This window comes from Vibrio sp. Y176 (assembly GCF_033438945.1).
The window spans coordinates 1-115,343 of record NZ_JAWOQS010000003.1 but is presented as its reverse complement, the minus strand read 5'-3'; the positions used below and the strand labels follow the sequence as shown (position 1 = coordinate 115,343).

The window sequence follows — 115,343 nt, the reverse complement described above, 5'->3', positions numbered from 1 at the left end:
TGTTAGTTACCGACGAAGGGTTAGTCCAAGTCGGTATTGTAGATAAGGTGCTTGAGGCTGCAGCAAAACTCGATTTACAGTTAGATGTTTTCTCGCAAGTTAAGCCCGATCCTACCTATGATCAGGTAGAGAGCGGTCTAGAGGCTTATCATCGTTTTCATTGTGAGGGCATATTAGCTTTGGGTGGCGGCTCTGCAATGGATTGTGCAAAAGTCATCGCTGCGAAAGTTACCAATAAACGGCCAATCAAAAAATTAGCTGGACTATTGAAGGTATGGCGAATGCCAGCGCCGCTTTTTGCTATTCCAACAACGGCTGGAACCGGAAGTGAAGTTACTATCGCTGCGGTCGTGTCAGATCCCTCCTCACACATTAAAACCCCTTTAATGGATCCAAAGTTGGTGCCACTAATGGCAGCTTTAGATGCGAATTTAATGATTGGTTTACCTCCTAAGATCACGGCTGATACTGGCGTTGATGCATTAACCCATGCTATTGAGGCCTATGTATCGAAAAACGCTACTCAAGAAACGATGGCTTATTCGGTTGCCGCTATTAAACTCATTTTTAAATATCTTCCTAGGGCTGTGATGCAAGGGGATGATGTCGAAGCTCGTCATAAAATGGCTATGGCATCCTATTACGCGGGTTTAGCATTTACCAAAGCGAGTTTGGGTTATGTTCATGCCTTTGCTCACACATTCGGTGCGAGATATGGAATACCTCATGGTATGGCAAACGGATTAGCCTTGTTGCCTGTGCTGCGCTTTTCATTATCAGAGATTGAGCCTCAACTAAGAAAGCTCGATGAGTTGACGGCCGAGGGGCAGTTAGGTAACGCAAGTGCTCAGCATTTTTTGGCGAATCTGGAGTCCTTGTTTTCAACTATTGATATTGAGCAAACCAGTGCGCTCATTCAACGTGAAGATGCTGATGCGCTTGTTGATTTAATTCTGAAAGAGGCGCACTGGAATTACCCTGTTCCCAAGTTCATGAACAGGGAAGAATGCACACAGTTATTGTTAACTATCAGTAGGGTGTAAATTTTAGTTTACATGTGTGGTTTTTTATCCTTACACTTTGCTTGATCTTCTGCTAAAGATCCTACAATATCGACGGCAATACAAATATGGTGTTGGTTTCGGTGCGCCGTTGCCCGATCTAATACTGATAATTTCTAATAAAGTGTAAAGATTAATATACAATGAGTCGTTCTAAAGTATTCGGTAGTACGCTAATTATTGCGGGCACTACAATAGGCGCTGGTATGCTAGCGCTTCCACTTGCCTCTGCCGGCATTGGTTTTTCAACTTCTATTATCATCATGCTAGGCTTATGGGCTCTGATGGCTTTCACTGCCTTGCTTATGCTTGAGCTTCATCAACATGCGGAGAGTAGTGCTACACTTCATACTTTGGCGAAACAGATCCTAGGTCAAAAAGGCAAGTGGGTGGCAAGTTTTGCGATGTTGTTTCTTTTCTACTCGTTGTGTGCAGCGTATATCGCTGGCGGTGGTGCTCAGTTCGGAGACCGCCTTGCACAATGGTTTGACCTCGATATTTCAGGGCCTACATCAACGATAATCTTTACCTTAATTGTGACTTTAGTTGTGACAGTGGGTACCGGTACGGTCGATAAAGTAAACCGAGTACTGTTCGCGATGAAGCTCATTGCGATGGTTGCGGTGCTTTCTTTTCTTGCTCCAAACGTTACGGAATCTTACTTGTTAAGTATGCCAATCGAACAAGGCCTTGTTGTAGCGGCGATTCCGGTGATCTTTACTTCGTTTGGTTTCCACGGAAGTATACCTGCAATTGTGAATTACTTAGACGGTGACACTTCTTCTTTACGCAAAGCCGTTATTATTGGTTCGACGATTCCACTCGTTATTTATATCTTTTGGCAAATCGTGACGTTGGGTGTGGTTAGCCAAAGTACGCTTGTTGAGAACGGAGGGTTGAGCGCACTGATTGGTCAACTATCTCAGACAGTACACCAATCAAATTTGGGTAGCATTGTTGGTGTGTTTGCTGACTTGGCATTGTTGACATCGTTCCTTGGCGTGAGTTTGGGTCTATTCGAATTTTTGGGTGATACCATCAAAGGAAGTAACGATAAGCCTAATCGTTTGATTGCGGCACTAGTGACGTTTACTCCACCGCTAGGCTTCGCACTTTTCTATCCTCAAGGCTTTATTATGGCTTTGGGCTATGCAGCGATTGCCTTAGCGATTTTAGCCATCTTTTTGCCTTTGGTTATGGTGATCAAGGTTCGTAAATCGGATGATTTTACTGGGGAGTACCGCGTCGCAGGTGGTCATGGTGCGCTAGTGATAACGGGCATCGCTGGCACTGGCATCGTATTCGCTCAGGTGTTAATTACGCTGGGTGTGCTTCCTGCTCTAGGCTAGTTGTTCAGAACGTTCTTTGAATAACCTCTAGTTACTGAATCCATCGTAATCAATCAGTATTGTTAAGCCAACGAGTTTTGCTCGTTGGCTTTTTTAATCTGGATCAAATTACCGTAAGATATCCGGTGAAAAAATTGGTAGAAATGTGCTTTTATTTCGTACACTTAAGTTGTGGTATATCGATAGTTTAAGTGGAGAAAACCGCTCAAAATACCATTGAATTTGCAACACAATGAGCTTTTCTTGTTTCTCTGCTTTGGTGTGGAGGTGAAGCATGGCGCACCGGAGTTTTTACCCGTTTGCAAAACCGCTTAACGAGCAACTGCAAACGCTAAAAGGCAGGATGCAGGCGCACTTGCCATGTATTGATAGGGTGTCATTTGCAAAATATCACCCAGACCAAGATGTGCTCAAATCATTTGCAGAAAGTGAGTTTGACACTTGGTGTTTAGCCCATCACGAATCAGCATTCCGTAAACTCCACCACCTCAATATTGCCTCTAAAAACGCGGTTCCTCGTATCGTCGAAGACCTTCATGATATTAATCACTGTCCTCGGGTTCAAATTTTACTCAAACACGGATATCAGTCGTCGGCTGCTATTCCTTGTTATGACAATAAAGCTTTTACTGGTTTTGTATTTTTGAACTCCACTCAACGTGATGCGTTTAGTTTAGAAGCGCTGAATGGTCTTAAACCTTATTTCGAAATGATTCGATTTGCGGTTGAATCAGAGACTCAAGTAGTCAATGCGATAGAAACGCTAGCGAACCGAATGCAATGTATGATGCCAGGCTATTCACCTGAGTATTACGCGCATACCAAACGCATGAAGTACTACAGTCAAATTATCGCAACGCAGTTAGCGGATCGTTATCACCTGAATGACGAAATGGTCGAAGATATTGGTATTTTTGCTCAGTTCCATGCGCTCGGTGATAGTCAGCTGCCAGTTGAAATTGCTAGCCGCCGAACAAATTACTCTCAAGAACAAGAGGCGATATTGATTCAACATATTGAGCGTTGTATCGATTCAGCGGATGACATAGTTGCCCGTATCGGAAATCCGGTTCACCCGAGTGTGACTTTGTTTTTGCAGATGGTTACTTATCAGTACGAAAACTTAAATGGCACTGGTTATCCTTATGGTTTAACCAATGATGATATACCAATCGCCGCGCAAATTACGGCTGTCGCGAATGCCTTTGATTTTATGACGACGCACCATCCGTACAGACAAGCGTGGTCCATCCCATACGCATTGTTAGAACTTGAAAAATGGGTATATCAGGGATGGTTATCTCGAGAATGTGTTGATGCTCTGCGAGAGCATCAAGGTTATATAAAGCAAATCATCCACAAATATCCCGAGCACTATACAGGCTTGGGGTTAATGTGAAGAGCAGTAACAAAGTTGAAATGTTGACGAGGAGGAATATTTAAACAATACTGTTTTTATATACAGTAATAAGTTTGGAGGTGAAGTATGTTGTGGGAAACCCTTGAAAGAGTAAACCGCTTACGCCAACAAGCACTTGCAAATCCTGAGTTTGTTGAGTCAGCAAAAGAGCACGAACAAGCACTTCAGGAGCAAGAATACCATTATCAAACTAAGAAAAAGCGTTCAGCCAAAGACAAACAAGGTAAAAAGTCGCTGGCCGATATCTATAAAGAAGTAGAGTTTGGCGCTGACGCTCGTCATTAATGTATTCACTGCGGCATTTTTCATTTCTTCATACGCTGCAGTATTCGTTCAAATTTATGCGAGAGCAGTGGGAGACCGCTGCTCTCGTTGACCTGCCTATAATTTACTAATGAAGTTCAGCAGAGCAAATTATCACTAACACTTAGCAATTCTCTCAATGATCTTGTTTATGTAATGATAATGACAACGGTTTGCATTTGTATCTTTGTTGTTATATAAAACCTCCCTTATTAATCGTTCTGTTGAATAAGAACGGCAAACGTGATCAACGAATGAGAGCTTTGAATAACTGTTATTCGTAAATGGCTATTAGGTGAAGTAGGGATGTTGGAAGCTAAAGCACTCCAGTTTGAGATTGAAGGCAAGTCATTGCTAAAAGCGTTTGATGTGACATTTGAACCCGGAAAAACATACGCCCTTGTTGGACACAATGGTTCAGGAAAATCCACATTGTTAAAGTTGCTGGCACAGCAACAGCAATACACAGCTGGTGACGTGGTTCTGCATGGAACGAGCATTAACGATCTCTCAGCGAAAAAATTCGCCCAACATATTGCCTACTTGCCTCAGCATCTTCCGGTGACCGACAGTATTTTAGGTCGAGATTTAGTCGGTTTTGGTCGTTATCCATGGCATGGTTTACTTGGACGTTTGAGTAAGAAAGATCACGACATTGTTGAAGAAGCAATGGCGATGACAGGCACACTAAAATACGCAGATCGCTTAGTGGACACGTTATCTGGAGGAGAGCGTCAACGTGTGTGGCTAGCTATGCTGTTAGCCCAAAAAACCGAGTATTTGCTTCTTGATGAGCCTTTGTCTGCGCTAGATATCAGCCATCAAGTAGATATGTTGAAGCTTATCTCTAAACTCAGTCAAGAACTGGATTTGGGCGTTATTATCGTATTACACGATATCAACTTGGCTGCACGATTTTGCGACTACATCGTTGCATTACATCAAGGTGATTTGATTGCACAAGGCAATGTTGAACAGGTGTTTACTGAACCTAAGTTGAGGGACATATATGGGATAGAGATGATGATCTCTGACCACCCTGCGGGTTATCCGGTGGCGATGCCAAGCTAAAGGTTGGAATAATGAGCAGTACAAACACTCGACTTAAACATTTCTCTTTCGCTCTCTCACTTAGTGCGCTTTTGGTCAGTTCTTTTCAAGCACTAGCTGACGCATCACCTCGGGTGATGTCGGTTGATTGGACACAAACTGAAACGATGTTGGCTTTAGGGGTCGTACCTGTAGGCGTTGCTCAAGGGCAAGATTACGATGCTTGGGTAAAATCGCCACCGTTACCACCTCAAACGAAGGATGTAGGGTTAAGAACTCAACCCAATATAGAGCGCATTTACGAGCTCAGACCTGATCGTATTTTTATTGCCCCGTACTTCTCCTCAATGAAGCATCGCTTAGTTGATATCGCCCCGGTTACCACCATTGACTTATATGAAAGCGGGATTACGGATTGGTCGGTACTTACCAGTTTCACTCGGAGGTTTGGTGAAGAGCTGGGAAGAGAAGCGGAAGCAGAGGCGCTTATCCAACAATATGAAAAACGTTTCTCTTTATTAAAACAGCGCATAAACAAAGACCAGCCGCCGCTTTTAATGATTCAGTTTATGGATACGAAGCACGTTCGTGTTTTTGGTCAAAATAGTCTTTACTCTCAGGCTATCGAAAAGATTGGGCTGAGTAATGCATGGAATGAAAAGACGAATAGCTGGGGCTTTAGCCTAGTTGGCATCGACAAGTTAGCTGGCATAAAAGCTCAAATTGTTATCGTAGAGCCATTACCTTACGGTGGAGCGGAGCAGCTCTCTCAAGACCCATTTTGGCAATATGTTGTTCAACAATCTGGTGAAAAGGTCATGCAAGTCGCACCCGTTTGGAGTTTTGGTTCTATGCCTTCAGCTCTCCGTTTCGCAGAGTTAGTTACGGCGAGTAAGGTCGAGGAGTTAACACAATGAAAACGATGCCTTTAAGCTTTGTGGTGTTACTTTCGGCATTTACCTTTTCTATTGGTGCTTTCCAATTGTACCAAGTAAGCTCATTTTCGTTGGCTCTAATCAGTTTATGGGAGCCTAACTTTCAATCTATCGATTCTGTTTTACTTCACTTTAGCTGGTGGCCTCGAGTCTTCACCACGATTATATCTGGTGCTGGATTAGCGGTTGCTGGGGTATTGATGCAGCAAGTGCTGCGTAACCCTCTCGCTTCACCCACGACACTTGGTGTGGCGAGCGGTTCAAGTTTTGCTTTGATGTTAGCAACGCTATTCGCACCTTGGATGTTGGATATTGCGCCTAATTTGGTTGCTCTCATCGGCGGTGTGATATCGATGGGGTTGGTGATGCTGTTGTCATGGCGACGAGCGTTATCTCCAACGGTTGTCGTCGTTTCTGGGTTAGTGATAAACCTGTACTTTGCATCATTAAGTACGGTTATTCTGATGATGAATACCGAAAAGCTGAATGGGTTAATGATATGGGGAGCCGGTTCGCTTGTTCAGAGTGGATGGGGAGATTTCTCGTACCTTGCCCCTCGAATCGCACTTGCTACGGTCGTTGCATTTGTGATTGCAAAGCCGTTAAGTCTGTTGGAACTCTCCGAGCAAGGTGCCAAGAGTTTAGGTGTCTCGCTAGCTAAGTTGCGTTTTGTCTGTCTTGGGCTTGCGGTGTTAATCACTTCTTGGGTGGTTTCTGCCGTAGGAATCATCGGTTTCATCGGGTTAGCGGCGCCAGCGATTACTCGATTGATAGGTATCAATAAAATCCAGCATAAGCTTTGGGTATCAATGCTGATTGGTGCCATGTTATTGACTTTAACCGATTTGGTTATTCAGCAACTGCCAGGGCTAATGGCGAGTTTTATACCAACGGGAGCTGCAACCGCTGCACTGGGCGCTCCGCTACTGTTATGGCTGTTACCTCGCTTATCACAAAAGACGCAGGGCCATACTCAAACAGTGTTAACTCGACATCGTGAACATGTTTACAAGCTAAACCCTAAAGCGATCTCATTGGCGTTGATCGGCACGTTAATTTCTGTTGTTCTTTTTGCCACGGTTGCTGTGCAAAATGAAGGGTGGGCAAACTTATTTGCTAGCCAAAATTGGATTTTTTTGGAGTGGCGCGCACCTAGATTATTTGCAGCAGCAATTGCGGGGGCAATGTTAGCGATTGCTGGAACCATGATTCAACGCCTAAGTGGAAACCCAATGGCAAGTCCTGAAGTGATCGGTATCAGTTCAGGGACAGCGATGGGATTGATCATCGCAATGTTTACTGGGTTTGGTTCGTCAATTTTCACTCTTTCTCTAGGCGGGCTCGTAGGCGCATTAGCGACGGTATTAGTCATTGTGCTGCTAAACCGTAAGTCAGGCTTTCAGCCGGAGCGTATTTTGTTGACTGGTATTGCGATAACCGCACTGATGAATGCAATACAGAGCTTTATTCTAGCCACTGGTGACCCAAGAAGTTATCAAGCATTGGCTTGGTTGTCTGGGTCTACCTACTATGTCTCGGTTGAAACGTTACTCCCGTTGTCTTTATCTGCGCTTGTCTTTATAGGATTGAGTTTTCTCTGCGTAAGATGGCTAGATATTCTTCCTGTCGGTGCCGCTTCCTCTAAAGCACTTGGAGTTCGAGTTGATCGTTCACGCGCAACACTGCTTCTTTTAGTTGCTTGTCTCACGGTCAGTGCGACATTGGTTGTTGGTCCGATTAGCTTTGTTGGGTTGTTGGCTCCGCATTTAGCTCGCTTATTTGGTTTTAACAAAGCGTCACAACACATGTTATGCGCCGCGATACTGGGGGCAGGGGTGATGTTGTTGGCTGATTGGTTGGGACGACAGGTCCTTTACCCGCAAGAAATACCAACAGGGCTTATGGCGTCTCTCATTGGCGGTTTGTATTTAATGTGGGGTTTACGCCGCTTATAGAAATGAGCTAAGCCTCAACCAAGAAAGTACTTATACAAATAAGCACTCGTAGTGGCATTCGTAACCTATGCGAGTGCTTTATGCAAAACCTCTGGTTTGTCTTTTACGGAAACAACTGGCGATGCCGTAACTCGCTTTTCTTTCAGCGGTCGCTGAAGTCATGAAGGGTTGGTTTGGCTGCCGACAAAAAGGAGAAGAATATGACTCGGCAGTTTATGCTGACACCAACGTCGATGGCGGTTGTATTAGCTTTATCAACGCCAAATGTCTTGGCTCAGGAAGATGAAAATATAGTTGTGATTGGACAGCAGCAAGACAGTGCAGTTGGTCCAGATTTTAGTTATCTCGGAGCGAAGAGTCGGGCAGCGACGAAAACTGATATTGCTATCAATGAGACTCCAAGAGCGGTGTCTGTTGTTACGCGAGAGCAAATGGATGATCGTGCCTCTATTAGCATTTCTGACGCACTACAGTACACACCAAGCATTCAAACTAATTATTTCGGCGAAGATAACAAGCAAGATTGGTTTATTATTCGTGGTTTTAAACAGGCGAACAGCGGGTTGTATCAAGATGGTACCCGTTTATATTCTTCTGGCTTCTATAGTTGGCAAATAGATCCGTTTGCGTTAGAGGGGGTTGAAGTTTTACGTGGTGCAGCGTCTGTTCTTTATGGGCAAAACCCTCCAGGTGGGGTTATCAATGTTGTCAGTAAGCGACCTCAATTTGATGGGGGATCAGGACTTGTATCTTTGGAGTACGGTTCTGAAGACCGTAAACAACTTTCTCTTGACGTAAACTCTGAGGTGAGTGAGCAGCTAGCTTTCCGCTTTCAAGGGTTAGCGAGAAAAAATGGGACGAGAATTAGTGGGGTAGAAGCAGAGCGCATTCTTCTCTCTCCATCGATGACGTACAAATTTAATGAGACGTCTGAAATTACCTTTCTAACGAGCTATCAAAAAGACGACTCAGATCCTTATCTGCAATTTTTGCCAGTTGAAGGAACGTTAACGCCAAACAAAAATGGAAAGATCAGTGATAGTTTAGCGATAGGCAATCCTAACTGGGAGACGTTTGAGCGTGAGCAGGTGTCTTTAGGCTATGAGTTTTCTCATGCATTTAATGATACCACTTCATTTGTTCAAGCAGCTCGTTACAGCGAAATGGATGTTAAGCTAAGACAAATGTATTCGTACGTTTACTCGGCTGACGTGCCTGCGTTGGGGCCGGCTTTGGACCCATCAAATGAACGCAAAACCATACTTAGGGGTGCTTCAACAGAAGATGGGTCATCTGATGCTTTTAATATCGATAATCGTTTGATGCACCAAGTAAATTGGGGAAGTGTTGAGCATAACTTGATGTTGGGCATAGATTTTCAAATGATCAGTATCGATGGTAAAGATTTTGCCAATGACCCTATAGTTGCTAATGGTAATGCATTATTAAACACACCAATGGGAGCTTTGCCCGATCCTAGGTTTAATGTATTTAATCCTACTTATTCGGATAACATAATGTTACTCGATCCGAATACGCTACAACCATTGAGCGAAACCGATAAGCAAAGAACGAAAATCGATAATCAGCAGCTCGGCGTCTACTTTCAAGATCATATGCTGATCAACGATAAATGGGCGATGTTATTGGGGGCACGTTACGACGATACAAGTAATGAAGTACATAATGTTACCACGGGTGCTCGCACGAAAGTCGATCATGGAGAGTGGACGTTTAGCGTGGGAACGGCTTATATTTCTGATTCTGGCTTCACGCCATACTTTAGTTACTCTCAGTACTTTGATCCAATTATTCAAGAAGACAGCAATGGTAAGTCAGCGAAGCCTGAAAGCGGTGATCAATTTGAAATCGGTATGAAATACCAACCGGATTCATTTGATGGTTATTTCAATATTGCAACGTATCGGGCAACAAAAGAAAACTTGGCTCGTATCTACTTGAGTGAATTAACGCAAATAGGAAAAATAGAAAATAACGGCGTTGAGTTTGAAGCTGTAGCTAATGTGACACCATCCTTAACATTGATCGGGAACATTGCGTACGTTGATGCAGAGATAAAACAAGACATCAATAAGGCATGGGTTGGCAAAACGCCTTCCCAAGTGGCGAATACCGTATCATCAGCTTGGGCACATTATCGTTTCTTTGATGGACCTCTTGATGGCTTTGCTGTTGGCTTAGGCGCGCGCTATACAGGTGAGTCATACGGAGACAATGAAGAGAGACTAAAAGTACCAAGTTATTTCTTAATGGATGCGACGGTCAGTTATCGAATCGGCGATTACAAGCTACAAGTCGCAGCTAAAAACATCGCGGATAAAAAGTACATAGCGACATGTGATGGCTTTTGTTGGTATGGCGACCGACAAAATGTTATTGCAAGTTTAACTTACGACTGGTGAGTTAACGTATAAATAAACACCCCTCACTTTAGGGGTGTTTATTTAGAAATCGGCTTTACGGACAAAGTGCGGGTTTTTGTACTTTTTCTGCGGGCCAAACGATGATACGACAAGTTTGTTCCATAATGTTTTGTCAAACTCACCCTTTGGAATCGAAGGGTAGAGGGTTTCCTCTTCTTCTCTTGCAAAGTTCATATATTGTTTCTTTTTAATTTGATTGTACTTTTTGGCGATCTGGTTATGTTTTCTTACCCACTCCAGCTTGTAATTGTGGAGCACTTTTTCACCATCTTCGAGACTCATTCGAGATAGGAACAGTCGCTTGTATGAGACCTTTCTGTCCAGCATTGTGCGCATAACGGTTTGGATATATTTACCGTGATGCGTAATGGTAATGTCGTTTTCATCAATAGGAGTGACACACCAGCCTTTAGGTAAAAAGTCTGGCTTCTTAAATTGCTTATTACGCTCCATTAGCGCCTGATGTAAAACTAAATCAGAGGTGCCGCGGAACGTCTTTTGCCATTTACCGATACGAATTTGAATCGAACCAGGCAAGCGATAGATGTTAGTAAACTTATCTTTGTCCATGGACTTGTGTCATGAGATTAATGTGCATAATTAGAAAGCGGAATTCAGCCCAATGCCACAGGCAGTAGACTTAAGTACCGTACGATTTTACAACGACCTTGCGTGATATAGCGAGGGGTTATGTCAATAATAGGTAAGAAATAGAAAATTAGTTCACATTATGAAGAAATTGGAAGCTTACAAGGCTAAATTTTGAAGTTACACCAATTATGCCCATGCCGACTAAATAAAAGAAGGCACGGGCATAAAATCACACCGCTTCTTCGAGTTGCTTGGTGTCTTCTTCAATCTGTTGTAGGTGTCGGTTTGCTTGCTGTAACTGATACATTTGAGCATAACGACCATTTTGCGTTAAGAGTGCTTTGTGTGTGCCTTTCTCGACTAACTCCCCATGATGAAGAACAATGATTTGGTCTGCATCTAGGATAGTTGACAGCCGATGAGCAATAACAACGAGCGTCATGTCTTGTCTGAGTACCGCCAAGCTCTTTTGGATTAAAGCCTCTGTTCCTGAGTCAATATTTGCGGTTGCTTCATCTAATATCAATACCTTAGGTTTTACCACAAGCACACGTGCTAACGCCAAAAGCTGTTTCTGACCTGCAGATAAATTAGTTTCGCCTTGACCTAACTGCGTGTCTAGCCCGTTAGGGTAACGATGAATTTGTTCTGCCAAACCTACCTTGTCTAACGCATCCCATATTTGATTGTCATCAACCGCCCGACTGAGAGAGATGTTTTCTCTGACTGAAGCAGGGAGAATATGTGGATCTTGTTGAACCATTGCCACATCTTTGCGAAGTACGTCTTTCCCTAATGTTTTAAGTGGACGACCATCTATGAGCAGTTCACCACATTGAGTTGGATAAAAGCCCATTAACAGTGACGCTAAGGTGCTTTTACCGCTTCCTGTATGCCCGACAAGCGCGATAAAGTCTTGGTGGTTGGCCTTCAACGAAATGTCTTTTAGGGCGTCCTGTTTACCATCGTAGCTAAATGTGAGGTCTTTAAGTTCGATAGCACCTGACCTTAATGGTTGATGATCGCCCCCGTAAGTTTGTTCTTTCGCATCAATCAATTCAAAAACACGTTCGCTTGATACTAACGCCTGCTGAAGTAGAGCAAGTTGCTGAGTCATCTCAATTAGTGGTTCAGTAACTCGCGCAAGATAACTGATAAATGCATACAGTACCCCCACACCAATCAACTCAATACCATTAAAACCAAAGATCGCAACCAAGCAAAGCAACGCAAGACCAGCGAGTAAGTCCATTAATGGTCTTAGCAGATAGCCGTTTAGCCGAATCACTCGTTTAGATGCCACCAGATGCTCTGCGGTTAGCTCGTTGAACTGTTTATTAAAACGCTCTTCTTGTTGCATTAATTGAATGACACTCATCCCTTGAATGGATTCACTCAGATTCGCATTTATATCGGTCAATAGGTCACGCATCTTTCGGTAGCTTTCTGTACTTAGCTGCTTAAACAAGTACATAAAGCCGATGACGATCGGCAGCAATACAAGCACAACGAGTGTGAGCTTCCAGCTCATGAAAAACATAACGCCAAGCATTACGACAATCATGACCACGTTTTTCACCACGGTCGCGATCAAAAGCTCATAAAATTGCTGTAAAGATTCCGTATCGTTGGTGATTCGCGACACCAATTTTCCAGCAGGAGTGTAATCAAACGCAGATAACGGCTGCTTAATCACGCCAGAAAATACTTGCTTACGAATCGCTTTGATCGTGTTAGCCGCGACAATGCTAAATTGCAATGACTGAAAATACTGGAATGTTGCCGATACGATCTGAAGAGCGATATAACCTACTGCTAGCGAAATCAGAACATTTTGTGAATAGTCACCTTTAGCGATGTGCTCATCAATGAAATATTGAATCAACCAAGGGCCGCCGGCGCTAGCTAACGCTGCAATAAACAGCAAGGCGAGTCCTTTAATCATTGGCTTTGGTTGAGATAATGGGTAAGACATTAACCGTTTAAACGTGCTGGTCTGGTTCATTCATTATTCCTCCATCGCCTGTTCTAGTTTTTGGTACTCGAACATTTCGGCGTACCATCCCTGATGCGCTAATAAAGCGCTATGTTGCCCACGTTCAGTAATGTGGCCGTGATTCAAGACAATGATCTCGTCTGCTGCTTCCAATGCGGTGAGGCGGTGTGCAATAACGATTAGTGCTTGATCACGGTAGTGTGTTTCCAAATTCTTAAGGATTTGATGTTCGGTCCGTCCATCAACAGCGGAAAGTGCATCGTCCAAAACCAACACTTGGGCATTCAGCAGCATAGCGCGTGCTATCGCAATACGTTGTTTTTGCCCGCCGGAGAGTGTAATGCCTTTTTCACCAACTTCTGTTTGGTAGCCTTCAGGAAACTTCTCAATATCGTCATGTATACAGGCTAACTTTGCTGCTCTATAGACTTCTTCTTTCTCTGCATTAGGGTTGCCTAAGGCAATATTGTCGAAGATAGATTTGGAGAATAGAAACGGACTTTGGTTAACGACAGCAAAGCGGTTTCGCCACTGTGGAAGTAGGGCATCCTTGATCTCGACATCACCGAATTTAATTGAGCCGTTTTCTAAATCATGTTGACGCAAAAGTAGTGTTAACAGGGTCGATTTTCCGCTTCCTACCGGCCCTGCAACTCCCAACATTTTTCCGGGTTCAAGTTCGATGTTTACTTCCGTCAAAGCGGGCGGTAAATCACTAGACCAGTGGAAATCGTCGATATCAATTTTTAACGGAAGTGGTTTATTTTCTATTGGCTTATTGCCACTGATAATTTCTGGCTTTTCATCAAAGATCTCTTGTAATCGGTTCCATGCAGCAGAGCCTCTTTCTAAAATGTTAAATAGGAATGCGAATGCCAACATCGGCCATATCATCAACCCTAAATACATCGTAAATGCGGTCAGATCACCAAGCGTGATCTCACCTTTATCAACAAGGTAAGCACCAGCAGCGACACTAAGAAGGAAAGAAAGACCGATGGTTAACTGAATTGCCGGGTCAAATCTAGCATCGACTCTTGCGACAGCGATGTTCTTTTCGCCAGTATCATCCACAACCTCTTCAAAACGTTGCTGCTCTTGGTTTTCTAATCCGAAAGCACGCAGCATTCGCACGCCATTAAGTGACTCTTGTGTCATGTCTGACATGGTAGAAAAGGCTTCCTGAGCGACACGAAAGCGTTGATGTAGGATACGCACAATAAAGAAGATGATGATGGCAAGAAATGGCATTGGAAGAAGCGCCATTACGGTGAGCTTCCAGCTTACTTGCGTTACCATAATGATTAAAACCGCAATACCAGTGATCAAAGAGTCTGCGGCGGTTAAAACCCCTTCGCCGGCTGTCATAACGATATTACGCACATCATTAGTGCCACGAGCCATCAGATCCCCCGTCTTGTAACGTTCAAAAAAACGAGGTGGCTGTGTCGATAAGTGCCTATATAGACGGTTACGTAGAATGGTCCCGAGTTCCCAGCTTGCGCCGAAAAGCCAAATTCGCCATAAGATGCGACACCCATAAATAGTAAAGATCAGTACAGTTAACCCTGAGAGCCATAGAATCAGCGTATTTGTATCTAAAGTGTTGTCTACGACGCCATCAACGATGATGCCAACTGCTTTGGGCGGAACAAGCTGTAGTGCTGATATCACAGCGAAAAGCAGAATGGATCCGACATAGTGCCTCCACTTTTGTTGGAAATACCAACGTAGCTGCCAGAATATTCTCATTACGCCTCCCGCTTTAAATTATTGAATTTGTTATAGAACTATTATTGAGCGAAATGATGAGTTTACAAGCACAAGTTATAGGCGGGTTTAAAAACGATAGATTGTTTCAATTATAGCCATGTGTCGGCGCAAATTACTGGTTTTATCTCTATGAGCTCATTGTGCGACGACATTATGTGAAATAGTTGTTAATGATGGTTTTGGAGCCATTACCTTGTAATAACGATGAAGACACCAAAAGTAAAAGTGTTACTGCCACTCTCTATGGGAATTAGCAATCGTCAGTTTGTATTTTGTATTTCACTTGGCCACCAGGAGTTTCTGGGTAGTAAACTTCGACATAACACATATGTTCTGGACCAACAGGCTTGTTTGCAAAACCAATAAGGAAGTAGGGCTCGTCTGGGCTGTCTACCCCATACCAAGTGTTAATAGTGAGTTGCGGATCAAAGCCTGCTAGCTCTTTTGCTGGAATAACATTTTTGATAAATCCAAAGTAACCAATTAGGTCGTTATGGCCGTCATTATCTAGATCAATGTTATATTGTATGCCGCCATCTACTGCCTCTTGAGATTGAATCACTGCTTTGGTGTAGACAAAGTTGTTGGCGGTCATGAGTGCTTCTCTGGCTCCATATAGAACCGCCACTCTGGCATCTTTTTGTAAGCCAAGAAATTTAGGAAATGCAACGACGCTTACAATACCAAGAATGATGATGCACACAATGAGTTCAATAAGAGTAAATCCTTGAGAGCGACGCACTGCCTTTCTCCATGTTTTAGAAACGAATAGGCGGCTATTCTGATATAGAAACTTTCAGGTCAAGTATTAAAAAAGAATGATAATAAGAGATCGGGATTGTAAATCTCAAATATAAAACAAGTTGCTTATATTCGAGATGAAGAGTGATTTTGATAAAAACCAAGGAATGAACTCGAGAGGATAAAATCCTCCCGAGTAAAGCGACTAAGATTCGTGTGTCAGAGCACTGCGGTTACGTTTAAAAATGAATCGCCAAATAAATAAGACAATTGCGATGTAACCTAATCCTACCCCAAGCGCTTGCCAGTGCATGCCGTTATACATCGCGATTGGCATCAAAGAGATGATGAAGATGTCAGTGATTGAGCCTGGGACATAAGCGATGGCGTAATCATCAAGCACCTTGCTACGCATTTTTGGATCAACAATACGAAGCAACGCAATACCCATGGCAACTGTACCGGTTAACCAACCCCAAGAGAAAATGCCTTTCTCGAACCAATCTTCTCCCATGATACGTGGGGCAACCCAGAAGATTAGCCATAGTGTGAAGGCGATACCGCCGATTGCAAGCACTACCATCGGCATTAAATACTGGGCTAAGACGGTAATCTTGATGGCTGAGATACCAAAGATAATCAAATAATCGGTACTGATGCCCGCAGCGTGTTTGAATGCACCGTCACAAAGATAGCGTGAAGCTTTCGTTTGTTTCGCGATGATTCGCACAAGCATGCCGCCAAGGAAGCCGGTTACGAACGTAGGGATTTGTACCTTATCGTGGAAAGAAGATAAGTAGTTAGCCGCTACATACGAGAAAGCTGTTACCACTACAACCAACGCCGCGTGAATCGCAAAAGAATCAACTGACAGGGAAGACATGGTGTCTTTCATTACCGGTTCTTGATCAACAGGCTTAACAAGGCCCTTGCGTTCGTGTTCGTCCATGCTGTCGAAGGTCGTAAAGCTACGAATCCAACCCATCTTCAATGCGAATTGCAGCATGAGCATGCCGACAGAAATTGAAATGAAAATACCCACGGTTGCGAACGTTAAGCCAAGTGTGAAGCCATCTTCCCAGCCAAGCCCCGTGAAGATTTCACCAACAACAGAGGCTGAACCGTGTCCGCCCATAAAGCCCGCAGACATTGTCACACCAAAGCCGGGATTAATCTCTGGCCAGAAGAAGGTTGTGAGAACTAGACCAAACATTGCCGCAAACAACCACTGAGAAACAGAAGCGATTTGGTTAAACGCCCACAATGAGCCAGCACGCTGTGCGACGGTTTTAGGTGATGGAACATCCGTTGCCAGACCTAACGCAGAAAAAAGTGCAGCAGTTAATAGGCTTGCGTTAGCGGTAAACGTATCGGTCCAAGGCAGTACGTCTAACAGGGCTGGTCCAAAAATTAGACCGAATAATCCTGCGAGAACCGCCGATGGAATGTACATACGCTGTAGTAATGGCGCGTGAACGCGAATGACTTTTGCCAAAATCAATAGTAAGCCAGCGATGGCTAAGTCAGTCAGCATTAGACCTTTAGGCATCTTATCCTCCAGTAAATGCAGTCAAGGGGTAGCGTCCTTGTGACCTACCTTGAATAAAAATCTCCCTCAAGCCAAAAAGCCACATATGTGACTAGAAGCGTTGAGAAATCAATGTCGTTTTCATAAGCAAAGGAATGTGCTTATGCAATTTGAAATGAGTGTAAATGTTGTGATTGCACACGAACAGGAAGAGAAATTAGATTAAATTTCTCGATATTTTTTTGATAGTTCACTCAGGAAAGGCGGCAATCCTAGTCACTTTGTCAGAGCAATGCAATTGGTGTGAATCAATAAATTATGCCTAGTTAATGGGTGTCTCTGACTAACAACATGAAAAATAAAGACAATTAACAAGCAATAATATTTGTCATATCGACAATAAAAGTTAATTAAATGGTTAAATTGTCGCCGCTTTATGGGGTGACGTTATGGATTCACATGAGAAAGAATAAAATCGACCAAGGTACGGTTTTTAAGGGAAAGCTGTTTTGAACGGTAAAGCAGGTGGATCGGTTTTGGCTTGGGAGCATGTTGCTGGAGAATTTCTACCAAGGCACCAGATTGGATTTCCTGCTCAACTAAGATCTTTGGTTGCATAAGAACACCAGAGCTTTTTAACGCGGCGAACTTAAGTACATCGCCATTGTTAGACGTTAATCGGGTGTTGCTGTTTCCAAAGGTATTAGATGGCATGTTCACCACTTGTTGGCTTTCTCCTTGGTGATACTGAAACCCCAAACAATGATGGTGTGCTAAGTCATCAAGTGATTGGATAGGGGCATGTTGCTCAAGGTAAGAGGGTGAGGCGCAGTAAGTCATGTGGTATTCACCCAGTTTTCTCGCGACTAACGACGAATCGACCAACTCACCGATTCGAATAATCACGTCAGCTTCGCTTCGATATGGGTCAATCAAATTGTTGTCCAACATTAGCTCAACGTTCAAATCGGGAAATTCAGCTAAGAAGTCAGCCACGATAGGAGCAATGACCTTTTTGCCATACGTGACAGGGCAGTTAACTTTTACAGTTCCGGTTGGACGGTTGATCAGCGTCTGGATCAGGTTCTCTGCGTTGGTGATGTCTTCAATAATGCGGTGGCACTCTTGGTAGTAGAGTCTGCCAGCTTCGGTCAGGGACTGTTTGCGCGTGGTGCGATGAATTAGCTGTGTACCTAAGCTTTGCTCAAGAAAGCTCACGTGCTTGCCAACCATGGTCGGTGAAATATCAAAGTGGTGTGCTGCATTACGAAAGCTGCCGTGTTCGACCACGTAAGCGAAAACCTTCATGCTTGTTAATTTATCCATTACACACCCAGAGTTGATAAAGAAATAACTAAAGCAGAGTTTATCAATCAAATGAGGTTAATTACAGTGGACGTATGATTAAGAATGGAGAAAGAGAGCCATCATGAGCGAGACGATTTTTGTTACCGCCGAACTGAAAATGAATGCCGATAAGCCAAGACAACAAGTGGTTGAAGCCATTGAACAATTTTGCCTTGATATGCAAAGCGAAGCGGGGTGCTTGCAAGCGAATGCGACCTACGATTCTACAGAACCACAACGTGTGATTCTTTGGGAGCGATATGAAAACCGCACCGCGATTGAAGCGCATTTTGCTATGCCGCATACACAAGCGTTTATTGCTGCTGAAGTGGCAGAGTTAGTCCAAGCATTCGAAACCCAAGCTCAATAGGAGAGGCGAACATGAAATGGGGCATTTTAGGCACAAGCTTTATCTCAGGTGTCATGGCTGAAGCAATCCAAGGCGATGACAAGAGTGAACTGTACGCGGTTGCTGGGCGTTCGGAGCAGAACTTAAAGACATTCGCTGAGCAATATGGCATCGAGAATACGTTCACCGATTACGATGCGTTGATTGCTGATGAGCAAGTCGACATTATTTACATAGCATTGCCAAATCACCTTCATCATGACTTTATCGTTAAAGCGGCAGAGCAGGGAAAAGCGATCCTGTGTGAAAAGTCACTGTCGGTAGATATGGAAAAAACCGAGTTGGCACTAAAAGCAGTCGAAACGCACAAGGTATTCTTTGCTGAGGGTTTGATGTACTTACATCACCCATTGATCAGCGAGTTGGTTTCTGTGCTTAAATCGGGAGAGATTGGTGAACTTCGCTCCATCCACACGTCTTATATTGCGTCGATTGCGCAGTTTGTTAATCCAGACAGTAAAGGTGCTTTGTATAACTTAGGTTGCTACCCAATGTCATTGGTGCATTTGGTGGTGAAAACCATGTTGGGTGAACAAGCCGTTGGAAACCGCTCTATGACGGCGATTGGTCGACGAGGTAACGATGGGAATATCTGTGAATCGAGTTTGATGATGCAATTCGGTGAGCAACAAACCGCGAGCGTACACACCGCCGAAGATCATGGATTGAAACACCAATTCACTATTCTGGGTAGTAAAGGCAGTATTACGTTAGACTCGAATCCATGGCTACCAACGCAAGACAACCAGTTTAGTGTGGAAATTTACGAGACGTCGAAGCGCGAGGTGTCTGTATCGGCAGCTGGAGACGCTTTCTTCTATCAAGTGCGCAATATTCGCCAAGCGGTTGAAGCAGGGCGTACATCGTTAGAGAACCCTTGTGCAACATGGGAAGACTCTCACCGTATTATGCAGCTACTGACTGAGTGGGAATCACTGGCTTCAAAGTAAGTCTGTACTTGAACCAATGAACATAAAAACGGCGCACTAAATCCAATATTTGGTGCGCCGTTTTGTTTTGGGTTCAGTCTCTGTTAAATGCGATTATCGCCGGTGCTGAACGCAATGATTTGGCTGATTTCAGACAGGCTTCTACCACTTTCTTGCTGCCATTGAACAAACGCTTTGTTGGTTGCATCGAGCGATTTTTTCGTATCTTTGCCACCTTCAATGATCTTGCAATTACGTAGGTAAGCTTCAACGTCGCTAGACAAGATGAAGGTATCAACGCCCATTTGACGCAGTGTGTAAGGGCCAGTATTTCCGCCTAGGCGATTGCCGCGTTTCTTCAAATACGCCCATAGGTCGGTGATTTTCTCTTGCGGCCAATCGGCAACCATTTTGCCAAACGAGCCGTATTCGATTTTTGCTTCGTGGATCATACGAGCATTAGCAGGAATCGACATGACTTTAGTGAGATGGCGAATGATGCGTTTGTCGGTTGCTTTGGTTTCCCATTGCTCGTCTGACAGCATCAGCAACGGCTCAATCTTAAACCCAAAGAACACTTCTTCGAAGTTCGGCCACTTGTTGCGAACCACGCTCCACGAAATCCCACTTTGGAATACTTTCATCGAAAAAGCGGCCAGCCAACGGTCGTCGGGAATCGCTGCCAGCTCTTCTTTGCTTAGTGGATGAGACAAAAGCGCTTCAAGTTGATCTTCACCACCTTTACGCTCGGCAGCGCGCTGATAAATCGCGTCAAATTTTTCGATACTCATAAAAGAAGTTAGTCCTAGTTTATGTCGATATTTGCGAAACATACTACGCTTAAGTGGCTGAATCGCAAATTGATGGAGTGTCACAAATGAAGAAGGTCACATTAACGTTTGTCGGAGAAGGTTCGGATCGTATTGCAGAAAAATTCTATGCGTGGATGACGGATGGTGGGTTAGAAGACAGCATGATTGAGAATTTATCTGACCGTGAAATCTCAGTTGTCGGCATCAGTGATATGGATAATGAAACGCGTGATGTGGTAATCAATACGGAAATGAACTAACGAGTCGACTATCGTCAGCAAGCAGAATCAGATAAAACAAAGCCCTTCACTCGAAGGGCTTTGTTGCGTTTATAAGCATGGGAGCTTAGTTGTTTACCAGCGTCAGACCGCTTGGTAGTGCATCACCGAAGATACGCTTCGATTCGCTCTCAGATAGCTCTTTGACTTCTTCAACCAGTGATACCCAAGATTCAGGCACCTTGCTTTGCTTCAACTTAGCCAGTACCTGCTCACGGTAGTCGTCAGAGATATCGAATAGGCGATCGCCCGTCTTACGACAAATCATTACGGCTGCAAACGCGATCATTGGTTCTTTCTGCCAGTTCTGCTCTAACAGCTTAGGCAACCACTGTTCCGCTTGTTCACGAGGAATGACGTTATGCTGGCTGCCATACAAAGGCGTACGTGATGCCAAGCGCCCCATTGCCCACCAGTGTGCTTGTTCAAACTGGTTATGGTTGATGGCTTTGCTCAAGAACCACGTTGCCAACAGAACTTTGTCTTCGACTTCTAGATGCTCCAGAGAGGCTGACAAACGTACCATCGACTCGTAACCCATATCTTGTGCCGCTTTGGCGGATTGTGGGTTTTTCATCGCACCAGGATGTAGGTATTTCGCGATGTCCGCCAAGATGGTCTCTTGTTGCTCTTGGCTCAAGCCACCTGCGATACGACGCCAGAACACCCACCAGTCGGTCCAACCTTGATGGTTCTTAAACTGAATGTTTTGCTGGTAGAGACCCCAAACTTGTTCAATGCGCCATGAGTCGGTTGGATCGCCAAAGCCTGGACGCAATGCAAAACCCGCTAAACGAAGCCAGTTTTTCTCGTGCTGTTCAGAGCGGCGGCGACGCTTACGACCTTGTGCAAAGGTATCAAACAGTTGACGTAGGGTCGTGAAATCCCACTCGTCACGTTTGCCAAGTTTCTTCTCAAGATCTTTGGCTAAGGTTTTGATCTCTTTGCTTTCTGCGCTTTTCTTGTTACCGCTGTAAAGGCGAGCGATCAGCTCCTTACATTCATTCAGTTTAGGGTGAAGCTTAACTTGCTCGCTGTCATCGGTTTGCTTGTTACGAACTTCGAACTCCAGCTCCCAACGTTTGCTATCGTCTTCTGCGCTGACACATTCCATCTTAAGCGTACCGACTTCGGTCAACTGACACGCCAGTTGCACTTCTACGCGCTCTTTCTGGTTGGCTTGCAGTTCGGCACCTTCACCTTCAAGGGTGGTGATATAAGGCGGCAGAGGAGCAAATAAGTCAGGATCAACGTCCACCATCACACCGTTTTGAATGGAGGTGTTATTGGTTAAGGTGTCGTGGGTAGAAGTCAGCAGGTTAAAGCGAACGGGTTCACCTAGGGTAAGCGAGAAGCGACGACCACTTAAGCGGATCTCATGACCTTCTTCTGTACCTTTTGCGAGCAAACAGAGCGCTTTGCCCATCTTGTTCTTTTCTTGAAGATGCAAGAAGTAAGAACGCGCTGCGCCACCACCAATTTTTAGCTGTGCACCACGACGTGCTTTACCAAACGCAACAGCACCTAGTGCAACAGACCAATCTGGATGTGGGTTATCTAATACCGTAACCGGAGCGCCGCGCCAATCGGACAGTAGGGTAGTGACACGCTCAGTCACAAGTTCACTATTGAACACACCACCGTTAAGTAGCAAACCTACCGGAATGGCATTTTGTTTGTCGTCTTCAATGCCAAGAGCGGCACGAGCAACTTGTTGGTGCTGAGTTAAGAACTCGGCAACGTGCTTGCTCACTGCTGGGTCAGCAACGTATGGAAGACCAAACTCGACAACGGCGCTGCGGCGTTTGTCTGGTACTTCACTGAAATCAGAAAGCGGGAAGAAGCCATCTAAAGCGATTTGGTGCACTTCTTGTTTGCTCAGCCCAATACTCTTTGTTCCGCCAAGAAGTTTTGAGCCGCTGCCCAGCATGGTGATTTTTACTTCTTCAGGTGCACTCGCTGAAAGCAGGTTCTCTTTCGCCTTGCGAGTTTGCTGAATCAACTTAGTCAGGCTTGCTGCAGTGAGCTTCTTACTTTGGTTGAAGCGGCTCTCCGCAAGGTGCGCTAATGCTAAGTCGAGGTTATCACCACCAAGCATCAAGTGCTCGCCAACACCAATACGATCAAGGGCTAGTTCATCTTGAGAAGAGAAACTTGCTTCAATCAAGCTCAAGTCGGTAGTACCACCGCCCACATCACACACCAGAATCAGCGGCAACTCTTTGAGTTCATCAGCTGCGGTTTGCTGGTGGCGTGCGTACCAGTCGTAACATACGGCTTGTGGCTCTTCGAGCAGGACGATTTTCTTTAAACCAGCCAGCTGTGCAGCTTCAAGCGTGAGTTTACGAGCGGTTTCATCGAACGACGCTGGAACGGTCACAACCACATCTTGGTCTTCTATCTTATTGCTAGGGTGACGGTAGTTCCATGCTTGACGAATGTGGTTGAGGTAGCTTGCGCTGGCAATAACGGGTGAGACTTTATCTACGTCTTGCGCGCCCGCCCAAGGAAGAATGTCTGAACTACGATCCACTGCTTGGTGCGATAGCCAGCTTTTAGCACTGGATACCTGACGTCCTTCCACCTTAGCGCCTAATTCACGAGCCCATTCACCCACGATCACATTACTAATGTCGCCAGAGACAGGTTCGTTTTCCCAAGGGAGTGTTAGGTCAGAAGGGGAGATTTGACCAACCGCAGGGTGATAGCGGAAAGAGGGCAGCAATGGTTTACGAACCACTTCACCGGGACCAATCAGTTGGTCGATGTCAAATAGGGATACTTCGGATTGTTCAAGGTTGTCGGTGATTTCACAATACGCCACCACAGTGTTTGTGGTGCCAAGGTCAATACCAACAAGAAAACGAGGAGATGCCATACAAACCTTCGTGTATTTAAAAACGGCACCCGATTGGATGCCGTTTGATTTCTATTTATTCTTCTTCGTTTGAGTTGCTTTTCGCGTCTTCGCGCACATCGAACTCAACATGCCATTTTTGACCGTTATCAGCGGCAATGGCTTCTAAGTAAAGCGTACCAAGCTCTGTGACGCGAGAGGCTAGGGTTACCGGAACCACTTCACCTTCACGACGACCTTCAGATACAGGCAGCGTTACTTGGATTTCTGGAAGCTCTTCAAGCTCTTCTGGTGCCCAGTAGTCTAGGTGAGTACCTGCTAGGTCATCACGACGAACCGTTGAGCCGAAGAATTGGAAGTTAACAGGCTGACCGATGATCAAACCAAACTCTTGGCTTGGTACGTCAACGCTTGAGCCTTCTTCCATACCAAATGGTGCAACACAAAGTGCTTCCATTGGCGGCGCCATGCCCGGAATCGCAGGCATTGCACTTTCGATACCTACGTAGTAAGCCGAAGCAATACCACCACGGATACGAACGCCTTGACCACGACGTACAGAGCCGTAGTAAGCCGCACCGCTAGCAACTGCAAGGTCTAAATCCACACCTGTTAGGCGCTTCGCCATTTCTGCATCTGCTTCAATTAGCCATTCGTTGATCGTGTCTTCTAGACGAGTTGCTAGAAGTTTCGATTTCAGAACACCACCGTTGAATAGGATTGCGGTTGGCTTGATGAAGTCAGCTGATTGCGCTGCATCCGCACCTGGCATACCAGGCATGTTAGCGAACGGGTTGAAATCTTGAGCTGCTGCTTCTGCGCCACTTCCTGAAGCAGAAAGTGCATTGGCTTGTTTAGACAAGAACGCAGCAATGTGACGAGTAATGCCTGCATCTTGTGCGTAAGGCAGACCCATTTGCGTTAGTGCACCACGGTTACGTTGAACAGGGTGGTCAGTAATCGCAACTTGAGGGAAGAAGCCATCAACCAGTGTTTGTTGTACTTCTTCTTGAGTCAGTTCTGTTTTCAGCGTTGCGCCAAGCAGTTTAGAACCACGGCTTGGTACTACGATTGGCACTGACTGAAGTTCGCTGTCGTTCAATAGCGCTTCTTTCGCGTCGCGACATGCGTGTGTCATTGCCTGAACTTGCCATGGCTGTAGCTCTTTACCTTCTTGGGCTAGCTTCATCTTCAAGCGGTACGCAAGTGCAAGATCCATGTTGTCACCGCCAAGTAGGATGTGTTCACCTACCGCGATACGGTTCAGAGTTAGGTTGCCGTCGTCTTCAGTTACTTCAACCAAAGAAAGGTCGGTTGTACCACCACCGATATCGACCACAAGTACGATGTCGCCAACTTCAACTTCGTCGCGCCATTTGTCGTTGCTGTTATCGATCCAGTTGTAAAGTGCAGCTTGTGGCTCTTCTAGAAGTGTTAGGTGCACAAAACCAACGTTGCGTGCTGCTTCTGCAGTTAGATCGCGAGCAGCAGGATCAAAAGAAGCAGGTACCGTGATAGTCACGTCTTGATCGGTAAGGTTGTGATTTGGATTGGTGTGATTCCAAGCATCTTTTAGGTGCTCTAGGTAAAGCTCTGTCGCACGAAGAGGGGATACTTTTTCCACTTCTTCTGGGCTACCTGCTGGTAGGAAAGCATCACGACGATTCACACCTGCGTGGCAAAGCCAAGATTTCGCACTTGCAACAAGGCGAATCGGTGTTTTTGAACCTAGGTTACGTGCAATTGCACCAACTAGAGCTTTTGGCTCGCTCGACCACGGAAGAACGCGTGATTGCGGGTTCATTTCGTGCTCGTGCGGCTGGTAAAGGAAAGAGCCTAATTGGCTACGAGTCTCTACCGTACCCGGCGCAGTCAACTGCGGGATTGGCATCACTTCAACGCGAGCGTCTTCGTTGTGTGTATCAACAAAAGACATGACACAGTGTGTTGTACCTAAGTCGATACCAACACTGAATTTAGGTGTCTGTTGAGTTTCAACAGACGCTTCTTGAGAATGGTTTTCTTGGTTCATGTGTTCCATTACAGCTCAACCTCAGCTGGAGCGATCACAGAAGCATCGTAGTTCTCAGCAAGTTTAGGCAACGTCATTGATGTTGCTTTCCAGCCTTTGTGAACTAGCGTGCCGTTGAATGGCGCGCTGCCTGTTACGTTGCCAGTTAGGCGGATTTCTTGTGGGTTGAAGCCTTCTTCAACCGTAATGCGAGTTTCTTCGTCTTCGTTACGAACATGCGCTAGCGTCACGTAGTCGTTCAGTACTTTCTGACCGCCAGTGTGGATTACGCGAGCGGCTGCGCCTACTTCTTCATCAGAGAATGACGTTAGGTCTTCTTTTAGGAAGTCAATCAGGCGAGCTTCTTGTTGCATGATAGAAAGCAGCTGCATTGCAGAGTCCGTTGACGCGGTTGCAAGTTTTGATTCAACTTCCACCACTTTTTCAACGACTTTCTCTACTTCCACTACTTTTTCTACTTCAACGATCTTCTCAACTGGTTTCTCAACCTCGACGATTTTCTCGACTGGTTTTTCTACCACTTTCTCGACCACTTTTGATTTGCGCGACACTGCAACTAGAAGAAGCAAAACGCTCGATGCGGTTAGGCCAGCGTGAAGCATATCGAACGTTTGAGGAATTAGGTTCAAATCAATGTTCATGACGTTTTTTCTCTTTCTATTGATTTATTGGCGCTCAGTATTGGCTCATATTTGTTCACTAAAACGATCGTCTTTGCGATCTTGCACCAAGTTTAGACATTAAAATGATGACGGATGGTAGCATATTCAAGGCTTAAGGCTGTAATAATTCGTGACTATACCGTACGAACAGCGTGAAAAATCGACGATCAGACTCCCCAATATAGGTTGTTGCTTGATGTTTGTGCATTGCTAACGCAGTATTTCAATAGATCCCGAAGTTTAACTTACGGAAGTATCAAAAATTACGATATGACACAAAGCACCGCTCATAAGAGCTTTATAAAACGACATTCAGACTCTATTTTAGCTTTTTTGGCGACTTTATGTGTCACTGCTGGTGTAGTTGGTGCTGCTTATACAATGCAGCAACGGTATACACAGACTACGTTTGATACTTTAGCCGACCGACAAGCAGAATCACTTAAAGCAAACGTCGAGAATGATCTAAAGTTCATTGGTGCGGGCGCAAACTTTTTCCATTCGATTGAGCGAAGCTATTGGCCATCGTTTCCGATGTATGCGGAACAAGTGATTAACAGCTCGCGAAGTCTCATTGGACTTCAATGGATGCAAAAGGTCGAATTCGAAGATCTTGATGAACATATTTTAAAGACCCGTCAAAAATTTCCAAACTTCCAACCGTTTACCGTTCCTAAAGATGGTCCCAAAACCTACGGGTACATTTTTGAACACAATGAGCCAATTTTCATCGCGTCGGATATCTACCCAAGAACACCGGAAAACCTTTCTCTATTGGGTTTCTATTTTTCGCGCAAACGCTTCGATTTAATCTTGGATGATATTTCCGAAAATGGGCGAGCGAATGTCTCGGATAAAGTTCGCTTACTGCAAGATGGTTATGACAAGTCCATACCTAAGACTGGGTTGCTGGTGTTCCATCCAGTGTTCGACTTCGAGAACAAATATTTATTAGGAGTAGTGACCGGCGTTATCCGAAGTACGGTTTACTTTGAGGATTTGATTACGAAAACCGCGACGGAGCTCGATATGTCGGTGCGCGTAGAAGACTTGGGATTCGACGCAGCAGATGACCCTGTTCTCTTTCAAAGTGCTAGCTGGGATAACATTCGAGGAACCGTTATAAGCCGAACCATTCAACTGCCTAACCGTGAATGGCGTATTGACTTTAAGCTTTCTGACGCAGTCTCAGCTTGGGAGCGTTCTATTTTAGCGGGCACGACGCTAGCCGGATTGGTAATCGCCTTTTTGATCAGTTGGATTGTGAATTTACAGTCTCGAGAAAAAGAGCGCTTAGCGGTCATGTTGGAGCTCAAAACCGTTGAATTAAAAAGAATGGCAGAGCGAGACCCTCTAACTCAACTACTGAATCGCCGAGCATTCAACGATCATTTGCTTAATCAGATAAACAAAGGTGTTAACTTCGCCTTGGTTGGTTTTGATATCGACCACTTCAAAGTGATTAATGACAAACACGGCCATTTAGGTGGAGATGAAGCGTTACAACATGTCACTAAGCTGGTCAGTGCTAATTTAAAACCGGGAGATAAGTTTTACCGAGCTGGTGGTGACGAGTTTTGTATTATTTCTAAAGTCATTGATAGAGCAGTGCTAGAAGCTTACCTAGAAAAATTACGGAGTGTTGTGGCAAGTACGGCTTTTGATTATGGTGATGCGTCAATCATCTGTACGTTGAGTATCGGTGCGGTTATCCATAAAGAAGAAGATCCTGAGAGCTTGTATCACAAAATGGATAGTCAACTCTATTTGAGTAAAAAAAACGGCCGTAATAATGTGTCGATCGGCGATTAAATGGGCGCACAAATTCGAGTTTTACGCCGTGTTACGATAGAATCGCACGCTTTAAATTTTTATGTTAGGAACCAAGGCAAACTATGAACCATAACCGTATTGTATGCTTCGATTTAGAAATGTGTTGCTGGAACGAAAATGGCATCGGCAGCACGGGTGAAATTATCGAAGTGGGGTTAGCTGAAATAGATTTGTCTAAAGGTGAGATAGTCAAGCGTGCTCAATACTACGTGAAACCAGAACACGATGAAGTGTCTCTGTTCTGCGCTGAGTTAACGGGCATCACACCACGTAAGATTGAAAAACAAGGACGCCCACTAGAAGAAGTGCTTAAATCTATGGTTAAGAACTTCGGTGGTCGCAACAAAATCTTTGCATCTTGGGGGCGAGATGACCTCATTCTTCTAGAAGAGTGTAAGCAAAAAGGTATTGAAGCACCGTTCACAGAGTTCATCAACTTAGCGACACTCTACCGTATTCAAAATCGTCTTAAAGATAAACGTATAGGCCATCGAGCCGCTCAAGAAGCAAAAGGAATAGACTGGGAAGGGCGTCAACACTCTGGCTATGTAGATGCATACAACTTAGCTAAGCTTGCTTTGACCATGTTTTAGTTATTCGAACCTAGCTAGCTTGTAATTAAATTATCATCCAACCATTGTTGTTTTGTCATGCAGTCTGTTTAGTGTGGAAAGAGCTAAACACATACCTTGACCAGTATTTTAATAACAATGTCGTTGGCTTATTGAAAAACGCGCAGAGTGCGCGTTTTTTTATGGCTACAGAAGCGATATCTGTTGTCATCCTAGGGGTAGCTTAGAGTTAGCCAGCGACTTATATACTCATCTCCTCACTTTACTGAGACTGTAACTTCGCTCGAATGAACTCGCTGTGATCAACATAGAGTAGCTCTGCTGTTTTACGGATCACCGCGTCTTCTAGCGGGTCAATTTCGCCGTCTGCGTAAGCGACTTCCCACATGCTTTTGATTAAGTTGTAACGAGTTTCTTGAGTCAGTTCTCTTAGTTGAGAGGTAAAGTCGTACAGCGAAGCGGAATCTTTTATTTTCTGTTGCGCTTGCTCTAACAAAGTATTTGATTCTTCTTCATTTAACGAAAGCAGTTTCATCAATAAAGAGCGCTTTGTTTCTTGTTCTCTATCATCGACACTATGGTCTGCACCAGAAACTTCACAAAGCAAACACGCGATAGCCATGTTAGGGGAAAGTGTGTTGGTTTGGCTTAAATCAGAGCCATCAATGAGTTGTTTAAATAATGATGTGAGAGAATTAAACATAATGAACACCGAGCTATTGTTTATTTGGTTAACATGGTAATAAATACGGAAGATCTCAAGGTGCGATACCAAATTTAGCACGCCGTTGACATTTAAGCACGGCCACTTTCTCCCCAAAAAACCTAAACTCCTGAGTTAGTTCAAGGTGACTTGCCTCTTACAAAGGGCAAGTCATTTTGGGATTGATACTCAGCTTTCAGCACGTGTCGGTGGAAAATGAACTTCGTCACCATCACTCGTCAGAATACTAATTTGACTTGGTTTGCCTTCATCATCAAGACGTAGCTCACCAATGGCACTATGGTTAACCAAGCGATAAAAGTTGTGCGTACTTGGTGCGCGTTTGTAAATCTTGAGTCGTTTACGTTTTGTGAACCAGTTTAAAGGTGAGCGAGGGCTGTATAGCAGTCTATCTAGGCCATCACAAATATTGAGCAGTTGTGTAGGGAACTGATTTTTAATTCCACTACAGGTGATTTGATAGATATTCGGACTGTTTTTTCGATAGCGGAGCTTAATATCGTATGCAAAAGAGTAGTGTACGTCGCCAGAGAGAATAACAAAGTTAGTTGGTGTCTTTGTGTGTGTGAAAATACTAATAAGAGTATTCGCACTTCCGGGGTGAGCCATCCAGTTTTCAGCATCAACCATCAATGGTTTACCAAGCATGGTCACCACACGTTGTAGTGCTTCGATAAATTTCACACCAAACATTGGCGCGGCAGAAACAATAACAACTTTGTCTTGGTGCACGAGTTCTTGGTGGAACTCAATCATCGCTTCCCAGTCCATTAAGCCAGAAGGTTTGTTCATTTTAGACTCAGAACGCCAGCGTCTGGTTCGTGTATCTAGCACGACAACTTTTGGTGTCGTAGGAATGGTGTAGTGCCAATTCTCAAAGCGATATAAATATTGAATAAATGCATCTTGGGTTTGCGAGGTTCGCTCATCGATAAAGCGTTGAGCGAGGCTCATAAATTCATCATTGAATTTTTCTGGCGCATTTCCCCAACCTTGGCAAAGCCAGTAAGCAATCAAGCTATTACCGATAATGCGTTTTGCAAACGTGTTGCTGTATGCGGCTTGTTCCCAGCCTATGGTGAGATTCCAATCGTCGGTGACATCGTGATCATCAAAGATCATATAGGTTGGAATGTGAGCGAGTAAGCGTTGAACCTTGTCCAGACCTGCGACGAATTTATCAATTTGTTTTTTTTCTTCGCGCCATTGCTGCTGCCATTTCGGTTCAAGAACTTCTCCGCCGACAGTAAATTCGTTTTCTAATAAACGATCCGTTCGAACAAACTTCCACAAGGTCGGAGACCAAACCAATAAGTACATTGCAAAGCACTCAGCAAAGCTTATTAGGTGATTCTCACACTCTTTGGCGCTGAATATTGGTGTCCCTCGGTGTGGAAAAAACTTACTTAGTAAACTGTCATCACTCACATAATGGGGCAACAATTTATCTCGACCATAATAGCAAGCAGGGTGTTGGTAGAGGTCATTGGTATTTTTTATCGGAGCTTGATCGAATTCTTCGCCTGGCAAACCCAATAAAGCTATGACTTGCTCAATGGCATCGAGAGTGGGGCCTGCAACATGGTCTGCATAGATTTGATCACCACTCATGATGAGCATATCCGGTCTTTCTTCAATGGATTGAGACGCGATTTTATGATCCGCAGCGACCAATGTATCATCACTGAAGTGATGGGGATTACGGCAAGAGCCATGTAGGAGATAATCCGCTTTTTCACTAACGAGGAACTCAATACCCAAGTTTGGCGTATTATCTCGCTCATAAGTCAGGTGAGGGAGCAGTTCCGTCACTAATCCATATTGCGTTTTTATTTGATAGCGTAACGCTTGATGGGTTGGAAACTCGCCTTCTAATTTAAGTAAGCAACACCACGCATTGAGGCCGATTTGAAGCTGTTCTTTTTGTTCACTTAAAGGGGCTTGATAAAGGATGGAGGCATTTTCATCCGTAATTTGCACCATACCCTCCAAGCGTTGGGTGGTGACTAGCCAAATATTGATTTCAGTTGCGGTCACTTTACGTAGGATCGGACCTGCAACGACAAGAGGAAGTGAAGAAATTTCAGTCGTGTTCATCAATGCTGGCAAAACGGCTCCTTATGTGTCAGCTTCTTCTTCTAATATTTCGATAACTTGCGAGCTACTAAGCTCATGTCCCATAAGGAACAAACCAAGCATCGCATCGGCTTTTGACGCGTTATCACTGTCTTCATCCAAAATTTGCTGAAGCCGAGTTCTAATTAGGTCGATTTCGTGTTCGACGAAGCCACGCCCTTCTTCGTCACCTTGACCATCTTCTGGTGCATTATCAAAGTGCAAAAACAACATGTCACCATCGAGTTGAGTCCCTATCAACCTCTCTGGCAGCCATGCTTCTCCCATCACAATGTCTGGGTCTGTATCTGCGGGTAAATGATTCAAGGTAGAGATGAGTTCTGATGCTTTCACTTTTTACTTCATTATGTTTGATTTAGAACTAAGCTAGAGTTTAAGCGCTTGTTGTGATGGTAAAATATTCGCAAACAAGCTCACCTAGTCGTGCAATATTAATATGATCTTGGGACTCAAACTGTCACGAGGATGACAACATTTGCCATTGTAACGGCTATCATCAGCAGAACATAAGCTTTTAATGGCAAATCATTGATGTTTGCCTGCTTCTCAACCAACATTTTTCGAACTCATGAAGAGATTAATTCTAACAACACTCGCTTTACCTTTAGCTGCGGCAGTTTCTTCTGCGCATGGTTCAGAAGAACAAACGTGGGGGATTGCTGCGATGTATCGCACAGCATCGATTCCGTTTTATACCGCCGATAATGACTCTACGGTGAGTACATTTGTACCAATGATGTTCTTTGAAAACCAACATGTGTATATCAATGGCATTGAAGGTGGCGCTTTTTTGTATAACGAGAGTGATTCCGACTGGCGCGCGAGCGCACTCATGCGATTGAGATTTGTCGATATTCCCATGTCGCTACAAAATGCTAATGAAGGGGACAGAGTAGATTTCGGTGGGCAAGTGCGTTATAGCATTAACGACAATTGGCGCGCAGAAGTAGAGTTGATGACGGACGACGAACTCCAGTTTCACTCTAATTACCGCCTTGCTGCCAATTATGTATTTGGGGATTGGGAATTAGAGCCATCGATTACGATTCGATACAAAGACGCTGATTTCAATAGTGAATATTACGCCTTTAAGGATATTACTGGCGAGAGAATTGGAGCTGGACTTGACACCAATCTTGGTATTAAAGCGCGTTACCATGTAACTTCAAATTTGTATTTACTGGGTGAGACGAGTGTTACTCGCTTAGATGATAACGCCTACAACAGTCAGCTTGTAGAAGATCGATATCAGGGAGAAGTGTTTGTCGGTTTTGGCTTTTTCAACGATAAAAGCAAAGCTCCGAAACCGACACTGAGCAATAAAGCATATCTACGTATTGCGCATGGTTGGGCGACGCCTTCGAACATCGGTGAAATATTTAGCTTTGAGAGAGAAAAAGACCCATACGACAATCAACTTACTTCATTGTTTTATGGGCATCCATTAACGGATGAGCTGTTTGGTTTTCCTCTTGATATTTATTTAACGCCAGGGTTGGTTCATCACTGGTCGTCCAGTGTTCAGTCTGCGAGCACAGAATACGTCATGGCGATTAAGGCTTATTATACGGTTAATTGGCCTACGACTTGGCGATTTGGTGTAGCGGAAGGTGTGTCATACATTGATAGCATTACCTATATTGAAGGCACAGAAATGGAAGACAAGGGTTATACACCAAGCAAGTTGCTCAACTACCTAGATTTCTCGTTTGATGTCAATGTAGGCGATCTCTTCAACCAAAAGAGCTGGAACAATATGTGGGTGGGCTATTCATTGCATCACCGCTCGGCGATTTTTGAAAGCGCTTCGCAGTTTGGGCGAATTAAAGGTGGGAGCAACTACAATACTATTTATTTCCAGTTCGAGTTTTAGCGCATCACGAGATGCATATAGGTCGGATTTGCAACTGACTTATTTATCGCCCATTATGAGTAATGATGAATAATACTATGCTGCTTTCAACGAGAAATTTCGTATATCGTGCCAGAGTTAAGGCTGTTTGTGATGCATCTGATGAATCGGATGGCATGAGCACCATGAGTATCGACTCCTCATTCAATCTTCAAATTGAAGCGATAAATTGTACCAACGCTGAATTTGCTAAACGCTTTTTTGCCATTCACGGAGAAGGGCATTTGGAGGGCGATGAATGGTTGGTGTTGTACGTCAACTCTCTTGACGTTAAGGCGGGAGACAATATAGAAATCCGTAGCGATGTCGCGTTTAATGCGATGATCGAGAATATGATAAGCGAAGCTGAGCGGTCTTTAGAAAAAGTCTACCTCGATGCAATACGCAACTTGGAGAAAGTGAATCGTTTTTGACGATGTAAGAGACCCTATAAATACGATCAAGGCATCAGGCTCCAAAAAGGGATTGGCGCGAACCGATCCCTTTTGTATTCTGGTTTATTCTAACTTACGCCATTGTTGCAAGTTGGCTTTGCGCTTCTGAAATGCCTTTTTCAGCCGCATCTTCACCCATGTTTAGCGCTTCTGCGTAAACAAATTCCACATCAGTGATTCCTACAAAACCCAGCACAGTGCGTAGGTATGGCGTAACGTTGTCAGTTGGTGAATCTTTATGAATACCACCACGAGTCGTTACTACAATCGCCTTTTTACCTTCAATCAAACCTTGAACGCCGTTTTCTGTGTATTTGAATGTCACGCCTGCACGAGCAATCAAATCAATCCAGTTTTTAAGCTGAGTCGGGATGGTGAAGTTGTACATTGGAGCGGCAATAACCAAAGTGTCTGCGGCCTTTACTTCTTCAATAAGGGTGTCAGACAAGTCGACCACCGCTTGCTGTTCTTGTGAAAGATCTTCCGTAGCGCGCAGTGCAGTCGCAACGGCGAAGTCCAAAACAGGTAGCGGGTTTGCAGCCAAATCACGAACAGTAAGCTTGTCTTGGTCTACATTTTTGATGAAGTCTTCAACCAATTTGTTTGATTGAGAGTAAGCGCCAAGGATGCTTGATTTTAGAGCTAGTACACGAGACATAATGGTTATTCCTTAAATAAGTGCTTTCGACTATGGGAGCCATTATAAGCAACGTAAGTGAGTTCAAAAGCCTAGCGATTCGCTGAATATGTTCGAAAAAATTGAATGAGCTTTCGGTTATCTTGTTACAGATCTTGTGTGATACAATCCGCGCAGTTTTTGTAATGAAAAGAATAGGAAACGCTTTGACTTCGTCACAGCCCCCAAAAAAGAATCTAGCTGAAGAGCAAGCGACACCGTCAAATGGTGCGCAAAAAGCGACAGCGAAACAAGCTCAAACACCTCAGGCTCAAGTGAATAGCGCGGCATCTCTGCGTAAAGCGCTGAATCAGTGCATGATGCGCGACCGTTTCCGCTTGAGTAAACGTATTTCTGGTGCAAGCAAAATTAAGAAGGACGCAGCGCGTAATGCTGTGTTCGACGAAATCGCATTAGACATCGCAAAATCCATGATGGTTGCAGAGCAGCGCAGCAACTACAAACCAACGATTGAATACCCAGAAATCCTGCCTGTAAGCCAAAAACGCGACGATATTGCGAAAGCGATCGCAGAAAACCAAGTGGTTATCGTCGCGGGTGAAACCGGTTCTGGTAAAACCACTCAGCTACCAAAAATCTGTGCTGAGCTTGGTCGCGGTAAATTTGGTCTGATTGGCCATACTCAGCCTCGTCGTCTTGCAGCGCGTTCGGTTGCTAACCGTATTGCCGAAGAGATGGAAACCAAGCTTGGTGAGTTTGTTGGTTACAAGGTTCGATTCAACGATCAGATCTCTGAAAATACCCAAATCAAATTGATGACGGACGGTATCTTGTTGGCTGAAATTCAGCATGACCGTTTCTTGAATCAATACGACACCATCATTATCGATGAAGCGCACGAGCGCAGCCTCAACATCGATTTCATCTTGGGTTACTTGAAAGAGTTGCTGCCACGTCGTCCTGATTTGAAAGTGATCATCACGTCGGCAACCATCGACCCAGAACGCTTCTCAAAACACTTCAACAATGCACCAATCATTGAAGTATCGGGTCGTACTTACCCGGTAGAAACACGTTACCGCCCACTAAGCGGTGATGACGACAATGATCGTGACCAGCTTGAAGGCATCTTCGAAGCGGTAGATGAACTGTGCGATGAAGGTTTAGGTGACATCCTGATTTTCATGAACGGTGAACGTGAAATCCGTGATACCGCAGATGCATTGTCCAAACGTAATCTGAAGAGCACGGAAATTGTGCCGCTTTACGCGCGTTTGTCGGCAGGTGAGCAGAATAAGATTTTCCAACCTCACACTGGTCGCCGAATTGTACTGGCAACCAACGTAGCAGAAACCTCGCTAACCGTTCCGGGTATTAAATATGTTATCGACCCGGGCACGGCGCGTATCAGTCGATACAGTTACCGTACTAAGGTTCAGCGTCTTCCAATCGAGCCAGTTTCTCAGGCGAGTGCGAACCAGCGTAAAGGTCGTTGTGGTCGTGTGGAAGAGGGTATCTGTATTCGTCTGTACTCAGAGGAAGATTTTGAGTCACGCCCAGAGTTTACTGATCCTGAAATCCTGCGTACCAATCTAGCGTCGGTTATCTTGCAAATGACGGCACTTGGTTTGGGTGATATTCAAGCGTTTCCGTTTGTGGAAGCACCGGATAAACGTAACATCCAAGACGGCGTGCGTTTGCTGGAAGAGCTTGGTGCGATTAACTCTGAGGTAAAAGACCCGAAAAAGCGCCTGACTTCCATTGGTCGCCAATTAGCGCGTTTGCCAATCGATCCGCGCTTGGCGCGTATGGTATTGGAAGCGCCAAAATATGGTGCGCTTAAAGAAGTGATGATCATTGCAGCGGCCTTGTCGATTCAAGATCCACGCGAACGTCCTTCAGATAAACAACAATCGTCAGACGATAAACATCGTCGCTTCTTCCATGAAGAGTCGGACTTCCTGACATTTGTGAATTTGTGGGAATACATCCAAAAGCAGCAAAAAGCCTTGTCTAGCAATCAGTTCCGCAAACAGTGTAAGCAAGACTATTTGAACTACTTGCGCGTTCGCGAGTGGCAAGATGTGTACTTCCAAATTCATCAGTCGATGCGTGAGATGGAATTCAAGCTTAACGATGAGCCCGCTTCTTACCATGGCGTACACAGTGCCATTTTGGTTGGTTTGCTGTCGCACATCGGCATGAAAGACCAAGAAAAGAATGAATATCAAGGCGCGCGTAATGCTCGTTTCCATATCTTCCCTGCATCAGGTCTATTCAAGAAACAGCCTAAGTGGATCATGTCTGCTGAGTTGGTGGAAACCTCAAAACTTTGGGGTCGTATCATCGCAAAGATTCAGCCAGAATGGATTGAGCCGTTAGCTAAACACCTTATTAAACGCAGTTACAGCGAACCACATTGGTCGAAGAAACGCGCTGCGGTGATGGCGCACGAAAAAGTGATGCTTTACGGCGTACCAATCGTACCGAAACGCTTGGTCAACTACGGCAGTATCGATTCGACCGTAAGTCGCGAAATCTTCATTCGTAGTGCATTGGTTGAGGGTGAATGGGAAACCAAACACGCGTTCTTTAAGCAAAACCGTAAGCTTCTGCAAGAAGTGGAAGAGCTTGAGCATAAATCTCGTCGTCGAGACATCTTAGTGGATGATGATGAGCTGTTTGATTTCTATGACCAACGCGTTGGCACCGAAGTGGTTTCTGGTAAGCATTTCGATACGTGGTGGAAAAAGGCATCTAAAGAAAATCCGGAACTGCTGAACTTTGAAAAAGAGATGCTGTTCAAGGGTGATGCTAGCCATGTGACCGATTTGGATTACCCGAACTTCTGGCATCAAAATGGTTTGAAGCTCAAATTGAGTTACCAATTTGAACCAGGCGATGATAGTGACGGTGTCACAGTGCATTTGCCGTTGCCGATTTTAAACCAAGTTGAACCAGCGGGCTTTGATTGGCAAATCCCTGGTTTGCGCCATGAGCTTGTGGTCAGCTTGATTAAATCGTTGCCAAAGACAATTCGTAAGAACTTTGTGCCTGCGCCAAACTATGCCGATGCATTCTTAGCAGGCGTCACGCCAATGGAAGCGCCGCTGCTAGATTCATTAGAGAAAGAGTTGCGACGCATGACGGGCGTAGAGGTACTGCGTGAAGACTGGAACTTGGAACAAGTACCTGAGCACTTGAAAGTCACGTTCCGTGCGGTTGATCATCGAAATCGTAAACTGAAGGAACATAAAGACCTTCATGAACTGAAAGAAAGTTTGAAAGACAAAGTTCAAGAAACGCTTTCCAAAGTTGCGGATGACGATATCGAACAGCAAGGTCTGCATACGTGGAGTTTTGGCGAATTGCCGAAAGTGTATCAACAAAAACGTGGCGGCTACGATGTAAAAGCGTATCCGGCACTTGTTGATAGCAAAGACAGCGTTGAAATCAAACTCTACGAAACAGAGTACGAGCAGATAACGGCAATGCGTGCTGGTCAGCGTCGCCTAATTTTATTGAACGTACCGTCGCCAATTAAATATTTGCACGCCAACTTACCGAACAAATCGAAGCTGGGTCTGTACTTTAATCCATACGGCAAAGTGCTTGATCTGATAGATGACTGCATTGCCTGTGGTGTCGATAAGCTTATTGAAGAGCAGGGTGGTTTAGTTTGGGAGCCAGAGAAGTTCGAAGCGTTGAAAGAACACGTTCGTGCTGAATTGGGTGACACCGTTGTAGAGATTGCTCAACAGGTTGAGACTATTCTGACCACGGCGTTTAGCATCAATAAGAAGCTAAAAGGCAAGATCGACTTCACAATGGCGTTTGCTCTGTCCGATATCAAAGCACAAATTGAAGGCTTGATCTTCAAAGGCTTTGCAACGGAATGTGGCTGGAAGCGCTTGCCGGATATTCTTCGCTACATGCGCGCGATAGAGCGCCGTATGGAGAAGTTGCCAATCGATCCAAACAAAGATCGTTTACATATGCTGAAGATTGAATCTGTGACTCAAGACTATAAAGAGTTGCTGAACAAGATCCCGAAAGGTGTGGCCATTCCTGAAAATGTAAAAGAAGTGCGTTGGATGATTGAAGAACTTCGCGTGAGTTACTTTGCTCAACAATTAGGCACTCCTTATCCTGTTTCTGATAAACGAGTCAAAAACGCGATTGATGCTTGCTAATCAACCAGTAAAATAGTGTCAGATTTGTAATTATCGCTTAAGAAGTTGCTGGTACACTAATTGCTAGTAACTCAATAAGCATTATTTTTTAGTTCTGGGAGGCAATAGTTCGCCTCCCTTTATTTGTAGTACCAACGACTGAGTTATGCAGACGTGGGAATAATAAAGAGTAAAGGTAGATGATGAAAAAAACTCTATTAGCAGTGGCGCTACTTGGCGCATCTTCTGCGGCAATGGCGGATTCTTGGATTTACGGTGGTGCAACAGTAGGTCAGTCTGACTACAAAGGTGAGACGGACACATCATACTCTGTTCACGTTGGTACAGGCATTCTACCTATCATTGGTGTTGAAGCTGGTTTAACACAGCACGGTGAGTTCAACGTAAATGGTCAAGACACTAAGCTAACTTCTTACTACGCAGCACTTAAGCCAAGTATCGACTTCGGTCCGCTACACGTGTACGCAAAAGGTGGTTTCCATCAGTGGGACAAAAAAGTGAAAGGCGGCAAAGACGATGACGATTTGGACCTAATGTACGGTGTGGGTGCTGAGTACTTCATTTTTGGCCCAATGTCTGTTGGTGCTAGCTACATGAACTACACTGCTGGTAAAGACGATATCAGCACGTTCTCTGTTAACGCAACACTACATTTCCTATAAGCGTCAAGCTTTCTAACACCATATGAAACACACCGGCTTTATGTCGGTGTTTTTTTGTCTGGAAGTCACAAAACAAAAGTTGAACATAAATTATTCATTTTTAGAGTCTTAAAATGCCTATGCTTTCCAATATATAGTGGCGATTAAATGCGCATATTTGCGTAATGTTTCGCTTAGGAATCGATCAGGAAGGGATAGTATGAAAAAAACACTCTCGTTATTCGCTCTAACGTTGTGCTCAACGTCAGCAATGGCTGACTCTTGGATTTACGCTGGTGGTCAAATTGGTCAGTCCGATATCGACAGCGAAAATGATACAACTTATGGTATTCATGTCGGTACTGGTATTTTGCCATTCATTGGCATTGAAGCAGGCTACTTTAACCACGGCAAAGTGGATTTATCTTTGAGTGGCAGCAGGGGTAGTGCTGATTTTGATTCATTCTATTTAGCGGCGAAACCTAGTATCGACTTCGGCCCGTTACACGTTTACGCAAAAGGCGGCATCAATGCATTCAACGTTGATTATGACGGCGGACTGAGAAACTTAGACAAAGATGATGGCGTCTCTTATATGTATGGTGTTGGTGCCGAATACTTCTTGCTTGACAATGTGTCTGTGGGCGCGAGTTATCAAGCGTTTGGCGTGGATATTGAAGGCGATAGCGATACCGTTAGCAGCGTAACAGGGAACATCACCTTCCATTTCTTATAACGCTCGCTGGATGAAAGGTTTGCTGATTTGGTTTCGTCGTTAATTGTGAAACCAAATCAGCGCAGGTCTTCTCTATTTGCGCAGTGACTGGCTATGAACTTAAGTATTTCTTGTGTCTTTTCTAGTCTACAACCTACGACAAAATCAATCGTTAGACCTCATAATTTTTGTGTTGATATTATTTCCCCTTCATCTGTCTTGAATTGAGCTTAAAATGCAATAAATCACGACTTTTTGCAAAAATATGTGATTGCTGCTAAAATTAGTCCCGCTTTAAAACTTTAGAGTTCAAATTAATGGAGGGCGGTATTGGAGTTCTTCTCACCTGAGGGGCGTTTCAAATTCACGTTAAATTTGTATTTATGGATAATGCATTTAAAAAATATAGTATTGATACAACCGATTATCAGGTTGGACAGGATAACGTTCAAAAGTGGGGATTCGATATACATAACCCGGTTTTTGGCATTAGTGCGGGGCTCGTTGTTTTCTGCCTGATTTCACTTCTTCTTGTTGAGCCAACCACTGCTCGTGACGTATTAAACGGTCTAAAAAACGGAATTATCGAACAGTTTGATGCGTTCTTTATGTGGTCGACAAACTTCTTCTTATTGTTCGCCGTTGCTCTTCTTTTTTCTCCGCTAGGTAAAATCCGCTTAGGAGGCAAAGAAGCAACGCCGGATCACTCAACCGTTTCTTGGTTGTCGATGCTTTTCGCCGCGGGTATGGGTATTGGTCTTCTGTTCTGGAGTGTGGCTGAGCCGACCGCGTATTTCACTGATTGGTGGGGAATGCCACTTAACGCAGTACCATACACCGAAGAAGCAAAATCCCTCGCGATGGGTGCCACTATGTTCCACTGGGGTGTACATGGTTGGAGTATTTACGCACTCGTTGCACTAGCATTAGCGTTTTTTGCCTTTAACAAAGGTTTACCACTTTCATTGCGCGCGGCGTTCTATCCAATTTTTGGTGACCGTGCATGGGGTTGGTTAGGTCACGTTATTGATATCCTTGCCGTTTTGTCGACGCTATTTGGTCTTGCAACGTCGCTAGGTCTAGGTGCTCAGCAGGCGACCAGTGGTATTAACCATGTCTTTGGTCTAGAAGGCGGCATTGGTACACAAATGATTGTGATCACCTTCGTTACCTTTATCGCGGTGCTATCAGTGATTCGTGGTATTGATGGTGGTGTTAAGCTACTGAGTAACGTCAATATGGTGGTTGCGTTTGCGCTGCTTATTTTCATTACCTTCATCACGTTTGATACGGCGTGGAGCTCGCTACGCGACACAACAATGGCTTACATTGAAAATATTATTCCATTGAGTAACCCTCACGGTCGTGAAGATGAAACTTGGATGCACGGCTGGACGGTATTCTACTGGGCTTGGTGGGTATCTTGGTCACCGTTTGTTGGTATGTTTATCGCGCGTGTGTCTAAAGGTCGTACGGTTCGAGAATTCTTATTCGCAGTCATCGTTATTCCTACAGTTGTTACTTTGATTTGGATGTCTGTGTTTGGTGGTATCGCGCTTGACCAAGTGGTGAATAAAGTTGGTGAGCTAGGTGCAAATGGCCTAACTGATATTTCATTGACTCTGTTCCATGTTTACGATGCGCTTCCGTATAGCTCAGTGATTTCAATGCTTTCTATCGTGCTGATTCTGGTATTCTTTATTACATCGTCAGACTCTGGCTCGCTGGTTATCGATAGTATTACCGCCGGTGGTAAGATTGATGCACCAGTACCGCAACGCATTTTCTGGGCGTGTATTGAAGGCGCAATTGCAGCCGTAATGCTGTGGGTTGGTGGTAAAGAAGCCTTGCAAGCATTGCAATCAGGCGTTGTTGCAACAGGGTTACCGTTTACTTTTGTTCTGCTGTTGATGTGCGTAAGTTTGGTGAAAGGGTTAAGAACAGAACTGCCAGCTTACAAATAAATACAACACGATCCATGATTGAGTTTAAATGCCGAGCCTAATGTGCTCGGCATTTTTTATTTCTACTTTTCTTTTCCAATAATTTCGTTACAGTTTAGGCTTATTCCCACCTCATTAAACTGTATTATGTCACTGGCTAAACTCATTCTTATTCGTGGACTTCCGGGTTCAGGTAAAACAACCTTAGCAAAACAATTGGCAATAGATCTTGGTGCTAAGCATTTTGAAGCTGACATGTATTTTGAAAATGATGAAGGTGATTATCACTTTGAACCAGTTCAATTACCTCAAGCGCATGAGTGGTGTTTTCAGCAAACTAGAAAGTGGTTGAACAGAGGGAAAGTTGTGATTGTGAGCAATACGTTTGTTCGACATTGGGAGATGAAGCGTTACATGGACTACTGCATGAAGAAGCGCATCGAGGTGGAAATTAAAGTGTGCCACGGAGCGTATCAAAGCATTCATGATGTGCCACCAGCGACGATAGAAAAGATGCGACGCCAGTGGCAAGAGTGACCGTTACCAGAACCAGGGGTTACTGACCTCGTCCGTCAATCATCACAACGAATGTTTTGCTCATGATTGAAAGGTCCATTGAAATCCAAGAGTAGAACGAACCTAAGCTTAGTGCGTAACTGTGGTCAAACCCAACTTTACGTCGTACATCTTCAATGCAAGCATCATAGCCTTGGTTAACTTGCGCTAGGCCTGTAATTCCTGGTAATACGCCATATGTGCGTTCCACAAAATAAGGAATTTCATCTTCTAACTTTTGGTAGAAAGCAGGGCGCTCTGGACGTGGCCCGATCATCGACATTTCACCTCTCAACACATTAAACAGTTGAGGTAGTTCATCTAAACGCGTTTTGCGTAAAAAGCGTCCTACTGGCGTGATGCGAGGATCATTTTCAGTTGCCCATACTGCGCCAGAGCGTTGCTCTGCATCAATATACATGGTGCGAAACTTCATGATTTGAAAAAGATCCATTTTTTCTGGTGTACAGCGCCCAACACGCAGTTGACGATAGATCACTGGGCCTTTCGATGTGATTTTTATAGCTAGCGCGATAAATGGGAATAGCGGTGCAGTGACGAGCAAAATAAACATTGCAACCAGTACATCAAACGTTCTTTTCGCGTGGCATACATTTGAATCGTAGCGTGAGTTTTTCATGATGCTTTCCTTATTGGTTGACGCGTTTCCAACGTCCATTTTCCATTCCGAGTAAATACTTCATACCGCCGATAAAGTTAGCGAGATGACCAATGACGATGTAGCTAATCAGCTTAAAAGGTTTAATTGTGTTAAGTGCTGGCATCAAGTAAGTGATAAGCGCGATGCTATAAATGCCAACTTGAGCGAACAGCATTACTTGAAACAGCGGATTGTGTGCCAGTAGTAGTGAGCAAATAAAGCAAACAATCATCAAATAGGGTGTTGCTAAGCGTAGAACCTTTCCCGATAGAAATGCAAAGGCAGTGCCACGATAACGAGGTAGCAGTAATTGCTTTAATTGCATGAGCTGCTGCATGTTACCTGCTGAAATTCTTAGGCGCCGCTTGAAATCTGCGTTGTCTGAGCTCTGTTCTAGTTCAAGAGCCAGCATGTTTGGCTCGTAAATAGCGCTATAGCCTCGCAAAACGATTCTCATAGGGAGAATAAAGTCGTCATTAATGGTGCTGACTTCCAGTGGTTCAAATAAGTGAGTTCTGAAAGTGTAAAATGCACCGTGGGAACCAATCGTTGAACCTAACAAGGATTCTTGATGCTTTACTCGAGACTGGTATTGCCAATACGCCGCTTCACCTTGGTTATCAGTGCTCATTATTTGATATGTTGCGTTAACCACTCCAACGTTCTCATTTTGATAATGCTGACTAGCTAGCAATAGAGAATCGCAAGAAATCAATGCCGACGTGTCACTCAGTGCGGTAATGTCCGAGCTAACATGACGCATTTCTTCGTTGAGTAGGGCAACTTTACCGCGATTGACTTGGTGATCATTAATAATGAACAGAGTATCAGAGCAGATTGCTTCTTGAATTGTCGCTTGAGCAATCTCGGCTGTGTTATCTGTGCAGCCATCACATGCGATCACTACTCTTAATTTATCCCTCGGGTAGTCTAGGCTCGCAAGGTTACGGATCTTCTCTGCTATCCATTGTTCTTCATTGTAGGCGGGCACGATGACAGTAATAGAGGGTAGCTGGCTGTCTGTTTTGGAGGCTTTGTAAGCTCGCTCTACAAATGGTGCTTTGGTTTCGTCTTGCTGTTTTAAAGGAAGCCACTTAAGGAGCAGTGGGTACCCAACGTGATGATAGACAATCAAAAACGCGGATAAACCAAACCCTATAATCCAAAGTAAATCATTCATAGCTAGCCTCCTTGGCCAAACGTGAGTAGCGACTCACCATGTCTCTGATATCAAAGTGTTTGAGAATAAAAGTTCGAGGAGAGCGGTGTGATGATTCCAGTTGCTGTGATAACGCTTCGGCCAACGAAAACACGCGATTTGCTTCAACCAGTGTGCTGTTGTTCGGACAGAGCGTCTCTTTCACGCCGCCAACATCCGTCGCGACGCAAGGAATGTCACATGCTTGAGCCTCGAGGGTTGAGAGAGGAAATCCCTCTTGAAGTGATGGTAAGCAAAACAAGTCTAGGCTTTGGTAAAAGCTGGGCATATCGTCGACCAAGCCTAAAAAGGTTACTCGATCTTCAAGTTTTAACGTTCTAACTTGTGCTTCCAATTGAGCTCGCTGAGAACCATCTCCAGCAATGGCTAGGTGTGTGTTTGGCGTAAGATGAGAGAATGCTTCGATAAGCACTTTATGGCCTTTAACTGCTTCTAGACGCCCGGCAACGCCAATCACGATTTTGTCGGTTGGAAGTTCAAACAAGTGTCTTGTTGCCGTTTGGTCACCGCTTTTAAACTTCTGACAGTCAATCCCGTTATGGATAGTACAAACTTTGCGATACTTTAACTTAGTCTGTATTTGATGGGCGACAAAGTTAGCATCGGCAACTACTTGCGGGCGAATCATTTTTAGCAGTAGGGACTGCAGTCGAGCTGATTTTTTGTTATTAAGGTGCCATGCGTCGTGCTCGGTATGAATCACTACAGGTACGTGCGCTAAACGTGCAGCAATACCACCATACAGAAGTGGGCCGATATGATGGGTGTGGACCACGTCAGGCTTAAGTCCTTTGAGCATGGAAGTCAGCGTACTGATGGTTTTTCCGCTGAATCCAGGTTTCTTATTAAGAAAGTGCAGTTGGCCTTGGTAGGGCAATAGTTTTTGCCAGCCTTGTAGTGCATGTTCTTTGCTTCCTTCTAAGCTCACGACAAAAACGGAATGGTTTGGCTGCGCAAAACGAAGCATTTCTAGTACGAGCGTTTCTAAACCACCAGGAGCTAAGTGTTGCACGACGTGTAATATCACTTTTTTGCTGTGCTTAGTGTTATTGTGTTTTTGTCTGAATTCCATTTTCAAACCCTCGTTGAGTTCTTTGTTTATTTAGGAGTTGCAGACTGCGTGCCAAAAAATTAATCATTTAAAAACAATAAGTTAATATTGATGCTTGTGAGACTTTATGTTTATTCTCAATTTGAGATTCATATTAGTGGACATGCTATGAGGCTGTATAAGGCAGTAGTAAAAGAAAAGCACTCGCAGACCGAGTGCTTGTAAATGAGTTCTTATGGCGGTTAGTTTCCGTACACTACGTTAGGTAAAGTGGTGATGACAGGAACACCAAGGTGTTTTTCTAATGCTCTTTTAGAGCGGATAGAGTTATCGGCTAACTCAAGTATCGTCGCTAATCCAATGCCTAAACCAGCGCCACCAATAAATCCTAAAATGACAAATACAAAACTAGGTAAGTTAGTTGGAATCGTTGGCGTGAACGGTTCATCAATGATTTTTACGCGCTTATTCTCTTCAAACTCTCCCAAAGAGCCTGTTAGTTGGGCCATCTCATAGCGTTCGACGAGTTCGTCATACATTTCTCTCTTCACTGCGACGTCACGAGCTAAGCGGTTGATTTCTGTTGCCGTGCTCCCAAATTGGTGCGCATTTCGCTCTAATTCTTGGATCATGTCTCGCAAGCTGTTGGTTTCTTCCGTAAGTGCTTCAAAACGTCCGCGCATCATTTGTAATTGATGTAGTTGGGAGACAAGTAGAGGCTGTGCTTCGCCAAGACTGTTTACTGTGGTATTGCTCGCGATATCCCATAGTTGAGCACTGTTTAGTTCTGGTTGTTTAGAGTTCAAGAGTACCGAGCGTTCCTGCTCCAACCGGTTTAATTCTCGCAACTTACCTTGCACTAAACTATGCGCCTCTGTGTATTTAGCGCGAAGCAGGGTAAGTTCACTACGAATGTCGATGATTTGCTCTTCCAGTTTACCGATAACCGGGTTCGTTTTGGATAGTTGTTGATCCAAACTGCCTAGACTTCGTGAAACACCAGCAAGCTCCGCCTCCTTTTCGGCTAGCGTTTGTTTGAGGCTAGCAAGGCGAGTAAGGCTTTGAGCTTGCATTTCGGGCGTCGCGTCTGAGTAAGTATTTTTATACTCTGCAAAGGCTTGCTCTGCCTTGTCTAGTTCTTCCCTGCGTTTGTTGATATGGATAGTCAAAAAATGACTCGAATCTTTAATCGAAGAACGCTCAGGAGCCAAAAGCTGTTCGACAAAATGCTCTCTGACAGAGAGGAGCATCGACTCCATTCCTTCTGATTTACCACTTTGCAATTGAATTTGAATGAAGTCTTTACCGAGTGGCTGAACAGACAGGCGCGACGCAAGATCTTTTATGATGAACTCTTGCTCTTTTGCACTCATCTCGTCATTGATCAGCGATTGTTCTTTTGCGACAGAATACAAAACGTGTCGGCTTTTTAGCAGAGTACTGAGTGCGCTCAATCGGTCTTTAAGCATTGTTGAGACGGCAAGGTCTTGAAGGAACGGGTTCATTTTCGCTGTCTCTTGAATAAGCATGCTGGTATGAGCAACATAAGTCGTCGGAACCAGTTTACTTACGATGAAACCCAGCACAGGCAATACAAGCATAGGAATAACGATCATGTAGCGACGTCTCCAAGCTCCATGTAACAGTACGCTGAGGTTTTCTCTTAAATCGTTCATAGCGCCCTCACTAATTTATCAACTTGGTTGGCTCTTGCTTCCCAGCTTTGCTGTTGAACAAATGACTTTGAATCTGTCGGTGGCGGTAGGAGGTGATCGAGACTGGCACGCACGTCTTCGACATCTTGAACCACATGAAGCATATGTTTGTAGGGCATTAATGCAGGAAACGGTGTGCTGATAACAGGGGTTCCTGTTGCCAAGTACTCAAGAAGTTTAAGCGGATTACATGCCTTGATTTGAGCGTTATCAACAAAGGGCAACCAACTGGCATCCCAGTGTTGGGAGTAACGTGGCAGAGTGTGATGCGCTCTCGGGCCCAGGTAGTATACGTTGCATCTTTGTGGAAGTGGATTATCACTGAACTCGTTAGGGCCGATGAACACGAGATCCCAGTCAGGCGCTTGGTCTGCGACTTGGGCAATTAAGTCGTAGTCTAACCATTCAGACAAACTGCCATAAAAGCCCAGCACTTTGCGACCATTATTAGGAAAATCTTCAGCCTTAGGTGCTGGCTCAGAAAACAGACTAAAGTCGACACCGTGAGGCAAAGTGACGGTTTTACCAGATGGAAATTTGGTGGAGAGTGTTTCGCTTGCCGTAAAGATAACGCTGGCCGCATTAACAAGAGTATGTTCGTGCTTGGCCACCGTGTCGTGGTCAACACCAGCTAAAGCGCTAAAGTCATCGCCACAATAGTAAATCAGTCCACGTGGGTTCATTTCTGCACAAAGATCGGCAGCAGTCGGGAGCGACGTCCAAAATACAGGCTTATCAAAACCAAGAGCTTGTAATTGTTTATTGAGTTGGTGTTTCATCATCTTAGCGGCCACTTTTCTTGCTAATGCAGAGCTAGGGGCAGGAATGGTGAGCAAGTTGATGATGTGAATGTTTGGGCTTGTTTCAGAGTCCAATGTTGGCTTGTGTGAGCCTACGTTATGAAATACACGAGTGAGTTTGTTTAACGCACGCTGTATGTCTTTAGAATCCAGCTTAGGTTGACGAAGGCCAATGGAGTTAACCCAAAGGATGCGATGGTTCGCTGCTAGTCGCTTGACAATATGCTGAGTGGAAGAGGGTAACCCACCAAAATCTTCTCCAAATACTACGATGTCTGTCATGTGGCTCTCCTTGAGTCTTGGTTATTTGATTACTAATTAAGTGAGTAATCACAATGCGTGCCAAGGAATTATTTGTTATAAAACAGGTAATTAGACTTTCTATTGGTATTTGAAATTAGGGTTTCTCATTTTGACAATCACTTTGAACGATTCGGCTAACGACAACCGTTAATGCTGCCAGAATGTAAATTGGCCAAGTGAAACCTTGAGTCAGAAACGTGCCTGATACGATGGTACCGATAAGCCCACTTAACACGGCGTTTGCTCCTACAGAGAGGGTGTAATCTGATTTTGGTGTCAACAATGAGATGGAATGCAAAGAGGTGCGGATCAATGACACAATTAAAGTAATGAACACCGCGAGCCCGACAAAACCCGTTTCTGCTAACACGCCAAACCAAGTGCTATGGACGGCGTGGTTGATACCATCCCAGTGTGGGCTGTAGAAATAGTAATTAAAGTAGAAGTTATCTAGACCTACGCCAGTCAACGGGTGATGCAGCGCCATTTTAAATGCCGCTTCCCACGCATAAAGTCGCCCCATCGCAGAGGCATCTATACCATCCTCAGCGGCTCCCCCCGATTCTCGTCCTGAAATACCAGCGAATGCGTAGAGTACGATCGCTGCGATAGCGCCTAATACCAAGACTAATGTTTTGCTTTTGATGTGTTTAAAAGCAAAGTAGGCAAATACAGACAGTGAACCTAGTAACCCCCCGCGGCTCTGCGTCTCAATGATCGCAAAGAACAAAACCAAACAGGTGATAAGGGCAAAGAGCCTGAGATGCTTGGGGGAATGCTTCTCCATCAATTGACTAACGGTAAAGGCAAGGGGGAACATCAGCACTAGTGCCAAATCGTTAGGATCGCCAAGTACTGAACCTATGGATCGTCCTATTGACACGCGCGTTCCTTCGACTAAATCAATGCCATTCGCAGCGTTTTGTAATGCCACTAAGCCAATCAATAATCCGGCGAAAATAATTGCTTTTGACATCTGAGCGAGCTGTGAAGGTTTAGTAATAAGCCAGGTGATGGCCAACGTCATAATGATGATTTTCCAATAGGTATTTTTGAACACCGTTATTGCGATATCACGACTGGAAGCGAATATGATTCCGATGATCACCAGACCCCAAAATATACACAGCCACTTTAATGAAGGGTGCCAAAAAGCTGTAATCTGGCGGCTTATAAGAAGGTGAAAAGCGAGTGCGGCGAGTGCCCCCAGTGATAAGAGTAATGGGATCTTGAAGTTATAGATAACAGGAAAGGCTTCGTGAATACGAAAGAATGAAAAAATAACGAACAGTGTGACAAGCCAAAACGTTTGATTGAGAACAAACAGTAACGCGAGTGGTGCGAAACACAACGCAACAATCAAAATGGGATGAGGCATAACAATCCAAAGCAGGCCGATACCGACAGTGATCGTCAGTGCTGCGATGGAATGTTTTGTTCTCACCTTGGTTTCATTCATAACGAGTATCTCTTCACCTGTCCACGCCTTTTCACTACGTATCGAGTGAGAGCATTTAGCGTCTCTTTACTCATGTAGCGAGTGGCTATCCATGCCAGCAAACTGCATGTCAAAATGCAAATTGCGATGGCGATGCCTATTGATTGTGAAGAGTGAAGCAGGAACAGTGCCACACCGGATATAATCTGTAATAAAACCATCAAACTGAGGTGAAAAGGCAACGTCATACATTGTTGGCCTACTACATAAGTCAGGCCCAACTTACACAGTTGTGCGTAATAAAGCGCAATGAACACACCATAAATGCCCAGAGAAGATAAGCCAAACAGCAAAGCAATCGCAACGCACGCAGAGACGACATTTATACCCAGTAGCCAGCGAGTACGACGCTTGTACAAAATGGAGATGTTAATCAGCTCGCTCCATTCTTTTAACATGGCGATAGGTAGCAAGAATAAGCTGAATAGTACCGCCTCATGATAGGTTTCTGGCAGTAAGTGGGTGATCATCACCATTGCTAATGTGCCAACCACTACACTCAAACCTGTAATGTAAATCATACCTAAGTGTGTGATGCGCACTGCTTCAGTGTTCTTGCGCCCTTCTAAGTAGTTAAATCGACGTGGCATCCACCACATGCCAAACGGCTGCACTAAAATACACATGCCCACTGCAAATTTTACCGCTATCGCGTAAATCCCTAACGTCGCAAGAGAAGTGTTGGCACCAATGAACCAGCGTTCAGCGCCATTGAGACAAAATGCTACTAAACCGGCCATCATCATTGGTAGGCAGTAGTTTAGGTATTGTTTTGCCAATGCCAGCTTAGGAAGGGTGACGTTGTAATGGTTCACGATGTGCAGCCAAACAAATTGAGTAATAGCAGCTAACAAGCCCCCCCACAAAACAGAAATAACATGGGGATGAACAGACAGCGCCGCGACGATAAAAATGACCTGAAAAATGGTGGTAGTGACCATGACGTTAAGCAGTGTTCTTGCTTTGTCGTCTTGTGTTCTTAACCAGGCGGTGCCGATTGCAATACTGCCTTCTAGAACGATAGCAAACATAACAATAGCGAATTCGACTCGCGTAAAAGGCGCGGGAATGGGGGCGATTAAAATGATAGTGAGCAAGCTAAGAGCGACGACGCCAGCGATGAGTAAAGCAAGTGAGTACAGCTGGTTTAGTAGACTTGTGCGCGTATTTTGATCCTTTTCAACGCCGACGAATCGATAAAGCGCTTCATGCAAAGCGAAACTGACGAACAAGGTCGTAACAACACCAAAGGTTGTTAGAAGCTCAAGCTTGCCCATTTGCTCTGGTGAGAGAAAGTGGGGCAATACAGGCAGCATGATTAGGCTGATGCTTTTATTGATCACTAAGGCGATAGCAAATAGCGTCATGTTGGTCATTGCTTTAGACATGATCATATCCTTTGATGTCTTGCGGTGTCTTGAGTGTGCAATCATTGTTGGTAGCAATTTCGCTAGCGAGGTGTTGGGCGATTGGTAAATAACAACGTTCGGCTGTGTATAGTTGAGAAACATTGAGTGCTTCGATACCCATCGTTACTTTCATCCACGGCGATTCATTCAAAAGGCGAATTGCGTTGTGTAACGAAGCCACATTGTTAGGCGTGTATTTAATACAATTTCGGCCGTGAGTTAACACGCGGTCCCAATAACTATCATCATGTGGAATGACGACACACATACCTGCAGCGAGAGCTTCCAAAATAGATAACCCAAAAGGTTCGTTGAGACTGGTGGAAACAAACACACCACACTGTGAACGCAATTCATCTAAGTTGTTTGGGCACTCATGCCATTCAACACCTTGTGTGTTGAAGTCCGGTGTTGAATATTCCACACCTGCCACATTAGGTTTGATGTAACACACGGTGGATTTGATCTTTTTCGACTCATCAAGTGTTAAAGCATCAAGCAAAAGATCGATGTTCTTCCATTTTAGTAAGCTAGCTGCCCAGAAAACGCGGCTTGAAATCGGATTCGCTTGTTTTGGCCAGCGATCTTTCGATAATCCATTAACAAACGTAGATGTATTCAAACCACACCAATAGCGTTCGGTGGCTGGCTTCTCTGTTTTGAGGTAGACCTGTAATGCTTCTACCATTGATTCGCGGGTGTTTGCCAAGTAGTAAATTGCCGATGCTTTTACTAAGCAGTAGCCAGCAGATCTCGATCGTCCAATAGGACCATGAACCATCTGTACCACAGGCTTTTTGCTAATTAATCGTAGTAAGTACAAAGGCATATCATTACTTGGGCAAGATAGGCCCAAAAAGCTATCTATTTTTGGCAGCTTCATGCACGCGTAGAGAAGTTGGAGAAAGTAGTAAGCGTTCATCAACCAGTAGGTCAGGCCATGAGTCGAGTTAAATGGTGATGGTTTTATTTTTATAACTTGCACACGCGGAGTATCACTAAGCAGTGACGCCCAATGCTCTGGATTTGTAGTGAGTAGATAACCAATCACGTTCAGCTTATCGCACTGCTTAAGGAGCTCTGCATTCGCGATTTTGGATCCACCTTGCATTGGGATGGCGTCGAACATCAATACACGTTTCATGACCGGGCTCCTCAATTGATGCTCAACCAGCGTGAAAGAGGCTTCATGCAGTGAGTCATCGGCATTGGTGTAATGGCGTTATTATTAAGTTCACCTTCGTAAATACGTTCAATAGCGTTGATAGATGCAGTCGTCGTTAAGTGCTGGCTAGCATGTAGGTAAGCGTTTTCCGCCAGCTTGTTTCTTAATGCCGCGTCTTGCATGACTTGTTGAATCGCGTTTAACAGGCTCGCCATTCCACTGTTCTGGTACAGCAATGCAGAGTGATTATGCTCGAACAACTCAGGAATGCCTCCCGTTTTAGGAGCCACGATAGGCAGTTGAGCTAAAGCCGCTTCCCCGAGCACGAGACCAAAGGCCTCTTCATAGGCGCCGCTAATAAAAGCGTCTGCATTACCACACATCCACTCTCCGGCATTGTGTTGCTCCCCGACAAAGTGCACTCGCTCTTGGATACCAAGATCCGCGGCAAGCTGTTGCAATGCTTCTCTTTCTTCGCCGTCACCAACAATAACAAGGTGAGGGTTGTGGTGGTGGTAGTTGTGCATGCGCATTGCGCGAATAAGGCGGTCGAACCCTTTGCGCTTAATCAGCGAACCCACCGACAGAAAGGTAAAGGCCTGTGATGGGATTCCGAGTCGATCTTTAATGTCGATGGGTGTATCCACGCCTTGAAGTGACACGCCGTTGTGTACGACATGAAGTTGGTTTTGCGGGTAGCCGTCCTGAAGAATTTCGCGTCCAACATCTTTGCTAACGCAAATCAATTTTGGAGAGAGGTGAAGTCCGAGAGAGAAGCGATCGCGCAATGTATAATGGCAATGAAGTTGCGTGACAAGTGGTATATGATTCATGCGAGCAGCCAAACACATCCATTGACAAGGGCCGCCGCTATTGACGTGTACCAAGTCGATGCTGTGCTTTTCGATCAAAGCTGAGCCTTGTTTGATAAGGCTATTCCACCCGCTAATATCCCAGCGTGGAGCGCTCCAACCACCCACCAAATTGAAGGATGAATGTTCCGCTTCAATTCCGAGCGATTGGCACTTATCGATTAATGGTTGGCAGTTGGACCATACGAATGGCTCAAACTTATCGCGGTCGATTCCTGAAATGAGATCCAGAAGCACCACTTCACTGCCGCGAATCCAATTATCACCATAATGAACATATAGAATGCGTTTTGGCGTAGTCATAAGTCACCTCTGTCTCATCATTAATCTGCGTTAACTGCTGAGCTGCAATAGAGATGCCAAAATATGCCATTAGTTTATGTGATTGAATCTTATATGATATTTATGTTTGGAACTCATCATTCTCATATTGAGAACCAATATGGATTAGTGATCCGTTTCAATTTGATATTTTTGTAGCAATACGGGAATCACACTTTGCGCTGAGAAATCATCAATGATGGTTTGTCGAGCATTCTGGCGAATGAGTGATTGTTGCGCTTCACCAATCGACATCCAGTCATGAAGACATTTAGCAAGAGAGGGAATGTCTTCGACGATAAAACCATTTTTACCCGTTTGGATAATATCTGGAAGACGACCTACACGTAAGCTCATCACGGCAATGCCTCTCGACATGGCTTCAAGCGCCGCCATAGGAAGACCCTCATAACGAGAAGAAATGATAAGTACACTGATATTTTCCCAAACACCTTCCATATCGGTTTGATGGCCGAAGAAAGTCACATTTGAAGGGGCAGTTTGATTAAGCGACTCTTTTTCCGGGCCATCACCGTACACACTAAACTGTAATGTTGGACAGAGCCTCGCTACCTCAATAAATTGATCGGCGCCTTTTTCCTGACTCAATCGGCCGACAAAAGCGATCTCCTGATAGTTGAGTTGACTGTTGGGAATCGAAACAAAGTTATTCAGCAGTTCTGAAGAACAAAAAACTTTGCGCTGAATACTTGGACTGACAGCAAAGCAATGGTCAGATAGGCTGCCTGAGCTTCTATCAAGCCAATCGTATAGCCATAGTTTCCCTGAGGACGATTCACCAGCATGATAAGTTGAAATCAAACGAGGAAACGTACGGGTGAACAGTTTGGCGCAGCGCGACAAAATCGACGCTTTATAACCATGGGAGTGAACCACTGAGGGTTGGTGATTGGCGACGGCGCTTGTTAGGTGTTTAATTTTTAAAGCTTTATTGGGCTCGCCAGACAAATAGTTTAAGTAACTCACAGGGATCGCGGCTTCTTTTGCCTTCTGTACAATCTGAGCGGCTGGCGAATACTCAGTGGTTAGCACAACTCGAGCTTTGTTTCCAAAGGCGATTAATCCCCGAGCTAGCTCGATAACGTGACTTTCAATGCCGCCGAATAGACGGCTATCAAGCAAGATCCAAATTTCACCAATGGCAGGTTTATCAAGATTGTTCGAGATTAATTTCATCCGCTTCCCACGCTTGTTTTTTTCGGTAAACCGTAGATGGGCTTAACTCCAGCATGACAGCGGCGTTGAGGACGTTGCCATCACAGTACGCAATTGCGTTCTGAATTGCTTCACGCTCTACTTGCCACATAGGGCGAATGGTTCCATCAGAGTTAAAGTACGGTGAGGTAGCAGCAGAGGACGGTGTACCAGGCAGCTCCGCTGCGGTAATCGACGGTTCGACCGCAGAAGGTGAAGGTTCCTCAGTATAAACAGGTGGTGGTGTGATTGGTGCAATGTTTACTGACTCTTGAGCAACATGCGCAGGTGTCGTTGTTTTCGTCACTTTAGACTTTTTAGTGAGTTGAGCGGGTAGGTGGCTCACCGTGACTTTTTCGTCGTTATTAAGCACCACAATGTTACGTATGATGTTTTGTAGTTGCCTTACATTACCCGGCCATTCGTAATGCTTGATGATATGTTGAGCTTCACTGTCGATTGTTGAGAATTTCTTTTTGTCCTGTTTGGCGTAAGTGGTCAAGAAGTGTCTGGCAAGCGTGACAATGTCACTTCCCCGTTCACGTAATGGGGGCATATCGATAGGTATAACGTGCACACGGTAGTATAAGTCTTCACGAAAACGACCTTCTTCTACTTCTGTTAATGGATCTCGGTTGGTGGCACAAATGATTCTCACATCCACTTTCATTTCTCGAGTGCCACCAAGAGGAGTGTAAGTGCCCGTTTGTAGAAAGCGGAGCAACTTCTTTTGCATCTCAAGTTCCATTTCACATAGCTCATCAAGAAAAAGCGTACCACCATGTGCCAGCGTCGCCGCACCTTTTCGATCTGTTGTTGCTCCAGTAAAGGCCCCTTTAACGTGACCAAAAATCTCACTTTCCATCAAATCTCGTGGAATAGCCCCACAGTTAATTGCAATAAAAGGCTTGTCTTTACGGTCGCTCTGGCGGTGGACGGCTTCAGCACAAACTTCTTTACCTGTGCCGCTTTCTCCCACAATAAACACACTGGCAGAAGTTGGCGCAACAGCATCAATGGTCTTGTATACCGCCTGCATCGGGAGACTTGAACCGATGAATCCGTGATAGTTGTGGCGATCAAACTTGGACTGAATATTTTCCACCAAATCTTCCAATTTGGCGCGTTTAAGGTGCAATGCAACTGACGTTTTTAGGCGATCAGCGTTTATGGGCTTTTCTAAGAAATCTTCCGCACCTTTTTGAATTAGATTAACGGCTAAGTCGACGCTGCCGTGTGCCGTAGCAATAATAACGGACGTAGGAATGTCATTCTGGTTGATCCAATCCAGCACGTCTTCGCCAGACATGTCGGGCAGTTTCAAATCGAGAATGATGAGCTGAGGTTTGCTTCTTTCAATAAATTGAATCGCTTCGCGACCTGTCTCGACATGAAAAATGTCATAAGGTTCGTCTTTCACATACTGCTTATAAAGTATGGCTAGTGAAGTAGAGTCCTCTACCAGTAACACCCTTGGTCTCATAGTCCCATCCCAACGTAGTTTGTTTCATTTTTTATGATTTTTGTCAGCACTACTATTTGGCGTTATGAGTGGTTTATTGCTCTCTAGTGCTGAAAATTCTCAATTTGAGAAAAGCGTTATTTAAGTATTAGCACAAGGTAGGAAATTTGCGAAAAATCCATACTTTTTAATTGATTAAGTTATGCCCAAATAACTTCAAGGTGTGTGGCTTGGCGAGGGTGACTGAATTTGGAGCCTAAATTTCTGAGATGATGTCGGCATCGCGCTTTATCAAACGCGATGCTTCGCTAGGGAGTAAGACACTGATACTACTCAAACCCTTGAGCTTTTCGCTTTTCTAACGCATCAAACGATTCATTGGCGAGTTGAGGAAGTGTTTCACAAAGCTCCAATGCTTTTGGTATTTTTCCTTCGACACAGTACTTCTCAATCATTCTTGCTTGTCTTGAAAGCGTTCGATTGCCTAGAGCGAGAGCAGAACTGCCCAGTGTGTGAACCTCGAACTCTAATGTTTGAAGGTCTTTTGTGCTTAATGCTTGCTCTATTTTCTCCATGCGATCGCGTGACTCTTCGACATAGTGATCAATCAAGGTAGGGATGATTTCGGCGCACGTATCTTTGATCATTTGCTGAAGAATATGCTCATCCACTAATTCTTGCTCGATAGTCAATGTGTTATTTATCGTCATAATAGCGCTCCCTATAAAATAAACAGTTCGCTTTTTTTAATTTGCTGAGACAGTTTTTCTTTCCACTTTTTTGGTAAGAAACGCAGCTTGGAAACTTGGCGGATTAACTCATCTTTCAGGCTTGGTGTATGCTTCATGTTCAAGACAGAACCAATCAAGTTCGCATCGCTAGCATCGAGTAGCTTTTTGGCTTGCTCGAGCTGGGTTGCAGTCGTAGAACCATAATGCGCTACTAACAAAGTAGCATCACATACGCCGGCAATCACTTGAGGAGCAATATTGCTTCGGTTGACACTAAGAAGTGGTGATGTATCTATCACGACGCGCTCGTACTGCGTTAACCATTGTGCAATGTTTCGTTTCAGCGTTGTTGGGTCTCGGTACGCTAACTGAGTGCTGGCGAGAGACGGAGCAGGGAGGCCGACTAAAGTTTGATGTGTATTCTCTCGTGTGATCAAATGGCCAACCTTCTCGTCATCATCAAATTCGTGAACAGTGTGATAAGCGGGTTTGAATAAGTTAAGGTCTACATACAAAGTATTGTGCCCTGCTAAAACCAAGCGCTCTGCAAGAGATGACGCCACGGAAGTGACACCATCTTCAGATTTACAACCCACAACACAAATCGTTTTGTGGCCTTTCTGTTCGCTCTGAAGATAAATTTGCTCAATCTCAGCGTGAGTTGCAGGAATAGTCATTACAACGCTCCTATTAACACGATGGTTGTGGTGATTTGTAAAATATCTCTTAATCCGGCCCTCGCTTTTTCAACAAAGCTTTCGTCTTTATGGGGAATGTAAATCGTGTCGCCTGCGCGAATAACTGGCAGCTCATAAATGTTGGCTGTTTTACTAAAGTTAACCAAATCAAATGTTCGGGCTTGGCCTTGGCAGCAAGACATATTGACCACACTGATCTTTTCAAGGTAGGCATTGTCAGTTGGTCCTCCTGCTTCCGCTAACAGATCAAGCACAGTCATGTTGTCATTGAATACGTACCGCCCTGGGTCTCTTACTTCACCTAATACGCGTACCGTGGACTCTTTTGAACGATCTAACCAGTTTTTGTTTTTTTCTGGAATGTAAATGGTATCACCAGGACGAACGTGGGGCAGAATTGACTCATCGCCTGTTTCAAAGTACATCGATAAATTCAATTTACTCACTTTGGCATAACCTAGGCCTCGGTGTGTGACACGGATGTTGTGAATATCTGCATCCATTGTCGGTCCATCGGCGGCAGACAAAATATCCAGAAAATGCATATCTTCAGTGAAACGATAGCGCCCAGGTGCATTGATTTGCCCGAAAACGTATATCGATGCGTCAGAGCTTTGGCTTACCCATTGCGATTTATTATCGGATGGGTCGTCAGGCAATGCATGTACCCTTACGACTGTACCAGCGGAAACTTGAGGTAGGCTTGATGTTGGTGAGCCATCCAGAATGTATTGGTCTAAGTCAAATTGTGTCATTTGACCGTTATTGGCGACTTCAATTTTGGTGGTATCAGCTCGTCGAGTTGGGCCTCCAACGTGTGCAAGCAGATCAATCAAATCCATTTCGTCTGACCACTCGATGCGTCCAGGGCGAACAACTTCTCCCATCACTGCGACCGCTCGACTAGGTGCTACTTTTAACCAAGACTTCTCATTGAAATCGGTTTTCTCCGGCACGAAAATCGCGTCTCCCGGTCCAACATTTGGTGGTCTGGCTGAAGATAGTCCTTCTGTATGCGCGGTAAGATCGAATTTGATGACTTTGCCATCGGCTTTTATAACGCGAATTTGGCGAGATTCTGCGTAGCGAGTGGGCCCGCCAGCGTTGGCGAGGATATCCATGAAGCTAGCGCCTTGCTTGCCTTCGTATGCCCCAGGATGGGCGACTTCACCCATCACGTAAACCACATTTGCACCTGCTTTGATTTCTTCTTCCTGTTTTGGGACAAAGATGGTGGCACCTGGCAGGATCTCCGGCAGTAGGCTTTGGTCTCCAGTATCAAGGTACTTTTTCAGGTTAAACATGGTTGGGTTATTGTTTGTTATCACGCGAATTTGCTCAACACTGGCATATCGTGTCACGCCGCCAGCTCGCATTACGACATCAACTAGCGTGGTGTTTGGTTTGTATGAGAACGAGCCAGGTGCGTTGACTTCACCAAAGACTTTGATTGCACGAGCGGAATCTGCGCTGTCACCTGAATTCGCGAGTTTTGCTGCATCAAACTCTTGCTCAATATTCCCAACGAGTGGGGAAGCGGGGACAAATAAGACATCCAGTGATTCTAGTTTTGGCAGCTGGCTATTGTCACCCGTATCAAGGAAGCGTTTGTAGTCAAATTCAATGTTTTTATTTCCACGTTTCACGATCATTTTATCAAGCTGAGCCCCTGCGCGCAGGCCGCCAGCCTCGTACACAAACATTTGAATGTTGGACCCAGAAGGTAAGGTATATTCACCGGGTTTGACCACGTAGCCTTGAACGGACACTAACAACTGTTGCTGTTTAATAAAAACTCGAGCGTTGTTAACGTCACGATACACGGTCTTTAGCCTGTCGATAATCACGTCTTGGAGTTGTTGTTCATTGTAGCCGGCCACTAATACAGGGCCGACTTCTGGTAAATTAATTCGTCCACGACGATCAACCTGAAACCCTTGGTTTAACGACGCCTCTCCGGGTAAGTTAATCTGTATTAAATCACCGACCTTAACAGTATTGCTCTCATCCGCTATGGAAGATGGTACCCACGCGACCAGACACAACAACATTAAGAGGATAAATGGTTTCATCGTGTTCATAGCGCGCCTCCTGCCGTTGGGTTGCGGTTTATTGAGGTATCGCTATCTGAATTAGGGCTAATAACCTCGATGCTTACTCGACGATTAGTTAAACGCACGGCAGATGTTTCACCTTCATAGAGTGGCAGGTTATCTCCGACAGATTTGGTAGTGACTCTCACTGAAGTGATACCAAATACGGTTAGGTAACGCTTTACTTGTTCCGCACGCGCTTGAGCAAGTTTCTGGTTGTAATCGGGTGTTCCAGTTGCATCCGCATGCCCCGTTACTACAAGGGATAGGTTGGGGTGGTCACGTAAAATGTAGGCTGCTTCTGCCAAATGTCCCATGTACTTCGGGTTGATTTCTGCTGAATCGACAGCAAACTGGTTGTCGATATTAAGTAGTGCATAGATATCCGCGACTATGTTTAGGTCGCTACGTAGTGCTTCAATATCATCGGGCGGTGTGCAAGTGGTTTGGCTCAGTACGTAGTCGAGTTGTTGTTCGAGCTGGTTTAAGCGTCGACGCTGAATCACAAGGTCGTTGGCAGCGTCGAGTAAAAGCCCACCTTCTAACTCGCGCGCAATTCTATTTTGTTTTTCAAGGGCCTGAACAACTGCCGCAGGAAAACACCAGCGCGCGCCCTCTTGGATTAGTGCGTCTAGATGTAACTTGGTCAGTTGCCAATCAAACCTTAACCCATGTTCTGGACCTAAAGGCTCGTCAGGCATCACTGGGGAAAACTGATAATTCTCGATCGAGATATCTTGATAGCTTTCCGCCAAGCCACCTTTTCCGTGTTCTGGGTAGTCAAACGACGAACAACCAAACATGCCGACAACAAGACCGCTTAATGCATATCGTCGTATAAGATTTACCATGCCAACCTCCGTTTAAACCGGTATTTTTAGTGTCCTTTTGAGTTAACGGGAATGGCATGGTTGATACGAAGCAAGCTCATGATTTCTAAAGGTTGGCCTGATACGTTTTCAATACTCATGCTTCTTTCACGTTCAACTAGACGCTTATATAAGTAAACAATGGCACCAATCCCTGAAGAATCAAGAAATTGGACGTGCTGTAGGTTAATTTCGACTTCTTTGTGATGATTGTTGTGAATTACCTCATCAATGTGATGTTGTGCTTGTCGACAGCCGCTTGCATCTAAGTCACCAAAAAACTCAATGGCTAACTTGTCTTGATTGATTTCTAGTTTGCGTAATTCCATGACTCTGTCTCCGTTTGTTTTTCTAATTGGATATAGAGCAGGTAACGTGCCAACTTGAAATTAATTAAAAATCAAATAGTTAAATATTGTTAATGATATTGTTCAATTTGAGAAAGGACTGATTCTCAAATTGAGAATCAAAAACGCACAGAGAAATGGTTTGCTTATAAGAGGTGTTGAACCTAAAAAGTCATTAGAGCGGGGGATCTCGTCATGATTAGATTCCAACTCGATTGACGAACCATCCGCCTTAAGTGAATAACGTGTAACGACTAAATGCAAAACCTGTCTAAAGTTTATGATTATCTTTGCAAATTATTACTAATGTTGATTGTTATGAGTCGAAGAACAACTAGTAATAAATAGGTCATCGAGAGGACTTACGTTTCAATAAAGGCGATTTTTTGTACAAGGTCTTCTTATGCCATTAAAAATGACATTAATTGCGCTGGCTGTTATGGCAGCGTCTTCACAGCCTCAAGCGGATACTTCTCTCGCACCACCAGTTTCTCTTGCACAAAGCTATCAGGATGGCATTGATGTGTCTGAATATTGGTATAGCGAAAAACTTGATGGTGTTCGCGCTTATTGGACTGGGCAACATCTCGTGACGAGAAATGGTAATCGAATCTACGCCCCAGATTGGTTTACAGGACCTTTGCCTGATTATCCGTTGGATGGTGAACTTTGGGCTGGGGGAGGTAACTTTCATCTTGTTCAGCAAACGGTATTAGATAAAACTCCTGTTGAGTCTGCTTGGCGACATATCGACTTTATGATCTTTGATATGCCATATTCCGCTGGTGATTATCGGAAGCGTTATTACAACATCAAAGATTTAGTGCTTGAAGTCGACCAGCCTCATATCAAATATGTCGAGCACCGAGCCATTCAAAATGAAGCTCATCTGTTTACACAGTTGGATAAAATTTCAATATCCGACGGTGAAGGGGTGATGTTGCGGAAGGTATCAAGCCGCTATCAGGCTGGACGCGGTAGTGATTTGCTTAAACTAAAACGATACGCAGATGATGAAGCGTTAGTTGTGGGTTATAAGCCAGGAACAGGGCGCTTATTAGGTATGATGGGAGCAATGTTAGTTCGCTTACCAAATGGCATTGAGTTTTACATCGGTAGCGGATTTACCGATGAAGTGCGTCGCCAGCCTCCGAAAATTGGTTCAACCATTACATTTAGATATAACGGTTTTACACATACTGGTAAACCACGTTTTGCTCGATTCTTGCGTGAAAGGTTGAAGGAATAGAACGCTCTGCACTTACTAGTTGCCAACGGTTACGCCACATCGTTTGAAGAGACCCTGCCAAAACTGAACGTGGTTTAGGGTTTCTTGCCTAAATGTCCTATGTGCCTCAATGATGCCATACTGGTGACCATGGAGTTGCATACGGTTCTCCACCAAAGTGGCACCATCATTAAGTTGTTGATAGGTACTGTCTAAATAAGCCAAATAAGGTTGCACTTCTTCAACGTAAATGGATTGAAAGACATTTCTTAAGTAGCGGAACTGAGTGGTGTCTCTGTTCGGCCCGCACAATACATTGCTCTGGTTCTGCTCAAGTAGCTGAGTTGTCGCTTTTAACCAAAGGGATGTATTTACCATTGAATAGTAAAGTCGTCCGAGTAAACGAGATTTCTCTAACTCTTCTTGATATTGCGTAACTTCCACATCGGGTAGACGTGAGACCGCGCGGTGGGGTAAATCATACATTTCGCTGAAAATACGATAGACATCGTTAATGCGTGCAATATCATTCGTCGTGTCTTGAGATAGCCAATCAGAGGCAGTTAGTTGCTTTTGCATGGCATCACTTACGAGTAGTAAGTTGTCGAGATGAATGTCTAAATGTTGCCACTTGGTTGCGTAAAGCTCTGTCAATGTCGCGCGTTCTTCATCGCTAAGTGGAAATTCGGATAAACATCGATGCATGACTCTTAAAAGGGCAGTTTGATAATCAAAATCATGAAAGGCATCCTGCACCTTTCCAAGTTGTGAGTTTTTCTCGGCAAGTAAATTAAAGAGTCCGCACTGTCGTAATTGATAGCTCTCTAGCAGGCCAATAGATAGCCTTGGCAATGGCTCGAACAAAACGCGTTTCGCAGGAATCGTTACCGTAGACTGTAATGTTATTGGAATAGCAGGAGCTTCCAATACATTGGCTACACGTTGATGATACTTATCAAACATGGCGTTCTCTGGATTAAACCAGTTATCACAACCATTAAGAATCAAGATTAAGAACAATAAAATAGACCGCACAAATATCCTTTTTTATAACTTCGTATCCGTTGTCTAGAGAGCAAAATCAACCGCTTCGTAATCTTGTTATAAGTATACTCAACCGTGTGATTATTCGATCAAAAAAGCCAGCGGATGCTGGCTTTTTTTACTTTTTATTGAACTGAAAAGTTCAATTGCACTTCTGGCTCTTGGCGATGCATCCAACGCATTCTGACGCCTAACATAAAGGCCGCAGAAGATAGGCCGATGATAAAACCAAGCCAGAAGCCTTGTGCTCCCATTGGCTCAACAATCCAGTCTGTACGGCCAAGGACGTAACCAATTGGCAGCCCAAGAATCCAATAAGCAATAAAAGTACGGTTGAAGATGGCTCGCATGTCTTTATAGCCGCGTAATGCACCAGCTGCGATCACTTGAACCGCATCCGTACATTGATAAACAGCGGCAAACACGAGCAGGTGCATCGCTAGAGTGATTACCTCTGGGTTGCTAGTATAAAGCTCGGCGATCCACTCACGAGACAAGACGGTTAAAATCGCTGTGAGAACGGACAATGCTAGACCAACCATAATGCCGACTCGTGACGCTACGCGCGCGCCATCTACGTTTTCTTCACCAAGTCGATGGCCGACACGAATGCTTACTGCTGCACCAATACTCATTGGTAGCATAAATACCAACGAGGAGAAGTTAATCGCGACTTGATGCGCTGCCACAATGATAGGACCCAGTGGTGAAACGAGCAGTGCAACAACAGCAAACAATGTCACTTCAAAAAACAGCGCTGCTGCAACAGGAAAGCCGAGCTTGAATAGACGAACTTGCGCTTTCCATTGTGGGCGATGCCATTCTCCAAATAGGTTGATGCTTTTCAATCGCTCTGATGTCATCACATACAGCAATAGCATGGCAAACATGACCCAGTAAACAATCGTGGTTGCTACACCACAGCCAACACCGCCTAATTCAGGTGCACCAAACTTGCCGTACACGAAAATCCAGTTTAGAGGAATGTTGAGCAGCAAACCGATAAAGCCAATAACCATTGCCGGTTTCGTCAATGACATACCATCCGTAAAGCTTCTAAGCGTTTGGAAAAGTAAAAAAGCGGGTACTGCTAATATAACGGCATGAATGTATCCCACCGTTTTTTCAGCCATCAGTGCTTCAACATCCATCAGCCCGAGAATAAACTGGGTTTGAAGCAGGACTGCAATTATCGGCACACTGATCAGCAATGCCAAAACGACGCCTTGCTGAATTTCAAACGGGATTTTCACTCGACGACCAGAGCCATTTAACTGTGCGACAACAGGGACCAATGCCATTAATAAACCCACCCCAAACAAAATAGATGGTAGCCAAATACTTGAAGCGACAGAAACCGCAGCCATGTCGGTGGCGCTAACGCCGCCAGCCATTACGGTATCAACAAACCCCATACCAGTTTGAGCGACAGATGCGATCAATACCGGGGTCGCCAATTTGATAAGACTTGATGCTTCTTCTTTATAGCGATGCACGAAAAATACTCCAGAGCGGAACAATAAGTTGAAAGAATGAGAGTACTCGAGGGCAAAAGATGTGGTGAACGGATCTGATGGTTGATTTTAGTCACGATAAGGTGAAAAAATGCCTCGGAGAAACTCCGCGCAAATGATAAACAATTGTATGTTTATATTCCATAGCTAGGTAGCGAATAGTCGATAACACTGACTGGACGCTCTCCACGCTAAGGATACGCTTTTACTGAGAACAGCAGCGAATCATGGTAATGTTGAAGCATGCATGAGAACAAACCAGTGTTCATTAAGCCGTTGCTTTATCGTCTGCGGTCTTTATTTCCGGCCTGTAGCGCAGTGTTTAAGGCTTAGTCTTCAACTACAGTTGGTATGAAATCAATAGGTAAAAAGAAATGTTTACAGGAATAGTTCAGGGTACGGCGAAGGTCGTTAAAATTGATAAAAAAGAACGCTTTCAAACGCACGTTGTCGAGTTAAGCGATGAACTTTGTAAAGGGTTAGAAATTGGTGCATCCGTTGCACACAACGGATGTTGTCTAACTGTGACTAAGATCGAAGGCAACCTTATCAGTTTTGATTTAATGCAAGCGACATTGGCTCTTACTAATTTAGGTCGGCTGGTGGAAGGGGATAGCGTAAACATTGAGCGCGCGGCTAAGTTTGGTGACGAAATAGGCGGGCATAGCATGTCTGGTCATATTAGTTTGACGGCAGATATTGTCGATATCATCGATACGCCCAATAACCGCACGATTTGGTTCCAACTGCCGCAAGAATCAATGAAATATGTATTAGCGAAAGGTTACATTGGTTTAGATGGCTGCTCGCTAACTATTGGTGAAGTTGAAGCGTGTCGTTTTTCGGTACACCTAATTCCAGAAACCTTGCAGCGAACGCTTTTCGGAGTGAGACAAGTAGGGGAGCGTGTTAATATTGAGTTTGATCCTCAGACTCAAGCAATTGTTGATACTGTTGAGCGCGTTCTTGCAGCAAAACAGCTTTAGAATGAGAAAAAGGAGCCTAGTGCTCCTTTTTCATTTAAGCGTTTTTATATTTCTGATGTTCACATGCTCGAGCTGCTATTCGTAATTGTCATCGATAAATAGTTCGACCTTATCTTGTAACTCATCCACTCGCATATTTAGGTGGATAGCGTGGCAACAAGCTGGGCAATCATCATAAAACTCTTGGTCACCATTACTTGCATCCAGTGTAATGCCGATAGAGTGTCCGCAATGCGGGCACTTTACATACCTTTCGGTATAATTTTTCATACAACAACTCCTAATCTCGCAGGGCTTTTAAACACACTATTCATCAAGGAAGTACAGCCCTTTACTTACTTTGCCTACAAGGAAAATAGGCACAATCCAAAGTTAAGTCTCCTTTGATATTAGGCAGAGTTGTTGCTAATTGAGTCGAAATAAGTACAAAACTTGACCCCAAACTCAACCTTGAGCTTAGGGTGATTTTCTGTAGTGATGTGCCTCGAGATTTTACATCTTGAAATATGCAGTGGCTTCCAAATTAATAAGAAATGATTTTATTAATAATCAGTTGAGCCTGTTCCAAGTAATGGCCGCCAAACAAATTACAATGGTTGAGAACATGGTAAAGGTTATAGATATCTTTACGTTCCTCATAGCTTGAAGAAAGTGGCATAACCGATTCGTAGCCTTGATAAAATTCTGGTTGAAATCCACCAAAAAGCTCTGTCATCGCAATATCACACTCCCTGTCCCCCCAATAGCACGCAGGATCGTAACAGATAGGACCGAATGCAGTGAGTGCCGCATTTCCATTCCATAAATCGCCATGCAACAAAGAAGGTTCCGGAGCATGGTTTGCTAGCCGCTGTTTTACGACGTCGATAAAGTCATCGATATCAACCAAGGTGACGCCTTTTTCTTTAAGGAGCTGTAATTGCCAACCTATGCGTTGCTCAGCAAAGAATACACACCATTTCTTGTGCCATTTGTTGGGCTGTAGAGTCGAACCGAGATAGTTGTCGGTATCAAAACCAAACTCTTTTTGCTCGCCCCACTGGTGTAGGTGAGCTAATTGCTGCCCAAATTTAAAGCTGTTGAGACCATCTTCTAATGGTTTCGTTGGAAGGTAGTTAAGAATTAGGAATGAGGCATTTTTGGTTTTACCAACCAATACCACCTCAGGTACAAATAGGGTGGATGTTTCACGCAAAAGATGCAGGCTTTCAGCTTCTACCTCAAATTTCGACAAAAACTCGCGATCGTTAATTTTCACAAAATAACGTTGCTCGCCATCATTGATCATGTAGCTTTCACTGATATCCCCACCAGACAGCCTTACTTTTTCCGTGATCTGGTAATCGAACAATAAAGTATCAGAAAGCTGTTGCGATATTGCTTGCCACATACAAAACCTCGCGAATCTATTTGACCACCAATAGTTTAGGATAAATAGCAGGGAGTTGGCGCTATGTTGAGCATACTTAGTAAAGAAACCTTCCTCTTAGTGTAGTCAATTTGTATAAATGTGAATCAAATCGCTTATAAGCCTCTGATTTGTTGGCTTAGCATATGGAGATGAACGTTTACAACAGGTATTATGATTTTTTTGACGTTAGTTCCATTGGTGGCATGAAAATACTGATATGTGATGACTCAGCTGTTGCAAGAAAGCTTATTGCGCGTTCTATCGTACAAGATACATCATTGCATCTTATTGAAGCGCAAGATGGTTATGAGGCGCTTAATATTCTTGCTGAGCAAAATATCGATATTTTGTTTCTCGATTTAACGATGCCCATAATGGATGGTTTTGAGGTCCTCGAATCATTACCTGTTAGTCAGTACCCGACCAAAATCGTCATTATTTCTGGAGATGTTCAACAAGAGGCAAAACAGCGCTGTCTCGATCTTGGTGCTCAAGCTTTTATCGCTAAGCCTCTGACAGAAGAGCAGGTGCTCCCACTATACGAACAATTAGGGCTGCATTATGCGTTCAAACCTAGTCATTCGGTTGATTCTAAAAACCAGGGTTGCGAAGAGCTTTCCTTACTAGCCAAATTCCGTGAAATTGCGAACATTGCCCTTGGTAAAGGGGCTGCGATTATGGCCGACCATTTACATGAGTTCATCCAACTTCCTGTTCCTCATGTTGGACCTTTGTCCTACGGCGAGCTTCATATGACACTGGTTGATGTGGTTGGGCGTGACAGTTCCGTTGCGGTAGCGCAGAGGTTTGTCGGTGGTGGTATTCACGGAGAGGCACTGGTGTGTTTACGTGGTAGGGATATCAATCAGATTGGGGAAAAATTAGGTTACCTCCTTGAGTTTACGCCTCATAATGAAATCATCTTGAATATCTCTAACCTACTGGTTTCGTCATTTCTCACATCGTTGGGCGATCAACTCGACAAGCAGTTCTCACTTCGTCAGCCAGGCATTGTGGATACCTTAACACCTTATTGTGAAGAGCAAGGCGAGTTGGGTGAGCTCTTTACTATCGAATACACCTACATGGCAGAAGCGCTCGATTTCGAGTGCGAGGTACTGTTTTTAATTGATAAGCCATCCGTAGAAATTATCTATGAAATCATGGAGCTAATCTAATGTCCGATATCACGCTGGACATAGCAGACTTTCATTGGGTCACACAAATTCTCGATACGATGGATTCAGGGCTTATTGTTTTGGATCAAGAGTATAAAGTGTGTGTGTGGAACAGTTTTATGCAGTCATACAGTGGCGTTCTATCACAAGAAATTCTTGGTGAATGTTTATTTGAGCATTTTGAAGAGCTGCCAAGAACTTGGCTAGAAACCAAGATAAAAGCTGCCGCCGATCTGGAAACTCGTTCTTTTTCTAGCTGGGAAAACCGACCGTACCTTTTTAAGTTCAACAATTTTTCTCCGGTTTCAAACAGCAGTGATTTTATGTATCAAGATATCGTGATCACGCCGTTAATTGGGCTTTCAGGAGAGGTCAGCCACATAGCGATTCAAGTCAATGATGTTTCTGAAACTGCGAGAAATCGCATTCATTTGAAAGAAACAAATCAACATTTGTCGGAAATCAGTCGCAAAGATGGTTTAACAGGTTTATTTAATCGCGCTTATTGGGAGCAATCATTGAAAGATGAGTTTGCTCACTTAAAAGTTATCGACGGACCATGCTCATTAGTAATATTCGATATCGACCACTTTAAGAAGGTGAATGATACTTATGGTCACCCGACAGGGGACGAAGTCATTCGTCGAACCTCTGCCTTGTTGAGAAAAACAGCAAGGAGCAGTGACATCTGCGGTCGTTTTGGTGGTGAAGAGTTTACCGTACTACTTCCTCACACAAACCAGGAGCAAGCTTGCTATTTCGCAGAGCGTTTGCGCAAAAGAATTGAGCAAGAGATCGTGAAAGTGGAAGATTTTTTGATTAATTACACTATAAGTATTGGTGTTTGCGAGTATAAGCCTTATTTTGAAACTCACACTCAATGGTTAAAGAGTGCCGATGCTGCGCTGTATCGTGCAAAAGAAAATGGTCGTAACCAAACCTGTTTGCATGAAAATGGCTGAAATATAAAAAGGTTTGAAGAAACCCTGCATCCGAATTCAGTGAAGCAAAGCTCAATTGTTTGAAAATCATCCAGTTGGTTCGTGAATGTTTGTTAATATGAAATAAGTTAATGAAATTTTCTCGGCATGTCTTACTATTGAAACTATTCTGCTTTCAGCTTCGAAGGCTTGCAATAAACGGAGAAAAACAGTGGTTTTAGAAACCGATGGATATCTCGCTCTTATCGAGCACTTGTCTCTAAATCTAGATATTTTTACGACCGAAATTGGCGACACTGGATCCGAAAGCATCGAAGATGTTGTCACCGATATGGTGGCTTCAAACATCATGGCGATTTTTGAGCAAAATCCAGAACTTCACTCTAGCGTACGCTTCAAATTGTTGAAAGAGGCTGATGCAGTTGTTGAAGATCTTGGTGAGATATTGGCTGGGGTATGGCATAAAAAAGCGACCAATGAACAGATCACGTTCCTTGATGAATACATCGCTCTGGTCAAAAATCTGTTCGATAATGCTGTTGCGACTTACGACTGATATTGTTTTAACTTACAGCAATGTCCGGTTAAAGAGTGAGAGGAGTTACATTGTAACTCTTCTTATTTGCCAAAACTTAGATGCCCAGTATGGGTTGTCGATTCTTGAAATAATCACACCTCTAGACGTCGATGCATGCATGAACTGCTTGTTACCCAAATAAATTCCGACATGATAAGTTGTACGTCTTGTTTTAAAAAACACTAGATCCCCTTGCTTGGCATCCGTCCAACTTAACTCCACACCTTGCTTTGATTGCTGCTTCGTTGTCCTTGGTAACGAGAGCTGATAAGCCTCAATAAACGCTTTTTGTACAAATGCTGAGCAATCTATTCCAGATTTCTGTGTCCCGCCTAAGCGATAAGGCGTGCCGTGCCACTCTGTGTAAAAGTCGAACAAGTCAGGGTTGTCCGACAATAGCTGATTTGTAGGTGTTGTCACCTGTGCTTGCTCACTAGGCTCAGGCCCAGAAGAGCAGGCGCTTAGTAGCACACTGATTATCAAAGGAAAATATACTCGACGCAAATCACCACCTGTCATCTCTATGACTCACAACTGAAATATTAGTGTCATAACCAATCCATAGTATGGGCTGCAAATCACGGTTTTGTCTCACAAATGTGACGGAATCACTGCAGAACCGATTCAACCTTAAGAAAGAATAAAAATTGATTATGGCAAAGCGAAAACGCTCACGCACATCACTTTCACTGATTCAGGCTGTCAGTGCAACATTTTTAACTATCATTGCTCTTGTTATAGCCCTTTCTGTCTCAAGTTTCAAAGGAATGGAACAGGTAGGGGAACAATTTGAAGACTTGTCGCAAAAAGCATTACCAATCGCGATGGCAAACGCAAAGTTAACCAGGAATGTATTGGAGATGGTTAAGCTACTCAACCATGGTATGCAGATTACTGAGCCGAAAGAGTTGCCTCTCATAAAAGAGCAAATCGACTCTCTTGCAACTCAAAGCACAACTTTGGTTGTGAAAGCGTCTGGTGTAGCTCAGCAACTCTCGGAGGAGTTAGACACCAAACTAGCGCGTTTACATAACATCACGCAGTCCATTTTGTTGAAGCAATCTTCGGTGATACAAATTCAAATGGATATTGATGCCGCTGTTGGTGGTTTTCGCTATGGGCTTAGCTCTATCGGCCCGGAAATGAATCGAATCAGTTCGTTCCTTAGTGCTGATAATCCTGAGTCGAGCGATGCCGCTAACCGTTTCATTGCTTCTGCAAGCTCAATGGAAAGTACGTTCTTAGTCATGATGATGCACTCAGAATTAAACAAAGCCGAAAAAGAATACCGAGAAATGCGAAATCGCATAGCAGGTATTAAACTCGCCTATGAAGACTTCCAATCTTTCCATCCTGAAGTAAGTGAATATGCAAGTTTAACCGCACCATATGAGATGGTGAAACAAGGCTTTAGTGAAAAGGGCGTGCTGCGTTTGATCCTCGCCAAACTAGAACAAGGGGAATTGCAACGTTCAGAGTTTAAACAGGCTTCGATGCTTGCGGATGAAACCATGCGGTTACTTGATCAAATCTCCCAAACCGCTGGTCAGTTGATCGATGAAAAAGAGCGGGTGGTCAACGAGACCATTGAATCGGTGAGCGTTGTGCTCGTGTTTGCGGCGTGTGTGATTTCTTTTATTATTCTGGTTACTTGGTTTAGTCTCAAGTCATGGACAAACCGAGGGTTAAGGAATGTACTAACGCGTCTTTCAGCACTTACCGAACATGATTTTCGTGACAAGGCAGAAGAAGTCGGCCCTTATGAGCTGAAAGAAGTAGCACGAAAGTTGAATCAAGTAATCGATTCCACACACGACTCCATTCAAACGGTGACGCGCAATTGTGAAACGCTTTATCAGACGGCAGAAGTAAGTCACAGTGCAGCCGAACAAACAAGTGATGGGTTGGCAACACAAAATGAAGCGTTGTCGAGTATGATCACGACCATAACGGAGCTTGAAGCCTCTATTCGTGAAATAGCAATGGTGACAAATGCATCTTCACAGGACTCGCTCCTTGCAACCCAACACACTGAAAAAGGGGTTCAAGTCGTGGAACAAAACCGCGAACGTTTGGAGTCATTAGAAAGCTCTTTGGATGTAAATGAACAGTCAATGTTAGAGCTAGACCAGCGTGTTAAACAGATTCGTGAAATGGTGGATATGATCAGTGGGATCGCGGACAACACCAACTTACTTGCTCTCAACGCGGCAATAGAGGCTGCCCGTGCTGGTGAGCAAGGGCGTGGATTTGCGGTTGTCGCTGATGAAGTTCGCAAACTTGCAAGTGATACCTCTCAACAAACTACGAACATCCGAGAAATGATGAGCGAGCTTATTACTGCCGCAGAGCGTTCGCGCCAAGCAGTTAATGATTCAAGAGAAGAAATGACCCACGCGCTACAGTCCAGCAATGAAGTGAAATCGACATTTTCTGATATCAACCTCGCGGTTAAGCACATTCAAGAACGTGTTGAACAAATCTCAGTTGCTACAGAAGAACAAGAACGAGCGACGGCAGATGTATCTCAATCCATCACGCATATTTCTGATCTTGGCGAACGCACAAAGCTGCAGCTTGAGTCTATGGTTGAGAGTTCTGAGCAAGTGGCGGAAATTGCCGGGCACCAGCAAGCAATGCTGCACAAGTATGAGCTTCATCAGACCGAGTAAATGAGATGTTTCCACCGACTAAAAGCAGAACCTCGGTTCTGCTTTTTTGTTACGGCTACCCATTCAATGGCTCCTATTTGCATTGCAAGAGTGAGTTACATCTCATCTCGTTCATTTCTAAAGGGTTTAGTTATCACAACGTGATGTTAATGCTTTGTTCGAGGGACTCGTTGACTAGAATGTCGTCAGAATTCAAAGGAATGAATCATGCAACTTCACTCGATTTCTTTATATCCAGAGAAAGCTAAAGCCTTTTGCTTGAAGCATAAGGAGTGGTTTTGTGATCGATAAAGTTTGCCCCGTTGTTCTACGTAATCAAAATCAAGAGATCCTACTTTTTAAACATCCGTTGGCGGGTGTTCAGCTCGTCAAGGGCACTGTTGAAGTGTTTGATGAAAGTTACATCATAGCAGCCAAGCGGGAGCTCGCTGAGGAGTCTGGTATCACACATGTTCGTTCCGCACGATATTTATGCTCATGGGACAGTGGCTTTCAAAATCAAGTATGGCATTTTGTTTTGTGTGAGTGTGCTGGCCTCGCTAATTCATGGCTGTTTCATACGCAAGACGATGGCGGACATGATTTTGCGTTCTTCTGGCACGATGTCGAGAGCGGCCTTCCCGCGAATGCACATACTGCGTTTCAGCGCGGGCTGGAAAAGGTACGAGAGTTGATAAACCAAGGCGTGATTTAAAGGAGGATTCTGTCATTGCATTGGCGGATTTGGGCGAAACGCCACAGCAAACACTATGCTTCTACTAGAAGCAAATAAGGAAGGTAGAGCAGACGTTACTGTTCTCATCGTGTTGATAATGGCACTGTCGATCTCAAAAATGGCGATGAGATTACAAATGTTTAAGTGACTTCTATATGCTTTGCTCATTCATTCAGATAAGGAAACGGTAATGGATAAATTCGTCGTGTTTCTCTTATGCCTTTTTATGACAGTTGGCGGAGTGGTTCATCTTTATGACAACATTGTTGGTGGCTTTTTACCTTACGATTTTGCGCCACGCTGGTTGAATATGTATTGGAGCGCTTTGGGACTATTGGACTTATTAGCAGCGTATCTATTGGTCAAGCATCGCCGCTCTGGCCTAGTCGTTATATTATTGATTCTTATAACCAATGTTATCTTTAGTTCGCACGCTCACTATACATTAGAAATATTAGATAACAACGTCGCCCTACAAATGAAGACACTGTTTTTAGGGTTCTCATTTGGGGTATCTATCTGGTTATGGAATGCGCGAAAACATAGTCAATCGCGCCAAATATTTCGTTAATTATTATTTTCACAACACTCGATTAAGGATTGTAAACAGGGACTCGTTATGAACGATTTTAAAGACTTGGCCAGTTTTGCTGGTTTCAGCGTACTGACAGGTTTGAGCTTTGCCACCACTTTCTTCAGCCTTGCTTTTCTATACAGCTCAATAGAAGCACAGCAAGTAATGAACACTAATGCTTTGGCATGTGCAGTGCTTGGTGTTGTTGGTTTATTTGTTGGTATTACTCAGCTAAACAAAAAGCGTCAGCTAGCAGAAAACTAATCTGTTCTTACACATCATGAGGATGAAGTAGTGTTTAACAGGGGTTTAGGCTTGGTCTATTCGTTTTGTTGACATACTTCATCCAACAATATTTTTTTCAACCATTACTTCTTCTCTTTATTGTAGCGAAAGGGCTGCGTTAAAAGCTTATCTAATCTTTGCTCTTCTTCGTCTCTAATTTCTGGCACACCAATAACAACATCATCATGACCCAACTTAGGCTGAGCTCGGTATGTCCCAAAAAAGCGGTCCCAAACTGAAAGGAAAAAACCAAAGTTTGAGTGGGTCTCTTTTACTATCACTGAATGGTGTACGCGATGCATGTCTGGTGTAACGATGACGTTTCGCAGTTTTTGGTCTATGGATAAAGCCAGTTTTGCATTACTGTGATTAAACATCGCGCTCGCATTAAGCACAATTTCAAATACCACAATTCCGATAGGTGAAACACCTAAGATAAACACGGCTGCAATTTTTACTCCCATTGAAATGATTATTTCGAAGGGATGAAAGCGTGCGCCTGTAGTGACGTCTATGTCGAGATCGGCGTGATGCATTCGGTGAATCTTCCACAGCGGCTTTACATGATGAAAGACAACATGCTGAGCGTAAATGACGAAATCAAGCAAAATGACGGTTAGAAAAATATTTAACCAAGCGGGGAGGGACAGAATATTGAGCAGCCCCCATTGTTGTTCCTGAGCTATGACCGCAGCTTGAAAGGCAGCGATAGGCATGATTAAAGCAATAACTAGGCTGTTAAAAGCGACCAATGACAAGTTATTGACCCAGCGAAACCTGCGCGAAGCGGTCAGTGTTTTTCTAGGAAATTTGTTTTCCCAAATGGCACAAAGCAATAATACGCCAAGGAAAAAGCCTAATCTGAGCCATGAGGGTTCTTGAAATGTCGTTTCTGTCACTGTCATTCCCTTATTTATTTCTTTATCTATGACCGAGATAAGAGTGAAATTATTTCAACACACTGCTGATGGGCTTATCTTGAGGCGAAACCATAATATCAGTAGAATCGCGCTCTACTTTTTACTTGGCATTACTTACCATGAGAATTCACGCTTTCCACCGTTTATATCAGTACCGACAATCTATCTCAACCAAGCCTTTCAACGCGCGTGGATGTAAAGTGGTTCGTTGCCAATATTGCCAGGTTTCTGAGCAACACTGTTTGTGCGACCTTCAGCCAAACATTAAGGCTAATATTGCATGTATGTTGATTGTTTCTGAAAACGAAGTATTTAAGCCAAGTAATACCGGTCGTCTAATCGCTGATACGATTCAAGAGACTTACGTGTATCAATGGAACCGAACAGAACCGTCTGAAGAGATGCTCGCGCTACTACAGGATGACAGTTACCAACCGGTGATTGTATTTCCTGCAGACTATGTGGATGATCCCTCTCGTTTAATTGAAGATCTAGAGCCAGCGCGATTAGTAAAAGAAGATGTCGAGAACAAAAAATGGTTGCTGATCTTTATTGATGGTAGCTGGCGTGAGGCACGAAAGATATTCCGTCGTTCTGATTTTCTTAAATCTTTGCCTGTGCTTTCCATTGAGCCGGAATCTCTGTCTGAATACATCATGCGCCGCTCCGAGAATGAGCAGCATCTTTCAACCGCCGAAGTCGCGACATTAGTTTTAAAACAAGCTGGTGAGCCTAAAGCTGCGGAATGCCTTCAATTGTGGTTTGAAGCCTTCAGAGAAACTTACATGCTGAGCAAGACTCGAGTCAAAAACGACCCTAACCAGCCACACTTGAAACGTTTCAAAGAGTGGATGAAAACCGAGAGCTGACTCTAAGGAATGAGCTTTTGTTGATGGTATGTTGTTCAACTGGCTTCGGTGAGGGGATAAATCTGCATTCGGTCACGGTTTGCAGGCGTACAGATATGGATAATGCCATCAGTTTATACTTTTGACTCTAGCCATTTTTGAGAGTCGTTTGAAGCTTTTTTTAGGAGAGAAATACATGTATTACGGCTTTGATGTCGGTGGCACTAAAATTGAATTTGGTGCATTTAACGAGAAGCTTGAGCGTGTAGCGACGGAACGTGTACCTACACCAACAGACAACTACGAGCTGCTGGTTGATACCATTGCGGAATTGGTGAATAAATACGATACAGAGTTTGGCTGCGAAGGTACGATTGGTCTTGGCTTGCCAGGTATGGAAGACGCCGATGATGCAACGGTACTAACAGTTAACGTTCCTGCGGCAAAAGGCAAACCACTTCGTGCTGATCTGGAAGCTAAAATCGGTCGCAGCGTAAAAATTGAAAACGATGCAAACTGTTTCGCGCTTTCTGAAGCGTGGGACGAAGATCTTCAAGATGAACCATCTGTACTAGGTTTGATCCTTGGTACTGGTTTTGGCGGTGGCTTTATCTACGAAGGTAAAGTATTCTCTGGCCGCAACCACGTAGCGGGTGAGGTGGGTCACACACGTCTTCCTATCGACGCATGGTTTCACCTGGGCGAAAACGCACCATTACTTGGCTGTGGCTGTGGCAACAAAGGCTGTTTAGATAGTTACCTATCTGGTCGTGGTTTCGAGCTTCTTTACGCGCATTACTACGGCGAAGAGAAGAAAGCGATCGACATTATTAAAGCGCACGCAGAGGGTGAAGAGAAAGCAGTAGAGCACGTCGAGCGCTTTATGGAGCTGCTAGCAATCTGCTTTGCAAACCTGTTTACTGCAACAGACCCACACACCGTTGTACTTGGTGGAGGCTTATCTAACTTCGAATTGATTTACGAAGAGATGCCAAAACGCATCCCTAAACACTTATTGTCTGTAGCTAAGTGTCCTAAGATCATCAAAGCAAAACACGGTGATTCAGGTGGTGTACGCGGCGCTGCGTTCTTAAACATCAAGTAGTGACTGAAACCTTACTCGATACAAAGTAAGAAGAAATTTAAAGCCCCGTTTAGACCATCAAGGTAAAACGGGGCTTTTACTTGTATATCGAAGTAACTTATATACCCAAGTAACTTCTATATGCTTGGGTATAGAGCACGAACAAAAAATAGCATGCATAAAAAACTCGCGACGAATCGCGAGTTTTCTGTTTACAGCTAAGCTTATTTGTTCTTTTTGCCTACGCCTAGGTTTTCTTTTTGAGCTAGGGTGATTTTACTAAAGCCTAATTTTCTGAAGTAGTTGTCGCGGTAGTTGCGCACTGCTTTAGTGTCAGACACTGCTTCGATTTGTTGCTCCATCTTTAGGAACTCAGTGATATCGATACCTTCTGCCTCGGCAACTGCTTCTTGAATGTTGCGGTGTTGCTGGTATGAGAATGTCAGTTCTTTGTCTTGGTCTTTGTAAGTGTAAAGAATGGTGCGAGCCATAGCTGTCTCTCTGAAAAGGTTTCTGTATTAAACAAAAAGGCCAGACTCGCTGACCTTTGAATTTCTAGTTTGAGCTAGATTCTGCCTTGAAGTGGGATAATTGTCACGCTTTCTCCCGCTTTTACTGTATCAATAGCTGGGGAGATTTCGATCAAACAGTTTGCCTCACTCATTGAGCGCAAAATACCAGAGCCTTGCTTGCCTGTTGTACGAACGGTTAAACGGCCAGTTGCATCCAGTTCATAGACGCCACGGCTAAACTCGGTACGACCTTGTCGAGAGCGAAGGTTTTCAGTCGCGATGGCATTCACCTTCAGAGGCTTCCAGCCTTGTTCGCCTTGCATCTTACGCAGTGCAGGCTCGACAAAGTTAATGAAAGAGACCATCACGGCAACAGGGTTGCCCGGCAGACCAAAGAACGGCTTGTTGTTGATTTGACCAAACGCGAGTGGACGTCCCGGACGCATGTTGATTCGCCAAAAATCGATTTGACCAAGTTTATCCAAGGCAAGTTTGATGTAATCCGCATCACCAACAGATACGCCACCAGAAGTCATAACCACGTCCGCTTGCGCCGATGCGTTTTCCAACGCTTCAATCATTAACTGTTCGTTGTCTTCCAGAATACCGAAGTCCAAGATCTCGCAGCCGAGCTTTTCAAGCATGCCCATGATGGTAAAACGATTGGAGTCGTAGATAGAATTCGCTTTTTGCTCTGTTCCCGGCGCTTGTACTTCGTCACCGGTGGAGAACACGGCAACTTTCACTTTGCGGAACACATTCGCTTCACCAAAACCAAGCGAAGCGATCATGCCCATTTCTGGAGAGGCTAGGCGAGTGCCTGCGGTAAAGACGTCACTGCCGATAGCGAGATCTTCACCTGCTTGACGAACGTTTTGGCCTGCTTTGATATTCGCACCGTTAAAGGTGACCTTGTCACCTTCTTGAGAGGCTTGCTCACGCATGACCACTGTGTCGCCGTTACGTGGTGTTGGTGCGCCAGTCATGATCTTCACCGCTTGACCAACGTCCAGAGGTTGATCGTAAGCATGGCCCGCCATCACTTCAGCAACCACTTGGTAGCTATCACGGTCAACATCATCACTGCGGATGGCATAACCGTCCATCGCGGAGTTGGTGTATTGCGGCACATTTACTGGTGAAACGATATGTTCCGCAAGAACGCGGCCATAGGCGTTTTCAATCTTGCATGCTTCTATTTCCGAAACCGTGTTCACCAAAGAAAGGATTTTCTCTTGGCCTTGAACCACAGAAAGGAAAGCAGGAGAAAGAGTGTCGCAACATGCGGCGTCTTTCTCTTTAGATTTTGGTGCTTTTGCATCTTGAACGTATTGAAGAACAAATTGAGCGATGGCATCCAAATCATTGATGTTCATTTGAGGGAGCTCAGAATCTAACCCCGCAGTGTCTGAAGCGATAGCGATGATGTTTTCATCGTTTGGATAAAGCCAAGGCTTGCCGACTTCTTCACGGTGCAATTCGATTTTAGGAAACGCGATGTTTTTGCAGCCTTCGACCAAAACCACATCAAGCATGTCTTCATCAAAACGTGTTAATAGGTATTCAAACTCCGCTTCGGCTTCTGGCGTTTCTGTCATTAACGCAAAACGGTTGCGAGAAGCAATCAGCATTTGAGATGCGCCAGCTTTGCGTAAACGGTAGCTGTCTTTACCCGGCTTATCGACATCGAAGTTGTGATGAGCATGTTTTAGCATGCCAATGCGCAGGCCCGCTTCAGTTAGCTTTGGCAATAGAGCTTCAAGTAGTGTGGTTTTGCCTGTGCCTGAATAAGCCGCAAAACCAAGAATAGGAATGTTTAGCGTGTGTTTCATGATTCTAATTGTCCAAATTGCGCCAGTTCTTCCGGAGTGTTCAAGTTGACGAAACAGTTTGGTGAGTCGCTAAAGTCAACGTAACTGGTATTGCACTCTTTGTAGAGCAGAATGATTTTTCGGTCGCCACGTTCTAAAAACGCGGTGAGTTTTGGCAGTACGCGCTTGTGGTAGAGCGTAAAAACAGGTTGCTGATGGTCACCATCATGCGCGACCAAAATATCACTGTCTTCTTTGGCGGCTTGGCAGAAACGCTCGACAAGGTCGGTGTTAATTTGTGGACTATCGCAAGGTACAAATCCGACCCAGTCAGTTTCAGCATGCATCAAACCCGCGTGAATACCGCCCATAGGCCCAGGGAAATCTTTGAATTGATCACTAAATACGAAACCAAATTTGCTGTACGCATCTTGGTTTCGGTTGGCATTAATTAAAATGCGTGGAGTTTGTGGAGATAAACGTTCAATAACGTGTTCGATGAGTGGCTTCTGATTTAACTCAATCAGACCTTTATCTTTTCCACCCATACGGCTGGCTTGGCCACCAGCCAAAATGACCCAACTAGTTTGTGTTGGTTGAAGCATATGCATTCTCTTGGGATGTTTCTTTTGGTATGACATACAACAGAGGAGACTCTATCAAAGTCTTGTCTTTAATCCACCACTGTTTTTTACATAAGTCGGTCAGTGCGTTTGCCTGATGGCTTGTCACCACGATACTGGAACCGCGATCCAAAAGATCTTTCGCCATCACCACCAATCGTTCAATGGATTCTTGGTCTAAAGACGCACTTGGCTCATCCATCAATAAAATCGACGGTTTTAAGATCCAAGCCCTTGCCATGGCAACGCGCTGTTTTTCACCGCCGGACAACACGGAAATATGTTCGTCCGCTAAGGTTTCTAAACCTACCATGCGCAGCGCGTGAATAACTTGAGCTCGCTTATCTTTTTGCGTGTCTTGTTGATATTTCACTCCATAGACTACGTTTTCATATACAGTGCCGTCAAAAAGGTAAGGGGATTGATGGAGATAAATCACATCGACACGACCATTGCGACGCGTCAGTCTTTTCAGCCACGTATCTTTTGGCGCAACAACATCGCCAGTAGAGGATTTGAGCAAGCCAGCAAGGATTTTGAGTAGGGTAGTTTTGCCCACACCATTGTCACCCTTGAGATAAATGGCATCATTTGGGCCGATGGCTAACTCAGGGATGTGGAAAAGCACACGCTCTTTAAAGCGCATGGATAACTGTTCGGCGGTGATTTTTATAGTCATAATTCGCCTCGACATGGGGTTAATGGTGAGTCGTTTGTTTGCTTCATGTTCTATGTTCTGAGGTAGCCTTTGCCTCTCATACTTGATAAGAAGAAGTTTAGAGCCAACGCTAAAGATAGTAATACAATTCCTAATGCAACTCCTTGCGCAAAAGCACCTTTACTGCTTTCCATTGCGATAGCCGTGGGAATATTTCGCGTCACGCCCATAATGTTCCCACCAACCATCATTGAGCAGCCCACCTCGGTCACGATACGTGAAAATCCTGCAATGATAGCCGCAAGTAGAGGAAAGCGGGTTTCCCAAATCATCGTTGCTGCCAAGCGCGGAATGGAGACGCCCAGCGTGATGGCAGTTTCCACTGCACGACGGTCGCTAGATTGTAATGCACCATGCATCATCGATACCAAAACAGGGAAGCAGATCACCATTTGGCCGAAGATCATTGCCTTCTGAGTGAACAGCATTTGCCAGTCTCCCCAAGGGCCAGCGCGCGACAGCAACATGTACAGCAACAGGCCAATCACCACCGTAGGGACCGCTTGCAGCGTATTTACGATCGACAACAAAAACCATTTACCGCGAAAGTCGGTATACGCCAGTACAAAGGACATCAAAATAGCCGGCAATACCACTAGGGATATTGCCGTAATAGAAACACTAAAGGAGACCGCAACGATCTCCCATAGGTCTGCATCAAAATTCACCAGTAAGCGAAGCGCTTCCAGTGTTGTATCAGCAAGATTCATATTGCGTTATTTGCTCTCAGCATTCGCAACAAACAGTTGTTTACCGTTTAGGCGGAAACCATTGATAAGTTCCTGTCCGCGAGGGTTTACCAACCAATCACTGAATGCCTTCGCACCTTGGTAGTTGATCGTTGGGTAACGCTCAGGGTTAACAAGAATAACTTGGTACGGGTTAAACAGTTTTTCATCGCCTTGGAACAGAATTTCTAGATCCAATTTGTTTTGGTAAGCCAGCCATGTGCCGCGGTCCGTCATGGTGTAGCCTTGCATTTCAGACGCCATGTTTAGAGTTGGGCCCATACCTTGACCTACGCTACGGTAGCCACCAAAGTTCGGTTCGATTTTAGTTTGAGCCCAGAAGCCCATTTCTTTTTTGTGCGTACCAGAATCATCGCCGCGAGAGATGAACGTTGCGTTTTTGTTTGCGATCTCTTTGAATACATCTAACACGCCTTCGTCATTTTTGATTGTTGCTGGGTCAGCTTTCGGGCCTACAATCACAAAGTCGTTGTACATTAGCTTGCGAGGTAAAACGCCGTAGCCTTTCTCAACAAATGCGCCTTCAGCTTTTGGTGCATGTGTCATCACCAAATCTACGTCACCGTTTTCGCCCATTTTTAAGGCTTTACCCGTACCTGCAGCAATAACATCGACTTTGTAGCCCGTGTCTTTTTCAAATTGTGGAAGCAGGTAATCAAGTAAACCTGAATGGTAAGTACTGGTTGTGGTTGCAAGGCGAACATGTTCTCCGTCTTGAGCAGAAAACGCAGAGTAACTTACAAGCGTGATAGACGTTGCAGCCAGAGTTAGCGCAATTTTTTTCATTTTTATGTGTTCCTTTCCAATGATTCTTTGGAATCTCTCCAGGTTTTAGGGAGAAGCCTTTTTGGACGAGAGCGATTAGCGTAATACGCAAGTTGTCTTAGGGTGTTGGAATAAGCAAACATCAACATCCTGAGATCACTTAAATGCGCTCCGTATCCACCTTATAGCAAACAAGATGCCAACCTTTTACAAGCTTAAAGTGCTTGGTTTATGCGCTAAATCATGGGGTTATTTGCATAAAAGTTTGCGTTGGTACAAAATGTCGCACTTTTTGTAGGGTATCTCTGTTTAAACTTGGTACACTCTGTCCCATCGAAATCCATCTGGGGTAAATATGTCTACTCAATCCCATCTTAGTACAAACCAACAATATAGCGCCTTTTCCGTACTGGTCGTCGATGATGAATTAGGCATGCAAGCCATCTTGAAAAAGGCATTGGGTAAGCTTTTTTCACATGTCGATACAGCTGGTAGCATCGAAGAAGCAGAACAACTGCGTAATTCTCGACATTATGATCTGATCTTACTGGATATTAATCTGCCAGGGCGTTCTGGAATTGAGTGGGAAGAAGCGTTTGAAGATGATGACAAACGTGCCGATGTGATTTTTATGACGGGTTATGCGGATTTAGAAATTGCCATTCGAGCGCTACAGCTCGGTGCTTCCGACTTTATCCTCAAACCATTCAACCTTGAGCAGATGTTAAAAGCGGTCAGTCGCTGTATGGATCGCCGTTTGAACGAACGCATGCAGTACGCCATGACACGCGATTACCAACGTCACAATACCTCAGAGATCATCGGCGGCTCAGAAAAAACGCGTCTGCTTAAGCAACTTATTAACCAATTTGCACCATCACGCGCTTCTGTTTTGGTGGAAGGTGAGTCGGGTACGGGTAAAGAACTAGTTGCACGAGGTATCCACCAGGCGAGTGGGCGAACGGGCCCGTTTGTGCCAATCAACTGCGGCGCGATTGCACCAGAGCTTTTAGAAAGTGAGTTGTTTGGTCATACAACGGGCGCGTTTACCGGTGCAAAAAAATCGCGTGAAGGTTTGTTCCGTGTTGCGAACGGTGGCACCTTATTTCTTGACGAAATCGGGGAGATGCCACTTGCAATGCAGGCATCATTATTGCGTGTGTTAGAGCAGCGTACGATTCGCCCTGTCGGTTCAGAAAGAGAGATCAGTATTGATGTCCGTATTGTTGCCGCCACCAACCGTAATCTGCAAGAAGAGGTCAATCAAGGTAATTTCCGCAGTGACCTCTATTACCGTTTAAACGTTCTGAAAATTGAAGTGTGTCCGCTGCGAGAGCGCAAAACCGACTTATTTGAGTTGGTGCCATTTTTCAGCAACATGCTGACGTGCGAGCTCGGTATGCCTGCGCCCAAATGGGCTCACGAGGATATGGAAGCCATGAGTGAGTACGATTGGCCGGGAAACATTCGTGAGCTCAAAAACTTGATTGAGCGTTGTATCTTGCTTGGCAAACCACCTGCACACTATTGGCGAGAGCTGAATGGCGGGCATTCACTGCCTAATGTATCGATTACTGTTTCTCACTCTGCTGAGTTACCAACCTTTAGAGAAGGCAAAGAATTTACTGGCGAAGGCTATCCAAACAGCTGGACGTTAAAAGAAGTCGAGAAAGCACATATTAAACAAGTCGTTAACTTGCATGAAGGCAATAAGTCTGCTGCTGCTCGTGACTTGGGCGTAGCTCGCAAGACCTTAGAACGTAAGTACAAAGAATGGGATTCTGAGGGTGAGGAATATGCCGACTAACGGCCCACAGCACAAAGGATTGTCAAAATGGACGCACCGTTTTAAAACCATGGTGCGTTATCGCTTGTTATTCTTAACCTCTGCGCCGATTTTCCTCACATTGTTAGCTCTGATCGGCATTACCATTTATTGGTCTATTCATTACACGTGGCAAAATGCGCTGCTTGATGTCTCGGAACGTCTTGGTGTTGCAAATAACAGTGTAACGTTGTTACAGCAAAAGCAAGCCAATTACGTGCGGGCGTTTGCCGATTCGTACGATTTCCGTATTCGCATTAATAAAGGAACGCCACAAGGTGACCTGCAAAAGTGGGTCACAGAGCAGAAGAAAAGATATGCTTTAGATTTTCTCTCTTTCCAACGCGTTAATTCCATGGAAAACAAATTCCGCTTTATGGATCTCACCAAGCGCGAATCGTTTTTTGATGTACTCAATAAAGAAGAACTCGAACGCCTCGATCCTGAACTCGCCAAACGAGCAGAAGTGCCTATTCTTGCTGATGGTGACAGGGAGGCGCGTGGGTTAGTCAGTCGAACCGTGATTCCGGTATACAGCCAAGCGAACGATTTGATCGGCTTTCTTGATGGTGGTTTGCTCCTTAACAACAGCACAGTGCTGGTGGATCAAATCCGCGATCTCATTTACTTAAGTGATAATGACCGCCTTCGCCCTGTGGGTACGTTGACGGTATTTCTCGGTGATTTGCGTGTGAGCACCAACGTTCCTTTAGACAGCGATCATAGACTAGGGCGCGCTATAGGCACTCGCGTGAGCGCCGAAGTGTATAACCAAGTACTTTCTAAGGGTGAACAGTGGGTTGATCGCGCTTATGTGTATGACGCTTGGTATATTACGGCGTATCAACCAATCAAAGACCAATACGACAATGTTATTGGTATGCTTTATACCGGTTACCTCATGTGGCCATTCGTTAAAGCCTACATGACCAACATTGCCGAAATCAGCTTGATTACGGTTATGTTATTGCTGGTTTCTGGCGTGATGGTATATCGCGGTTCTTATGATCTGTTTCGACCGATCGAACGCATTCACAAAGTGGTGAAGCAGGTCCAACAAGGTAAAGAAAAACGGATTGGCCCGTTAGGATTAGATGCCGATCATGAACTTGCGCAGTTAGCCAGACAGTTTGATGATATGTTAGACGCGCTAGAAGAGCGCAAAATTGAACTGAAAAACTCCGCAGCTCAACTTGAATGCAAAGTTCAAGAGCGTACGGCAAGCCTGAGAGAAAAAACCCAAGATCTTGAACTGCATATTCAATTGCTCAACCAAACCCGCGACAAACTCGTTGTTCATGAAAAACTGGCAGCGCTGGGAGAACTCACCGCGGGGATTGCTCACGAAATTAATAACCCAACCGCCGTGATTCTTGGCAACGTAGAATTGATCCATTTTGAATTGGGTGACGATGCAAGTCGAGTACAAGAAGAAATTGATGCGATTCACGCGCAAATTGATCGTATCCGCAATATCACACGCAGTTTATTGCAATACAGTCGCCAAGGCGGTGTTCAAGATGAAATCACTTGGCAACATGTCAATCCTATTATTGATGAAAGCATCACCTTGGTTAAAACTGGCACCAAGAAACGCGACGTTGAGTTTGTGACTGACCTACAAGCGCATACGTCCGTTGAGATAAACCGTCACCACTTGCTACAAATCTTAGTTAATTTGCAAATGAACGCCATTCACGCAATGAGCGGCAAAGGAACTTTAACAGTAGTCAGTGAAGACTGGATTGAAGAGGGTGAAGTGAAAGGAGCTGCGATTCATGTTATCGATGAGGGCTGCGGTATTAAACCAGAAAACTTGAGTCGAATCTTCTCGCCATTTTACACAACGAAACGAGAAGGCACAGGGTTAGGGCTATCGGTCTCCCAAAGTATTCTCAGCCAAACGGGTGGTGAGTTAAAAGCAGAGTCTGAATGGGGAACAGGCAGTAAATTCAGTATTTATTTACCTAAAAAAGCCGAACTGATCCTAGAGGTGACGAACATCGCTTAGTCACTTTTTTGAAGCATTAATGGAAAAAGAGCCACTGACGATAGTGGCTCTTTTTTGTATTTAATGACGCATTTATGTTTACGCTTTTGCTTCTTAGAAACCTTACAATGATTTCACTTGGAGTGAATTAATAAAAACAACACTTGCAGTATGTAGCATGAACAAGTACCGTTGCCCGGTTTTTCTAAATACACCCCAATTGCTAAGGTAAAGGTTTTGATCTCCACAGCGAATATTACTCAACAATTCGGCGCTAAGCCGCTATTCGAAAACATTTCAGTTAAGTTCGGCGAAGGCAATCGCTATGGCTTAATTGGAGCTAACGGTTGTGGTAAATCAACCTTTATGAAGATCCTCAGCGGCGAGCTTGAGCAAACCAGTGGTAACGTAAGCTACGATCCAAACGAGCGCGTTGCAAAACTGAACCAGGACCAGTTCGCTTACGAAGAATTTACGGTAATCGATACCGTTATCATGGGTCATAAAGAGCTATGGGAAGTGAAGAAAGAGCGTGACCGCATCTACTCACTTGCTGAAATGAGCGAAGAAGACGGCATGAAAGTGGCTGACTTAGAAGTTCAGTTTGCTGAAATGGACGGCTACATGGCAGAAGCCAAAGCGGGCGAGCTTCTTCTTGCTGTAGGTATCCCAATGGAGCAACACTTCGGTCTAATGAGTGAAGTAGCACCAGGTTGGAAACTTCGTGTGCTTCTAGCGCAGGTTCTATTCGCAGACCCAGATGTGATGCTTCTTGACGAACCTACCAACAACTTGGACATGGACACAATCCGTTGGTTGGAAGATACGCTAAACGCGCGTAACTGCACAATGATCATCATTTCGCACGACCGTCACTTCCTAAACTCAGTATGTACACACATGGCTGACTTGGACTACGGTGAGCTACGCGTTTACCCTGGTAACTACGACGAGTACATGACGGCGGCTTCTCAAGCTCGCGAACGTCTACTAAACGACAACGCGAAGAAGAAAGCACAAATCGCTGAGCTACAAACGTTCGTTGCACGTTTCTCTGCAAACGCATCGAAAGCAAAACAAGCGACATCTCGTGCGAAGCAAATCGACAAGATCAAACTGGACGAAGTGAAAGCGTCTAGCCGTCAAAACCCATTCATTCGTTTTGAACAGTCTAAAGAGCTGTTCCGTAACGCTCTGATTGTAGAAAACCTGAGCCAAGGTTTTGAAGAGGACTTGTTCTCAGACTTCAATGCAATTTTTGAAGTGGGAGAGCGCGTTGCGATCATCGGTGAAAATGGTGTGGGTAAAACAACACTTCTAAACACGCTTGCTGGTGTACTTGAACCGCGTGCTGGTGAGTTCAAATGGTCTGAAAATGCAAACATCGGTTACTACGCGCAAGACCACGCGCATGACTTTGCAGAAGATATGAATCTAACGGATTGGATGGGTCAATGGCGTCAAGAAGGTGATGACGAGCAAGTCGTTCGTGGTTTCCTTGGTCGTATGCTGTTTGGTCAAGATGACATTAAGAAGTCAGTAAAAGTACTGTCTGGTGGTGAGCAAGGTCGTATGCTGCTTGGTAAGCTAATGATGCACAAGCCAAACATGCTGCTAATGGACGAACCAACCAACCACATGGACATGGAATCAATTGAATCTTTGAACACGGCGCTTGAGCAATACAAAGGCACGTTGTTCTTCGTCTCTCACGACCGTGTATTCGTAGACTCACTAGCAACGCGTATTATCGAAATCCGCGATGGTAAAATCACAGACTTTAAAGGCACTTACTCTGAGTTCCTAAAATCTCGTGGTGTTGACGCGTAATTACTCGCAAAGCGTTTAAAAAGCAAAAGCCTCGCTATTTAGCGAGGCTTTTTTGATATTTGGCCTTAATCCTTAAACTGACCGGTTATATACGCATAGAGCCCGACCACGCCAAAGGTAATAATCATAGAAAGCATGATACCGCTGGGCGTAAGCAGAAAATTCCACAATTGGTCATTATTCATAGTCCACATCCTCTGTGAATCCGCATTATTGGTTTTAGTTTACACTGAAAAGGTGTTATTGGTTGCCTTTTACATCAAATTCAACCTTGTCGGCTCCTGTAAACACTTGGAAGCGCAAACCTTTCGCACGCGCAATGGTCGTAATACCAAATTGCTTCGCTAGATCTAACCCCATTTGAGTAACGCCAGAGCGAGAAAGCAGAACAGGAATGCCCATTTGAGCCACTTTAATCACCATCTCTGATGTAAGGCGACCAGTTGTGTAGAAAATTTTATCTTCACCTGTTTCTTCTTTGAGCCACATCTCACCTGCAAGTGTATCCACTGCGTTGTGACGGCCGACATCTTCCACAAATGACAACACCTCATTCCCTTTGCAAACCGCACAGCCGTGTACTGCGCCCGCTTTTTTGTAGGTGTCGTTGTAATGGGTTAACGCTTCCAGCGCAGAATAAATTTCTGACTGCTTAAGAGAAACTTGAGGCACTTGATAATTTTCAAGCTGCTTCATCACGTTGCCATACATAGTGCCTTGGCCACAACCTGAGGTGACGGTTTTCTTTTTCAGGGCGCCTTCTAAGTGCTCAGTGTTTTCTTTAGTAATCACCGCTGCGGAATGCGTTTCCCAGTCAATAATAACGGATTCAATCGCGGCTGGATCGGACAGGAAGCTTTGGTTTTTTAAATAACCCAGTACTAGTGCTTCTGGACGCGAACCTAGCGTCATGAGCGTGACCACTTCTTTCCAGTTCAGCATGACCGTAAGAGGACGCTCGCACGCGATTTGCTTTGTCAGTTTTTCGCCGTACTCGTCGTACACATCGACTTCAATGGTTTGCAGGGGATTTTCACTGGTTTTAATAATGTTTGGTTTCAGCACAGTCGTGTCCTAGTGATTAAGAGCGTTAGGTTGCTACGCATTTTAGCTTTTTAAGTGGCTAGCAAATCTCATTCCAAAATAGCGGTTCCCACAGAAATTGCGAGGTTTTATGTCAACAATGCATTAAAACTGCGAGTTCGCAGTAATGACACATCAATACATTTGAGTTTCGTCTAGTTTGGTACTTATAGCCTGAGGGAGTATATAGACTAAGTTATATCAGCTTGGCGCGTTTATTGCTTCGAAGACAATAAAAATGGTCTAAAACGGGGGCAAAATGTCCTGTGTGTTTTCAGACCAAAAATAGAAAGACTGGGTGAGTTATGTCGGATAAGAAAGATTTCGAAAAAAATTACGAAAAGACTGAGGATACATGGCCAATCGGCGTAGAGCTTGTTGAGCATGAGATCAGTACAGGGATTTGGGTGACAACCCAATGGCAGTTGACAGGATTTGCGCTGAATCCGACGGAAGAGACTCCAGATGTTTGTCTGTTGCAATTACATAAAGACGAGCGTACAGACTACCGCTTTAACTTAAGCTCTCAGCAACCTAAACTCTTTTTAGTGATGGATAACGTCGAGTCTGGTGAAAAACCAGCGATACAGTTACTGACGGCTTCACAATCTGTTGCGGCGCAATATATGGATGGTGATAACCTTGTACTATCTAACGATATGCCGTTAGCCGTTCAGGCTTGGATGGAAGCCTTTATTGGTCGTCACGGTGAGTTGTTAGAAGTAAGACGCAAGAAACGCAAAGGAGCAGGCAGAGCAAATGGCAACTAGTTTTTTAAGCCGTTGGTCGAAACGTAAACTAGAAGAATCTTCCCAACATGCTGAAGAGATCACGCCGATAGCAGAGACGGAGCAATCCGAAGATAGTGTCACAGCGCTTTCAAACGCTGACGAAAGCTTAGATGCTTTGAACGTCAATGAGGATAGTCAGGCTCCAGACATTACCGCGAGTGTAGAGACTGAAAAAACCGAAGAAATGTCTGTGGCGCAACTGCTGGTTTCTGAAGCTTCAGAAAGTGTTAAGAAAGCTGCGCTGCGCAAAATGTTCTTGTCCGAAGAATTTAACGTGCGTGACGGCCTAGACGATTACGATGATGATTACAGTAACTTAAAGTCACTTTCTCAAGACGTCGCTGAGACGCTGCGTGATTGGGTTAAAGACAAAGTGGAAGACGAACCAGACGCCGAAACTGCGCAAGGGTCTGAGCTTAACGCTAACGATATCGCATCTGAGGTAGTTGAAGACGCAGAGTCAAACACCGACAAAAGTGGCCAAATTACTCAAGATGAAAGTGAGCTGTATATAAATACAGTGTCTAGTGAAAGTGATACTTTTGCTGAAGAATCACAGCCTAACGAGGTGAGACAAAATATACCACACAAAGAATAGGTACATTTTGACTAAACACTCAATGAGCCGGCTGAGACAAAATGTCTCAACCGGTTTTTTTATCCCTACTATTTGTCAGTAAAATTGATAACCTATTGATTTTCAGTTGATATTTTATTGGCATGACACTTGCTATTTGTTGCTCAATACCAATCTGGTTGAAGTTAGTACGGACGCACTGCGTAGTATTCATCGCCTATAGACGGCGGAATAAGAATTCTCATTGATAAGTTAATCAGCAGAATCTCCGGCGCTAACTACACTAAGAGATGGAAAAGACTATCCATGTTCATAAATGGAATTGAGCAATGCTGAAACAATTATTAGAACAAGCAACTTCCAATAACGGTAAAGCGAGGCTGTACGCTTTCGAAAATACCGTAGAGTTGACCAATCTTATTCCACCAACCGTAAGCTATGAAAGCGGCGGTAATACTTTGATTGTGGGCCCAACAGCAATCATCGAAAGTGCGGCAGCGCAATTGTCGCAAATGAACAGCCTAACGCTGCTTTCTACCGATGGCGAAAAGGGCACAAATCCCGAGCTTTATTACGCCAATTCGGTTCAGGTTTCAGGGTTCTTAGGTACGTTTGAAGTTCTGATTGAAAATCATGGTTTGACCAACAACCTTGCCAAGGTCGCGACCAATAGCGATTGTTTCGATATCGTACTCGATCTTTGCCTTAACAGCTGCATGTCGGAAGAAGTCCCAGTACCGGGCTACTACCCAGTAGGTCGTGGCTATCCGAAACTGGCTGAAGCGTTGGAAGAAATTCCAACCTTGATGGGGACGTTCGATAAACCGAAATTCTTCCGTTTAGATACCGATTTATGTGCACATAGCTCTCGTGGCGTAAAAGGCTGCGAACGTTGTGTGGATGCCTGTCCGGCAGGTGCATTATCGAGTGAAGGCAGCGACAAAACGGGCCATCGCATCGAGATCAACCCATACCTATGTCAAGGCGTGGGTACTTGTGCTACAGCGTGTCCGACAGAAGCGATTCATTACGCACTGCCAAACCCTGAAGATACGCAAAAGTTTATTGAACGTACGCTAGCTAACTATGAGCAAGCGGGTGGTTTAGATCCTATCGTATTGATTTGTAGTTCTCGCCACGAGAGCTACAACGTGATGGCACTGAAAGCACTGCCAGATAATGTGATTCCAATTGTGGTGGAAGAGCTGCCTTCGGTTGGTATTGATACTTGGTTCGCCGCGCTTGTGAATGGTGCTACTCAGGTGCTGTTTGCGGCTTCACGTTTTATGCCTCAAACCATTATTCGTGTGCTTAATAGCGAAGTAGGTATTGCTCAAGAGCTGCTCGGTCAGCTTGGTATCGCCAAAGAAACCATCGACATTCTGTATCTAGAGTCACTACGTGAAGGTGCTCCGACACTTTGTACCGAGTCTTTTGATTTGGCATTAGGTGATTTGCAAGGTAACAAACGTCAGCGTCTATTTACGGCGTTGGATGCGTTGTCCGCATCACGTATTCCAGTCGAGAACATTGTTGAGCTGCCAGCGAATGCACCTTACGGCACAGTCTCTTGTGAAAGTAAAGATTGTACGTTGTGCATGAGCTGTGTGGCTGTGTGTCCAACACGTGCATTGCATACGGACGGTCGATCTCCGTCGCTTAAATTCGTCGAGCAAGACTGCATTCAATGTGGGCTGTGCGAGAAGGCGTGTCCAGAGAAAGTGCTGACGCTTACTCCTCGTATGAACTGGGTGAAAGAAGAACGCCAGAAAGCGGTTGTGATTCATGAAGAAAAGGCAGCCGAGTGCATTCGTTGTCACAAGCCTTTTGCTCCGCAATCGATGATCGACATGCTACAAAACAAGTTACGCGGTCACTCTCACTTCTCTGATGAAGCGGCGATCAATCGTATCGCGATGTGTGAAGACTGCCGTGTGATCGACATGTTTGAGTCGATGGCAGAAGACCCAATGAAACAACTGAAATACTAGGAGCTCGCAGTGGACACACAACAAGAACAAACACTGAGAACAGACATTTATCTCGTTCTATCTGCACTTTTTCGTAGTGCGCCTAGTGATGAAATGCTGGCGTTCCTGAAATCGCTAGGAATTGAACCGTCTGAGAGCGCGATGCAAAAAGCTTGGCTCGCACTGCAACAAGCCGCGAACGAAGCGCAGCGAGAAGCGTTAGAAGAAGAATATCAAGATCTGTTTATTGGCATTGGACGTGGTGAAGTTGTGCCATTCGGATCTTGGCATCGCACTGGCTCGATGATGGAAAAACCGTTAGCGGAAATTCGTCGCGATTTGGATCTTTTAGGCATCGAACGAGAAGAGAACGTGAAAGAGCCTGAAGACCATATTTCTGCACTGTGCGAAGTGATGGCAATGCTGACAGGTGAAGAGGAAGAACTTCAACAAGCGGTGTTTAACAAACACATCGCCCCTTGGTTCCAATCTTTTACGCGCCAACTAGAGAGCGCAGAAAGCGTGAACTTCTACAAGCCAGCTGCACAGCTTTGCGATGCGTTTTTAACGTTAGAGCAAGTGCGCTTTAGCGTGAACACCAAAAGCAGTAAGAACAAATTAAAAATTGATGTGAAAAACGTCACTGATTACGAGTAATCGAGCAGTACTTGGTCATATCGATAGAGAGGCATGAGTCTCCAAAGATCTACCGTAAGGTAAGGAAGCAATGATGAAAGATAATAAAGAAATAAACACAAGCCGTAGGGATCTCCTAAAAGGCTTCACAACCGCTGCCGTTGCCGGTGCTGTTGTTGCGGGAACCACGAAAGTGGCCGTTGCTTCAGAAACGGTTGAGCCTTCTGAAAATGACGTGAAGAAGAAAGGGTATCGTGAAACTCAACACATTCGCGATTACTACGACACACTTTAGGAGATAACGGATGAAACTTGTCAAACGCTCCGACAGTGTGAGCAAAGAAACGAATCAGCTTGGCGTATCTCGTCGTGCATTCATGAAAAACACTTCGCTTGCCGCTGGTGGCGCAGTGGTTGGTGCTAGTCTATTCGCACCGGGAATGATGAAAAAAGCGCAAGCAAAATCAGTCGATCCAGAAGCGAAAACAGAAATAAAACGTACTATCTGTTCTCACTGCTCAGTGGGTTGTGGTATTTACGCAGAAGTTCAAAATGGTGTTTGGACGGGTCAAGAGCCTGCATTCGACCACCCATTTAACGCCGGTGGTCACTGTGCAAAAGGCGCAGCACTGCGTGAACATGGTCACGGTGAGCGTCGTCTAAAATACCCAATGAAGCTTGAAAACGGGAAGTGGAAAAAGCTTTCTTGGGATCAAGCGATCGAAGAAATCGGTAACAAGGTGATGGACATCCGTAAAGAGTCCGGCCCTGATTCGGTTTACTTCTTGGGAAGCGCAAAGCACAGCAACGAACAAGCGTACTTGTTCCGCAAAATGGCATCACTTTGGGGTACGAACAACGTTGACCACCAAGCGCGTATTTGTCACTCAACAACCGTGGCGGGTGTAGCGAACACTTGGGGTTACGGTGCGATGACCAACTCTTTCAATGACATGCACAACTGTAAGTCGATGCTATTCATTGGTTCAAACCCAGCTGAAGCACACCCAGTAGCGATGCAGCACATTCTGATCGCAAAAGAGAAGAACAACTGTAAGATCGTCGTAGCGGATCCTCGCCTTACGCGTACTGCTGCGAAATCAGATCACTACGTTTCTCTTCGTCCAGGTTCTGACGTAGCATTCATTTGGGGTGTGCTGTGGCACATCTTCGAAAACCAATGGGAAGATAAAGAGTTCATCCGTCAACGTGTATTCGGTATGGATGAGATCCGTGCTGAAGTGGCGAAATGGAAGCCAGCAGAAGTTGAGCGCGTAACAGGCGTAAGTGAAGAAGACGTTTACCAAACAGCAAAACTGCTTTCTGAAAATCGCCCAGGCTGTATTGTTTGGTGTATGGGTGGTACTCAGCATACTACTGGTAACAACAACACACGTGCTTACTGTGTGCTTGAGCTAGCGCTTGGTAACATTGGTAAATCAGGCGGCGGCGCAAACATCTTCCGTGGTCACGATAACGTACAAGGCGCAACCGACCTTGGCGTACTTTCTGACACGCTACCGGGCTACTACGGCCTTTCTGAAGGCGCTTGGCGTCATTGGTCAAAAGTGTGGGAAATCGATTACGAATGGATCAAAGGTCGTTTCGATGACAACGCTTATAGCGGTCAGAAACCAATGCACAGTGCAGGTATTCCTGTATCTCGTTGGGTTGATGGTGTACTGGAAAACAAAGACAACATTCGTCAACGCGAAAACATCCGTGCAATGTTCTACTGGGGACACGCAGTTAACTCTCAAACACGTGGTGTTGAGATGAAAAAAGCGATGCAGAAGTTGGACATGATGGTGATTGTGGACCCTTACCCAACGGTTGCTGCGGTAATGAACGACCGTACCGACGGCGTTTACCTGCTTCCTGCAACAACACAGTTTGAAACACACGGCAGCGTTACCGCATCTAACCGCTCTCTACAATGGCGTGATCAGGTGATTGAACCTTTGTTTGAATCAAAACCAGACCACGAAATCATGTACCTGCTTTCGAAGAAACTGGGCTATTCAGATCTTCTGTTCAAAAACATCCGTGTTGAAAACAACCAGCCGGTGATTGAAGACCTGACGCGTGAATTCAACAAAGGCATGTGGACGATTGGTTACACAGGCCAAAGCCCAGAGCGTTTGAAAGCGCACCAACAAAACTGGCATACGTTCCACAAAACCACATTGGAAGCGGAAGGTGGCCCTGTCAACGGTGAAACCTATGGTCTACCTTGGCCATGCTGGGGCACACCAGAAATGAAACACCCAGGTACACACATTCTGTACGATACGTCTAAGACGGTTGCAGAAGGTGGCGGTAACTTCCGTACGCGCTTTGGTGTGGAATTTGAAGGCAAGAGCCTTCTTGCAGAAGACAGTTATTCGAAAGGCTGTGAAATCAAAGACGGTTACCCAGAGTTCACTGACAAGTTGTTGAAACAACTTGGTTGGTGGGACGACCTAACTGCTGAAGAGAAAGTGGCAGCAGAGGGTAAAAACTGGAAGACTGACCTTTCTGGCGGTATTCAGCGTGTCGCGATCAAGCACGGTTGTATTCCATTTGGTAACGCGAAAGCGCGTGCGATTGTTTGGACGTTCCCAGACCGTGTGCCACTGCATCGTGAACCACTTTACACACCACGTCGTGACCTTGTAACGGACTACCCAACTTGGGAAGACAAAGATGCAATCTTCCGTGTTCCTACGTTGTATAAATCCATTCAAGAGCAAGACAAATCGGGCGAGTACCCAATCGTTCTGACTTCTGGCCGTCTGGTTGAATACGAAGGTGGTGGTGAAGAGACGCGTTCAAACCCTTGGCTTGCCGAGCTTCAACAAGAAATGTTTGTTGAAGTGAACCCGAAAGACGCGAACGATCTTGGCTTTAGAGATGGTGATGATGTTTGGGTTGAAGGTGCAGAGAAAGGACGAATCAAGGTGAAAGCGATGGTAACACGTCGTGTGAAACCTGGTTTGGCGTTCATTCCGTTTCACTTTGGCGGTAAGTTCGAAGGTGAAGACCTACGTCCTAAATACCCAGAAGGTACACAGCCTTACGTTGTTGGCGAATCGGCTAACACGGCAACCACTTACGGTTACGACCCGGTTACCTTGATGCAGGAAACCAAAGTAACCCTATGTAACATTCGTAAAGCGTAAGGAGTCTGACAATGGCACGAATGAAATTTCTATGTGACACCAAACGCTGTATCGAGTGTAACGGCTGTGTTACTGCATGTAAGAACGAAAACGACGATGCGCTTGAATGGGGCATTCAACGTCGCCGCGTGGTAACACTAAACGACGGTGAAGCTGGTGAAAACTCTATCTCTGTTGCTTGTATGCACTGTACCGATGCGCCTTGTATGGCAGTTTGTCCAGCTGATTGTTTCGAGCATACCGAAGACGGCATCGTTCTTCACAATAAAGATCTGTGTATCGGTTGTGGTTACTGTTTGTTTGCTTGTCCGTTTGGCGCACCTCAATTTCCTAAACAAGAGGCGTTTGGTGAACGTGGCAAAATGGATAAATGTACTTTCTGCGCGGGCGGCCCAGAAACAGAGCCTGGCTCTGAGGAAGAACGTCAAAAATACGGTGCGAACCGTATCGCAGAAGGCAAGTTACCGATGTGTGCATCGCTTTGTTCAACCAAAGCGCTGCTTGCGGGTGACGCAGAGAAAGTCTCTGACATTTTCCGTCAACGTGTGGTAGAACGCGGCGCGAAAAACGCAGGTTGGACAGACGGAAACGATCTTTCTTACGATGCGACGAAAAGCTAAGTAAGGAGAGGCACATGTTAAACACGCTTAAACGTGCATCTCTAGCAATGCTGTCAATGATGACGGCATTGCTGCTGACTTTTGCAATGCCTGCTTCAGCAGAGGAACAATCTTCTAAAGTTATTCAACAGGAGATCACGCGACTCGCCGGGGCAGACTATTGGCGTGAAGTCAGAGAGGGGCAAGAAGGCTACACCACGTCCCAATCGCCAGAACATGGCGTATTGATCAGTAAACCTGGTGAGACTTGGTACATTCTAAAAGAGAAATGGATGTCTCCTGCTGGTGCTGTCGCGATTTTCGGCAGTATCGCGATGGTTATCATGGCTTACGTATTCGTTGGTCCTTTGATGCTTAGCAAGCCGCGTACTGGTAAAAAAATGAAGCGTTGGTCTCGTTTAGACCGCGCGCTTCACTGGAGCATGGCGTTTACATTCTTAACGCTGGCATTCAGTGGTTTGATGCTGGTTTACGGTAAGCACTTCTTAAAACCGTACGTTCCTACTGAGTTCTGGGGCTTTATCGTCATGTTGGCGAAGCAGTACCACAATTACATGGGACCATTGTTCTTCATTTTACTGATGCTCGTGCTCTTTAAATGGTGGCGCAAGTCGATTCCAAACATGACAGATGTTCGTTGGTTTATGAAAATGGGCGGCATGGTTGGTAAACACAAAGGCACACATCCGTCAGCTGGTTTCTCAAACGGTGGTGAGAAGGCAATCTATTGGTTGTTAATCTTCTTTGGTGCTATCGCGGCAGTGAGTGGCTTAGTTCTGGACTTTCCTATCTTTGGCCAAACTCGCCGTGACATGGAGCTTTCTAACTTAGTTCATGCGATTTCGGCGCTGATTCTAATCTGTGGCTTTATCTTCCACATCTATATTGGTCTATTCGGAATGGAAGGTGCGCTAGAAGGCATGGTGACAGGTGAAGTTGATGAAACATGGGCGAAAGAGCATCACGATCTTTGGTATGAGGAAGTGAAGTCCAAAGAAGCGATGGGTGAAACAGATACGGCACAAACGGAAGTAAAAGGAGCGAAAGCGAATGAACAAACCTCATAACGGGATTTGGATTGCGTACATCCTGAGCTGTCTGACCCCGTTTACGTTTCTGATCTCAGGCGTTATCGCAATTATCTATGCGGGTTACCGATTAGATAAGGGAGAAGACAGCGACGTAGTGATTTCTCATTACTACGGTTTAATTCGCACCTTCTTTCTCTACCTGACGTTTTTTGTTGTGTTGATCGTCACCGTCGCGACTTCTAACGGTGTACTCGTTGGCGTGAGTGATTATTGGTTGCATAGTACTTTGCTTGAAACCATCGCTTACTTTATTCCTTGGGTAGGGATGGTGTTTGCTGCATTAGCCATCTTGGTGTGGTTTATGCGAATGTTTCAAGGGATGCAGCAACTGCTCAATAACCAACCACACAGACCATCGACAGGTCCAAACCTTTAATCAGTATTCTTTAAGCAAAACCGCCGTAATAGGCGGTTTTTTTGTTGCTGTTTTGTCTCAAATATGAAGCACTTAGTCGCAGTGGTGATACTTGATGCAACTTATTGAGTGAATTTACGTAACTGGGCAGAAAATCATAGTTAAGTAAGAAACATGTAAAAAAATCGCGTCACGATGAGACATTAGTCTCACTCACGCTATTGTTCATTTACTCAGGATTCATCGTCCCGTTAAAGTACGCTGCGCTCAGAAATTCAAAGAGTTGCATACGTGAAAATTGCCATCAATACATTCAGTCTACGCATACAGAGGAATCTCTATCGGAGGATGTTTGATTAAGGCATCTTGCTCTCACAAATAAAAAGAGCGAAACGAGCATTAAATGATGCGGCAAGGTAAGAAAAGGACAAACACGTTACGGCTATGATCCCTCAATTCGTCATTCCTATCACGAATCGCTTTGGCGAAAGTTATCACTTCTCTGGTCAGTTACTTACTAGCGGCGAACCTAAAACATTCGTGACCAAACAAGAGGCAATAGAGTTTCTTGAGAGCTTTGGTGAGCTTGACCTTCGCTCTGTCGAGGACTTGTTCTATGCGATTGGTCAATTCAAGCCAAACATACCTGACGGTGAGCTTACTTCCCAACACTATAATTCAACGTTTGCCAATGCTTTGGTGAACGGTGATTTGCATGTCGCTCGAATTGTACCTACCGGCGAAAACTACGCACTCTCGTCAGCGGTTACGCCTCCACCGACTCAAAATACCGTCAATGCAAAACCATCGAAGGGAAAGGGGAAGTCGAATAAAAAGAGTGGCAGAAGTGCCGCATCCGCCAAGCCTCAGCAACAAAGCAGCGAAAAACATGAGAAAGCCGGTGATCCTGTATCACTTGTGACGGGTGAAGAAATTCTCGAACTCTATGATATCGAGCTACAACAAGGTACTACTTGGCAGCGTACTTACCGCTCTTCGCAGTCGGATGTAAATCATGGAATGGGCTTTGGTTGGCGACATGCATTTCAGTTTGAATTACGCGAAAAGACGGACGAGAAAGACAATGTTATCGCTTGGGAGTTTGTTGACGATAAGGCCAATATCACAGAATTTGAGCCAGTAGATATTGGAGCAACAAGTTATCAAATATACGCTGGTGCGAGCTGTTATTTCCTGAGCTCAACAACTCGGATTGTAACGCTCGCTAATGGGCATCAATATCGGTTTGAGCAAAAAGATGATCGCTGGCTTGTTAAACAAGTTAGAAATGGCACGTTTTCAACGTTTCAATTGCAGTATTCTCGAAACCATCGATTGATCGAGATCGCATATAACAAGCGTCCGGTTCTTGAATGTCAATATGATAAGCAAGGACGCCTTGTAGAACTGCTTAATGCAAAGTCCCAAAAAGTTCTGACAACTTATACCTATGATGAGCACGATGATTTGGTCAGTGCAACTAATCATTTAGGCTTAAAGGAACAGTATCAATACCGCGGCCATTTAATTGTTAAGCGTGTACGACCAACTGGCTTTACTCATTATTTTGAATGGGATGGCGAAGGTGCTAACGCGAAATGCATCAGGAACGTTGGGGACGCAGGAATTTATGACTATCGCTTCCATTATCAAGGAAATCATTCTTCTTATTCTGACTCGTTAGATCATCAATGGTCTTTCTTGCATGACGAGCAGGGTAACTTACTCGAGAAAATAAGCCCCACAGGTAGAACTTGGCGATGGCAATATGATGAATTGGGACGAAAAGCACAAGCTATCTATCCTGATCAGTCAACGGTCAATTATCAATATAATCAGCATGGTCAATTAGTCTCTAAGTTTCATTCCTCTGGAAAAGAAATTCAATATGGTTATGACGGCTTAGGTAAGTTAGTTAAAACGGTTTCACCTGATGGGGATATCGAGAAGGCTTACTACAATAGCCTCGGTCAAAGAGTTTGGGATACCGATCAGTTCGGCTGTGTCACGGAATATGATTACGATAAACACGGTCAAGTCGTCAAAAAAGAGTCTGAAGATGGTAAGAAAAGTCAGTGGTGGTGGGATGAACAACAAAGACTTATCGCGAATGAAATAGACGGTACATTACTTCGTTATAGCTACAATGAAGAAGATTTAGTGAATGGCGTTGCTTATCCCGATGGGTGTATTGCTCAACTCGCTTATAATCAATTTGGCAGGCGTACATCAGTTCGTTATTTTAACGACGAAGACAAAGTCGGTTATAGCGAAGAATATTCTTACGATGAGCACAGCCGTGTTGCTCAGATTCGAACGCCAGCAGGCATTACCTCGTATCAATGGGGAGCACTCGCGCAACAAGAAGCAGTCATCTTTCCCGATGGCAGCCATATTTCTTACGAATACGATCAACAACGTAACCTGACTAAATTAGTTCGGAGTGACGGCTTAGAATTCGAATTTCTGTATGACGATGAAGGCCAGCTATCAGGAACTGTTGGGTTTGATAATCTACAAAGCCAATTTGATTATGACGATATGGGGCGGATCCATCGTAAGCAAGTCGCCGATAGGACTGTGCTGTATCGCTATGACGCTGCGGGTTATCTCAAGCACGTCAAAGCAGGAAATGGTAGCAGTATTGTAGAGAACCACTTCAATTATACGCTTGGTGGTCGACTTACTTTCGCATCCAATCGCCATCAAACATTGCAATACCAATACTCTTCATTCGGGCATTTAACAAAGCGCATTCAAGGTCAGTTTGAGATAGCGCAGGAGTTTAACAGAGTTGGCCAACGCGTATCTCAGGTACTGCCAGATAATACGGAGCTGAACTTCTCTTATGATCGATATGGGCGTTTTTCAGCGATTCGGTTTGGAAACCTAGATTTACCTCAAATCAAATTTCATTACGATGAAATGGGACGAGTTTCCCAAATTGAAACGGCACATTTTAATGAGCGCATCATTTATGATGGTGTTGGTCGTTTGGTTGAACAACATTGGCCAGATAGAGAGAAAAAGTACGTTTACAATGCGCAAAACCGTATTTCATCAATCATTGATAATACGGCAGGAGCAACGCACTATCAGTACGATGCCTTAGGGCAACTGAAACGAGTCAATGCTTCCGGAGAAGTGACTAAGTTTGAATACGATAGTTTTGGCAATCCTACTTTGCCATCTTCAGAGGTATTCGCTGATCGTATTGAAGTACACGATGGTGTCCGGTTCAAATATGACGCGCAAGGAAACCAGACAAAACGTGAGGGGCAAGGACATGTTCAGACTCGCGTATTTGATGCGTTAAATCAGCTCATTGAAGTTCACACCGACGATGGCATCAGTCAATATGAATATGATGCATTAGGGCGCAGGACGAAGAAAATTACACAACAAGGCGTTACGGAGTTCTTGTGGGAAGGGGAACGTTTAATTGGTGAACGCTCTTCATGCGCTTTCCGCTGGTACCTATATCAACCAGAAACCTACACGCCAGTGGCACTGCTAGAAAATGACGTTATTTATTGGTACCAGTGCGATCAAGTTGGTAAACCAGAGCGACTGATCGATTGCGAGGGGAATGTTGTATGGAGTGCCAGCTACGATGCTCATGGCTTTGCTCATGTACATATTGAAAAAGTAGTAAATCCACTGCGTTTTCAAGGGCAGTACTTCGATCAAGAAACCGACTTACACTACAACCTCGCTCGGTATTACGATCCTAAGCTAGGACGCTTTATCCAACAAGATCCGATATCTATTGCTGGTGGCATTAACCATTACCAATATGCAGTCAATCCTATCCAGTGGATTGATCCAACAGGTTTCCTTTGTGAAGAAGGGTTAAAACGCTTGGGTCAAATGTTGGCAGAGTATCAGGCGCAAAGCGATGTCCCCCAAGAGGTTTGCGATCAGATTTTAGAGGCAGCAAAAGAATCATCCGTCGGAGAAGATGGCGTTCGCTCGCAAGTCAAAATCCGAAAACCCAAAGGTAAAAATCATATTCGATATGAATACGATTTAGACCATATTGATTGCGAGAAGAACGAGATTACTTTTTATCGCCACATTAATCATTCTGACGGAAGCAAACATGAAGTGCAGTACGTAGTCGGGATAGAAGAGTTTGTTAATGCTCACGTGTTTGATTCAGAGAAGGTCGGTGGCGATAAGACCTGCACCATCTTCACCGAGGACCTAGTGCTGAATAAAGCGGATTACAAGGATAACTCAGAATTCGAATTCAATAATAAGGATGAGGATGAGAAATACAAACTTTCTGAAGAATGCAAACAAAAGGTTGATGAGTGTTTAGCAGAACGTCAAAAGGCAATGGATGCGCGTAGCGGCGAAGAAGGGCATAACGCCCAAATTGCTAAAATTAACCAGCAGTCAGCAAAAATTGGTGAGTTGGTCGCGGATGACTTTGTTCGGAATATACGCCCTAATGCTAAGTTGATCCATCCCAAAGACCTTGCAACTTCGGGATCGAAACCAGGTGATTTCGATATGGTGTACCTCTCAGATGATCCTGAAGAAATCATCATCGTCGAGGCTAAGGGTGGCAGCAGCCCGCTCGGCAGTCGTAAAATTGGAAATATGGCATATCAGCAAGGGACAACTGAATATACAGCAGCAATTATTGGTGAGATGTCTAAGCAAGAACAAGGTACAACGGAAAAGATTGCTGCAAATCACATCAAATCCGCTATCAAAGATGATATTCCGATTCGTTATATTCATACACAAGCAGAAATATCTTCAGATGGTAAAGTCTCGAAAATTAAAGCGAAAGAATTTGATATAGACATGGGAGAATTTGGAAATGTTTGATGCCAAGGAATTAAAAAAGATTGAGCGATTGGCTCATATTAGTCTAACTCAAGCGGCAATAGATGCTTACAGAGAAGAAGTAAAAGAGAACTTAGATAAACGAAAAAGGCGCATTGCGATAAAAAGAGAAAACTTGGTTTATTTGAGTGATGATGTGTCTGAGCAAATTCGCCTGTATACATGGCTACCTCCATTAAATGATGATGAGAGAACCGGCACACTATGTCTATATGAAGCATCATTAATGCGTGCATTTTATCATCAGCTCGCCATGAGACCTGACGAGCCTCAAAGTATTCAATTACCTGGATACCCGGAAGTAACCTGGAAAGGTGAAGGTATTTTAAAAACGGGGTGTTTACACCCTAACCGATGGCTTGATGCTTATTTCACTTCGGTGATCGTGCGTGACAGGCCAAGTATGGACGTATTGGCGAGCTTTCCGATTTCTCTGATGAAACAAAGTTCTACGAAGGCTGGTGAGCTTTCTTACATGCTGGTGGATGTGATTCAGTCATTCCACAACCGCACATCGGATTACCCCGATAAGCTAGTCGCAGCAATGGACGCTGCAGTTGCTCAGGGTGATGACTGGGCATTAGAAATCGCCATGGGCATTTTAGAAACCTTTGCCGCCCTGACAACCGATATTGATTATGACTTTGAAGAGGTACTCATTAAGAACCTGCAGTTCCAGGAGCAATATCAAATGCGCTTGGATGCTCCTAAAAAATTGATTTCAATCGAAACCTTCATCTCTTTCCCTCTGCTTGGCATGGCTTGTATGTGGTACGACAAAGGTAACTGTTTATCTGTTGAAACCGGTTGGCTTCCTCCTTATCTCGTTGAAGGGCGTTGGCTAGAAGATGTAAAAGTAGGGAAGATCACACGATAAATTATCATTTATATAGAAATTCAGTATATAAGCCACCTTTCACGAGGTGGCTTATATGTTTACCGATATTCAATCAACCCCATCCAGTGGATTGACCCAACAGGTTTGGGGCAGCCAATGCTGGCATAGTATAAAAAAGTCTGAACTCAATACGAGTGATTATGAGCTAACAGAAAAAAACAAAGCAAAAATTGATGAATGCTTGAAAGAGCGTCAAGAGGCAATGGACGCTCGGATTGGCCAAGATGGATATAACGCGCAAATAAGTAAAATCAATAGACAATCGGCAAAAATTGTGAAACGGTCGAGGATGACTTTGTTCGGAGTAAACGTCCTAATGCTAAGCTGCTTCATCCCAAAGATATTGGAACCTCAATTTCGAAGCCGGGCGACTTTGATATGGTTTACGAGGTGGAAGAGCCACCACTAGGTGAAATTATCATTGTTGAGGCCAAAGGGGGAGCAGTCCTTTGGGTAGTAGAAAAATAGGAAACGAAGCATGTCAGCAAGGAACGTCTAAATATGCAGCGGCAATAGTTGGTAAGATGTCTAGGAATGGGCGAAATACAACAGAGTGGGAAACAGCTAAATCAATAAGAAACGCTTCGAGGAGTGGACGCCCAATTAGATAGATACATACTAAAACCCCAATCTCTGAACCAGGGAAAGTTTCAAAGATTAAAGTAAAAGAATTTAATGTAGATTTAGGGAAGTTTTAAAATGTCTGACAAAATTAAAATAAAAAGAAATGCTGATCCAAAGCTGACCTCGGAGTTAATCAAAGGCTATAGTTCTGATATTGATGAAGACCTTGACACGCGCAAAGAGGTAATCAGTATTCGTAGAGAAAACTTAGTTGCTTTAAGTGATGAATCGTTTTATCTAGTGAGATGGTACTCGTGGTTCCCACACTCCATAGAAAATGAACAAATCGGAACACTTTGCCTGTATGAAGCGTCATTAATGCGCGCGTTTTATCATCAGTTAGCGATGAGGCCTGACGAACCTCAAAGTATTCAATTACCTAGATACCCAGAAGTGACCTGGAAAGGCGAAGGTATTTTAAAAACAGGCTTCATTTGTCCTTCAATGTGGCTAGATGCCTATTTTACTTCTGTCATCGTCCGTGACAAAGCTAGCATGGATGTGTTGGCAAACTTTCCGATTTCTTTGATGAGACAGAGCTCTACCAAAGCGGGTGAGCTGTCTTATATGTTAGTAGACGTCATACAGTCGTTCCATCAACGTACAGCAGACTACCCTGATAAACTGGTGGCCGCGATGGACGCGGCAGTTGCTCAGGGTGATGATTGGGCGTTAGAAATCGCCATGGGTATTTTGGAAACTTTTGCTGCCCTGACAACTGACATCGGTTATGACTTTGAAGAGGTACTCATTAAGAACCTACAGTTCCAAGAGCAATACCAAATGAGGCTCGATAAGCCAGAGGACTTGATTTCTATAGAAACTTTCATATCTTTCCCTCTTCTTGGCATGGCTTGTATGTGGTACGACAAAGGTCATCGTTTATCAGTTGAAACTGGTTGGCTTCCTCCCTATCTCGTTGAAGGACGTTGGCTAGAAGAAGTAAAAGCCGGGAAGATCTCTCGATAAGCTCCTTTAGTTAGCAATTCAGTATATAAGCCACCTTTCACGAGGTGGCTTATATGTTTACCGATATTCAATCAACCCCATCTAGTGGATTGACCCAACAGGTTTCCTCTGTGAAGAAGGGTTAAAATGCTTACAGCAAATGTTGGCAGAGTATCAGGTGCAAAGTGATGTTCCCCAAGAGGTTTGCGATCAGATTTTAGAGGCAGCAAAAGAATCATCCGTCGGAGAAGGTGGCGTTCGCTCGCAAGTCAAAATCCGAAAACCAAAAGGTAAAAATCATATCCGATATGAGTACGATTTAGACCATATTGATTGCGAGAAGAACGAGATTACTTTTTACCGTCATATCAATCACTCAGATGGCACCAGACACGAAGTGCAGTATGTTGTTGGGATTGAGGAGTTTGTAAATGTGCATGTTTTTGACTCAGAGAAAGTTGGTGGAGAGGAAGGTTGTACGATTTTCACTGAAGATCTTGTGCTGAATAAAGCAGAGTATAAAGAAAACTCTGAACTCAATACGAGTGATTATGAACTAACAGCAAGAAACAAAGCAAAAATTGATGAATGCTTGAAAGAGCGTCAAGAGGCAATGGACGCTCGGATTGGCCAAGATGGATATAACGCGCAAATAAGTAAAATCAATAAACAATCGGCAAAAATTGTGAATTGGCGGCGGATGATTTTGTTCGGAGTAAATGTCCTAATGTTAAGCTGCTTCATCCCTAAGATATTGGAACCTCAATTTCGAAGCCGGGCGACTTTGATATGGTTTACGAGGTGGAAGAGCCACCACCAGGTGAAATTATCATTGTTGAGGCTAAAGGAGGTAGCAGCCCGCTGGGTAGCAGAAAAATTGGAAATATGGCATATCGAATACACTGCAGAAATCACCAACCTAATGTCTGAAAAAAGGAAGGGACGACTGAAAAATAACAGCAAGACAAATCCAAGATGCAGCTTTATCCGGCATACCTATTCGATATATACATACTCAAGCAAGCATTCAAGAGAACGGGGATGCATCGGATGTAAAACTAAAAGTGGCAGAGTTTAAAATTAATTCTAAAGGGCTAATTTAAAATGCAAAGTAAAGTTGTAGAACGCAAAGCAAACCCTGAGTTGAGTGAAAGTGGAGTTTCTTCTGAGAAAGAATTTATCAATAAGATACTAGATCAGCGAAAAGAGGGTCTTAAAATCAGGCGGGAAAACCTGGTCAGTCTTGGTGATTTCGCCATTGACCAGGTTCGCTGGTATACCTGGTTTCAAACCTCGCATGAAGACGAACAAATTTGTACATTACGTCTTTACGAAACTTCTCTAATGGGCGCTTGTTATCATCGACTTGCTAGGAATCCCAATGATGAATTAACTATAAAGATTCTCGACTATCCTGAAGTAAAGTGGGACGGGGAAGGTATTTTAAAAACGGGGTGCATAAATCCTAATAGATGGATTGATATGTATTTTATATCGGCAATTGTGCGTGACAGGCCAAGTTTAGACGTATTGGCGAACTTTCCGATTTCTTTGATGAGGCAGAGCTCTACCAAAGCGGGTGAGCTGTCTTATATGCTAGTAGACGTCATTCAGTCGTTCCACAACCGCACACCGGATTATCCTGACAAGCTGGTTGCAGCAATGGACGCAGCGGTAGCTCAAGGGGATAACTGGGCGTTGGAAATTGCGATGGGGATCCTAGAAACCTTCGCAGCGCTCACTACTAATATTGGTTATGATTTTGAGGAAGTGCTCGTTAAAAACCTACAGTTCCAAGAGAAATACCAAATGAGGCTCGATAAGCTAGAGGACTTGATTTCTATAGAAACTTTCATATCTTTCCCTCTTCTTGGCATGGCCTGTATGTGGTACGACAAAGGCAACCGTTTGTCAGTTGAAACTGGTTGGCTTCCAGCTTATCTCGTCGAAGGACGTTGGCTAGAAGATGTAAAAGCAGGGAAGATCATTCGATAAACTCCTTTAGCAAATCAATATACAAGCCATCTCTCATGGGGTGGCTTTTACGTTTGAGGTGGGGAGCTTGTTGTTTGTTGAACGCTCCATCATTGGTGGCATTACCAATATGCAGTCCACCATATCCAGTGGATTGACCCAACAGGTTTGGGGCAGCCAATGCTGGCATAGTATAAAAAAGTCTGAACTCAATACGAGTGATTATGAGCTAACAGAAAGAAACAAAGCAAAAATTGATGAATGCTTGAAAGAGCGTCAAGAGGCAATGGACGCTCGAGCTGGCGAAGAGGGATATCACGCTCAAATTGGTAATATTAACCAGCAGTCTGCAAAAATTGGTGAGTTGGTCGCGGATGACTTTATTCGGAATATACGCCCTAATGCTAAGTTGAGCCACCCCAAAGACCTTGCAACTTAGGGATCGAAACCAGGTGATTTCAATATGGTGTACCTCTCAGATGATACTGAAGAAATCATCATCGTCGAGGCTAAGGGTGGCAGCAGGCCGCTCGGCAGTCGTAAAATTGGCAATGAAGCATATCAGCAAGGGACAAGCAAATATGCGGCGGAAATCGTTAAATTAATGTCTGAACAAAAAGCTGGTACAACAGAAATTGATGCTTCAGATGGCGTATCTAAAGTGAATGTAAAAGAGTTTGATATTAGCCTCAAAGAATTAGGTCAAGGGAAGTAAAGTTAGTATGAAAAAGATAAATAGAAAAGCAGCCTACGAGTTGAATACTGAGGAACTTAATTACTATACAAAACAAATAGAAAAAAACTTAGAGAAAAGAAAACATCGTATCACAATAAAGCGCGAAAACTTGATATATCTAACAGACGGGGTTTGGGAGCAAGTTAGGTTATATACTTTGTTTCCAGTGTCTGAACTAAATGACCGAATAGGAACGCTGCGTCTATTTGAAGCCTCGATAATGCAAGCTAGCTATCATCGACTAGCTCAAAAACCTGAAAGCCCTTTGACGGTTAAGGTACCTGATCATCCTGAAATAACTTGGAAAGGCGAAGGTATTTTAAAAACAGGTTTCATTAGTCCTTCAATGTGGCTAGATGCGTATTTTACCTCTGTCATCGTTCGTGATAAACCTAGCTTGGACGTATTGGCGAACTTTCCGATTTCTTTGATGAGACAGAGCTCTACCAAAGCGGGTGAGCTGTCTTATATGCTAGTAGACGTCATTCAGTCGTTCCACAATCGCACATCGGGTTATCCTGATAAGCTGGTTGCAGCAATGGACGCAGCGGTAACTCAAGGGGATAACTGGGCGTTGGAAATTGCGATGGGGATCCTAGAAACCTTCGCAGCGCTCACTACTAACATTGGTTATGACTTTGAGGAAGTGCTAGTCAAAAACCTACAATTCCAAGAAAAATATCATCTTCGAGAATTAGGACCAGATAGGATAGGCATCCGCACTTTTATTAACTTCCCACTGCTTGGCATGGCTTGTATGTGGTACGACAAAGGCAACCGTTTATCTGTCGAAACTGGTTGGCTTCCTCCCTATCTCGTCGAAGGATGTTGGTTAGAGGATGTAAAAGCCGGAAATATAATTCGCTAAGCTTCAAAGGGAACTAGGTCATCATTTCTGACGTTTTGTTGCGTTACACTTGGCATTATGTGTCCTTTTTAAAGATACATAAGCCCTTTTACTCGAATAGCTTGAAGCCCTCAGACTTAAGAGTAGAAGTAGCAGAGTTTAAAATTGATTCCAAAGGACTACGTTAAAATGCAAAGTAAAGGAACAATCAAAGTTGTAGAACGCAAAGCAGATCCTGAGCTGAGTGAAAGTGGAGTTTATTCTGAGAAAGAATTCATCAATAAGATATTAGAACAGCGAAAAGAAGGTCTTAAAATCAGGCGAGAAAACTTGGTTAGTTTTGGTGATTTTGCCATTGACCAGGTTCGCTGGTATACATGGTTTCAAACCTCACATGAAGACGAACAAATTTGTACATTACGTCTTTATGAAACTTCATTAATGGGGGCTTGTTATCATCGGCTGGCTATGTTTCCGAATGAGCCATTAACTGTTCAGATACTCGGTTATCCAGAAGTAACATGGGATGGTGAAGGTATCTTAGAAATGGGCTTCATTTGTCCTTCAATGTGGCTGGATACTTATTTTATATCGGCAATTGTGCGTGACAGGCCAAGTATGGACGTATTGGCGAACTTTCCGATTTCTCTGATGAGACAGAGCTCTACCAAAGTGGGTGAGCTGTCTTATATGTTAGTAGATGTCATTCAGTCGTTCCATAACCGCACATCGGACTACCCTGATAAACTGGTGGCCGCGATGGACGCGGCAGTTGCTCAGGGTAATGACTGGGCGTTAGAAATCGCCATGGGTATTTTGGAAACTTTTGCTGCCCTGACAACTGACATCGGTTATGACTTTGAAGAAGTATTAGTTAAAAACCTACAGTTCCAAGAGCAATACCAAATGAGGCTCGATAAGCCAGAGGACTTAATTTCTATAGAAACCTTCATCTCTTTCCCTCTGCTTGGCATGGCTTGTATGTGGTACGACAAAGGCAACCGTCTATCTATTGAAACCAGTTGGCTTCCTCCCTATCTCGTCGAAGGACGTTGGTTAGAAGAAGTAAAAGCAGGGAAGATCACACGATAAAACCCTTTAGTTAGCAATTCAGTATAATAACGTTCAAATCGCCAAGATTAATCAGCAATCTGCAAAAATTGGTGAGTTAGCCGCGGATGACTTTGTTCGGAGTAAACATCCTAATGCTGAGCTGCTTCATCCCAAAGATATTGGAACCTCAATTTCGAAGCCGGGCGATTTTGATATGGTTTACGAGGTGGAAGAGCCGCCACCAGGTGAAATTATAATTGTTGAGGCCAAAGGGGGGTAGCTGCCCTATGGGCAGCCGTAAGATTGGAAACGAAGCGTATCAGCAAGGGTCTAGCAAATATGCTGAAGAAATCACTAAGCTAATGTCTGAAAACGAAGATGAAACGACAGAAAAAATAGCTGCGAAAAAAATCAGAGATGCATCAGATATAAAACTAGGAATAGCTGAGTTTAAAATTGATTAAGAAGGGTTAGTTCAACAATGCAAGGTAAAAAGCCAGCCAAAATTATAGAGCGTACAGCAAGGCCCAGGTTAGATGATAATAGCATTGCTTCTGAGAAAGATTATATCAATCGAATCTTAGATAAAAGAAAAGAAGGGCTCAAAATTAGGCGAGAGAACTTGATTAGCTTTGGAGATTATGCATTCGAGCAAGTGCGCTGGTTTACGTGGTATCAAGCTTCATGTGAAGACGAAAAAATTTGTACATTACGCCTTTATGAAACTTCGTTGATGAGTGCTTGTTATCATAGCCTTGCAATGCATCCCAATGATAAATTAACCATAAAGATCCTCGACTATCCTGAAGTAACATGGAAAGGCGAAGGTATTTTAAAAACAGGCTTCATTTGTCCTTCAATGTGGTTAGATGCCTATTTCACCTCTGTCATCGTTCGTGATAAACCTAGCATGGACGTATTGGCGAACTTTCCTATTTCTTTGATGAGACAGAGCTCTACCAAAGCGGGTGAGCTGTCTTATATGCTAGTAGACGTCATTCAGTCGTTCCACAACCGCACATCGGATTATCCTGATAAGCTGGTTGCAGCAATGGACGCAGCGGTAGCTCAAGGAAATAACTGGGCGTTGGAAATTGCGATGGGGATCCTAGAAACCTTCGCAGCGCTCACTACTAACATTGGTTATGATTTTGAGGAAGTGCTCGTTAAAAACCTACAGTTTCAAGAGAAATATCATCTTAGAGAATTAGGACCAGATAGGATAGGCATCAGAACTTTTATCAACTTCCCTCTGCTTGGCATGGCATGTATGTGGTACGACAAAGGCAACCGTTTATCTATTGAAACTGGTTGGCTTCCTCCTTATCTCGTCGAGGGGCGTTGGCTAGAAGATGTAAAAGCAGGGAAGATCATTCGATAAACTCCTTTAGTTAGTAATTCAGTATAATAACGTTCAAATCGCCAAAATTAACCAGCAGTCTGCAAAAATTGGTGAATTGGTCGCGGATGACTTTATTCGGAATATACGCCCTAATGCTAAGTTGCTCCATCCCAAAGACCTTGCAGCTTAGGGATCGAAACCAGGTGATTTCAATATGGTGTACCTCTCAGATGATACTGAAGAAATCATCATCGTCGAGGCTAAGGGTGGCAGCAGGCCGCTCGGCAGTCGTAAAATTGGCAATGAAGCATATCAACAAGGGACAAGTAAATATGCGGCGGAAATAGTTAAGTTAATGTCAGAGAATAAAGGAGGAACAACTTAAAAATTAGCTGCCGACGAAATCCAATACGCCGCTTTATCCGGTAGACCTATTTGATATATACATACGCAGCATCCCAGAAAGTGGAAAAGCCTCGGACGTAAAACTAGAAGTGTCAGAGTTTAAAATTGATTCAAAAGGATTAAGTCAAAAATGCAAAGTAAAAAATCGGTCAAATTTTTAGAGCGAAAAGCAAATCCTGAACTTGACACACAAGCCATTGTGAATCGGAAAAAATTTATAAACCGGGTTTTAGATAACAGAAAAGAAGGCCTTAAAATCAGGCGGGAAAATCTGGTCAGTCTTGGGGATTTTGCCATTGACCAGGTTCGCTGGTATACCTGGTTTCAAGCCTCACATGAAGATGAGCAAATATGTACCTTGCGTCTTTATGAAACTTCGCTAATGGGCGCTTGTTATCATCGGCTCGCTATGTATCCGAAGGAACCATTAAGTATCCAGATCCTCGACTATCCTGAAGTAACTTGGAAAGGCGAAGGTATTTTAAAAACAGGTTTCATTTGTCCTTCAATGTGGCTAGATGCGTATTTTACCTCTGTCATCGTTCGTGATAAACCCAGCATGGATGTATTGGCGAACTTTCCGATTTCTTTGATGAGACAGAGCTCAACCAAAGCGGGTGAGCTGTCTTATATGCTAGTAGACGTCATTCAGTCGTTCCACAATCGCACATCGGATTATCCTGATAAGCTGGTTGCAGCAATGGACGCAGCGGTAGCTCAAGGGGATAACTGGGCGTCGGAAATTGCGATGGGGATCCTAGAGACCTTCGCAGCGCTCACTACTAACATTGGTTATGACTTTGAGGAAGTGCTAGTCAAAAACCTACAATTCCAAGAAAAATATCATCTTCGAGAATTAGGACCAGATAGGATAGGCATCCGCACTTTTATTAACTTCCCACTGCTTGGCATGGCTTGTATGTGGTACGACAAAGGCAACCGTTTATCTGTCGAAACTGGTTGGCTTCCTCCCTATCTCGTCGAAGGATGTTGGTTAGAGGATGTAAAAGCCGGAAATATAATTCGCTAAGCTTCAAAGGGAACTAGGTCATCATTTCTGACGTTTTGTTGCGTTACACTTGGCATTGTGTGTCCTTTTTAAAGATACATAAGCCCTTTTACTCGAATAGCTTGAAGCCCTCAGACGTAGTAGTAGAAGTAGTAGAGTTTAAAATTGATTCAAAAGGATTAAGTCAAAATGCAAAGTAAAGAATCGATCAAGATTGTAGAGCGCAAAGCAAATCCTGAACTTGACACACAAGCCATTGTGAGTAAAAAAAATTTTATAAACCGGGTTTTAGATAACAGAAAAGAAGGTCTTAAGGTCAGGCGAGAAAACTTGGTTAGTCTTGGTGATTTTGCCATCGACCAGGCTCGCTGGTATACCTGGTTTCAAACTACGCATGAAGACGAACAAATTTGTACATTACGTCTTTACGAAACTTCTTTAATGGGAGCCTGTTATCATCAACTTGCTATGAATCCCAATGAAGAATTAAGTATCCAGATACTCGGCTATCCAGAAGTGACATGGGATGGTGAAGGTATTTTTAAAACAGGCTTTATTTGTCCTTCAATGTGGCTTGATGCTTATTTTACTTCGGTGATTGTGCGTGATAAACCTAGCATGGATGTATTGGCGAACTTTCCGGTTTCTTTGATGAGACAGAGCTCTACCAAAGCGGGTGAGCTGTCTTATATGCTAGTAGATGTCATTCAGTCGTTCCATAACCGCACGTCGGACTACCCTGATAAACTGGTGGCCGCGATGGACGCGGCAGTTTCTCAGGGTGATGATTGGGCATTAGAAATCGCCATGGGTATTTTGGAAACTTTTGCTGCCCTGACAACTGACATCGGTTATGACTTTGAAGAAGTACTCATTAAGAACCTACAGTTCCAAGAGCAATACCAAATGAGGCTCGATAAGCCAGAGGGCTTAATTTCTATAGAAACCTTCATATCTTTCCCTCTGCTTGGTATGGCATGTATGTGGTATGACAAAGGCAACCGTCTATCTATTGAAACCAGTTGGCTTCCTCCTTATCTCGTCGAAGGACATTGGTTAGAAGATGTAAAAGCAGGGAAGATCACTCGATAAATCCTTTAGTTAGCAATTCAGTAAATAATCCACCTTTCACGAGGTGGATTATATGTTTACCGATATTCAATCAACTCCATCTAGTGGATTGACTCAACAGGTTTCCTCTGTGAAGAAGGGTTAAAACGCTTACAGCAAATGTTGGCAGAGTATCAGGCACAAAATAACTTTCCCCCAAGAGGTTTGCGATCAGATTTTAGAGGCAGCAAAAGAGTCATCCGTCGGAGAAGATGGCGTTCTCTCGCAAGTCAAAATCCGAAAGCCAAAAGGTAAAAAACATATCAGAAGCTCTAGTCAAAATTCCAGTCAATGAATTAATAAAACTAACGGTATCTCGCCCTTTTTGGGGGCATTAAGCGTTGGATGGGAGCCTACGAGCGATTTTTACCCAGCAGTCGGTGAAGGTGGAGTTAATCAATTTCTAGGAGAAACTAAAAGTTGGGACGATAGCTAGGTTATCCCATTGCAAAGTTGAGGATAAAATGAATTTTGAAGATGATCTTGTGACTATACTCATAAATTTCAGAGATAACATTATTAATGATATGGCTCTTAAAAAGTGGGTTACTAATAATGAGTGCGATTTAAAAGCCTTGCTAGGAAAGTCAGGGCTTACTTTGAAAATAAATAATGGTGATAGAAAGGCAGTTACGTCTGTAATTGCTCAATATAGTGGCTCGGAAAAAACTTATTTTATATAAGGAGGGCCCCTTCAAAGGCTTGACCGACGTTGAGTGCTGTGAAACAGCAATTGCTATGGCAGTTTCTAATGGAATTCTAAAAAAGTGCCTCAACCTCATTGGTTTCAGCCGTCCACTAAAGAGATCGGGGCCGCCGAGTTTTACGAATCTATAGGCAGTAAATCTGTTTCGAATCTGGTAATCCCAGAGCGAGCATCTAGAGGGTACTGGAAAAAATAGGTTAGATCTCTATTTTTGGCGTTCATGTTTCGTGACACATGGCATTTTATGGCTAAGACTCAACGGTATGTCACTTAACTAGGAGTTGTCCCCTAAAAAATAATGGCGTGTTTTCTTACAACCAGGAGACTACGGTATGGCCTACCTTGTAGAAGAACCCAAAACCCAGGGAAATTATTCTCGTAGACGTTAAGAGGTATTAGCCCACTAGACAGGCGTAAGGTTGGAAATATGGCATATCAGCAAGGGACAACTGAATATGCAACTGCAATTACTGATCTAATGGCTCAAAAGGACAAAGATACAACCGAATGGAAAGCGGCCAGAAGTATAAAAAGCATTGAGAAAAAAAACT

97 protein-coding genes and 4 pseudogenes (1 of these 101 running past the window's edge) are annotated in these 115,343 nt (G+C 44.2%); 58 read left to right on the top strand and 43 right to left on the bottom strand.

What is annotated here, in order from left to right; genetic code table 11:
* The 8 genes from R7O13_RS08865 to R7O13_RS08830 form a co-directional block, all read left to right on the top strand.
* Positions 1 to 1,043, top strand: the 3' portion of a protein-coding gene (locus R7O13_RS08865; RefSeq protein WP_318303614.1) for an iron-containing alcohol dehydrogenase. 151 nt of this gene lie to the left of the window's left edge; the window shows 1,043 of its 1,194 coding nt (coding positions 152-1,194); its start codon lies off the left edge, out of view; the stop codon is at positions 1,041 to 1,043.
* Between the two features lie 161 nt (positions 1,044 to 1,204).
* On the top strand, positions 1,205 to 2,410 hold the full coding sequence (locus R7O13_RS08860) for an aromatic amino acid transport family protein (protein WP_158156337.1): 1,206 nt from the start codon (positions 1,205 to 1,207) through the stop codon (positions 2,408 to 2,410).
* Positions 2,411 to 2,684: 274 nt separating this feature from the next.
* A complete protein-coding gene (locus R7O13_RS08855) occupies positions 2,685 to 3,809 on the top strand; it encodes an HD-GYP domain-containing protein (RefSeq protein WP_054574122.1) in 1,125 nt (374 codons plus the stop codon).
* A gap of 87 nt (positions 3,810 to 3,896) precedes the next feature.
* Positions 3,897 to 4,115: a hypothetical protein gene (locus tag R7O13_RS08850; protein WP_005377723.1), complete on the top strand. Its 219-nt coding sequence runs from the start codon at positions 3,897 to 3,899 to the stop codon at positions 4,113 to 4,115.
* 324 nt (positions 4,116 to 4,439) lie between these two features.
* Positions 4,440 to 5,204: an ABC transporter ATP-binding protein gene (locus R7O13_RS08845; protein ID WP_318303613.1), complete on the top strand. Its 765-nt coding sequence runs from the start codon at positions 4,440 to 4,442 to the stop codon at positions 5,202 to 5,204.
* Between the two features lie 11 nt (positions 5,205 to 5,215).
* Positions 5,216 to 6,100, top strand: a complete 885-nt coding sequence (locus tag R7O13_RS08840; protein WP_053303102.1) for an iron-siderophore ABC transporter substrate-binding protein — start codon at positions 5,216 to 5,218, stop codon at positions 6,098 to 6,100.
* Positions 6,097 to 8,073 (top strand): Fe(3+)-hydroxamate ABC transporter permease FhuB, encoded by a 1,977-nt coding sequence (gene fhuB / locus R7O13_RS08835; RefSeq protein WP_318303611.1) that lies wholly within the window; start codon positions 6,097 to 6,099, stop codon positions 8,071 to 8,073. Before R7O13_RS08840 ends, fhuB begins: the two co-directional genes overlap by 4 nt.
* A gap of 200 nt (positions 8,074 to 8,273) precedes the next feature.
* The gene (locus tag R7O13_RS08830) at positions 8,274 to 10,496 is read left to right on the top strand and encodes a TonB-dependent siderophore receptor (protein WP_318303610.1); all 2,223 of its coding nucleotides are present in this window, start codon (positions 8,274 to 8,276) and stop codon (positions 10,494 to 10,496) included.
* A gap of 42 nt (positions 10,497 to 10,538) precedes the next feature.
* Here R7O13_RS08830 and R7O13_RS08825 read toward each other — a convergent pair whose 3' ends face one another.
* From R7O13_RS08825 to R7O13_RS08800, 6 genes are all read right to left on the bottom strand, one after another.
* Positions 10,539 to 11,087: a hypothetical protein gene (locus R7O13_RS08825; RefSeq protein ID WP_005377712.1), complete on the bottom strand. Its 549-nt coding sequence runs from the start codon at positions 11,085 to 11,087 to the stop codon at positions 10,539 to 10,541.
* 250 nt (positions 11,088 to 11,337) lie between these two features.
* Positions 11,338 to 13,113: an ABC transporter transmembrane domain-containing protein gene (locus R7O13_RS08820; protein ID WP_167415186.1), complete on the bottom strand. Its 1,776-nt coding sequence runs from the start codon at positions 13,111 to 13,113 to the stop codon at positions 11,338 to 11,340.
* 3 nt (positions 13,114 to 13,116) lie between these two features.
* The gene (locus R7O13_RS08815) at positions 13,117 to 14,856 is read right to left on the bottom strand and encodes an ABC transporter transmembrane domain-containing protein (RefSeq protein WP_065274505.1); all 1,740 of its coding nucleotides are present in this window, start codon (positions 14,854 to 14,856) and stop codon (positions 13,117 to 13,119) included.
* A gap of 271 nt (positions 14,857 to 15,127) precedes the next feature.
* Positions 15,128 to 15,619, bottom strand: a complete 492-nt coding sequence (locus R7O13_RS08810; protein ID WP_318303606.1) for a type II secretion system protein — start codon at positions 15,617 to 15,619, stop codon at positions 15,128 to 15,130.
* A 204-nt stretch (positions 15,620 to 15,823) separates the two neighbouring features.
* Positions 15,824 to 17,167 (bottom strand): sodium/glutamate symporter, encoded by a 1,344-nt coding sequence (locus R7O13_RS08805; RefSeq protein ID WP_318303604.1) that lies wholly within the window; start codon positions 17,165 to 17,167, stop codon positions 15,824 to 15,826.
* Between the two features lie 426 nt (positions 17,168 to 17,593).
* The gene (locus R7O13_RS08800; protein WP_005377700.1) at positions 17,594 to 18,472 is read right to left on the bottom strand and encodes a LysR family transcriptional regulator; all 879 of its coding nucleotides are present in this window, start codon (positions 18,470 to 18,472) and stop codon (positions 17,594 to 17,596) included.
* Between the two features lie 103 nt (positions 18,473 to 18,575).
* Between R7O13_RS08800 and R7O13_RS08795 the strand changes: the two genes are divergently transcribed.
* The gene (locus R7O13_RS08795; protein ID WP_005377698.1) at positions 18,576 to 18,863 is read left to right on the top strand and encodes a putative quinol monooxygenase; all 288 of its coding nucleotides are present in this window, start codon (positions 18,576 to 18,578) and stop codon (positions 18,861 to 18,863) included.
* Positions 18,864 to 18,874: 11 nt separating this feature from the next.
* On the top strand, positions 18,875 to 19,852 hold the full coding sequence (locus R7O13_RS08790; protein WP_222712240.1) for a Gfo/Idh/MocA family protein: 978 nt from the start codon (positions 18,875 to 18,877) through the stop codon (positions 19,850 to 19,852).
* Positions 19,853 to 19,935: 83 nt separating this feature from the next.
* Here R7O13_RS08790 and R7O13_RS08785 read toward each other — a convergent pair whose 3' ends face one another.
* On the bottom strand, positions 19,936 to 20,622 hold the full coding sequence (locus R7O13_RS08785) for a DNA-3-methyladenine glycosylase I (RefSeq protein ID WP_005377694.1): 687 nt from the start codon (positions 20,620 to 20,622) through the stop codon (positions 19,936 to 19,938).
* 86 nt (positions 20,623 to 20,708) lie between these two features.
* Between R7O13_RS08785 and R7O13_RS08780 the strand changes: the two genes are divergently transcribed.
* Positions 20,709 to 20,903: a hypothetical protein gene (locus tag R7O13_RS08780; RefSeq protein WP_005377692.1), complete on the top strand. Its 195-nt coding sequence runs from the start codon at positions 20,709 to 20,711 to the stop codon at positions 20,901 to 20,903.
* Between the two features lie 85 nt (positions 20,904 to 20,988).
* On the opposite strand, the gene R7O13_RS08775 is transcribed toward R7O13_RS08780, so the two are convergent.
* Genes R7O13_RS08775 through R7O13_RS08765 form a run of 3 tightly spaced genes read right to left on the bottom strand, consistent with a single transcriptional unit; the run spans position 20,989 to position 26,451 of the window.
* Positions 20,989 to 23,799 carry an Hsp70 family protein gene (locus tag R7O13_RS08775; RefSeq protein ID WP_318303601.1) on the bottom strand — a complete coding sequence of 937 codons (2,811 nt, stop codon included), beginning with the start codon at positions 23,797 to 23,799 and terminating at the stop codon, positions 20,989 to 20,991.
* A gap of 55 nt (positions 23,800 to 23,854) precedes the next feature.
* Positions 23,855 to 25,819: an Hsp70 family protein gene (locus R7O13_RS08770; RefSeq protein ID WP_318303599.1), complete on the bottom strand. Its 1,965-nt coding sequence runs from the start codon at positions 25,817 to 25,819 to the stop codon at positions 23,855 to 23,857.
* A complete protein-coding gene (locus tag R7O13_RS08765) occupies positions 25,819 to 26,451 on the bottom strand; it encodes a DUF2760 domain-containing protein (RefSeq protein ID WP_005389474.1) in 633 nt (210 codons plus the stop codon). Before R7O13_RS08765 ends, R7O13_RS08770 begins: the two co-directional genes overlap by 1 nt.
* A 291-nt stretch (positions 26,452 to 26,742) precedes the next feature.
* Here R7O13_RS08765 and R7O13_RS08760 point away from each other — a divergent pair, with 291 nt between their 5' ends.
* The gene (locus R7O13_RS08760) at positions 26,743 to 28,284 is read left to right on the top strand and encodes a sensor domain-containing diguanylate cyclase (protein ID WP_005377686.1); all 1,542 of its coding nucleotides are present in this window, start codon (positions 26,743 to 26,745) and stop codon (positions 28,282 to 28,284) included.
* Between the two features lie 83 nt (positions 28,285 to 28,367).
* Positions 28,368 to 28,898, top strand: a complete 531-nt coding sequence (locus tag R7O13_RS08755; RefSeq protein ID WP_054701434.1) for a 3'-5' exonuclease — start codon at positions 28,368 to 28,370, stop codon at positions 28,896 to 28,898.
* Between the two features lie 241 nt (positions 28,899 to 29,139).
* On the opposite strand, the gene R7O13_RS08750 is transcribed toward R7O13_RS08755, so the two are convergent.
* From R7O13_RS08750 to R7O13_RS08740, 3 genes are all read right to left on the bottom strand, one after another.
* Positions 29,140 to 29,580, bottom strand: coding sequence for a TerB family tellurite resistance protein (locus tag R7O13_RS08750; RefSeq protein ID WP_017820644.1), 441 nt, complete (start codon positions 29,578 to 29,580; stop codon positions 29,140 to 29,142).
* Positions 29,581 to 29,769: 189 nt separating this feature from the next.
* Complete coding sequence (locus R7O13_RS08745) at positions 29,770 to 31,710, bottom strand: alkaline phosphatase D family protein (protein ID WP_042522918.1); 1,941 nt, start codon at positions 31,708 to 31,710, stop codon at positions 29,770 to 29,772.
* A gap of 9 nt (positions 31,711 to 31,719) precedes the next feature.
* Positions 31,720 to 32,070 carry a hypothetical protein gene (locus tag R7O13_RS08740; protein ID WP_005377676.1) on the bottom strand — a complete coding sequence of 117 codons (351 nt, stop codon included), beginning with the start codon at positions 32,068 to 32,070 and terminating at the stop codon, positions 31,720 to 31,722.
* Between the two features lie 235 nt (positions 32,071 to 32,305).
* On the opposite strand from R7O13_RS08740, the gene R7O13_RS08735 reads away from it, so the two are divergent.
* Together R7O13_RS08735 and R7O13_RS08730 are read left to right on the top strand one after the other, a co-directional pair.
* Complete coding sequence (locus R7O13_RS08735; protein ID WP_318303596.1) at positions 32,306 to 33,610, top strand: MipA/OmpV family protein; 1,305 nt, start codon at positions 32,306 to 32,308, stop codon at positions 33,608 to 33,610.
* A 62-nt stretch (positions 33,611 to 33,672) separates the two neighbouring features.
* Positions 33,673 to 34,062 (top strand): hypothetical protein, encoded by a 390-nt coding sequence (locus R7O13_RS08730; RefSeq protein ID WP_236147214.1) that lies wholly within the window; start codon positions 33,673 to 33,675, stop codon positions 34,060 to 34,062.
* Between the two features lie 94 nt (positions 34,063 to 34,156).
* On the opposite strand, the gene R7O13_RS08725 is transcribed toward R7O13_RS08730, so the two are convergent.
* Positions 34,157 to 34,741 carry an FMN-dependent NADH-azoreductase gene (locus R7O13_RS08725; RefSeq protein WP_318303595.1) on the bottom strand — a complete coding sequence of 195 codons (585 nt, stop codon included), beginning with the start codon at positions 34,739 to 34,741 and terminating at the stop codon, positions 34,157 to 34,159.
* Between the two features lie 185 nt (positions 34,742 to 34,926).
* On the opposite strand from R7O13_RS08725, the gene hrpA reads away from it, so the two are divergent.
* From hrpA to R7O13_RS08700, 5 genes are all read left to right on the top strand, one after another.
* A complete protein-coding gene (gene hrpA, locus R7O13_RS08720; protein WP_318303593.1) occupies positions 34,927 to 38,913 on the top strand; it encodes an ATP-dependent RNA helicase HrpA in 3,987 nt (1,328 codons plus the stop codon).
* Positions 38,914 to 39,095: 182 nt separating this feature from the next.
* Positions 39,096 to 39,575 carry an outer membrane beta-barrel protein gene (locus tag R7O13_RS08715; RefSeq protein ID WP_238844466.1) on the top strand — a complete coding sequence of 160 codons (480 nt, stop codon included), beginning with the start codon at positions 39,096 to 39,098 and terminating at the stop codon, positions 39,573 to 39,575.
* A gap of 199 nt (positions 39,576 to 39,774) precedes the next feature.
* Positions 39,775 to 40,290: an outer membrane beta-barrel protein gene (locus R7O13_RS08710; RefSeq protein ID WP_005377661.1), complete on the top strand. Its 516-nt coding sequence runs from the start codon at positions 39,775 to 39,777 to the stop codon at positions 40,288 to 40,290.
* 362 nt (positions 40,291 to 40,652) lie between these two features.
* On the top strand, positions 40,653 to 42,233 hold the full coding sequence (locus R7O13_RS08705; RefSeq protein ID WP_005377659.1) for a BCCT family transporter: 1,581 nt from the start codon (positions 40,653 to 40,655) through the stop codon (positions 42,231 to 42,233).
* Positions 42,234 to 42,359: 126 nt separating this feature from the next.
* A complete protein-coding gene (locus R7O13_RS08700; protein ID WP_053303090.1) occupies positions 42,360 to 42,749 on the top strand; it encodes an AAA family ATPase in 390 nt (129 codons plus the stop codon).
* Positions 42,750 to 42,768: 19 nt separating this feature from the next.
* Here R7O13_RS08700 and R7O13_RS08695 read toward each other — a convergent pair whose 3' ends face one another.
* The 16 genes from R7O13_RS08695 to R7O13_RS08620 all read right to left on the bottom strand — a co-directional run bounded on the left by R7O13_RS08695 (position 42,769) and on the right by R7O13_RS08620 (position 61,178).
* The gene (locus tag R7O13_RS08695) at positions 42,769 to 43,407 is read right to left on the bottom strand and encodes a sugar transferase (protein WP_005394228.1); all 639 of its coding nucleotides are present in this window, start codon (positions 43,405 to 43,407) and stop codon (positions 42,769 to 42,771) included.
* 10 nt (positions 43,408 to 43,417) lie between these two features.
* On the bottom strand, positions 43,418 to 44,608 hold the full coding sequence (locus R7O13_RS08690; protein WP_318303591.1) for a glycosyltransferase family 2 protein: 1,191 nt from the start codon (positions 44,606 to 44,608) through the stop codon (positions 43,418 to 43,420).
* Positions 44,601 to 45,719, bottom strand: a complete 1,119-nt coding sequence (locus R7O13_RS08685) for a glycosyltransferase (RefSeq protein WP_053350562.1) — start codon at positions 45,717 to 45,719, stop codon at positions 44,601 to 44,603. Before R7O13_RS08685 ends, R7O13_RS08690 begins: the two co-directional genes overlap by 8 nt.
* Positions 45,720 to 45,940: 221 nt before the next feature.
* The gene (locus tag R7O13_RS08680; RefSeq protein WP_005377649.1) at positions 45,941 to 47,374 is read right to left on the bottom strand and encodes a GumC family protein; all 1,434 of its coding nucleotides are present in this window, start codon (positions 47,372 to 47,374) and stop codon (positions 45,941 to 45,943) included.
* Positions 47,371 to 48,495 carry a glycosyltransferase gene (locus tag R7O13_RS08675; protein WP_318303588.1) on the bottom strand — a complete coding sequence of 375 codons (1,125 nt, stop codon included), beginning with the start codon at positions 48,493 to 48,495 and terminating at the stop codon, positions 47,371 to 47,373. The genes R7O13_RS08680 and R7O13_RS08675 overlap by 4 nt, the downstream gene beginning before the upstream one ends.
* Before the next feature lie 115 nt (positions 48,496 to 48,610).
* Complete coding sequence (locus R7O13_RS08670) at positions 48,611 to 49,975, bottom strand: O-antigen ligase family protein (protein ID WP_318303587.1); 1,365 nt, start codon at positions 49,973 to 49,975, stop codon at positions 48,611 to 48,613.
* Complete coding sequence (locus R7O13_RS08665; protein WP_318303586.1) at positions 49,972 to 51,402, bottom strand: lipopolysaccharide biosynthesis protein; 1,431 nt, start codon at positions 51,400 to 51,402, stop codon at positions 49,972 to 49,974. Before R7O13_RS08665 ends, R7O13_RS08670 begins: the two co-directional genes overlap by 4 nt.
* Positions 51,395 to 52,567 carry a glycosyltransferase gene (locus tag R7O13_RS08660; RefSeq protein ID WP_213877484.1) on the bottom strand — a complete coding sequence of 391 codons (1,173 nt, stop codon included), beginning with the start codon at positions 52,565 to 52,567 and terminating at the stop codon, positions 51,395 to 51,397. Before R7O13_RS08660 ends, R7O13_RS08665 begins: the two co-directional genes overlap by 8 nt.
* Positions 52,568 to 52,578: 11 nt before the next feature.
* The gene (locus tag R7O13_RS08655) at positions 52,579 to 53,763 is read right to left on the bottom strand and encodes a glycosyltransferase (protein WP_318303584.1); all 1,185 of its coding nucleotides are present in this window, start codon (positions 53,761 to 53,763) and stop codon (positions 52,579 to 52,581) included.
* A gap of 144 nt (positions 53,764 to 53,907) precedes the next feature.
* Positions 53,908 to 54,978 carry a glycosyltransferase family 4 protein gene (locus R7O13_RS08650; protein WP_318303582.1) on the bottom strand — a complete coding sequence of 357 codons (1,071 nt, stop codon included), beginning with the start codon at positions 54,976 to 54,978 and terminating at the stop codon, positions 53,908 to 53,910.
* Positions 54,953 to 56,479, bottom strand: a complete 1,527-nt coding sequence (locus R7O13_RS08645; protein ID WP_318303581.1) for a sigma-54 dependent transcriptional regulator — start codon at positions 56,477 to 56,479, stop codon at positions 54,953 to 54,955. The genes R7O13_RS08650 and R7O13_RS08645 overlap by 26 nt, the downstream gene beginning before the upstream one ends.
* Before the next feature lie 308 nt (positions 56,480 to 56,787).
* The gene (locus tag R7O13_RS08640) at positions 56,788 to 57,168 is read right to left on the bottom strand and encodes an Hpt domain-containing protein (RefSeq protein ID WP_005377636.1); all 381 of its coding nucleotides are present in this window, start codon (positions 57,166 to 57,168) and stop codon (positions 56,788 to 56,790) included.
* An 11-nt stretch (positions 57,169 to 57,179) separates the two neighbouring features.
* Positions 57,180 to 57,866 (bottom strand): AAA family ATPase, encoded by a 687-nt coding sequence (locus R7O13_RS08635; RefSeq protein WP_318303579.1) that lies wholly within the window; start codon positions 57,864 to 57,866, stop codon positions 57,180 to 57,182.
* Entirely contained in the window at positions 57,866 to 59,968 is a 2,103-nt protein-coding gene (locus tag R7O13_RS08630; protein WP_017820662.1) for an SLBB domain-containing protein, read from the bottom strand. Before R7O13_RS08630 ends, R7O13_RS08635 begins: the two co-directional genes overlap by 1 nt.
* Positions 59,965 to 60,831, bottom strand: a complete 867-nt coding sequence (locus R7O13_RS08625; protein ID WP_318303577.1) for an OmpA family protein — start codon at positions 60,829 to 60,831, stop codon at positions 59,965 to 59,967. The genes R7O13_RS08630 and R7O13_RS08625 overlap by 4 nt, the downstream gene beginning before the upstream one ends.
* A gap of 26 nt (positions 60,832 to 60,857) precedes the next feature.
* Positions 60,858 to 61,178 carry an STAS domain-containing protein gene (locus R7O13_RS08620; RefSeq protein ID WP_017634929.1) on the bottom strand — a complete coding sequence of 107 codons (321 nt, stop codon included), beginning with the start codon at positions 61,176 to 61,178 and terminating at the stop codon, positions 60,858 to 60,860.
* A 421-nt stretch (positions 61,179 to 61,599) separates the two neighbouring features.
* Here R7O13_RS08620 and R7O13_RS08615 point away from each other — a divergent pair, with 421 nt between their 5' ends.
* The gene (locus R7O13_RS08615; protein ID WP_318303575.1) at positions 61,600 to 62,445 is read left to right on the top strand and encodes a DNA ligase; all 846 of its coding nucleotides are present in this window, start codon (positions 61,600 to 61,602) and stop codon (positions 62,443 to 62,445) included.
* Positions 62,446 to 62,460: 15 nt separating this feature from the next.
* Here R7O13_RS08615 and R7O13_RS08610 read toward each other — a convergent pair whose 3' ends face one another.
* Both R7O13_RS08610 and R7O13_RS08605 read right to left on the bottom strand, forming a co-directional pair.
* A complete protein-coding gene (locus tag R7O13_RS08610; RefSeq protein WP_318303573.1) occupies positions 62,461 to 63,459 on the bottom strand; it encodes a DUF3080 domain-containing protein in 999 nt (332 codons plus the stop codon).
* A 134-nt stretch (positions 63,460 to 63,593) separates the two neighbouring features.
* A complete protein-coding gene (locus tag R7O13_RS08605; protein ID WP_005377626.1) occupies positions 63,594 to 64,964 on the bottom strand; it encodes an MATE family efflux transporter in 1,371 nt (456 codons plus the stop codon).
* 392 nt (positions 64,965 to 65,356) lie between these two features.
* On the opposite strand from R7O13_RS08605, the gene R7O13_RS08600 reads away from it, so the two are divergent.
* Positions 65,357 to 65,968: a riboflavin synthase gene (locus R7O13_RS08600; protein WP_005377625.1), complete on the top strand. Its 612-nt coding sequence runs from the start codon at positions 65,357 to 65,359 to the stop codon at positions 65,966 to 65,968.
* Positions 65,969 to 66,043: 75 nt separating this feature from the next.
* Here the strand turns inward: R7O13_RS08600 and R7O13_RS08595 are convergent, their stop codons facing one another.
* Both R7O13_RS08595 and R7O13_RS08590 read right to left on the bottom strand, forming a co-directional pair.
* Positions 66,044 to 66,238, bottom strand: coding sequence for a CPXCG motif-containing cysteine-rich protein (locus tag R7O13_RS08595; protein WP_017634925.1), 195 nt, complete (start codon positions 66,236 to 66,238; stop codon positions 66,044 to 66,046).
* Between the two features lie 253 nt (positions 66,239 to 66,491).
* Entirely contained in the window at positions 66,492 to 67,358 is an 867-nt protein-coding gene (locus R7O13_RS08590; RefSeq protein WP_318303572.1) for a fructosamine kinase family protein, read from the bottom strand.
* 224 nt (positions 67,359 to 67,582) lie between these two features.
* Here R7O13_RS08590 and R7O13_RS08585 point away from each other — a divergent pair, with 224 nt between their 5' ends.
* The 3 genes from R7O13_RS08585 (at position 67,583) to R7O13_RS08575 (ending at position 70,054) form a co-directional block, all read left to right on the top strand.
* Positions 67,583 to 68,557 (top strand): response regulator, encoded by a 975-nt coding sequence (locus tag R7O13_RS08585; RefSeq protein ID WP_021033872.1) that lies wholly within the window; start codon positions 67,583 to 67,585, stop codon positions 68,555 to 68,557.
* Positions 68,557 to 69,519 carry a GGDEF domain-containing protein gene (locus tag R7O13_RS08580; RefSeq protein ID WP_017634922.1) on the top strand — a complete coding sequence of 321 codons (963 nt, stop codon included), beginning with the start codon at positions 68,557 to 68,559 and terminating at the stop codon, positions 69,517 to 69,519. Before R7O13_RS08585 ends, R7O13_RS08580 begins: the two co-directional genes overlap by 1 nt.
* 190 nt (positions 69,520 to 69,709) lie before the next feature.
* Entirely contained in the window at positions 69,710 to 70,054 is a 345-nt protein-coding gene (locus R7O13_RS08575; protein ID WP_005377620.1) for a DUF3802 family protein, read from the top strand.
* Between the two features lie 45 nt (positions 70,055 to 70,099).
* On the opposite strand, the gene R7O13_RS08570 is transcribed toward R7O13_RS08575, so the two are convergent.
* Positions 70,100 to 70,594 (bottom strand): NlpC/P60 family protein, encoded by a 495-nt coding sequence (locus tag R7O13_RS08570; RefSeq protein ID WP_025998640.1) that lies wholly within the window; start codon positions 70,592 to 70,594, stop codon positions 70,100 to 70,102.
* 134 nt (positions 70,595 to 70,728) lie between these two features.
* On the opposite strand from R7O13_RS08570, the gene R7O13_RS08565 reads away from it, so the two are divergent.
* The 4 genes from R7O13_RS08565 (at position 70,729) to R7O13_RS08550 (ending at position 74,300) form a co-directional block, all read left to right on the top strand.
* A complete protein-coding gene (locus R7O13_RS08565; protein WP_318303570.1) occupies positions 70,729 to 72,747 on the top strand; it encodes a methyl-accepting chemotaxis protein in 2,019 nt (672 codons plus the stop codon).
* A 280-nt stretch (positions 72,748 to 73,027) separates the two neighbouring features.
* Positions 73,028 to 73,441, top strand: a complete 414-nt coding sequence (locus tag R7O13_RS08560) for an NUDIX hydrolase (protein ID WP_318303568.1) — start codon at positions 73,028 to 73,030, stop codon at positions 73,439 to 73,441.
* A gap of 211 nt (positions 73,442 to 73,652) precedes the next feature.
* Complete coding sequence (locus R7O13_RS08555; RefSeq protein ID WP_318303567.1) at positions 73,653 to 74,033, top strand: hypothetical protein; 381 nt, start codon at positions 73,653 to 73,655, stop codon at positions 74,031 to 74,033.
* A gap of 48 nt (positions 74,034 to 74,081) precedes the next feature.
* Positions 74,082 to 74,300 carry a hypothetical protein gene (locus tag R7O13_RS08550; RefSeq protein WP_005389537.1) on the top strand — a complete coding sequence of 73 codons (219 nt, stop codon included), beginning with the start codon at positions 74,082 to 74,084 and terminating at the stop codon, positions 74,298 to 74,300.
* Positions 74,301 to 74,404: 104 nt separating this feature from the next.
* Here the strand turns inward: R7O13_RS08550 and R7O13_RS08545 are convergent, their stop codons facing one another.
* Positions 74,405 to 75,220 (bottom strand): sterol desaturase family protein, encoded by an 816-nt coding sequence (locus R7O13_RS08545; RefSeq protein WP_225491399.1) that lies wholly within the window; start codon positions 75,218 to 75,220, stop codon positions 74,405 to 74,407.
* A 140-nt stretch (positions 75,221 to 75,360) separates the two neighbouring features.
* Between R7O13_RS08545 and R7O13_RS08540 the strand changes: the two genes are divergently transcribed.
* Both R7O13_RS08540 and nagK read left to right on the top strand, forming a co-directional pair.
* The gene (locus R7O13_RS08540; RefSeq protein WP_137281986.1) at positions 75,361 to 76,110 is read left to right on the top strand and encodes a tRNA-uridine aminocarboxypropyltransferase; all 750 of its coding nucleotides are present in this window, start codon (positions 75,361 to 75,363) and stop codon (positions 76,108 to 76,110) included.
* Positions 76,111 to 76,285: 175 nt separating this feature from the next.
* On the top strand, positions 76,286 to 77,194 hold the full coding sequence (nagK, locus tag R7O13_RS08535; protein WP_005377586.1) for an N-acetylglucosamine kinase: 909 nt from the start codon (positions 76,286 to 76,288) through the stop codon (positions 77,192 to 77,194).
* Positions 77,195 to 77,397: 203 nt separating this feature from the next.
* Here nagK and R7O13_RS08530 read toward each other — a convergent pair whose 3' ends face one another.
* The 6 genes from R7O13_RS08530 to R7O13_RS08505 form a co-directional block, all read right to left on the bottom strand.
* Entirely contained in the window at positions 77,398 to 77,664 is a 267-nt protein-coding gene (locus tag R7O13_RS08530; RefSeq protein WP_005377584.1) for a DUF2960 domain-containing protein, read from the bottom strand.
* A 74-nt stretch (positions 77,665 to 77,738) separates the two neighbouring features.
* Positions 77,739 to 79,517, bottom strand: coding sequence for a bifunctional molybdopterin-guanine dinucleotide biosynthesis adaptor protein MobB/molybdopterin molybdotransferase MoeA (locus R7O13_RS08525; protein ID WP_318303563.1), 1,779 nt, complete (start codon positions 79,515 to 79,517; stop codon positions 77,739 to 77,741).
* Positions 79,514 to 80,101 carry a molybdenum cofactor guanylyltransferase MobA gene (gene mobA, locus R7O13_RS08520; protein ID WP_025534433.1) on the bottom strand — a complete coding sequence of 196 codons (588 nt, stop codon included), beginning with the start codon at positions 80,099 to 80,101 and terminating at the stop codon, positions 79,514 to 79,516. Before mobA ends, R7O13_RS08525 begins: the two co-directional genes overlap by 4 nt.
* Positions 80,079 to 80,798 carry an energy-coupling factor ABC transporter ATP-binding protein gene (locus R7O13_RS08515; protein ID WP_318303561.1) on the bottom strand — a complete coding sequence of 240 codons (720 nt, stop codon included), beginning with the start codon at positions 80,796 to 80,798 and terminating at the stop codon, positions 80,079 to 80,081. Before R7O13_RS08515 ends, mobA begins: the two co-directional genes overlap by 23 nt.
* Before the next feature lie 50 nt (positions 80,799 to 80,848).
* On the bottom strand, positions 80,849 to 81,547 hold the full coding sequence (locus R7O13_RS08510; protein WP_005389524.1) for an ABC transporter permease: 699 nt from the start codon (positions 81,545 to 81,547) through the stop codon (positions 80,849 to 80,851).
* A 6-nt stretch (positions 81,548 to 81,553) separates the two neighbouring features.
* Positions 81,554 to 82,372, bottom strand: a complete 819-nt coding sequence (locus R7O13_RS08505; RefSeq protein WP_005389522.1) for a substrate-binding domain-containing protein — start codon at positions 82,370 to 82,372, stop codon at positions 81,554 to 81,556.
* Positions 82,373 to 82,706: 334 nt separating this feature from the next.
* On the opposite strand from R7O13_RS08505, the gene R7O13_RS08500 reads away from it, so the two are divergent.
* The 3 genes from R7O13_RS08500 to R7O13_RS08490 all read left to right on the top strand — a co-directional run bounded on the left by R7O13_RS08500 (position 82,707) and on the right by R7O13_RS08490 (position 87,996).
* Positions 82,707 to 84,158, top strand: a complete 1,452-nt coding sequence (locus R7O13_RS08500; protein ID WP_318303560.1) for a sigma-54 dependent transcriptional regulator — start codon at positions 82,707 to 82,709, stop codon at positions 84,156 to 84,158.
* Positions 84,148 to 86,187, top strand: a complete 2,040-nt coding sequence (locus tag R7O13_RS08495) for a cache domain-containing protein (RefSeq protein ID WP_318303559.1) — start codon at positions 84,148 to 84,150, stop codon at positions 86,185 to 86,187. Before R7O13_RS08500 ends, R7O13_RS08495 begins: the two co-directional genes overlap by 11 nt.
* Before the next feature lie 216 nt (positions 86,188 to 86,403).
* Complete coding sequence (locus R7O13_RS08490; protein WP_025766654.1) at positions 86,404 to 87,996, top strand: ABC-F family ATPase; 1,593 nt, start codon at positions 86,404 to 86,406, stop codon at positions 87,994 to 87,996.
* 240 nt (positions 87,997 to 88,236) lie between these two features.
* Here R7O13_RS08490 and R7O13_RS08485 read toward each other — a convergent pair whose 3' ends face one another.
* A complete protein-coding gene (locus tag R7O13_RS08485) occupies positions 88,237 to 89,061 on the bottom strand; it encodes a formate dehydrogenase accessory sulfurtransferase FdhD (protein WP_005377552.1) in 825 nt (274 codons plus the stop codon).
* Between the two features lie 323 nt (positions 89,062 to 89,384).
* On the opposite strand from R7O13_RS08485, the gene R7O13_RS08480 reads away from it, so the two are divergent.
* The 24 genes and pseudogenes from R7O13_RS08480 to R7O13_RS08370 all read left to right on the top strand — a co-directional run bounded on the left by R7O13_RS08480 (position 89,385) and on the right by R7O13_RS08370 (position 114,769).
* Positions 89,385 to 89,849, top strand: coding sequence for a DUF3305 domain-containing protein (locus R7O13_RS08480; RefSeq protein WP_005389514.1), 465 nt, complete (start codon positions 89,385 to 89,387; stop codon positions 89,847 to 89,849).
* A complete protein-coding gene (locus tag R7O13_RS08475) occupies positions 89,839 to 90,468 on the top strand; it encodes a DUF3306 domain-containing protein (RefSeq protein ID WP_064368418.1) in 630 nt (209 codons plus the stop codon). The genes R7O13_RS08480 and R7O13_RS08475 overlap by 11 nt, the downstream gene beginning before the upstream one ends.
* 308 nt (positions 90,469 to 90,776) lie before the next feature.
* On the top strand, positions 90,777 to 92,438 hold the full coding sequence (locus R7O13_RS08470) for a 4Fe-4S dicluster domain-containing protein (protein WP_213905958.1): 1,662 nt from the start codon (positions 90,777 to 90,779) through the stop codon (positions 92,436 to 92,438).
* Positions 92,439 to 92,447: 9 nt separating this feature from the next.
* Entirely contained in the window at positions 92,448 to 93,074 is a 627-nt protein-coding gene (locus R7O13_RS08465; protein WP_318303556.1) for a molecular chaperone, read from the top strand.
* A gap of 73 nt (positions 93,075 to 93,147) precedes the next feature.
* On the top strand, positions 93,148 to 93,348 hold the full coding sequence (locus R7O13_RS08460) for a twin-arginine translocation signal domain-containing protein (RefSeq protein WP_005377542.1): 201 nt from the start codon (positions 93,148 to 93,150) through the stop codon (positions 93,346 to 93,348).
* A 10-nt stretch (positions 93,349 to 93,358) separates the two neighbouring features.
* Entirely contained in the window at positions 93,359 to 96,214 is a 2,856-nt protein-coding gene (locus R7O13_RS08455; RefSeq protein ID WP_318303555.1) for a formate dehydrogenase subunit alpha, read from the top strand.
* Positions 96,215 to 96,225: 11 nt separating this feature from the next.
* Complete coding sequence (gene fdh3B, locus R7O13_RS08450) at positions 96,226 to 96,834, top strand: formate dehydrogenase FDH3 subunit beta (protein WP_005377536.1); 609 nt, start codon at positions 96,226 to 96,228, stop codon at positions 96,832 to 96,834.
* A gap of 14 nt (positions 96,835 to 96,848) precedes the next feature.
* Positions 96,849 to 97,901, top strand: a complete 1,053-nt coding sequence (locus tag R7O13_RS08445; protein WP_226083600.1) for a formate dehydrogenase subunit gamma — start codon at positions 96,849 to 96,851, stop codon at positions 97,899 to 97,901.
* The gene (locus R7O13_RS08440; protein ID WP_226083599.1) at positions 97,885 to 98,301 is read left to right on the top strand and encodes a hypothetical protein; all 417 of its coding nucleotides are present in this window, start codon (positions 97,885 to 97,887) and stop codon (positions 98,299 to 98,301) included. Before R7O13_RS08445 ends, R7O13_RS08440 begins: the two co-directional genes overlap by 17 nt.
* 423 nt (positions 98,302 to 98,724) lie before the next feature.
* Positions 98,725 to 103,122, top strand: a complete 4,398-nt coding sequence (locus R7O13_RS08435; protein ID WP_318303554.1) for an RHS repeat-associated core domain-containing protein — start codon at positions 98,725 to 98,727, stop codon at positions 103,120 to 103,122.
* Positions 103,115 to 104,017 carry an immunity 49 family protein gene (locus R7O13_RS08430; protein ID WP_053350543.1) on the top strand — a complete coding sequence of 301 codons (903 nt, stop codon included), beginning with the start codon at positions 103,115 to 103,117 and terminating at the stop codon, positions 104,015 to 104,017. Before R7O13_RS08435 ends, R7O13_RS08430 begins: the two co-directional genes overlap by 8 nt.
* Positions 104,018 to 104,737: 720 nt before the next feature.
* A complete protein-coding gene (locus R7O13_RS08425; protein WP_318303551.1) occupies positions 104,738 to 105,631 on the top strand; it encodes an immunity 49 family protein in 894 nt (297 codons plus the stop codon).
* Between the two features lie 64 nt (positions 105,632 to 105,695).
* Positions 105,696 to 106,713 (top strand): annotated as a pseudogene (locus tag R7O13_RS08420) (type IV secretion protein Rhs); the annotation flags it as partial.
* Between the two features lies 1 nt (position 106,714).
* The gene (locus R7O13_RS08415) at positions 106,715 to 107,605 is read left to right on the top strand and encodes an immunity 49 family protein (protein ID WP_318303550.1); all 891 of its coding nucleotides are present in this window, start codon (positions 106,715 to 106,717) and stop codon (positions 107,603 to 107,605) included.
* A gap of 175 nt (positions 107,606 to 107,780) precedes the next feature.
* Positions 107,781 to 108,299 (top strand): annotated as a pseudogene (locus tag R7O13_RS08410) (type IV secretion protein Rhs); the annotation flags it as partial.
* 7 nt (positions 108,300 to 108,306) lie between these two features.
* Entirely contained in the window at positions 108,307 to 109,188 is an 882-nt protein-coding gene (locus R7O13_RS08405; protein WP_318303548.1) for an immunity 49 family protein, read from the top strand.
* Positions 109,189 to 109,356: 168 nt separating this feature from the next.
* Positions 109,357 to 110,259 carry an immunity 49 family protein gene (locus R7O13_RS08400; protein WP_318303547.1) on the top strand — a complete coding sequence of 301 codons (903 nt, stop codon included), beginning with the start codon at positions 109,357 to 109,359 and terminating at the stop codon, positions 110,257 to 110,259.
* A 28-nt stretch (positions 110,260 to 110,287) separates the two neighbouring features.
* Positions 110,288 to 110,684 (top strand): annotated as a pseudogene (locus R7O13_RS31520) (hypothetical protein); the annotation flags it as partial.
* 17 nt (positions 110,685 to 110,701) lie between these two features.
* Positions 110,702 to 111,601 carry an immunity 49 family protein gene (locus tag R7O13_RS08390; RefSeq protein ID WP_213911295.1) on the top strand — a complete coding sequence of 300 codons (900 nt, stop codon included), beginning with the start codon at positions 110,702 to 110,704 and terminating at the stop codon, positions 111,599 to 111,601.
* Between the two features lie 175 nt (positions 111,602 to 111,776).
* On the top strand, positions 111,777 to 111,947 hold the full coding sequence (locus R7O13_RS08385) for a hypothetical protein (protein ID WP_005398475.1): 171 nt from the start codon (positions 111,777 to 111,779) through the stop codon (positions 111,945 to 111,947).
* Positions 111,948 to 112,097: 150 nt separating this feature from the next.
* Positions 112,098 to 112,997 (top strand): immunity 49 family protein, encoded by a 900-nt coding sequence (locus tag R7O13_RS08380; protein ID WP_318303546.1) that lies wholly within the window; start codon positions 112,098 to 112,100, stop codon positions 112,995 to 112,997.
* Between the two features lie 168 nt (positions 112,998 to 113,165).
* Positions 113,166 to 114,068, top strand: coding sequence for an immunity 49 family protein (locus tag R7O13_RS08375; RefSeq protein ID WP_033905290.1), 903 nt, complete (start codon positions 113,166 to 113,168; stop codon positions 114,066 to 114,068).
* 63 nt (positions 114,069 to 114,131) lie between these two features.
* Positions 114,132 to 114,354, top strand: a pseudogene (locus R7O13_RS31515) (hypothetical protein); the annotation flags it as partial.
* Between the two features lie 196 nt (positions 114,355 to 114,550).
* Positions 114,551 to 114,769 (top strand): hypothetical protein, encoded by a 219-nt coding sequence (locus tag R7O13_RS08370; RefSeq protein ID WP_033905291.1) that lies wholly within the window; start codon positions 114,551 to 114,553, stop codon positions 114,767 to 114,769.
* The last annotated feature ends 574 nt before the right edge of the window (positions 114,770 to 115,343 follow it).

Bases quoted from the DNA above. Each gene is read 5' to 3' on its own strand.
- R7O13_RS08860 (WP_158156337.1), top strand. From the start codon at position 1,205: ATGAGTCGTTCTAAAGTATTCGGTAGTACGCTAATTATTGCGGGCACT.
- R7O13_RS08855 (WP_054574122.1), top strand. From the start codon at position 2,685: ATGGCGCACCGGAGTTTTTACCCGTTTGCAAAACCGCTTAACGAGCAA.
- R7O13_RS08850 (WP_005377723.1), top strand. From the start codon at position 3,897: ATGTTGTGGGAAACCCTTGAAAGAGTAAACCGCTTACGCCAACAAGCA.
- R7O13_RS08845 (WP_318303613.1), top strand. From the start codon at position 4,440: ATGTTGGAAGCTAAAGCACTCCAGTTTGAGATTGAAGGCAAGTCATTG.
- R7O13_RS08840 (WP_053303102.1), top strand. From the start codon at position 5,216: ATGAGCAGTACAAACACTCGACTTAAACATTTCTCTTTCGCTCTCTCA.
- fhuB (WP_318303611.1), top strand. From the start codon at position 6,097: ATGAAAACGATGCCTTTAAGCTTTGTGGTGTTACTTTCGGCATTTACC.
- R7O13_RS08830 (WP_318303610.1), top strand. From the start codon at position 8,274: ATGACTCGGCAGTTTATGCTGACACCAACGTCGATGGCGGTTGTATTA.
- R7O13_RS08825 (WP_005377712.1), bottom strand. From the start codon at position 11,087: ATGGACAAAGATAAGTTTACTAACATCTATCGCTTGCCTGGTTCGATT.
- R7O13_RS08820 (WP_167415186.1), bottom strand. From the start codon at position 13,113: ATGAACCAGACCAGCACGTTTAAACGGTTAATGTCTTACCCATTATCT.
- R7O13_RS08815 (WP_065274505.1), bottom strand. From the start codon at position 14,856: ATGAGAATATTCTGGCAGCTACGTTGGTATTTCCAACAAAAGTGGAGG.
- R7O13_RS08805 (WP_318303604.1), bottom strand. From the start codon at position 17,167: ATGCCTAAAGGTCTAATGCTGACTGACTTAGCCATCGCTGGCTTACTA.
- R7O13_RS08800 (WP_005377700.1), bottom strand. From the start codon at position 18,472: ATGGATAAATTAACAAGCATGAAGGTTTTCGCTTACGTGGTCGAACAC.
- R7O13_RS08795 (WP_005377698.1), top strand. From the start codon at position 18,576: ATGAGCGAGACGATTTTTGTTACCGCCGAACTGAAAATGAATGCCGAT.
- R7O13_RS08790 (WP_222712240.1), top strand. From the start codon at position 18,875: ATGAAATGGGGCATTTTAGGCACAAGCTTTATCTCAGGTGTCATGGCT.
- R7O13_RS08785 (WP_005377694.1), bottom strand. From the start codon at position 20,622: ATGAGTATCGAAAAATTTGACGCGATTTATCAGCGCGCTGCCGAGCGT.
- R7O13_RS08780 (WP_005377692.1), top strand. From the start codon at position 20,709: ATGAAGAAGGTCACATTAACGTTTGTCGGAGAAGGTTCGGATCGTATT.
- R7O13_RS08775 (WP_318303601.1), bottom strand. From the start codon at position 23,799: ATGGCATCTCCTCGTTTTCTTGTTGGTATTGACCTTGGCACCACAAAC.
- R7O13_RS08770 (WP_318303599.1), bottom strand. From the start codon at position 25,819: ATGGAACACATGAACCAAGAAAACCATTCTCAAGAAGCGTCTGTTGAA.
- R7O13_RS08765 (WP_005389474.1), bottom strand. From the start codon at position 26,451: ATGAACATTGATTTGAACCTAATTCCTCAAACGTTCGATATGCTTCAC.
- R7O13_RS08760 (WP_005377686.1), top strand. From the start codon at position 26,743: ATGACACAAAGCACCGCTCATAAGAGCTTTATAAAACGACATTCAGAC.
- R7O13_RS08755 (WP_054701434.1), top strand. From the start codon at position 28,368: ATGAACCATAACCGTATTGTATGCTTCGATTTAGAAATGTGTTGCTGG.
- R7O13_RS08750 (WP_017820644.1), bottom strand. From the start codon at position 29,580: ATGTTTAATTCTCTCACATCATTATTTAAACAACTCATTGATGGCTCT.
- R7O13_RS08735 (WP_318303596.1), top strand. From the start codon at position 32,306: ATGAAGAGATTAATTCTAACAACACTCGCTTTACCTTTAGCTGCGGCA.
- R7O13_RS08730 (WP_236147214.1), top strand. From the start codon at position 33,673: ATGATGAATAATACTATGCTGCTTTCAACGAGAAATTTCGTATATCGT.
- R7O13_RS08725 (WP_318303595.1), bottom strand. From the start codon at position 34,741: ATGTCTCGTGTACTAGCTCTAAAATCAAGCATCCTTGGCGCTTACTCT.
- R7O13_RS08715 (WP_238844466.1), top strand. From the start codon at position 39,096: ATGAAAAAAACTCTATTAGCAGTGGCGCTACTTGGCGCATCTTCTGCG.
- R7O13_RS08710 (WP_005377661.1), top strand. From the start codon at position 39,775: ATGAAAAAAACACTCTCGTTATTCGCTCTAACGTTGTGCTCAACGTCA.
- R7O13_RS08705 (WP_005377659.1), top strand. From the start codon at position 40,653: ATGGATAATGCATTTAAAAAATATAGTATTGATACAACCGATTATCAG.
- R7O13_RS08700 (WP_053303090.1), top strand. From the start codon at position 42,360: ATGTCACTGGCTAAACTCATTCTTATTCGTGGACTTCCGGGTTCAGGT.
- R7O13_RS08695 (WP_005394228.1), bottom strand. From the start codon at position 43,407: ATGAAAAACTCACGCTACGATTCAAATGTATGCCACGCGAAAAGAACG.
- R7O13_RS08690 (WP_318303591.1), bottom strand. From the start codon at position 44,608: ATGAATGATTTACTTTGGATTATAGGGTTTGGTTTATCCGCGTTTTTG.
- R7O13_RS08685 (WP_053350562.1), bottom strand. From the start codon at position 45,719: ATGGAATTCAGACAAAAACACAATAACACTAAGCACAGCAAAAAAGTG.
- R7O13_RS08680 (WP_005377649.1), bottom strand. From the start codon at position 47,374: ATGAACGATTTAAGAGAAAACCTCAGCGTACTGTTACATGGAGCTTGG.
- R7O13_RS08675 (WP_318303588.1), bottom strand. From the start codon at position 48,495: ATGACAGACATCGTAGTATTTGGAGAAGATTTTGGTGGGTTACCCTCT.
- R7O13_RS08670 (WP_318303587.1), bottom strand. From the start codon at position 49,975: ATGAATGAAACCAAGGTGAGAACAAAACATTCCATCGCAGCACTGACG.
- R7O13_RS08665 (WP_318303586.1), bottom strand. From the start codon at position 51,402: ATGTCTAAAGCAATGACCAACATGACGCTATTTGCTATCGCCTTAGTG.
- R7O13_RS08660 (WP_213877484.1), bottom strand. From the start codon at position 52,567: ATGAAACGTGTATTGATGTTCGACGCCATCCCAATGCAAGGTGGATCC.
- R7O13_RS08655 (WP_318303584.1), bottom strand. From the start codon at position 53,763: ATGACTACGCCAAAACGCATTCTATATGTTCATTATGGTGATAATTGG.
- R7O13_RS08650 (WP_318303582.1), bottom strand. From the start codon at position 54,978: ATGAAATTAATCTCGAACAATCTTGATAAACCTGCCATTGGTGAAATT.
- R7O13_RS08645 (WP_318303581.1), bottom strand. From the start codon at position 56,479: ATGAGACCAAGGGTGTTACTGGTAGAGGACTCTACTTCACTAGCCATA.
- R7O13_RS08640 (WP_005377636.1), bottom strand. From the start codon at position 57,168: ATGACGATAAATAACACATTGACTATCGAGCAAGAATTAGTGGATGAG.
- R7O13_RS08635 (WP_318303579.1), bottom strand. From the start codon at position 57,866: ATGACTATTCCTGCAACTCACGCTGAGATTGAGCAAATTTATCTTCAG.
- R7O13_RS08630 (WP_017820662.1), bottom strand. From the start codon at position 59,968: ATGAACACGATGAAACCATTTATCCTCTTAATGTTGTTGTGTCTGGTC.
- R7O13_RS08625 (WP_318303577.1), bottom strand. From the start codon at position 60,831: ATGGTAAATCTTATACGACGATATGCATTAAGCGGTCTTGTTGTCGGC.
- R7O13_RS08620 (WP_017634929.1), bottom strand. From the start codon at position 61,178: ATGGAATTACGCAAACTAGAAATCAATCAAGACAAGTTAGCCATTGAG.
- R7O13_RS08615 (WP_318303575.1), top strand. From the start codon at position 61,600: ATGCCATTAAAAATGACATTAATTGCGCTGGCTGTTATGGCAGCGTCT.
- R7O13_RS08600 (WP_005377625.1), top strand. From the start codon at position 65,357: ATGTTTACAGGAATAGTTCAGGGTACGGCGAAGGTCGTTAAAATTGAT.
- R7O13_RS08595 (WP_017634925.1), bottom strand. From the start codon at position 66,238: ATGAAAAATTATACCGAAAGGTATGTAAAGTGCCCGCATTGCGGACAC.
- R7O13_RS08590 (WP_318303572.1), bottom strand. From the start codon at position 67,358: ATGTGGCAAGCAATATCGCAACAGCTTTCTGATACTTTATTGTTCGAT.
- R7O13_RS08585 (WP_021033872.1), top strand. From the start codon at position 67,583: ATGAAAATACTGATATGTGATGACTCAGCTGTTGCAAGAAAGCTTATT.
- R7O13_RS08580 (WP_017634922.1), top strand. From the start codon at position 68,557: ATGTCCGATATCACGCTGGACATAGCAGACTTTCATTGGGTCACACAA.
- R7O13_RS08570 (WP_025998640.1), bottom strand. From the start codon at position 70,594: ATGACAGGTGGTGATTTGCGTCGAGTATATTTTCCTTTGATAATCAGT.
- R7O13_RS08565 (WP_318303570.1), top strand. From the start codon at position 70,729: ATGGCAAAGCGAAAACGCTCACGCACATCACTTTCACTGATTCAGGCT.
- R7O13_RS08555 (WP_318303567.1), top strand. From the start codon at position 73,653: ATGGATAAATTCGTCGTGTTTCTCTTATGCCTTTTTATGACAGTTGGC.
- R7O13_RS08550 (WP_005389537.1), top strand. From the start codon at position 74,082: ATGAACGATTTTAAAGACTTGGCCAGTTTTGCTGGTTTCAGCGTACTG.
- R7O13_RS08540 (WP_137281986.1), top strand. From the start codon at position 75,361: ATGAGAATTCACGCTTTCCACCGTTTATATCAGTACCGACAATCTATC.
- nagK (WP_005377586.1), top strand. From the start codon at position 76,286: ATGTATTACGGCTTTGATGTCGGTGGCACTAAAATTGAATTTGGTGCA.
- R7O13_RS08530 (WP_005377584.1), bottom strand. From the start codon at position 77,664: ATGGCTCGCACCATTCTTTACACTTACAAAGACCAAGACAAAGAACTG.
- R7O13_RS08525 (WP_318303563.1), bottom strand. From the start codon at position 79,517: ATGAAACACACGCTAAACATTCCTATTCTTGGTTTTGCGGCTTATTCA.
- mobA (WP_025534433.1), bottom strand. From the start codon at position 80,101: ATGCTTCAACCAACACAAACTAGTTGGGTCATTTTGGCTGGTGGCCAA.
- R7O13_RS08515 (WP_318303561.1), bottom strand. From the start codon at position 80,798: ATGACTATAAAAATCACCGCCGAACAGTTATCCATGCGCTTTAAAGAG.
- R7O13_RS08510 (WP_005389524.1), bottom strand. From the start codon at position 81,547: ATGAATCTTGCTGATACAACACTGGAAGCGCTTCGCTTACTGGTGAAT.
- R7O13_RS08505 (WP_005389522.1), bottom strand. From the start codon at position 82,372: ATGAAAAAAATTGCGCTAACTCTGGCTGCAACGTCTATCACGCTTGTA.
- R7O13_RS08500 (WP_318303560.1), top strand. From the start codon at position 82,707: ATGTCTACTCAATCCCATCTTAGTACAAACCAACAATATAGCGCCTTT.
- R7O13_RS08495 (WP_318303559.1), top strand. From the start codon at position 84,148: ATGCCGACTAACGGCCCACAGCACAAAGGATTGTCAAAATGGACGCAC.
- R7O13_RS08480 (WP_005389514.1), top strand. From the start codon at position 89,385: ATGTCGGATAAGAAAGATTTCGAAAAAAATTACGAAAAGACTGAGGAT.
- R7O13_RS08475 (WP_064368418.1), top strand. From the start codon at position 89,839: ATGGCAACTAGTTTTTTAAGCCGTTGGTCGAAACGTAAACTAGAAGAA.
- R7O13_RS08470 (WP_213905958.1), top strand. From the start codon at position 90,777: ATGCTGAAACAATTATTAGAACAAGCAACTTCCAATAACGGTAAAGCG.
- R7O13_RS08460 (WP_005377542.1), top strand. From the start codon at position 93,148: ATGAAAGATAATAAAGAAATAAACACAAGCCGTAGGGATCTCCTAAAA.
- R7O13_RS08455 (WP_318303555.1), top strand. From the start codon at position 93,359: ATGAAACTTGTCAAACGCTCCGACAGTGTGAGCAAAGAAACGAATCAG.
- fdh3B (WP_005377536.1), top strand. From the start codon at position 96,226: ATGGCACGAATGAAATTTCTATGTGACACCAAACGCTGTATCGAGTGT.
- R7O13_RS08445 (WP_226083600.1), top strand. From the start codon at position 96,849: ATGTTAAACACGCTTAAACGTGCATCTCTAGCAATGCTGTCAATGATG.
- R7O13_RS08440 (WP_226083599.1), top strand. From the start codon at position 97,885: ATGAACAAACCTCATAACGGGATTTGGATTGCGTACATCCTGAGCTGT.
- R7O13_RS08435 (WP_318303554.1), top strand. From the start codon at position 98,725: ATGATCCCTCAATTCGTCATTCCTATCACGAATCGCTTTGGCGAAAGT.
- R7O13_RS08430 (WP_053350543.1), top strand. From the start codon at position 103,115: ATGTTTGATGCCAAGGAATTAAAAAAGATTGAGCGATTGGCTCATATT.
- R7O13_RS08425 (WP_318303551.1), top strand. From the start codon at position 104,738: ATGTCTGACAAAATTAAAATAAAAAGAAATGCTGATCCAAAGCTGACC.
- R7O13_RS08415 (WP_318303550.1), top strand. From the start codon at position 106,715: ATGCAAAGTAAAGTTGTAGAACGCAAAGCAAACCCTGAGTTGAGTGAA.
- R7O13_RS08405 (WP_318303548.1), top strand. From the start codon at position 108,307: ATGAAAAAGATAAATAGAAAAGCAGCCTACGAGTTGAATACTGAGGAA.
- R7O13_RS08400 (WP_318303547.1), top strand. From the start codon at position 109,357: ATGCAAAGTAAAGGAACAATCAAAGTTGTAGAACGCAAAGCAGATCCT.
- R7O13_RS08390 (WP_213911295.1), top strand. From the start codon at position 110,702: ATGCAAGGTAAAAAGCCAGCCAAAATTATAGAGCGTACAGCAAGGCCC.
- R7O13_RS08385 (WP_005398475.1), top strand. From the start codon at position 111,777: ATGGTGTACCTCTCAGATGATACTGAAGAAATCATCATCGTCGAGGCT.
- R7O13_RS08380 (WP_318303546.1), top strand. From the start codon at position 112,098: ATGCAAAGTAAAAAATCGGTCAAATTTTTAGAGCGAAAAGCAAATCCT.
- R7O13_RS08375 (WP_033905290.1), top strand. From the start codon at position 113,166: ATGCAAAGTAAAGAATCGATCAAGATTGTAGAGCGCAAAGCAAATCCT.
- R7O13_RS08370 (WP_033905291.1), top strand. From the start codon at position 114,551: ATGAATTTTGAAGATGATCTTGTGACTATACTCATAAATTTCAGAGAT.